Source organism: Acidaminobacter hydrogenoformans DSM 2784 (assembly GCF_900103005.1).
Classification (GTDB): Bacteria; Bacillota; Clostridia; order Peptostreptococcales; family Acidaminobacteraceae; genus Acidaminobacter; species Acidaminobacter hydrogenoformans.
The window spans coordinates 1-95,804 of record NZ_FMWL01000013.1; the positions used below are offsets into that span (position 1 = coordinate 1).

A 95,804-nucleotide genomic window follows, 5' to 3' on the forward strand; every position below is an offset into this window, starting at 1 on the left:
TAGTTGCCGTAGAGCTCAAGGTCGTTCTCTGAAAGTCCGACTTTGGCAGCAACTTCCTTAATGTGGATCATTTGTGCTTCCTGTGCGATTTGAACATCTGTTTTCATAATTGCGGGTGGCCTCCTTCTTCTTAACCATAAAATTTAGCTTATGTGGAAAACCTGCCGTGATGTTGATTGTCCATAAAGGATTTTCATATACTACATTTATATCAGAAGTTCGTCGCAATTACCTTATGGAGTTTTTACATTATTCACAGCACTAATGTTATACCCGAAACCCATGATCCCTAAAATATTTTTTTCATTGTTCATATTCTTGATATAATGAAGGCAGTTAATCCAATACTGCGTCAAAATATCAGGGGGTAGAAGAATGAGACAGTTGAAACTCATTGACCTTTCTCAGGAAATCTTTCAGGGAATGTCAGTATTTCCAATGCACCAACCAACTTTTATCATGACCAATATGACCCATGAAGAAAACATGAATCAGACAGGCAGCAAAGCCCTTGGTTTTTCTGCCCGAAACATTCTGATCAGCGAGCACGGCGGAACACACTGTGACGCGGTTTGGGAGTATAAGCCAAGCGGCGCCACCATAGACAAAATGCCTATGAGCCACTTCTGGGGCAGCGCGATCTGTATTGATCTGTCCCATATTCGCTTTGACCGCTACATCGAGCCTAAAGACCTTGAGCTCGCTGTCAAGAAGTCTGGCCAGGAAATACTTAAAGGGGATATAGTCCTTATGTATACGGGCCATTTTGACCGAAACTTTGGTACAGATAAGTGGCAGACAGAATACACAGGCCTCAGTTACGAAGCCGCTAAGTGGCTTGCAGAGCGGGGTGTGGTCAACATTGGCGTTGACGCCCCGGCCATTGACCACCCTGATGATATCAATTTCTCCGGTCACTTGATCTGCGGCGAATACGACATGACCAATACGGAGAACCTGTGCAACCTGGATCAGATTGTCAACAAGCGGTTCCTGTACTTCGGTTTGCCACTGAGGATTCGGGACGGTTCAGGCTCTCCAATCAGAGCGGTTGCGCTGGTTGAAGAGTAAGCCTGGATCAGGAGTTTAGGCTTTGACGGCGCTTGGTTCTCGTGACCATCGGCAAAAACACTCTTAATATATGAAAAAAGGAAGGAAGTCGGTGCCGGGCACGCGCTTCCTTCCTTTTTTCTATTGTAGTTTTTTAACGAAATTATTTTGAATATTCACGAGATTAAAACAAATACTGCCTTGATTTTCGTGAAAAACTTCGTCTGAGCACGAAAGTTCAACCTAAAGGTCAAGAATCCTCATGATTTTAAGAGCCGTCTGGAGGCCATAGCGGTCGCCCTCATTTTCAAGGCTTTTGCCGGTGATCTCCTGAATCCGGTTAATTCTGTAGAGCACGGTGTTGTAGTGGGTGAACAGAAGCTCCGACATCTTTTTCAAATTGCCATTGGTTTCGAAATAGACCATCAGGGATTTGACCAGCTCCGTGTCACGTTTGCGGTCATAGGCGACAAGGGGCTCGAGGGTCGTTTCGTAAAAGCTGGTCAGCTCATTTTTCAGGTGGTCCTGGCAGAAAATCTTGTAAATGCCCAGCGCTTCAAAATCTATAACGCGCTCGTTAATGTAAGTTTTGGAGGCTTCGACCGCTTTATCCGCGTCGTAAAGACTCCTGTATGCTTCCTCCAGGCCTTTGTACAGCCGGCCAATGCCGACCTTGTAGCTGATATGTCCCATTTTGCCGTCGAGGACCGTCTCAGTCTCCTCCGCCAGCTTTTTGAACTCTTTGGCATATTCCTCCGGGCTCTTCCACATGGTCATGACGTTGATTTTTTTGCCTTTGTTCGCGATCAGGTAGGTCCGGCCTTCTTTTCGGCAGATGGTGTCAATCAGGAACATGACTTTGGTCAGCTGCTGATTGTATTCTTCATCAGAAGCAATACTGGAATCTCCCTTACTGACTCTGACATTCATAATGCTGTAAAAGGCTTCCTTGTCAAACCTGTAATAATTGGCTCTTTCAAGCGCCTTTTGCTTTCTCTTTTCATCCAAGGACACCAGGTCCTCGAAAAATTCTGTCTTGTACTTGTTCTCAACCTCTTGCACGGATAGCCTTTTCAAAAATTCCAGGGCAATGACATTGGCCGTGGACTCCATATATAAGGCGTCAAAGTTCGTCAGCTCTCGTTCATAGCCATAGGCTACCAAGTGACCATAAACAGAATTTTTAATCATCACCGGCACCATGACCCTGTCCATTTCCTTGCCATTGATCACGACCCGGTCCGTCATGGTCTTCGTCTGCTTGCTCACGGACGCGCTTGAGCGCATGGAATGTCTGACATTCTCTTCAAACAGGGCGCAGAGCTCAGGCTCCCGCTCCCCGTCATGAATAAATTCCTCAAAGTGATAATCCTTGACGAGGACAGGATTTTCTATGGATTTGATGAGACTCTTCAGAATATCCTTGACGCCGCCACCCTTGAGGACCACATTCATGGTGTCATGATGAAGGGTTTCAACTTTTCTCAGGATATTGGTCTGACGCTCAAAAATTTCTTGAAACACAGGTGACATTATATCTGAAAATGGAATTTCGTGATGAATCTCGACAATGGGAAATTTTAAGCGATCCGCCAGCTCCACGAGCTCTGATGGCAATCGTTCAAGATAAGGATAAACCTTGATCCCTATGCCGCTGAGTTTTTTTGAAGCACTGACTTCAATCAGGTTGAGCTGATCCTCGAGGGAAGTCGTCTTGAAGAAATACCCTGTTGTCAGCAGGAATTCGCCTTCGTTGACCCAGCTTAATATATCCGGATCCGCCATGACGTTGACTCTTGTCACGACATTTTGGACGCCGTCTTCACCCGCGACAATTTTGGACTTCTCCAGCACCTTCATTTTAAGAATATCTTTTATAGAAACGCCCGTTTCATCTATCATAAAAATTCACCCCTGAAAAGTTGAGACGTATAGTAGTGTTTCACAGCCAAACGATGTGCCACTCCATGATTTATCGATAAAGGGGCATACGGAGTGCCACCCATTTTGTTTATGTATATGGAATAAGAATATCACAAATAGATCTTATTAACAACCGATTATCTTGTTGTATTCTTATAAACAAACGTGTAGGTTGCTGAAACAGATATCCTCAAGCGGGCGAAATGACTTGCTTGAATTACACGCTTCAGTTTATGAGAATCCTATAAACCTGCAGATCAGATAAACATTTGCTGGCTCACGAAAAACAGTCCAATGCCCCACGCTAATCCTTCAGCTCATATTTGGCGCTCAATAAGTTACCTGGCGGGAGTAAATTCATGCCGCTCAACGACATAAAAAAAGGTTCATGATCTGCTTTTGCAAGCAAACCATGAACCTTTTAAATGTCTTGTAGCTCTGAATCAGAAATTAGTACCAGCCACGAAGCTTCATAGCGTCAGCAATGCGCTTAATGGACATAACATAAGCTGCTTTTCTGACATCAATGTTGTACTTCTCTTTGATGACTATGATATCGTTGAACGCTTTGACCATGAGCTGCTCTTGCTTCTCCTGGACTTCTTCGAAAGACCAGTAGTAGTTCATAAGGTTCTGAACCCATTCGAAGTAAGAAACGGTTACGCCGCCAGCGTTTGCAAGAATGTCCGGAATAAGGAGGACGCCTCTCTCATAAAGCGCTTTGTCCGCTTCTGGAGTCGTAGGGCCGTTGGCGCCTTCAATGACAATGCGGGCAGAGATCTTGCCAACGTTATCCATTGTGATGGAGTTTTCGAGGGCGCAAGGTGCGAAGATGTCGCTGGCAATGCCAAAGATTTCATTTCTGTCAAGCTCAGTAGTGCCTTGACCGAAGCCAGTGATAAATCTATTTGGAGCGTTAGTGGAGTAATCCATGAGCGCTTCAATGTTGATGCCGTCTTCTTTATAAAGTGTGCATGAGTAGTCGGAAACTGCAACGACCTTGATGCCAAGCTTGTGCGCGAAGTATGCCGCGAAACTGCCAACGTTGCCAAAGCCCTGGATCGCAACTTTGAGGTCGCTGAGGTTCATGCCAAGGTATTTCGCTGCTTCTCTCATCATGAGAGCAACACCGTAGCCCGTTGCTTCGTTTCTCGCAAGGGAGCCGCCAAAGTTAACTGGCTTGCCAGTGATGACGCCAGGAACGTTTTCGCCTCTGAGCTTGCTGTACTCGTCAACCATCCAAGACATGATCTGACCATTCGTATTGACGTCTGGCGCAGGGATATCTTTCTTCTCGCCAATAATTGGGGAAATTGCAGTTACGTAAGCACGGGACATTCTCTCGAGCTCGCCTTGGGAAAGCGTTGCAGGGTCAACAGTAATGCCGCCCTTGCCGCCGCCGTAAGGAATGCCTACAACGCCGCATTTGAAAGACATCCACATGGACAGTGCTTTAACTTCATCATAAGTAACGTGCTGGTGGAAACGGATGCCGCCTTTAGCAGGACCAACTGCATCATTGTGCTGGGATCTGAAGCCCTGGAACATGCGAATAGAACCGTCGTCCATCTTGACCGGGAAATTAACTTCGAGTACTCTGAGCGGCTGCTTGAGAAGCTCAAATACCGCAGGCTCTGCACCAAGAACATCACATGCTGCCTTGATTTGTTGCTGGGCGATTTCAAATGGATTTAACGTTTTTTCTGCCACTTTATAGGCCTCCTTAAATCTAGTTATTGTGAAGCTTACCAGTTTTCACGAAAGAAACGCCATCCAACCCCCGGAATGCGACGATGAAGACCGGTATGCTTAACTACCCAGTTTTGTTGCAGTTTATTGCAATTTTACTGCAGAACCTTGCGCGGACCGTGTATATTATAAAATTGTTGAATCCTCACGTCATACTTAAAAATTATAGTGAAATTCAATCGATAATTATTAAAATTCATATATTGTTATAATTTAAACATTCTCACACTGACATTTTAACACATCCTGCAACAGTGTCAATACAAGGTTTCGGTCTGAATTTTCAAACTTTTTATATAGACCAAAACTTTGATCACCTGAATTCTTGTCATTTCCTCAATAGCCTCCGAAACTTTCAGCTGCACCTCGGCCGCAGTCTCCAGCATCCGGTATGGCGGCTTCAGGTCGAGCTCCAGATGAATTTCAAGACCCTCCCCAAGCTCAATGACCTTAGATTTCTCCGCTGAATGCACCAGGGACACCTCTTCCGCAGCGTAGCTCGCGATTTGTGCCAGCACCTTGTTTGAGACGCTGAATTTCCCCAAATAACTGAAGGTTGGCCGCACGACGGTTTTCTCACCGATCACTGTTGAATGATCTCGCCTGCGAATGATCGTCTTGACCGCGTCCAGAAAATAACCGCTGAAATCGCGCTTCACTTCAACGGAAGGCAGCGGGATAATGTGCTTCCCATATTTCAGCCTTTGACTCTTGGCCATTTGGATATCCTCTGGCGTAGAAACCTCCTCAATCCGAATCCACACGTCAATGCCGTGGAGCCCGAGGTTCTGGGCAATATTCTCCACCATCCTGTCGGAGGTCCCCAAAATCATTAAACTTTTGGGCTTCAGCCCTTCCAACGCTTCACTGACCTCTTGCCGATGGTCGCGGTGAAAAAAAATCGCCCGCTTCACTGCCGCCATCTTAGTCGCTTCTTTCTTGGCGGATTTCCCGGCTATTCGTTTAGAATCGCCAATCAAAAGGCCGTCGTCAATAATGTATTGGATGTCATAGTCATGTGCGACGTGCATAGCCTGGTGACTTTTTCCCGTTCCGCTGCTGCCAACGAGGGCGTATACCTTCATAATTGATCACTCCTGAGAGACCACGGGCGTCAAAGCCGCTCAGAATGCTCTGCCCCGTTTCCCTGAATTCACTTTCATTATATCAGAAAGTCGCCTGTATATCGTGGATTCAATTGATTTTTATGTTAATCGAAGTCGTAATGTGGCTTGCCTTGTAATTATAATGATAATCATTCTTCTTTAAGCACTTTTTCGTATTTTTTGTCAAATAGCATTGCTATGGGATGCTTTATACCGATATAATTTCGGTATCGCTGGCCACACTGCCAGCAACTACATAATTGAGGAGGTCCTTTCATGGCATATGTAATTCAGGATTCTTGTATCTCTTGTGGCGCTTGCGAGCCAGAGTGCCCGGTAAGCTGCATCACTGCTGGTGATTCTATCTACGTGATTGACGAGTCTGCTTGCATCGACTGCGGCGCTTGCGCAAACGTTTGCCCAGTTGACGCGCCACAGCCTAAGTAAGGTCTGAGGAAGCGAAAAACACAAACATGAAAGAAGGAGAACATGGTGTATTAATACCACGTTCTCCTTCTCTTTTTGTTTATACCTGCAAATCATACTTCTCAACCGTCAGCTGATTGACCCGGCTGAGAAATTTGAGCACCGCTTTTTGTTCATTGACCGTCATTTCTTCCAAAACGTAATCCAGATAGGCTTTCTCATGATCACTCCAGCTTACCAGGGCCTTAACGCCAGCTTTACTCAACCCAATCCGTTTTACACGCTGATCTTCAGAGGAAACGACTTTCTCTGCCAGACCCATCCTGTCGAGACGTTCTACACTTCTGGAGACTAAATCACGTTTCAAATCAAATCGCTGCGCGATTTCCTGGATGGACAGCGGCTGACGCCCCAGCTCTTTGAGCAGCCAGAGCTCCACCAGCGTCACTTGCGCTTGACGCTGCTGCTGATCCAGCGCAAAGGACATGCGGTCATAGCGCAGGATCTTGGACATGATTTTTTCGATCATACGCTCAATCGAAAGCCTGTAAGAATTCATAGCCCTGCCTATCTTTCCACGATCAACGCTTCACCCATTCCGCCGCCAATACAGAGCGTCGCGAGGCCTGTCCCAGCCTCTCTGCGCTGCATCTCATAAAGCAGCGTGACGAGGATGCGGGCGCCGCTGGCACCAATAGGATGGCCAAGGGCAATCGCGCCGCCATTGACGTTGGTTTTCTCCGCTGGAAGCTGTAGCTCTTTCATGACCGTAAGGGATTGAGACGCAAAGGCTTCGTTGGCTTCAATCAAATCCAGCTGATCCACCGTCATACCAGCTTTTTCAAGGGCTTTGCGCACTGCTGGGACTGGCCCATAGCCCATAATGGAAGGATCGACGCCGGCTGAGGCAAAGGATTTGACAGCAGCCAACGGCTTAAGGCCAAGGGCGTCCGCCTTTTCCCTGCTCATCAGAACTAATGCGGCTGCGCCGTCATTGATTCCGGAAGCATTTCCGGCTGTGACAGTTCCGTCTTTCTTGAAAGCTGGACGCAGCTTTGTCATACTTTCAAGGGTTGCGCCTTCTCTGATATATTCGTCTCTTGCGAACATCACCGGATCGCCTTTTCTCTGAGGTATTGGAACTGGCACAATCTCCTCATCAAAGCGTCCGCTTTCACGTGCTTCAAAGGCGCGGCGCTGACTCTCCACTGCAAAAGCGTCCTGAGCTTCTCTCGAAATTTCAAACTGAGACGCCAGATTTTCTGCTGTAATTCCCATATGGTAATCGTTAAAAGCGCACCAAAGCCCGTCGTTGACCATGACGTCGTAAGTCTTTCCGTCACCCATGCGCTGCCCCCAGCGCCCGGATGGCAAAAGATAAGGTGCCATGCTCATGTTTTCGGTTCCGCCCGCCACAACGACCTCATTCTGCCCCGCCATGATGCTCAGCGCAGCCATGGACACGGTTTTAAGTCCAGACCCGCAGATCATGTTGATGGTCGCTGCTGGTACGCTGTCCGGTACGCCTGCCCTGATTGAGGCCTGACGTGCGACACCCTGACCGTAACCCGCCTGAAGCACGGAGCCAAAGAGCACTTCGTCAACCGCTTCAGGTGACACCTTTGCTCTTGAAAGCGCTTCACGAATGACCAGCGCGCCAAGATCCACTGGTGTTATGTCTTTGAGCGAGCCACCAAATGAACCAACAGGGGTCCGAACTGCACTGACAATGACAACTTCTTTCATAAAGAATCCTCCTCAATGATCGACCCTATGTTTACCCACTCACATTATACACTGAATTATTGAATCGAGAACAAAAAAAACTGCCGTTTAACCAGTTTGACTGATTTTACGGCAGTACTTTTACTTGTCATACGTTTTTACTGCTCTTTCACAAAGTAGGTCAGCGTAAGCAAGTTGTCAATAAGATGGACATTTTCTACAATGACGTCATCATCTACTTTCAGATCGACTGGCGCGAAGTTCCAGACCGCCTTTATTTTGCATTCCATAAGGGCATCCGCTACATCCTGAGCGCCAGAACGGCTGGTACAGATGTAGGCTATATCAACAGGCGTCTCGCTGGCGAAGGCTTTCAGCTCATCCATATCCCTGACCTCAACATTGTTGATTTTGAGGCCAATAAGCTTTGGATTAATGTCAAAAATGCCTACCAGGTTGAAGCCGAACCTGCCAAAGCTCGCATAATTCGCAAGAGCCTGGCCCAAGTTTCCGGCGCCAACGATAATAGTATTGTAATTCTTAGTCAAGCCTAAAATTTTCCCGATCTCATTGTAAAGATCCTCGACGTTATAACCATAGCCCTGCTGTCCGAAGCCGCCAAAATTGTTGAGGTCCTGACGAATTTGGGATGCTGTGAACCCTATGATCTCGCTCAATTCCTTGGAAGAGATTCTCTTGACATCTTTGTCGAGCAGTTCCCTCAAATAACGGTGGTATTTTGGCAGTCTTCGTATTACGGCCATTGAAATGTTCTGATTTGATGCCATACGTTCATCCTCACATCCTTTAAGATCTTAAAAAAAATTATATCACTGATTTTATCTATATGTCAATTTAATAACAAATCAGGGGCCAAACGAAATAAACACGTTTACGGAATTGGGGATCTTATGACCATCGGCAGCAATCTTTTTCAGAGGTTTTTTTGGGACTTAGCGTTAAGTCACGCTGGATTATGATAAAATGAAGCTAATTTGTATTAGAATGGAGCGGTTATTTTGATAGCCTTATCTTGTAACAACCTGACAAAATACTACGGGGTCGACCGGATTTTTGAGGACATTTCTTTCACGATGTCCCAAGGGGACAGGGTCGGCCTGATTGGGCGCAACGGGGCCGGCAAAACGACGCTTTTCAAGATTCTCACGGGGCAGATCAGCAGCGACAGCGGCACCCTTTACAGGGCAAAGGAAAGTGAGTTCGGTTACCTGGAGCAGATCGTCCCTTCCACGGAGCCTCAGACGCTGCTGGATTTTTCCATGTCCATCTTCTCAGAAATGCTGAACCGCGAGGCGGAGCTTCGGGCGCTTGAACACGAGATCGCCGGCGCAGACCCGGCGGCGGAGGAGGAAAACGACAAGCGCCTGGCGGATTATGCCCACAAGCTGGAGGCCTTTGAAAAGGACGGGGGCTACACGTTCAGAAGCGAGGTCAAAGGGGTCCTCAGGGGACTTGGCTTCGAGGAGTCCGAGTTTGGAAGAGATCTGAACGAGCTGTCCGGCGGACAGAAGTCACGGCTCAGCATAGGCAGGCTGCTTCTGAAAAAGCCGGCGCTGCTGCTGCTGGACGAACCGACCAACCACTTGGACATAGATGCCTGCGCATGGCTGGAAAGCTACCTGAAAAGTTATCCAGGCACCATGATGATCATCTCCCACGACCGCTACTTCCTCGACCAGCTGGTCAACAAGATCTACGAGATCGAGAACGGGAAGCTCACTGAATACAATGGCCTCTACAGCGACTATGCCAGGGAAAAGCGCCTGCGGTTTGACGCTGAGATAAAGGCTTATGAAAAGCAGCAGCGTGAGATTGAGCGTCAGGAGGACATGATCCGCAGGTTCAAGCAGCACGGCACCGAGAAGCTGGCCAAGAGGGCCCGCAGTCGTGAAAAGCAGCTGGATAAGGTCGAGCGGATCGACCGGCCTGTCGAGGATCACCGCAGGACAAAGCTCCGGCTGACGCAGCGGATCCAAAGCGGCGAAGACGTTCTTGCCGCGGAGCACCTGTCCAAATCCTATGGCGGTCGGGAGATTTTTAAGGAAGCGGAGCTCTTTGTCTATAGGGGCGACCGGGTAGGCCTGATTGGCGCAAACGGGGTTGGGAAGACGACGCTCTTCAATATCCTTTGCGGCAAGGTCCAGCCTGATGATGGGTATTATAAGCTTGGCCACAAGGTCGAAATTGGACTTTATGATCAGGAGCAGTCCAACCTGAACCCGGAGCATACGCTTCTCGAGGAAATTTCTGACGCAGACCCCAAGCTGGATTTGACGGCCATTCGCACACTCCTTGGCGCGTTCCTCTTCTTTGGGGATGACGTCCAAAAGGTCGTTTCCCAGCTCAGCGGCGGAGAGAGAGGGCGGTTGTCACTGCTTAAGCTCATGCTCTCTGAGGCCAATCTTTTGCTGCTGGACGAGCCCACCAACCACCTGGACATCCAGTCTAAGGAGGCCCTCGAGTCTGCCCTTGAAAACTACGCGGGCACCATTATCACCATCTCCCACGACCGTTATTTCCTGAACCGCCTGTGCAACCGGCTGATAGAGCTGAAGCCGGACGGTACGACGCTTTACCTCGGCAACTATGATGATTACAAAGAAAAGCTCTCCACCAATCAGAAGCTGGAAAACGACCCAGAACAGACGGTGGTCAATAAGACAAAGCAGAAGGAAGAGCGGCGCAGGGAGAAGGAACGACTATCGGAAGAGCGGGCCAGGAAAAGGGACCTACAAAGCCTGGAGACGCGCCTGCACTTGCTGGAAAACGAGCTTCACGAAATCGAGCAGAAAATGTGCGACGTCAGCATCTCCCAGGATCATCAGGCACTTCTCAGCCTGACTGAAACCAGCGAGGCGCTGAAGTCTGAAATCGAAGCGCTTTATGAGCGCTGGAGCGAGCATCTCGAGGAATAGCACCGGGATATTGGACTTTGAGCCTATGGACAAATTTAGGCTGTGGGCTATAATAGAATAGTGATTATCCAAACACCGTATGAGGAGGCACCTGAATGTTTGAACTGATAAAAGGCATCATTGAAGAACAGCTTGCAATTACAGATCCAGACAAAATCACCCTGAACACCAATCTCAGGGATGACCTGGACGCAGATTCTCTGGACGCGGTTGAAATCATCATGGCCGTTGAGGATGAGCTCGACATAGAGATTCCGGATGACATCGCGGAGCGTCTGCAGACCGTCGGTCAGATCGTGGACTATTTGGAAAGCGTAAAATAAGCGATTCTTTGATCAAACGGATAAGTGAACAGCGTGAAAAAGCCCGGCCAAATTGATGGCCGGGCTTTTCTTGTTGATCAGGCAATCTGCTGTTCCATTAAACTCACAACTTCAAGGAGCTCCAGGGGATGCTCGATTATGAAGTCCGGCTGGTGGGTCAAAAGGAGCTCCCGCTTAATCGAGGACCATCCCACGAGGACATTCACGACACCCGCCCGTCTGCTGGCAATCAAATCTCCTGAGCTGTCGCCAATAAAAATCGCTTCCTCAGGTCTGGCATTCAGGAGCTTAAGGGCCAAATGGACACCCTCTGGCGAAGGTTTCTTTTCAAGGACATCATCACAGGTGATCACGGCTTGGAACAAATGGTTCATGCCAAGGTGCTCAAGGCCCATCTGAACACCCTCACGGCTATTGTTCGTCACTATGGCCAGTTTGAAATCCAACTGGCGCAGATCCTCAAAGAGCTCGTCCATGCCGTTAAAGGCCTGAGTCAGTTCATCGTGGCGCTGCGCGTACCACTTTCTGAAGCGGTCTGTCATCTCCTCTGCCCGGTGGGGCTGGATCGCCGCCATCTGATCAAAGAGCGGTCTGCCCGTCAGCTGTTCCAGTTCTTTCGGAGACAGCCGGGTACCCCTGTAGGCTCTTGAAAACAAGTTAAGCCCTCTCTCAATAATAAAATTCGTGTCTATAATAGTGCCGTCAAAGTCAAAAATAATGGTATCAATCATTGCCATTCTCTCCTTTTCCACACGCCTCTTCCTTTTTCCGGCGCGGATCGTTTTATGCTTTTCTCATGGCTTGATCCTACAGGAGAATTGATAGATATGGATGAATTTCGTGTTAACAGTCTGTAAATTATTTGCCGCTGTCAAAATTCAGAAATTTACGTGTTTTTTCGCGTTTTGAATTGAATGGTTTGAACGACTTACGCAGTGGCCATCTCAAAATGTCCCAAACTGCCGTTTTAGAAACATTATTCATGTATATACAATGTCAGATTATTCATCCCTACACCATACACAGTCTATCCACAGGCTTTTTTTCTCAAACAGGTATGTTCGAAGGGGTTTTGCGTTGTTTTCCACATTATCCACAAAGTCATCCACAGAAAAAATGTGTTATTCAGAATTTTCTGTTATTTATATGGGGTTAACATAAGGAAAAAGCGGGTGCCTGCAACACCCGCTTTTTTATAGACTTATGAAGTCTTAATACTATTCAGAATGCCGGAAGATCCAGCGTTAAATTTGGCACCGCGTTTAAGGTCATATCCGCAATATGGCCATTCTTATAAGCATAATACCCCGCACAGCCAATCATGGCCGCATTGTCCGTGCACAGTTCAATAGGCGGATACAGCATCCTGAGGCCATTTGCTTTGGTCTTCAGGTCCAGGACTTCCCTAAGCCTTGAATTCGCTGCCACGCCGCCCGCCAGTACCAAGGTCTTCACCTGAGATCTCAAAGCGGCCGCGACGGCCTTATCCGTCAGCACATCCACTACGGCTTCCTGAAAAGAGGCCGCTACGTCTTCAATGACGATTGGCTCCCCTTTCATCTTCATCTGATTCAGGTAGCTGAGCACAGCAGATTTCAAACCACTGAAGCTGAAATCCAGGCTGTCCTGATCCAGATAGGTTCTGGTAAATGGAATCGCTGTCCTATTTCCGAGCCTGGCGAGACGGTCGATCTGCGGACCACCCGGATAGCCTATCCCAAGAGCTCTCGCCACCTTGTCATAAGCTTCTCCCGCCGCGTCATCCCGGGTTTTGCCCAGAATCTCGTAATGACCGTAATCCACGACTTTCACCAGGTGAGTATGGCCGCCGGAGACGATCAGCGCCACAAAGGGCGGCTCCAGGTCCGGATGGGCAATATAATTTGCCGCGACGTGCCCCTCAATGTGATTTACCGGAATCAGCGGCTTCCCAAGTGAAAAGGCCAAGGCTTTCGCGGTCGATAGACCCACGAGCAGCGCGCCTACAAGGCCTGGGCCGTAAGTTGTCGCAATCTGGTCGACCTCTTCAAAGGTACAGCCCGCCGCGCGAAGGGCTTCATCTATGACCCCGCTGATTTTTTCAACGTGGTTGCGGGACGCAATTTCAGGGACGACACCGCCATAGAGCTTGTGAAGATCAATTTGGGAATAAATAATGTTCGACAAAACCTCTCGGCCGTTTCGTACAACCGCGGCTGAGGTTTCATCACAGCTGGTCTCAATGGCCAGGGTCAGCAATGCTTTCATAGATTTTCCTCCTGATGCTCAGCGCAACCTGTCAAGTTCGAATTTTGTCTGTCTCTCGGCATTTCCGAGCCATATACCCAAAGTACATGGCATATGGTATTAGCTTCTGGCTTATGGCTTCACAGCGTATAGCCCAGAAGTCTTCGCGGCTACGCCGTACCGGTCAGTGCCGGTATCAAGGACGAGAATAGTGACATCACAAACGGGATCAAAACGACGAGCGCCGCCTGCCAGGTCTTGAGCCTGTGTACCGTCTTGAAACCAATGACTGAAACGGCGAGATACCAGATCGTGAACAAGTCAAAGGCGGATAAAAACGCGTAAAGCGGATCTGTAGGCGCTGCCCCCGCTAACAGCAGCGCTGGTGAGAACGTGAAGAGATAATTTTCTGTAAGCAACGCTATAGGGATGCGAATCAAAGTGCCAAGCATCATGATCAGATAGGCGTAGGCCACGACAGACAGGCTCCGTTTGAAGGTTGTCTTCGCGTCAAAAGCCATGCTGATCAGATGCGCGAACGCACCTTTGATGAATGGGGCCAAGACGCTGAAAACAATCATAGCGACCACGCTTGAAATCATAGTCATCTTGACAAAGCTCTGCAGCTCATTCGCTGGAATATCCACACCCATTTGCTGATAAGTTGCTGCCAAGGTGTCCAGCGTATAATCCCGCATGAGGTTCATAGTCAGCAGCGCAAACAAGGCACTCACCAATACGTTGACGCTGTATGGGAAAAAGACATCCGGCTTCAGGCGGATCGCCTCAAAAGCCTTTACAGGATGGATAAATACATAAATGGCCTTCTGAAAAAATGACATAGGATTTTCAGGCTGCTCAACAGGCTCAAGGCCATAGGGCGTTTGATCTTTATCATGGGGGTCCATGGAAAGCCTCCTTTAACCATATTTAGGGCTGCTGCCAGCCCGCTGATCTCTTACTCATACCGAAGTGCCTCTATTGGGTCCAGCTTCGCGGCTTTGTTTGCAGGATAAATGCCAAAAAAGACGCCAACCCCCGCCGAAAACAGCCAAGCTAAGAGAATGGTCCCCAAGCTTGTGGATGGCGGAATCTTGATCACCCAGGCTATACCATAAGAAAACGCAATACCTAACAGTGTCCCAATCACACCCCCAATAAGGGCTACGATCACCGCTTCGACCAAAAACTGCATCAGTATGTCTTTGTGCTTTGCGCCAAGCGCTTTTCTTATTCCAATCTCACGAGTCCGCTCTGTTACAGAAACCAACATGATGTTCATGACGCCTATCCCGCCAACAATCAATGAAATTGCCGCAATTGCCCCTATGACCGTAGTCAGTACACCAAGGACCCGGTTCACCGCCTCCAGTTGCTCCTCCGCGCTGAAGACCCTGTACTTATCCTGGCCTACGTTATCATGGCGCCGCTCAAGCAGCGCTTTGACATCCTCTGTAAATGCCTTTTGGTCTGCTTCCATCACCAGATTGACTTCGATGCCATTCACCCTGTCGCCAATCCCGTAGAGTCGCTCCAGCAACGTATAGGGCACATGAATGGTCTTTGGCATTTCAAATCCCGGAATATTCGAAAATGAAGTTTTCGGGGTTTCATAAACCCCAATGACAACGTAGGACATACTCGATCTGGACGTTATTGAAAGTCGTTCTCCCACCACATCTGACCTGCCAAAAAGATCCGTCGCCAGACCTGAGTCGATCACCGCCACTGCGCGCTTGGACTTTATGTCAGATTCGACGAGGAATCTGCCATGCAAGAGGTCAATCTCCTCTATACCATTATACCGCTCATTGACCCCATTCAAACTGACGGATACCGGGTCCTGATTCTGCCTGCCCTTGATCTGCCCGCTGCCCGAGACTGAAATGGACAGTGCCTTAATGCTTTCTGGAAAGCTGCGCTCAATGGCTTCGACATCCGCGTGGTCCATCCGGTCTCTGGTGGTGATCTCTGTACCAAAGTTGGTCGTTATAAAGACGCGGTTCACGCCAAAGGCCTCGAATTCCTGACCAATAATTGCTTCGCTGCCACTGCCCAGCGCTACCACGGTAATGACAGAAGAAATGCCTATAATGATGCCCAGCATGGTGAGAAGAGACCGCATTTTATTGACCCATATAGCGTCCAGCGCAATTTTGAAGCTTTCTGCGAAATTCACGGCGTCACCTCCGCGTTTAGGTCGCGAACCAACGTTTTCTCAAGCGCCATTTTTCGCTCATCCTTCACAATGCAGCCATCCTTGAAGGTGATAATGCGTTTGGCATTGTCCGCAATTTCGTGTTCGTGAGTGACAATGATCAGGGTGACGCCCTCTTCGTTCAGCCGCTTGAAGATCTCCATAATTTCCTCTGTGGAATGGGAATCCAGATTGCCCGTGGGCTCGTCCGCGAGAATAATTGCCGGACGGGTCACCAGCGCCCTGGCTATGGCGACCCTTTGCTTTTGTCCGCCACTGAGCTCATTGGGCTTATGGTCAATGCGATCCGAAAGGCCTACCCTCTCCAGGGCCTCCATGGCCCGCTGATGGCGCTCAGCACGGCTGACGCGGCCATAAATCAGGGGCAGCTCGACATTCTTGATCGCGTTGACCCTGGCCAGCAAATTGAAGGATTGAAAAACGAATCCAATCTTTTGGTTCCGGATGGCTGCCAGCTCGCCGTCATTCAAGCTGCTGACGTCGACGCCATCCAGCACATAACGGCCACTGGTAGGCCGGTCCAGGCACCCAATTATGTTCATCAATGTCGATTTTCCTGAGCCAGAGGCGCCTATGATCGCGACAAAATCCCCTTCCTCCACGTGAAAGTCCACTGCTCGAAGCGCCTCGACCTGGATGCTCCCCGTATCATAAATTTTGGTGAGTCCCTGTATATCGATCATTTATTCCACCTCGATCGCTTTGACCGGATCTCCGTCCTTCAAGGTCTCCGTTGGATTGAGTATGATGACATCACCTTCTGCCAGACCATCACCCAGGACCTCGACGTTCAGGTCTCCCTCGATCCCCAGTGTCACAATACGCGCCCTGGCTGTGCCCTCTTCGATCACAAAAATTCGGCGAACGCCCTGCGCGTCGGTATAGACAGCTTCATAGGGCACCATCAGGGCCTCGGATTTTTTAGCGGTCAGGATTTCCATGGACGCGGAGTAATTCGGACGAAACTTAGTCTCCTGATCTTGAAAGGCAACCTCTATGGCAACAACCGTTTCTGCAGCTTGACCGCTGATGACATTTTCAGCCACCTCTGAAATATAGGACACCACGCCTTGATACGTTTCAGTAAAACCGTCACTTCGGATTAAAACGGACTGTCCCTCTTCAACAGAGGCAATATCATACTCACTGATGGTGGCGGTAACCTTTAACTGATCAGAGGACGCCACTGAAAACAGCGGCATTGTTTGAGCAGCCTGCTCCCCTGGTTGGGCGTTGATGGCGTACACGACACCATTGGCAGGGGACTTGATGAGCAGCTTTTCCTTTTGAGACTGAAGCTCCTCCAGAGCCAGGCGCGCAGAAGACACGGAAAGGTTCTGAATTCGCAGGACGCTGCCCTGTCCATAACCGCTGTAGCCACGCTCCGCAGAGAGCTTTTCAATTTCAGCCCGCTCGAGCTGACGCTTGGCCTGATCCAGCTCAGACTGACTGATGGCGCCCGCGTCGAATAAAGCCTGCTGATCCTCAACCAGCTTCACCGCGTCCTCGTAGGCCGCTTGCGCGGTCTTCAGCGGCAGGTCATAATTCAATTTGCCCGCATTTTGGGACTGGTTGAGGTTCTCCTGGGCTATGCTGAGCTGAATGCGCGCCGCAGCGATCCGCTGATCCAGATCCTCAGAATCCAGGGTCGCCAGCACCTCGCCCTTTTGAACCTGCTGACCCAAAGAAACAGACACGGTCTCAATCAGGCCCGGCACCTGGGCGTAGACACTTCGGTCCTCCGAAGCAACGACTTTGCCGCTCGCATAAACATAGGACTCAGCCTCACTGGCAATCACTTGATCTGTGTAAACCAATGTCCCCTCTTCCATATGCGTCGTCCGCCAAATAACCAGCCCAATGGCAGCGATCACTGCAACCACAACGAGCAGCACCCACAGTACGGATTTACCTTTCAAACTGATCACCTCTCTGAAGGGTTTTCCACATAATCAGCGCGTCTTCCCCACTGTCCAGATAATAACCTTTCCGTACCCCCATGGATACAAAACCTGCCTTTTCATAGACGTGTATCGCTGAAGCGTTGCCGCTCCTGACCTCCAGAGTCAACGCCACCGCGCCCAGGGCTTCAGCCTCTTTCATAAAGAGAGACAGCATCTCCTGGCCATGTCCTTTGCCGCGAGCTTCGGGATCGATTGCCAGATTGGTGATGTGCCCCTCGTCAAGGATCAGCCACATGCCACAATACCCCAGGATTTTTTCGTCAACCAAATAGACAAAATAGTGGGCGCGTTCATTGGAGGCAAGCTCTTCCTCAATCGCGCTGCGAGGCCAGGGTGTCGTAAAGCTTAAAACTTCAAGGGCGGCTACCCTGTCGACGTCAGAAAGCGACATGGCGCGGAGGCTCCCAGCGGTGTTTTGCGAGGCCCCGGGGGCCTGAACCCCATAATCTGTTCCCATCATCTTCTCACCCCTTCATCCGCAGCTCCCGGGTGACTTCCGCCTCCGGACGCCGCAGATAATTCATGGGCACCTTGTCATAAGCAACAGCGGGAATACCTTCCAGCCGGGCGCACATAGCCACGGAGGAGGCTCGCTGACAGCGCATTTCCTGGGGCGCCAGAGCGACCCGGCTGCCCAGCTGAGCCTTGACACGGTCAAAGGCTTTTGCCGCGCCTTCGCCCAAAAGCAGTACGTCTGCCCCTTCCTGTTCAGCGGCTTCCACAAGCTTTGCCGCAAATTCATCCACCGGCCAAGCCCCTTCATCAACCATTTGCATCAGGCCCTGCGGCCCAAAGCGCCAGGCGCCGGCATAATATTCGTTTCGTCTGGCATCCATCATGACCGCCACAATCCGCCGGGAATCATAGGCGTTATAGGCCGCCGCCCTCAGACTTGACACCGGAATGACCCCAATCCCAAAGGGCTGGGCGAGACCTTTAGCGGCGGACACCCCAATACGAAGTCCCGTAAAGGACCCTGGCCCATTAGTCACGGCAATCGCGTCAAAGTCCGGAATCTTCAAGCCCAAATACCCCAGGGCGCTCTCAAGCATGGGCATCAGCTTCTGGGAATGTGTCATGGGGTGCTGCAGGACAAAGTCCGCCAGCAGCAGATCATCCTCTACCACCGCCACGGAAGCCACCAGGGATGAGGTTTCTATTGCGAGTAGTCTCATGAGAGCTCCACCTCCTTGTAGGCTTCTATAAGCGCTCTAATTTTTGCCCGGGTCTCAGAGTCCGGCGAGGAGAGCCGCAGCTGGCGCTCCTCTGGTTCAAAGCCGTAGCCAATTTCAATCCAGAGAGCGGTTTCCGGAACCATGGGTTCAATCATCCCAGCCCATTCAACGAGGCTGACGCCGCTGCCATACACAAAGTCCTCAAAGCCAATCTCCTCCATTTCAGAAGGATCAAGGATACGGTAAACATCAAAATGGTAGACTTCAAAGCCGCGGTTTGATGCGTAAACGTTCATCAGCGCGAAGGTCGGGCTTGTCACGTCTTCCGTCACGCCAAGGCCGGCGGCTATACTTTGGGACAGGGTCGTTTTCCCTGCACCCAGGTCGCCGGTGAGTGCCACGACCGCTCCGGGCTCAAGCCAACCTGCCAGAAATTGTCCAAAGCGCTGCATGGCTTGGACGGAATGAACAGTCAAATTCAAGGGGAATCAGCTCCTTACAGGCTTACAATAGGCTTTCTTCAGGTTTTCTTTTAAGCCTTCTTCATGGACAGCGAAATTTTGCCTCGCTCTCTGTCAATCCCAATCACGCGAACCTCCACCGGATCCCCAACGCGGACAACGTCCATAGGGTCCTTTATAAATTTGTCCGCCAGCTGTGAAACATGGACCAGTCCGTCCGTCTTCACGCCAATATCAACAAAGGCCCCAAAATTAACCACGTTGCGGACCGTGCCCATCATTACCATACCCACTTCGAGGTCTTCCATGCTCAGGACATCACTTCTGAAGACCGGTCCCGGCATGTCCTCCCGTGGATCCCTGCCAGGCTTGAGCAGCTCCTCCACAATATCCTTCAGGGTGAGCACGCCCGCGCCAGTGATTTCAGAGAGCGCCTTGAAAGCCTCTTCAGGTGACTTTTTACCCGCCGCCTCCTGCATGCGCGCAAAAAGATGCGTCCTGTCCATTTTTCGTGTTTCCTCCAGGCTCAGTTCCAGTGTCTTGAGCAGCGCTCTGCAGGCCCCGTAGGATTCAGGGTGAACAGACGTAGCGTCCAGCGGCTCTGTGCCGTCGGCGATGCGCAGAAACCCCGCGCACTGCTCATAAGCTTTTGGCCCCAGACGTTTAACCTTGAGCAGCGCCTTTCGGTTCTCAAACTTCCCGTTTTCTTCCCGGTGTGCCACAATGGATTTTGCCAGGGTTGAACCAATCCCGGAAACATACTGGAGCAGGGACGGCGTCGCGACGTTGAGGTCCACCCCCACCGCGTTGACGCAGGACTCGACCACACCCTTCAGGGAATCGTCCAGCTTCGCGGGATTCAGGTCGTGCTGGTACTGTCCAACGCCAATGCTCTTCGGATCGATCTTGACCAGCTCCGCCATGGGATCCTGCAGACGTCGCCCAATGGAGATCGCGCCCCTGGTCGTCACGTCAAGGTCCGGATACTCCTCGCTGGCCAGCTTGGACGCGCTGTAGACCGAAGCCCCCGCCTCGCTGACAATGGTATAGTGCACCAGCCGGTCGACCTCTTTGAGCATCTCCCCCACAAACTGCTCCGTCTCCCTCGAGCCAGTGCCGTTGCCGATGGAGATGAGATCCACACCATGCTTTTGGATCAAGCTTTTCAGCACTTTCTTCGAGCCTTCAATGTCGTTATGCGGCTTGGTCGGATAAATCGTGGTTTTATCCAGCAGCCGGCCGGTTTCATCCAAAACGGCGACCTTACAGCCGGTTCGGTAGGCGGGATCAATGGCCAGCACGGTCTTTCCCTTCACCGGCGCCTGCATCAGCAGCGGCTTCGTGTTCATGGCAAAGACACGAATGGCATCTTCCTGGGCTTTCTCCGTAAGCTCGCTGCGGATCTCACGCTCCACCGAGGGCAGAAGCAGCCGTTTCAGACCATCCTCCACCGCCAGCGACAGCTGAGCGCGCTGAGCAGCGGACAAATTCCTGATAAAATGCTTCTCCGCCATCCTGTTCACGTGGTCCTCGTCAATCAACAAACTCACTTTGAGGTATTCTTCCTTCTCCCCTCTGTCAATAGCGAGGATTCGGTGGGATGGAAGGGTTCTGAGCGCCTCTTCAAACGCATAGTAGGTTTCGTAAACAGAGGTCTTTTCAGGGTCTGCCGCCTTGGAAGACAGCTTGCCCTGCTTCTGATAAAACGCCCGGATCACCTGTCTTAAGTCCGGATCATCCGACAGACGTTCTGCCAGGATGTCCCTGGCACCCGCCAGAGCCATTTCACTATCCACGACTTCTTTTTCAGCATCTATAAAGGTCGCTGCGAATTCGAGCATGGCGGCCTCATCTGTCCTTCGGTTGCTTTCGTCTGCCAGCCAGTCCGCCAGTGGCTCAAGGCCTTTTTCTTTGGCCATGGTGGCTCTTGTGCGGCGCTTTTGCTTGTAAGGTCTGTAAAGGTCCTCTACCCGCTGCAGAACCTCGGCTTCAAGAATTGCGCCTTTCAATTCCTCCGTCAGGGCCCCCTGGCTTTCAATAGCCGCGAGTACCTCTTCTTTCCTTGCCTCGAGGCCCCTGAGATATTTCAGGCGCTCGTCAAAGGCCCGGAGGGTTTCATCATCCGTACCACCCGTCATTTCTTTTCTGTAACGCGCTATAAATGGTATGGTGTTGCCCTCGTCGATCAGGCGCAGGATCGCCTCTGTCTGCTGGGCGGTCAAGCCCATTTCCTTTGACAGATGTTCTGTTATATTCATGAGATTTTCCCCTTTAGTTAGATCAGAGTTTTTACAGCCATCCGGTCATCGACAGAAAAACCGGTTCGCTGTGATGTTCGAACCGGTTTTGAGTCTGATAGGCTATCAGGATTTTCTGGAGTTTTCTTTGAGGTACGCCTGAATAAAAACATCCAGATCGCCATCCATGACACCATAGACATTGCCGACTTCAGCGCCCGTTCTGTGATCCTTGACCAGATTGTAAGGATTGAAGACATAAGACCGGATCTGGCTGCCCCAGGCAATCTGGGAGTAGTCCCCCGCGAGGTCCTCAATCCGCTCCTTATGCTCCCGTTCCTTGAGCTCGAACAGCTTCGCGGTCAGCATCCGCATGGCGGTCGCTCTGTTTGAATGCTGAGAGCGCTCGTTCTGACACTGCACCACAATGCCAGTCGGAAGATGCGTGATCCGCACGGCGCTGTCCGTCATGTTGACGTGCTGACCGCCGGCGCCGGAGGCACGGAAGGTATCAATCCTCAGATCCCCGGGATCAATGTCCACTGTAATTTCTTCGTCCAGAACCGGCATGACGTCAACGGACGCGAAGGAGGTATGCCGCTTCCCGGAAGAGTCAAAAGGCGATATTCTGACCAGACGGTGAACGCCTTTTTCCGACTTCAGATAGCCATAAGCATTATCCCCTTCTATCTCGAGGGCCGTACTCTTGATGCCTGCCTCTTCATCCCTGAGAAGGTCCAGTATTCGGACGGTGTAACCCCGTCCTTCCGCCCAGCGGGTAAACATGCGCATCAGCATGGATGCCCAGTCCTGTGCGTCTGTACCGCCAGTTCCGGCGTGAATGGACAGGATGCAGCTGTTGTGGTCGAACTCCCCGCTGAGCAAGGTCTCGAGCTCCAGCGCCTCAATCTCTTGAGCCAAACGGTCCACCCCGGTCACTATATCCTGTTCTATACTGTCATCCGCTTCCTCGAGGGCCATCTCTGCCAGCATCTCAAAATCCTGGTGAGACGTGACAAGGCCGTCATAAAGCTCCAGTTTATCCTTAAGCTGTTTGACCTGCTTCAAGACCTTCTGAGCGACGTCCGGATCATTCCAGAAATCCTCCTGCACGGTCTTCTCTTCGAGGTCCTGATGCTCTGTTTTCAGACGGTCAATGTCAAAGTGAACCCCTCAGTTCTTTCAGACGCTCTGCCAATTCCCGGAGCGTCTTTACTCTTTGTTCAATTGCCAACATCCTATCACCTTCTTAATGAGGCCATCGATGAACCTCTTAATTTACCGGCTTCGTTTTCCAGAGTTACTGCGCCTCATTCGCGCCGCAGCATTTCTTGTATTTCTTGCCGCTCCCGCATGGGCATGGATCATTCCGGCCGACTTTCGCCTCTTTTTTCGCCGGTGTTTTCGAAGACTCTGACACAGTCTCCCCGCCACCGGATTCCGCAGTCACCTTGACAGTGCTCGTACGCTCTGTACGAGTCTCAATAGTCGCATGGAAGAGATACTTAAGTGTATCCTCCTGGATCGTCTTGATCATTTCGCCAAACATATCAAAGCCTTCAATTTGGTACGCACGGACCGGATCCTCATTGCCCACCGCCCTCAGGGAAATGCCCTGTTTAAGCTGTTCCATGGCGTCAATATGATCAATCCATTTGTCGTCGACAACACGCAGCACCAGGAAGCGCTCCAGCTCTCTCATCCGTTCAGCCGTAAAGGCCTGTTCCTTCTCGTCATAAAGCGCCAAAGCCTTTTGCGTCATTGCCTCAGTCAGGGATTCCCTCGTCAGCGACTGAATCTCCATTTCCTCGAGAATGCCGCCCTTTGGCAGGAAAATCTGATGGAGATATTCCTCAAGACCCTTCAGGTCCCACTCTTCCGGGAACTCCGCACCTGCAGTGTACAATTCCACTGCTGACGTGATGACCTCGTCGATCATACCCAAAACATGTTCCTTCATGTTTTCGCCCTGAAGAACCTTGGAGCGCTCTGAGTAAATTATGCTGCGCTGACGGTTCATGACATCATCATACTGGAGGACATGCTTACGAATTCCAAAGTTTCTGCCTTCGACGCGTTTCTGCGCGGTCTCAATGGATTTAGAAAGGACGCTGGCTTCCAGCGGTGTTTCTTCATCCATACCCAGCTTTTCAACCATATCCTTGACGCGGTCAGAAACGAAAAGGCGCATGAGCTCGTCCTCGAAGGACAGGTAGAACTGTGAGGAGCCCGGGTCACCCTGACGTCCTGCACGGCCCCGCAGCTGATTGTCAATCCGCCTGGACTCGTGGCGTTCCGTACCAATGATATGAAGGCCGCCAACACTTTTGACCGCTTCCGCTTCAAGGTCAGTGACGCTCTTATGTTCCGCATAAATCTTGTCATAAAACGCCTTGGCCTCAATGACCTCCGGAATATCCGGTGTCCTTGGCCTCAGCACCTCGTAAATCATTTCATCTGTGTAGCCGTGCTTCAGCATATCCCGCTTGGCCATAAATTCCGGATTGCCGCCGAGGACAATGTCCGTACCACGGCCCGCCATATTGGTTGCAATAGTGACCTGGTCTTTTCTCCCCGCCTGAGCGACGATTTCCGCCTCTCGTTCATGCTGCTTCGCGTTCAGGACTTCGTGGCGGATGCCCCGCTTTCTCAGGAGCTCACCCAGGTACTCTGAGGTCTCAATGGAAATTGTACCAACCAGCACCGGCTGACCCTTTTGGTGCCGGACTATAATATCCTCAATAACCGCTTTGAATTTTCCATTTGTGGTCTTATAGATCGAGTCCGGCAGGTCCTCCCGCTGAATGGGACGGTTTGTAGGAACCTGGAGCACGTCCATGTTGTAGATGTGCTTGAATTCCTCTTCCTCAGTTTTAGCCGTACCCGTCATACCCGCCAGCTTCCCGTACATTCGGAAGTAGTTCTGGAGCGTAATAGTGGCAAGCGTTAGGGATTCCTTGCGGACCTCGAGATTCTCCTTCGACTCAATGGCTTGATGCAGACCATTGGAATAACGGCGGCCAAACATAAGACGGCCCGTAAATTCGTCAACAATGACAATCTCGCCATCCTTAATGACATAATCCACGTCTTTTTTCATGATCAGCCGCGCCTTAAGCGCCTGGTTGATGTGATGGGAAATCTCCATGTTTTCCGGATCGCTGAGATTTTCAAGGCTGAAGAAGCGCTCTGCCTTCTCAACCCCGCCCTCGTCTGTCAAAACGACAGATTTTTGCTTCTCGTCCACCGTGTAATCGATTTCATGCCGGAGCGTATTGACGAACATGTCCGCGACCCTGTAGAGGTCTGTGGACTTCGCGCCTTCCCCGGAAATGATCAGAGGCGTGCGGGCCTCGTCCACGAGAATGGAGTCCACCTCATCCACGATAGCGTAGTTCAGGTCACGCTGCACCATTTGATCCTTGAAGACCACCATATTGTCTTTAAGATAATCAAAACCGAACTCATTGTTCGTCCCGTAAGTGATGTCCGCGTTATAAGCGTCCCGTCGCTCCTGAGTGCCAAGACCATGGACTATGCAGCCCACGCGCAGTCCCAGGAAGTTGTAAACCTTGCTCATCCATTCCTTGTCACGCTTGGCGAGATAGTCATTGACCGTGACAACGTGGACGCCTTTGCCTTCAAGCGCGTTCAAATACACTGGCAGCGTTGCCACCAGCGTCTTGCCCTCGCCTGTTTTCATCTCGGCAATACGCCCCTGATGCAGCACTATGCCGCCCAGCAGCTGCACAGGATAGTGCCTTAAGCCGATGGTTCTGACACTCGCCTCCCGAACCACCGCAAACGCTTCCGGCAATAGGTCCGCCAGTGCCTCGCCCGCAGCAACCCGCTCTTTAAACTCTGCGGTCTTGGCCGCCAGACCCGCGTCACTCAGCGCCTGCATCTGAGGCTCGAGTGCCTCAATCTGTTCGACCATTTTCATGAGCCGCTTAATTTCCCTGTCATTGAAGCTTCCAAACAATTTATCCAACAAAGCCATGCTTTTCAATCCTTTCTGACTGTAAAAGATACCTTATACATTATATCACATCACTTAAGTGACTATGTCACATTTATCTTAACGTTTCATTAAATCGAGATGAGAATTCAGTACCACTTCTCACAATATTTTCATCAAAAAAGCCGCGGTAACCCCGCAGCCTTTGATTGCCAATAATACATCACACACATCCCTAAAATCTGTAGTTGATCATACTTCCGCTCTTTCTGAACCACTGATTCAGCATGGTGTTCTGAATAAAATAGGCCAGTCCGGCACTGATCAGCAGATCCCCCACGCTAAAAAGCTTTGAAAGCGGATAAATTTCCGGAATGGCTATGACCTTGCCCAAATAATAGGCGAGACCATCTGCACTCGTGACGAGAACGTAATTGATCACCGACCCGTCCTGGATCGTTTCGAGCAGAGACTGCATCCCCGCTCTCATCAGCGCGGTTTCTGTGACAGGCATTCTGAAGCCGGAAAGTCCCATAGCCAGGGCATTCAGAAGTGCGCCAATCAGGATGATATAGAAGCCTTTGTTTTTTCGGTTCATAAGAACTGCGGCAATCATCACCAGTGTTCCCACGAAAGGAAAAAACGCGAGCCAGTTTTCAGATTTGATGAAGGGCTCAAGTACAATGGGCGATATTTGAAGGATGACTGCTGTAATGATCAGGCTCACCCCTGCGATCTCAAGATCAAGCAGATTCCTGACTCTGCCGTTTCGAACAATACCGGCAATCAGTCCAATGGCTAAAGCCTCAATAAACATGGGTTTCCTCCTCTTCAAGCGCATTTGGATTTTCCCTCAGATTCAGGACAAAAACCATCAATACGCCAACGTCCATAACCAAATCTCCCAGGCTGACGCTTTTGGGCATAGGATAAGGGGGTCTGAGATGTAATATGTCCGCAAGAAAGGCGAGCTTTGTCGTTTCGGCATTGATTGCTGAATGTCCAAACACCAAGCCGGATTTAAGCTGCTGGGCAGTATGAGTAAAGCCATAGCTTACCGCCATATCAATATCCACCGGCATTTTGCCGTTGTTGGAAAAGATCACAATCATGTTGAGGACCACACCCACCAGGAGCATGGCCACGCCCGGTGTTTTGAGATTAAGCGCGAAAAAAGCCACCAGCAAGGAATAGACCAGCACCATCAGCGTCAGCTCGTAATCAAAGATCAAACCGCGCAGGTCATCAGAACCGCGGTTCAGGGCGATCTGAATACCCGCTTCAACGACAAAAGCCAGAAACGGCAGCCAAACCCCTTTGATTTTGACATTCTCGACCAGGTGATGCCAGCGGTTGCTGACCACGGCAATCAAAAGACCCAAAATTGTAGTTTCAATCAACATAGGTGTCACATCATTTCATGTGTTTTAGGAATTTGTCCGCGCTCAGCGCAGCGGACAAACGCGTCAACGACCTCCGGATGGAATTGCTTTCCACGTTCCTCTTTGACAATGGACAGCGCAACTTCAAAAGACATAGCTTTACGGTACACCCTGTCAGAGGTCATGGCGTCAAAGCTGTCTGATACCGCAATGATTGCCGCTTCAATGGGAATGGTCTCTCCCGCGATCCCTTCAGGGTAACCCTTTCCATCATACCGCTCATGATGGTAGCGGATATAGCTTGATAACTCCTCCAGGGACTTGACGTCCTTGACGATATTCGCGCCTATTTCAGGATGCTTTTGAATGATCGCCATTTCATGGTCCTCAAGTCTTCCAGGTTTATTGATAATAGTATCACTGATGCCAATCTTTCCAATGTCATGGAGGATCGCCGCCGTCTTGATTTCATCAATCAAGAGTACAGGGATTTTCATCTCTTTGGCGAGGATCATGGAAATCTGAGCTACCCGGTGAGAGTGGCCGTTGGTATACTCATCCTTGGCGTCCAGCGCGTTGGACAGGGTTTTGATGGTTTCAAAATACTGGTTCTTCATGTCCAGGTAAAGCTTGAAGCTGTAACGGGCGACGAGGAGTGGACCGAGAACTAATAACACCATAAACCAACCGCTGTTAACGTATAGAATCGCCATGAAGACGCCAATTGGCGAAATGCCAATAAAATTTTGTACGATCCAAACCATTTCGTGCATGGCGCCCTTAAAATCAAAGCGATCCAGTAAAGCAAATAAAATAATAAAAATGCTGATATTGATAAACACATTGACCGCAACTGCGACAATAATGCTAACAATTCCAAAACCAGCAACCGTAAATGCAGGGAGTACTGAATGGCTCATCTGATATGCGTTGCCTGCTACCAATGATCCAATCGCGTACGCGCTGCCATTAAATAAACGTTTATATACAGAACTATTAAAAATATGATGGTATTTCCCTTCGGAATAATAAATGCTGAAAAAAGTCCCAAGAAAATTTACTGCTGCTGCTATATAGGGGTCAAATATCAAAATGGCAGCCAAACCAATCGCGAATCCAAGGGAAACATATTTCTTATCATTAACTTGTATAACCATGGATTCAGCCAATAAAGACAGCAGTGCAAAAAAAAGCACTGAAGTTAATTTAGTTTCAGCGCTTATCATTTGTACCGCCTCGAAAATTATTAAGAAGCCAAACAGGATTATAAAAGTGGTAAAAATTCTAAATATATTATTATGCTTCATAAATAATCTCCTAAATCGAATACAATAAAAAATTCGGTCGGTCGATCGGCGGCCTAGGCTATTTCCAGCCTACGTAAGCTCCACCAGCCAGTAAAAGAGACAGGAAGGACATAAATACTACGGATAATCTCTTTTTCATTGAAAAGAACCCCCTTGTGAGTTGACTCTGCTGCTTCGCTATGGGCCGCAGGCTGTCTTACTCTTCGCTAAGGGTTTCCTGATATTAGCTTTGGTACACCGACCGAATTTTTTGACGATGAGGATGTGGTACCTTGCTACAATTGGTACATCTTGCGGTTTACTGCATCTAACGTGGCTCTGACGATGGCTTCATTCTCAGACTTTCTAACCACCGCTGCGCCTACGAGAAGATGCTCATCATGGCTGTCCGCAAGGGAAATTGCCACCATGGCCACTCTGGTTTTTGCAAGAAGGTTAACCTCAACATCTTCGACCACGAGCTGCCGGTCTGATTCCAGCATGTTGAGAACGCAGTTCAGCGTCGCTGTGACGACCAGTCTCATGGCATTTCTCATGGAATTGACACCTTTGCAGGTCCCTATGAATTCTTCGTCAAACATTCTAAGCTTGACGGTGGCGGTCGCAATATTGTCTTCTTCCACCTCGTATGTAACCTTGGACAAGAGGATGCGTTCAAGACGCTTATCCCTCGAACCGTCTTCGATTTGCGCAATACTGATCATCCTGTGATCTATAGGCATCCCATAGTATGCCGTCAGAGAGGACTGGATGTCTCTGGAAATCTGTTTTGGGGCTCTGGTTCGATTGGTCAATACGTGGATTTCTCTGATCTCCTGCCCATCCAGTACGACCTTGGAAGCGATGACGCCGGACAACTTATTTATGACGTCTTCGTACTTAAGTACTTTTTCTTCCATGCGTAATTCCCCCCATTCTGAATACCATGTTAAGGTCATTATACAAAAAAAAAGAAGTCTTGCAAATAGCGTCTATCAAGGATTCGAGCCGAATTATCGCATAATTGCAGCAATTTGTCGACTTTTTACCCTTTTGTAACACAACTGTAACAGAACCCCGTCTCAGCAACTGGAAGGCTGCAACTAAAAAGCCCGAAGCGCAAAGCTCCGGGCTGAGATGATTTATAACATAGGCTCAATCAGACCATACTTGCCATCTTTCCTCTGATAGACGACATTGACTTCATCCGTTTCCCCGTTCCGGAAAACAAAGAAGTTATGGCCCAACAGCTCCATTTGAAGGATGGCCTCCTCAGCATCCATAGGTTTGACAGGAAAGCGCTTTGTCTTGACTATGCCATGCTCCACAGGCGCACTATAGGCGCTCTCAGGAATATGTTCAAATCTGATTGTGTCATGGCCTTTATAGCGTTTTTCCAGCTTGGTTTTATGCTTCGAAATTTGCTTCTGCAGCTTCTCCACCGCCATGTCAATTGACGCGTACATGTCAGGCGAAGATTCTTCTGCGCGGAAGATGGCACCATTTTTAAGAGGGATCGTAATCTCGACGATCTGACGGTTTTTCTGGACACTAAAGGTGGCAGTAGCCTCCACATCTGTCTTAAAGTACTTTTGGAACTTGTCCAGCTTTTCCTCGACCATCTTTTTCAGAGATTCCGTAATCTCCACATTTCTCCCTGCTACGATCACATTCATAACAACAACTCCTTCCGGGATTTCTTTATGTCACTTCCAGACAGTGGAATTTCCGAGTAATCTCCTCCCATCCTGATGAAGTTGTTATGATTTTACCCTATCCCTTCGCAATCAAACAATTTTCAATTAACATGATTTTAACAATTTAAAAACCGGCGGATCCGGTAGCGAACGCCCTTCCCTGCGGAAGGCTGGTTATCATAAACCGTCGCGAAGGTCATTGTCCAAACCTCAGAAGCGCCAGCCTCCAGAAGGGACTGGGCACAGACTTCCAGGGTCGACCCCGTTGTCATAATGTCATCTATGAGCAGCACTGACCTGCCAGTCACCTCAAGAGGCCATTTCACTGAAAAGCAACCCTTAAGGGCCTGGCTGCGGTTCTCGCGATTCAGCTTTTTCATTCTTGGCGTATCTTTGATCCGGACCAATGCCTTACTCAGATTGTCAAGACCAGTCATTTCGCTCAGAGAGGCGGCTATAAGCGCCATCTGACAATAGCCGCGCTGACGGATTCTGCGCCGCGAGGATGGCACCGCCACAATGCAGTCCACATCGCTGATCCAGGTTGTCCTGAGCAGAGCCGCCATCATCTGCGCCAAGTGATAGCCTATGTAACGGTGGTCCTTGTATTTAAACCTGAAAATGAGCTGTTGTGCCAAAGGGGAATATGCCGCCACCGCGACATTCCCCCTGAAGGAAGTCCGCTTTCCAAAGCATGCGTAACACAGGGTGGTGGACGTTTCATGGAGCGGCCTCCCACAACGTCTGCAGACACGTCCGCGAATGAGCTCGAGGGCGTTCAGGCAGCTTTCACAAAGTCCATAAGGTGCCTCAAAAATATCTTCACCACAACCCACACATGTGACCCCTCTGGGAAACCAAAAATTGGCAGTCAATCTGAGCCATAACTTGATGTCGTTGTTCACCGAATTCCTCCAAACACCGCCACCTTGCCCGAAAAAGCCAGGCGGCCGATTGTCGTTTCACCTGCCAAATAACCCAACAATTCAGCGATTCTCTCCCATTTCCTCAATAAACGCGATCTGCTCCGCAATTTTCCTGCTGAGCGCCGTGTTGCGCTGATTCACGTCCGTCCGGTCCACCATCATTTTCATGTACTTTTCATCTCCAACGAGCACGACAATCTTTTTCGCCCTGGTCACCGCAGTGTATAGAATATTCCTGCTCATCAGCATGGGCGGAAACCAAGTGACCGGCATGATGACAATGGGATATTCACTGCCCTGGCTCTTGTGAACCGTCACCGCGTAGGCGTGAGTGACCTCTTCCAGCTGGTTGAATTCATAGTGCGCCAGCTTGTCGTCATCAAAGCGGATTGCCATTTTACGCTCAGCCTCCAGGATGGACTCAATATACCCCATGTCTCCGTTAAAAACACCGTCCCCTTCCATGGCGTCATCCGTCACCCATTTCATGCTGTAATTATTCTTGATCTGCATGACTTTGTCCCCTACTTTAAAGACACGGTCCCCAATTTTCTTATGGGGCTTTTCCACTTCTCCATTAAGCGCGTGCTGCAGGAGCTCATTGAGGGCCTTGGTCCCAACCTTTGAATTTTTGACAGGCGTCAAAATCTGAATGTCTTTGATGGCATCAACGCCATAGTATTCCGGCAGCCTGCGCTTAACCAAATCCACGATCAAAGCGGCTATGTCATCCTGCTGCCGCGCGGTTACAAGAAAAAAATCCTTGTCACGGTCATTGAGCACGGGATACTCCCCATGGTTAATTCTGTGCGCGTTTAAGGCAATCATGCTGCGTTCGCTTTGCCTGAAAATTTCTGTCAGCCGAATAACGGGCACACATTTTGAATCTATAATATCCCGGAGAACATTGCCGGGACCTACTGACGGCAGCTGATCCGCGTCACCCACCAAGATCAGCCTGGTCTCAGGCTTAATCGCTTTTGACAGATGCTGCATCAGGACAATATCAATCATAGACACTTCATCCAGAATTAGCACCTCCGCTTCCAAAGGTGCGTCTTCATTCTTCTGAAAACTCAAGAATTCCCTGTCCTCGCTGAAGGTGTACTCAAGGAGCCTGTGGATCGTCTTTGCTTCACGCCGCGTCGCTTCCGTCATGCGTTTTGCGGCGCGTCCTGTAGGTGCCGCTAATGCAATGCTGAGGCCCGCGCTTTCAAAGATTCTGATCAGGCCGTTGATAATAGTTGTTTTACCTGTCCCTGGCCCACCTGTAATGACAGCAATTTTTTCATTGACTCCCGCTTTGACCGCTTGCCTTTGCAGCTCAGAGAAGGCAATCCCAAGGCGTGCTTCAATTTTGTCGATCTCTTCATCAAGCTGGACTGTGACTTTGCCAACTGGCGTTCCTGCCATCTCCGCAAGAAAGCGTGCTACACGGGACTCCGCCAAGTATAGCGCCGGAAGATACACTGCGTTCTCACCGGCTTCTTCCGCCTCTGAAGGCACTTCCAGATAAATTTCGCCCCTCAGCACCATCTCACTCAAGACTTGTGACACGGTCTCCCCAGGAATGCCGAGCAGTTCTGCCACCTGAGCCCCAAGTCCAGCGCTGTGAACAAAAGTGTGCCCTTGAGAAGTGCTTTCCACAAGGACATAATGTAAGCCACCCCTGATCCGCTCTGGCGATCCTGGATCCAGTCCCATCCGTCTCGCCAAGGCATCCGCGTGCCTGAATCCAAAGCCGCTTACGAGCTCCGCCAATTGATAGGGGTTGTTATGGATGAGCCCCACCGCATCCGGTCCGAGGCGCTGATAGACTTTCAAGGACATCTGCGAAGACAGCCCCAGTTTCTGAAGCTGCATAATCACATCTCTGGATTCGAACTGCTCCCGGTATGAGGACACGATCTCCTCAAGCTTTTTTCTGCCTATGCCCGGTATGGCCAGTAAGCGGTCCGGGTTATAGGAAAGGACATCAAAGGTCTCTTCACCAAAGGCTTCAATCAGCTTCGCGGCCATTGCCGGACCCACGCCCCTGATCATACCAGACCCCAGATAACGCAGTAAGTCGCCTTCACTGGCTGGCAGCGAAGTCTCACACTGCTTGACCTCAAACTGCATGCCGTAAGTGGGATGTTCGACGAACCTGCCCGTTAGAAGGACTTGTTCGCCTTCTCTGACATAGGGCATAACACCCTTGGCATGCCAATAAACACCCTCACAGTCCACAACCATAACGGTAAAGCCATTTTCGTCGTTCCTGAACACGATCTCTTCTACAAAGCCGGTCAAGGTATTTTTTTGTAATTCGTGCGTCTCTTTTGCGCTTTCCATCTGGCCCTATCACCCTTTAACAAACAATAGATTTATTATATCATTATAACGCTTCGGATTTTGAATAAAATGAGGTGGCAATCGCCCGCTTTTCTGATAATATAACCTTGGGGGTCGTGGAATATAAGAGGAGGGTTTACATGAACAAAATCATCAGTTTAGATGAAGCCGCTTCGAAGATTCGCGACGGCATGACAATCATGATTGGCGGTTTCCTTGGGTGCGGAACACCAGAGCGCATGATTGACAAGCTGATCGAACTGGGTGTCAAGGATCTGACCATCATTGCCAACGACACATCCTTTCCGGACAAAGGCCTTGGAAAGCTGATTGTCTCAAAGCAGGTCAAAAAAGCTATTGTATCCCATATAGGCACCAATAAAGAGACCGGTCGTCAGATGACGGCAGGTGAAACAGAGGTCGTCCTTGTCCCTCAGGGAACCTTAATCGAGCAGATACGCGCGGGTGGCGTCGGGCTCGGAGGTGTTCTGACACCCACCGGATTGGGTACGGTGGTTGAAGAAGGAAAGCAAAAGCTGACGATCGAAGGCAAGGACTATCTTCTTGAGCTGCCGCTGAGGGCAGATGTTGCCCTGCTGTACGGATCAAAGGTAGACCGCAAAGGAAACATTTACTATAACGGCACAACGCGTAATTTCAATTCCATCATAGCTTTGGCGGCAGATTTGGTTTTGGTCGAAGCCATGGAACTCGTCGAAGTCGGTGACATCCATCCAAATGATGTCATGACGCCGGGCGTCCTCGTACACGGCATAGTTGGAGGTGATCAGGCATGATGGATCCTAAGGAATTTATAGCACGGAGAGTTGCGAAAGAACTCCATGATGGCGATCTGGTCAACCTCGGTATAGGGCTCCCAACCATGGTAGGAAACTTCATTCCACCTGACGTTGACATCAACTTTCAGTCTGAAAACGGCATGATTGGCCTTGGCCCATCACCAGAAGAAGCCTGCTATGACTGGGAGATCACAAATGCGGGCGGGCAGCCTGTCAGCGTTCTCACAGGCGGCTGTTTCTTTGACAGCGCTTTCTCCTTTGGCTTAATCCGCGGCGGCCATGTCAACGCCACTGTCCTGGGAGCGCTCGAAGTGGACCAGCACGGCAATTTGGCCAACTGGATGGTGCCAGGCAAAATGGTTCCGGGCATGGGCGGCGCAATGGACCTGGTCACTGGCGCCAAGCGCGTCATTGTAGCCATGCTCCACACCGCCAAAGGCGAGCCAAAAATCATGAAGCACTGCACGTTGCCTCTAACGGCAAAAGCTCAGGTCAACCTGATCGTCACGGAGCTCGCTGTCATGGAAGTCACGGCGGAGGGCCTCAAAGTCCTCGAGATCGCTCCAGACATTACGGTGGAAGCGCTCAGGGCAGCGACTGATGCTGATCTGATTATTCAGGAGCCGCTTAAACGTATTGAAGTATAGAAACGCCTACGCCGGCTGCATCCCGCAGCCGGCTTTTTTCTTGCGCAAAAAAGGATGCGACTCTAAAAAAGTCGCATCCCCCAAGGCATCAGGTCAAAATCCTGAGCTTCTCTATTCTGTTTTTCTCAATGCTTTCAACGACGAACTCAGCATTATCATGCTCTATCCGGTCACCAACTTCAGGAAGCCTGCCAAATTCCCCAATGATAAAGCCGCCTATGGAATCGAAGTCCTCCGTTTCAATGCGCAGTCCAATCATTTCGTTGACCACATCAATCTTTGTAGCGCCATCCACAATATATTCATCCTCGCGAATGACCTCTATTGAGACCTCGTGCTCATCATACTCGTCCTGAATGTCGCCCACAATCTCCTCGACGAGATCCTCCATAGTTACCATTCCAGCTGTACCGCCGTATTCGTCAAGCACAATGGCAATAGCGACATGCTTAGCCCGCATTTCAGCAAAGAGCTCGCTGGTCATTTTAAACTCATAAGTAAAATAGGGTTCACGGATAAAGTCTTCAATTTGGAATTCCGTTTGTGACATCTCGTAGAAGATCAAATCCTTAACATTTAAAAGCCCAATAATATTATCCGGTGTCTCATCATAGACAGGGATTCTCGAAAACCTCTCATTTTTAAAGATCTCTACAATTTCAGCGAATTCTGTACTCTTCTCAATCATGACCATGTCCGTTCTTGGTGTCATAACATCGCCTGCTTGGGAATCGCCGAACTCAAACACATTGTAGATCATTTTCTTTTCGTCACCCTCAAGAACGCCCTCTTCGTGACTGACCGTGACCATAGTCTTCAGCTCTTCTTCTGTTATGAACGGCTTATCTTTGTCCGGCGTGCCGCCCAGAATACGGATCAAGAATCCGGTAATAAACATGATGGCCGTCAGAACTGGCGTCAGAATGACGACCAGGAAGGAAATAGGGCCTGCCACTTTAAGGGAGATCTGTTCTGAGCGCTCAGCGGCTATGGACTTAGGGGTTATTTCTCCAAAGATCAAGACAAGCAGTGTCATGACCCCAGTCGAAATCCCAATCCCCCTGACAGGTCCAAAGACTTCAATGGCAATGGAAGTTGCCAGCGCAGAGGAAGCAATGTTGACAATGTTATTGCCGACCAATATGGCACCCAGCATATGGCTCGGAGATTTCAAGAGGTTTGATACGCGCCCCGCACCCTTGACGTTTTCCTCCACCATATGTCTGAGCCTGATTTTACTGAGAGACATCAGCGAGGTCTCTGAAGCAGAGAAAAATGCCGACATCATCAAAAGTACTACCAGTAATGATAACTGCCATAAGTCACCAGGTTCCAAATCAATCACACTCCAAAATGTTAGTAAGTTACTTAAATTGCATTATAGCATAATTCAGGCCTCAAATTCAAAAAAAGAGCCCCAAATCTTTCAAGATCCGGAGCTCTTTGCCTCACTATTTGAACGCTTCTTCTTTCAGGATCGCGGCTTTGTCCGTTCGTTCCCATGGCACATCGATATCCGTACGTCCAAAATGGCCGTAGGCTGCTACTTGACGGTAAAGCGGACGTCTGAGGTCGAGGTCGCGAATGATCGCCGCCGGGCGAAGGTCAAAGTGCTTGTTCACAAGCTCCATAATTTTCTCCTCGGAGATTTTGCCGGTGCCAAAAGTCTCCACCAATACGGAAACCGGTCTGGCGACACCAATGGCATAGGCGAGCTCAATTTCACACTTATCTGCCAGCCCTGCCGCCACAATATTTTTAGCGACATAACGCGCAGCGTAGGTCGCTGAACGGTCCACTTTCGTAGGATCTTTTCCGGAAAACGCGCCGCCGCCGTGGCGTGAATAACCGCCGTAAGTGTCCACTATGATTTTTCTGCCCGTCAGGCCGGAGTCCCCTTGAGGACCTCCAACGACAAACCGTCCCGTAGGATTGATGTAGTACTTCGTCTCGTCGTCCAACAGGTCTTCCGGAACAATATGCCCAATAACATATTGCTTCAGGTCTGCTTCAATCTGATCCCTTGTAACATCAGGGCTGTGCTGCGTCGAAATGACAATGGTGTCCACCCTGACCGGCGTGTCGCCATGATACTCAACGGTGACCTGAGTTTTACCATCCGGTCTGAGATAATCGAGAATGCCTTTTTTGCGGACCTCAGCCAAGCGGCGAGCCAGTTTGTGGGACAGGGAAATTGGGAGCGGCATCAGCTCAGGCGTCTCATTGCACGCGAAGCCAAACATGAGGCCTTGGTCTCCTGCGCCAATCGCTTCGATTTCGTCCATCATTTGACCGGTCTTATGCTCGAGGGCATCATCCACACCCATAGCGATGTCCGCGGACTGCTCATCAATTGAAGTAATTACGGCGCAAGTGTCAGCGTCAAAACCATACTTAGCGCGGGTATAGCCAATCTCTTTGATAATCTCGCGCACAGTCCTTGGAATGTCAACGTAGCAGCTGGTGGTGATTTCACCCATGACCAGGACAAGCCCTGTGGTCACAGAAGTCTCACACGCGACGCGCGCTTTAGGGTCGTTGGCGAGAATGGCGTCAAGAATGCCGTCAGAAATCTGGTCACAGATCTTGTCCGGATGTCCTTCTGTTACACTCTCAGAAGTAAAGAGTCTTTTTTTCACTTTTTCATGCCTCCTGAATTTCATTAATTGGTATTGTCGTCTTACCGGCACCAAATGATGTATGCCGATGGTCGCAAAATCTTCCCTTTGCCTTAGGCCGCTGCGCAAATAAAAAAGCCCCTTCTGAAAAGAAGAGGCATGTAAGATCACTTCAGCTCACCTCATCTCTCAGTCACTAAAGCCGCGACTGTAGGATTTAGCACCTTTTTACGCCACGAGTCATCACCCTGCGCACTGCGCAAGGCTAAACCGTCCGTACCGGTTGCCGGGTTTCATTGGGCCTATTCCCTCCACCACTCTCAATAAGGATTCAATTATTTGTTTTTGACCATTGCAATTATAGCATAGGCCACTTACATATAGCAACCTATTTTTTAATGCGTTTTAAAGGCGCAAAGACATCCTTAACGCCCGCTTTATCTTGCCTCAGAGCATTGTAACCATTTCGTAAGGACATTGTAATAGGCCCGCCTGATAATTAAAGTATAATTGAGACAGGAAGGTGATTCTATGCAAAACCAAACACTTCGCGCAGGGCGAAAAATTGCTTCAATCGCTCTGGCACTGTCACTCGTCACCTCGTCAGCCTTTGCTGACTATCAGCTGTATTACCAAAACAAAACCACGCAGTCCATCTCGAACGGCGTTCAGTACGAAACGCTGCTGCGCTTGACCGACGGCGGCTGGGTCAACGTCAACGTCTTAAGGGTCGATCTGAAAAATTCAACCCACAAGATCAAGCCCATCTATCCAGGTTCATTATCAGCAAAAGCCAGTTTGTCAGAAATCTCAAAATCCTATCAGAATTTGATAGGCTCCGTCAATGCAGACTTTTTTGATCCAGCGACCAGTTCAACCCTTGGCCCTATCATAGATGAAGGCGCACTGATCACTACTCCGAATGGCGACACGCGCTTCGCGGCGCTCAACATCACAGATTATGGTGTGCCTTTTATAGATTACTGGAACGGCTATGAAATATCGCTCTCAAATGGCACGAATTCTGTTTCACTGGATTACATCAATAAGCCTTATCTCAATTACGACAGAATCATACTTTTCGATTCGAAGTGGGCTGCCACTTCCTTCGGTAAAACGGCAAACGTCCCAATCCTCGAAATGTACGTTGAAAACGGCATTGTAAGAGGGTTCCAGGAAAATGGAAATCCGTACCCGCTTAACGGCAACGCCTTTGTGGTCGCAGCTGTGGGAAGTAAAATTGAAGAACTTCGCAAGAGCTTCCGCGTTGGGGATTCTGTAGAAGTTGATTACAGTGATGCCCTGAAAAGTGTTGATTTCACAATTGGCGGCGGCTCCGTCATGGTCAAGGACGGTAAGCCCGTCAGTACTTATACCCTTAACATTGCGGGCCAAAATCCAAGAACGGCTGCAGGCATCACCAAAGACAAGTCTCAGCTGATCCTATTGACCGTTGACGGCCGGACGAATAATTTAAGAGGTTTGAACCAGCCAGAGCTCTCTCAGCTTTTGATAGAGCTTGGCGCCTATGATGCCATCAATCTGGATGGCGGCGGCTCAACGACTATGGTCGTGCGACCTGTCGGTTCCACGGCGCTGGAAGTGGTCAATACCCCTTCTGATGGTTCACAGCGAAGAGTCCATAATGGTATTGGCATCATCAGCACAGCTCCCGGAGGCACTTTGGAAGACATTATTCTGGATGTCGATCAAAATGGTGTTTTCATCAACACACCGCTTGAGCTCTCCTTAAAAGGGATTGACGCCAATAGAAGTCCTGTCGAAATAGATCCTGCCCAAATCGTCTGGACGGTTTCAGGCGTCAACGGGAGCTTCACAGAAGCCGGCTTTATTCCGACCACTACAGGCAAGGCAACCCTCATGGCAAACTATAATGGCATGTCCGCAACGAAAGTCATTGAGGTCTATGGTGAGGCCGTCGACTTGATTGTCAAACCAGCCACATTGCAGCTAAAGATGGGAGAGTCCGGTGCCTTCAGGCTCTACGCTATTGACGCTTCAGGCCATCAAGCTGAGCTGCCCACGCAGTTCGCGACCTGGTCCATCCCGGATCAGCTGATCACCCTTAACACAGATGGCACCTTCACTGCGAACTCAAGCGCCGGCAAAGGCGTGCTCTCCGTTGAATACAACGGCCTCAAGAAGCATTTGCCTATTGCAGTGGGCGAGTTCCATAGAGTATTGTTTGATTTTGAGCAACCATCGGCAACTTTCCTTGGCTATCCGCAGGAAGTCAGCGGAAGCTTCGTACCACTCAAATTCAGCCTGAATGGTTCCATGGGTGGCCGCTTGATTTTCGACTTCACGAAAACAGAAGCAACCAGAGCCGCTTATGTCATGCTACCAGAGACAGGCGTCACCATACCTGAAACGCCGGACAAGCTGGGCTTATGGGTCTTTGGCAATTACGGCTATGAGCACATGCTCAAAGCGAAGCTGGTAGACGCAGATGGAAAAGCCATGAATATCCAGTTTGCGCCAAGCATCAACTGGGAGGGCTGGAAGTTCGTTGAAGCCGCCTATCCAACTGACTTGAAGCCGCCAGTCAAAGTAGAGCGCATTTATGTGGCAGAGGACAATCCCGCAAGGAAGGATCGCGGTGTCATTGTCATGGATCATTTGGTTGCAATCGAAAAGAATACTTTGGATATGGACTTGCCAAAGGATGTTGATAAGCTGCCAAAGCTGGAATCTCAAAAGATGAATACAGACGGCGGTACTACGCTGCTGGTTTACGGCGGTTTCCAGGCAGGATCGAAGCTGAACGGCACTGAAGGCTCGACAACGGACACGACTTATCTCAATTATGTCAATGCCGCGACGCAGCTTAACCGCTCTTCAAAGACCTACTTTGCCGGCCCGGTTGATACAATGCTGGCAAACCTCATGGGCACGGAGGTCATTGCCTCAGGGTACAGCGAATTTATTTCTGACCAGGTGGCTGTCGTGACCCTGAATTTTAAAAATAACGCCATCATCAAAGCGGACGCTTCTCAGTGGCAAGCTTTCCTGGCACGCACCAATGCCATGCTGGCAGGCAGCGGAGAGAAATCGCTCATGATTGTCACCAATTCGACGCTGAATTTCTCAGACAAGCTCGAAGAAGCGCTCTTTTATGAAAAGCTTGAGCAGCTCTACAACAAAGGGATCCGCACAACTATCTTCAGCGGCGGGGGTGCTGTCAAAGACCCGGACCTCAGGCTGACACGCTACGCCACTGTCGTCGACGTTCAGTCCCTGACGGCCTCAAGCACATTTGACCTCAAAACAGAGGGAAAAGCGATTGCTGTCAATTTAAAAGATGGCAACATCACTTATCAAATCAGACCCCTTCAGTTGAAAAAATAGCATCCTGAAAGTTCGTGAAATAAAATAAAGAACAAACAAAGAGGGCTGCTGCAAACTATAAATTTAGTTTTGCAGCAGCCCCTTTTTTTTGCTCTTTTTTGAAGTGTCCTACCCCGCGAGCAGCGCTACAAACAGGGGGATTGTGGCAATTGACAGCAGTGTTGAAATGAAGACCGCCCTGCTGGCCAGCTGAAAGTCGCTGCCATACTGGGCGGCAATGACGGCCGAGTTGGCTGCTGCCGGCATGGCGGAAATGACCACCGGCACCCCCAGCAAAAGGCCTTCAAAGCCCATCATCTTAAGCACGAGGTAAACGCATACCGGCATGACAAGGAGTCTGATCGCAGAGAAGGCATAGACCTTCCAGTCCATGGTCAGCTGCTTGAAGTCGCTCTCCGCTAAAATAAAGCCAATAAACATCATGGAGAGTGGCGTCGTCATTGAACCCACAAGTGACAGTGCATCATAAATTGGCGCTGGAAGCTTCACCGACAGCAAGAACAGGATAAAGCCTGCAACTACAGCGATCAAACTCGGGTTCGGACGAAAGCCCTTCCTATGGGTATGGGCTGCATCACCATGTCGTTTCAGGACGTGAACGCCATGGGTCCAAACGAGAAAGGAAAAAGGCAGATTATAAATTGCTGTATAAAAAACGCCTTGAGCACCAAAGATCAGGTTGATGACCGGATAGCCCATGTAGCCAAAGTTAGAAAATAAAATAATGTACTCATAGACATCCATGGCTTTTCCGTCGACTCTTAAAACCCAGGTCGCCGGTCTGACCATCAGGATGCCAAACACATAGACACAAAGGGAAATGATGAGAAAAACCGCGCTGCTCCTCAGTACGGAGGGTGAAAATTCCATGTTCATGGAAGTGATCAGGAAAGCTGGCAGCGTCACGTTGATGACCAGGCTTCCAACCTCGCGAATGATATCATCTGAAACGACCCTCAGCCGCTTGACGACAGCGCCAATCACTATGAGAAGGAATATGACAAAGATTTGCTGTAGGACCACTGGCAACACTCCTTGAAGAACAGCACTGAAGCTGGATGACGCATTTGTCAATCCGTCTATAGATATTCGAAAAAGTCGGCAATGCCGCTGTTGATGAAATCGTAAAGCAGAGGCTGATCTGCTGAGAAGTCGCCTATTTTGGACAGGGCGTGGCTCAAATGACCATCGGCAAAACGCTTTTCAATTATTTTCAGCGTTTCCTGATCAAATGCAGCAACGAGCAGCTGGTTTGCCTCTGTCACAAAATAATTCGCAAATACATCCCCATTCAAATAGTAGATCCACTCGGCCACGTGCGCATTATCGCGATTGAACTCCGTAAAGAGGTCGCCGGCCATATAGCTGTTTGGCATGAGCTCGGGCATGGCAGCCTCGAAATCCGCCAGAAAACCGGGGTCAAGGATGCTATAAAGCGACAGATACTCCGTTTTTCGAAGCATGAAAGACGCTTCCACCGGAGAAACGGCCAGCTGATGCTTCAGCTCACAGCTTTTTACCCAGCGCGGCGGATGTCCCGGCAGTTCCATCCCTATCAGAAGGTCGAAGATCCGGACAAAATAGCCGTTTTCATTCTCGATCAGCGCTTCACAGCGATAAAATCCCGGTTTGTCACCTTCCTTGACCACATTCTTAAGCAGCGTCGACTTTGGCCCATCCAGCTTTTCATCCAGAACGAGGTCACCAAGGTAGAGGATCCCTTCAGCATCCTGACCGTGAAGGCGCATGAGATAATAGTGAAGGTGCTCGCACGTCGTCTCTGGGCAAGGGCCAAGCCGGTCAAAGAGCGCGATTGCCGCCTCCGTGCCAAGGCCATTTTTTTCATAATCCTTGAGTACAAATTCAAATTTTGGCAAAAAGTCATAAATTGCATTTGGAGACTCCGGATCGACTGCATGAGAGGTGGCAATAAGATAGGCAAGTTCTTGATAGGTGATGGCCTCAAATCCGCCGCCAAGACCGCCTGTCATCTCCTGGATCCGCTGCTCTATGCGTTCTTTTTCAAGGGCATCAAATTCATCATAAGCATCAATGCCGTAATCCTCATAATCCAGATGCAGAAGTTGAAAAATTGTACTGGAGCCATCGATTCGCCATCTGGCGACGACGCCAACGACACCCATGAGTCTCGTCTTTGTCGCCTGGGCGTCAATCAGCTCTACACGCTCTGAAAAAGGGCGGGTAAACCGCCCTTCTATTACTTTTCCCATATAATTTCCTTTCCCGCGATTAAACGGCGGGTACTAACCGTTCCTGTACCTCTTTTGCTACCGCATCCGCTCTGGTTTGTGCTTCCTGGTTGGAAGCCGCGACTGAAGAAACATAAATCTTCAGCTTTGGTTCTGTGCCGGACGGTCTGATGGCAAACCAAGTGCCACCCTCCAGTTCGTATTTGACAACATCAGATTTTGGAAGGCCAGTATCATCATTTTCAAAATCTGTGATCTTGACGGCCTTGAGGCCCGCCACCGATTCCATGCGGTCATTTCTGGCGTTTGACATGATTTCCGCGATTTGCGCCATGCCATCCTTGCCCTCGCGCTTCAAATTTACCAGGGACTCATAGTGATAGCCGTACTCTCTGTATAGCGCATCAAGGCGATCCAGGAGGGATTGCTTGCGCGCATAGTAGTACATCAGCATTTCAATGATCCAGACCGTCGAAATGACAGCGTCCTTATCCCTGACGTCCGTGCCAATCAAGTAACCATAGCTCTCTTCATAACCGAAGAGAAAGCTCTTTGAACCGTCTTCATACTGGCGAATTTTTTCTCCAATAAATTTGAAGCCCGTCAGAGTGCTCACAACTTCAATGCCGTGCTTCTTCGCTATGGCCGCACCAAAATCAGAGGTGACTATGGTATCCAGAATGACTGGATTTTTAGGAAGCTCGCGCAGCTGTGAGATCATATAATCCAGGAGAAGACCACCCGTTTGATTCCCCGTCAGCTTAATATATTGGCCCATGTCGTCACGCACGACGACGCCAACCCGGTCGCAATCCGGATCTGTAGCGATTGCTGCCGTTGCGCCATATTGCTCTGCATAAGCGACCGCGCGCTCATAGGCAATCATTTCCTCAGGATTAGGCAGTTTAATGGTGGTAAATTCGCTGTCCTCAACCATTTGCTCCTGCACAGGGATCAGACCTTTAAAATCCAGCGCGTTTAGTGCGTTCACCACAGGACGTCCGCCTGTGCCGTGAAGCGGTGTGAACACGACTTTAAACCCTTCAGGTGCGTTGCTGAACAGGGACGGCGTACAGGTCTTGGCAATGACGCCTTTAATATAGGCCTCATCCACAGCTTCTGGCACAATCTGAAGCAAGCCCTTTGCCTCCGCTTCAGCCTGCTCCATATAGGAGACGTCTTCAAAGGATTTAACGGCCACTACAGCCTCTATAACTTTGTCAGCTTCTTCAGGCACCAGCTGACAGCCGTCTTCCCCATAAACTTTATACCCATTATACTCAGGCGGATTATGGCTGGCTGTGATGACAATGCCTGCGGATGCATTCAGATGGCGTACCGCAAAGGAAAGCTCCGGCGTTGTTCGAACACCTTCGTAAGTATAGGCTTTTATGCCATTCGCTGCCATAACCAAAGCAGCTTCGAGGGCAAACACCTTGGAAAATCTGCGCGTATCATAGGCAATGACTATGGCCGGTTCTGTCCGGGCATTCCGTTCAAGAATATACCTGGCGAAGCCCTGTGAGGCCTTGCGGATGACGTAGCGGTTCATTCGGTTGGTACCTGCGCCAATAATGCCGCGCATACCACCCGTCCCAAACTCGAGATCTTTATAAAAGCGTTCCTCAATTTCCTTTTTGTCATCCGCTATAGCCTGGAGCTCCTCACGCGTCTGGGCATCCACATAAGCGCTCTCAAGCCAGCTTTGATAATTTTTCTGAAAATCCATAAAAATCCCTCCTCAAGTGTCTGTTCCCGGACTGTTGACACTTTCAGCGCCACACCAGGTGTTTTTACGTCTATGCTTTCAGCAGTTCTTCCAGAACTGTCACAAGAAGCTGATCCTTAATGGTATTCAGATAGAGTCCGTTGCTTTTCAGAACATCCGGCAGCCAGCCTGGGATCTTTTTTCTGTCCTCCACTTGAATCAGCGGATCACTGGAAAGCACCTCCCGGGCAAGCATATCATCACTGGTAATTCTGAAGCGGTCTATGCCCACTTTTTCAGCACCATATTCAATGAGGGCCAGTGCGATCTCTGCGTAGGTTGCCGCAGCTGGAAGTTTTAGCAGCTCGCAGAGCTTAGGTATAACATCTTCAAAAAGCAGGCGCTGCGGGCTCTTATCCTTGATCCCAATCAGTGCCGCCAGCTTTGCCAATACCGCGTCATCCATCTGTGAGAACCGCTGGATATAATAACCGTTTTCCCTCAGGTGATCCACATAGAACAGTTTTCCATGATACCCCCGGTAATGCTTCAGGGTATCATAATACCCCATTTTCATGTTTCGATGCAGTGTCTCCGGCAAGACTTCCAAGGTTTTTCCCAAATCTCCGGATGGGTAGAGCCGCGTCAGGTTCAGGCCGGTTTCATCAAATTTCTGCTTGACACCGATTCCCTGAGACTCTACACAGATCAACTCTTTAAACCCCTTCTGTTTCAACAGTCTCACAGGGAGATTGTCGTAGAAACCACCGTCTATGTAGAGCTTGCCGTCAATACGTTCCAGCTGGAAAACCGGCAAATTTGCCGAGGCCATAAGATACTCAGCCAGCATCCCCTCCGGAATCTCGGAAAGATAAACATCCAGAGGCTTAAAGTCTGTCAGAGAGACTGTCACAAAGCCAAAAACCTTGTCTGTCCCTCTTATCACATCTTCTTTCAAGGTATCTTTCAACAATTTTCTCAGGGGTGTGATGTCCAGGCCACCCTCTGAAATGAAGCGTTTCAGCGAAGCGTGAATTTTATTGAAGTCTCCGGTTTCGAGGTCCATTCGAATGATCTTGTCCATGAGCTTTTCGTCGCCCTTGAAGACATGAGTGGGCTTCATATTGTACCAGATCTCCCACGCCAGATCGAAGTCATCCTGAATGATATAGGCCCCGTTGATCGCGCCAATCGACGTGCCGGCGACGCCTTCTATGTCGATCCCAAGCTCTCTGAGCGCTTTCCAGACACCGACATGATAAGAGCCTTTGGCGCCGCCGCCCTCAAGTACCAAACCCGCCATTACGAACCCTCCATTTGCTTTGAAACAAGCCCTCGAAGCTGACTCCAACTAATTACAGCGCTTTATTCTCTATCACAGCGAACATCAATGTTCCCTTACAAGCCAGCTCTTCACCGACATATGCCGTCGCGCTGCCCTTTCCAATACCCCTGCGAAAGGTGTGCAGCTCAACTTCCAGTCGAAGCTGATCCCCAGGGACAACCTGGCGTTTAAACCTTACCTCATCTATACCCGCAAAAACGGCAAGTTTTCCTTTATTTTCTTCTAAACTCATTAAAGCTACCGCGCCCACCTGGGCGAGGGCTTCCACAATTAAAACCCCTGGCATGATTGGGTTCCCCGGAAAATGGCCCTGAAAGAACGGCTCATTGGCTGAGACAGATTTTATGCCCACTGCACTCTTTCCTGGTTCATAAGCCTCAATTTGGTCCACGAGGAGAAATGGATACCTGTGAGGAATAATCTTTTGAATTTCAATGCTGTTCAACATAAATACAAACCTCCTGTTTGCTCGCTCAATGGAAAGCTTCATCTTGAGCGGCTTCCATCACTTGTTTTAGATTTCGAGCTCCGTTTCACCTTTAATGGACGCAGAGCCGCCGACCCACACGGTCTGAAGTTTGCTTCCCAAAGTGTCAATGTCGTTCTCGTGTGCGCCTTCCGGGTCCAACGGCACATTCGGTACAAGTCCGCTTTCCTCAAGCTTATCCCCACCTGCTTGCCGGGCGGTGCTGGACCACACCGTCCTGGCCTTGATCAAGGACGGCTTGTTCATCCACATGCCCTGAACAAAACGCATGTCATTTCCCCGAACGGCGCCGTAGGCGCTGAGATACGCTGCAAGGGCGCCATTTGAGGTCCCTGTGGCCGACTCTTCATCTATGCCGAACAGTGGCGCAAAGTTGCGGCACCATGCTGTCACAGAGGGTTGCCCGGGGTTGCCGGTGGACGTACCCGTCTCCAGCGTAAAGCAGTGATAACCGGTAACGCCGTGAGCCTCACTGATCTGGCGAATGTCCTCAAAGTCAGGCTGCATTTCTTTCAAAGCCTTTAGGCTCGATACTGGCACTAAAATGTCCCTGAGTCCGGTGGAGACAATTTGAACAGGCAGACCAGCCGCCTGGAAATCCTCAGAAAGTCCTAACGACCAAAAAATCTCTTCAGGCTCGAGAATTGGACCAAAATCAGGCGCTACCTGAGCCATTAAAATCTCTTCAGCGTCTGCCTTGATTCTCAAAAGTCCCGCCTTGGTCTCCTGAACAAAGTCGCGGCGTCCATTCAACCGCCCAAGCTTCTGAAGCAGCGAAAAAACAGCAATGGTCGCATGTCCGCATAGCGCCACCTCGTCTGAAGGCGTGAAAAATCTGACCTTAAAGTCAGCCATGTCGCTCTCAGAGACAAAAGCCGTCTCAGAAAACCCCATGCGTGCCGCGACCTTTAGCATTTGCTGCTCCGTCAGCATGGCATCCTCTGATTGAATGACCACACCGGCTGCGTTTCCACCCTGACCGTCCTGCGTAAAGGCATGGACTTCATAAATATGGACTTTCATGTCAATCACCGCCTCCAATTTTCAGTTCTAAGGGCTCTGCCATAGGCTGACCTTTTGTCTGAAAAACAGGCTGTGCATACACTCCCAATTCTTCCAAAGGTCTACTATACGATTTTATAAATACGGCGCGTTGGGAGGCTCCCTACGCGCCGCAGTTCTTTTCTTTTGGTCTGATAAACAACCGTTTCTGATCTTTGATCCAAGACGTCGCCTGTGCTCTGACCTGAAATGGCTTGTCCTTGTCTCAAATCAATGACACTGAAATTAGCGACGACGCTGGGTCATCATACTTTTTTCAAGCACATCAATGTGCTCAAGGGACATGCCCGTTCCTTTAGCGACGCAGGAAATGGCGTCCTCTGCGACATAAGTAGGGATCCCTGTTCTCTTTTCGAGCATTCTGTTCAGCCCGTGAAGCAATGAGCCGCCGCCTGTCATGACGATTCCCCGAGCGCTGATATCAGAAGCCAGCTCCGGCGGTGTTTTCTCAAGCACGGAATGCACCGCGTCGCTAATAGCGTTGACGGGCTCACGAAGCGCTTCAAGCATCTCCTCACTGCTGACCGTAATGTTCTTTGGCAGGCCTGTGATCAGGTCCCGGCCACGGCAATCCATGGTGATGGGCTTTGGACGCGGAGACGCCGTTCCTATTTCCATTTTAAGTTCTTCTGCAGTCCGCTCACCAATCAAAAGATTATGTGCTTTTCGCATATATTTTATAATAGCTTCATCAAATTTGTCGCCTGCTACTTTGATGGATTTGCTGACGACTATGCCCCCAAGTGAGATGACGGCAATGTCCGCTGTGCCACCGCCAATGTCAATGATCATGTTGCCGTCTGGCTTAGTGATATCAAGACCGGCCCCGACAGCTGCCGCAATAGGCTCCTCGATCAGGAAAGTCTTGCCGCCGCCCGCTTCAACTGTAGCGTCTATGACTGCCCGCTTCTCTACCTCGGTTACCCCGCTTGGCACGCAGATTATAATTTTGGGTTTTATAAAACGACGTGGTCCACAAGTCTTATTGATAAAATGGCGCAGCATTTTCTCGGTAACTTCATAGTCCGAGATGACACCGTCCTTCAAAGGACGGATCGCGACAATATTGCCCGGCGTTCTGCCAAGCATCTTTCTCGCTTCTGAGCCAACGGAGAGAACGCGGCCCGTATCCCGGTCAATGGCGACCACGGAAGGCTCTTGAAGCACAATCCCCTTGCCTTTTATGAAAACGAGGACGCTGGCAGTACCAAGGTCAATCCCGATTTCAGTGCCTAATCCAAACATATGTGACCTCCTAATTTCTTTTGTATATCAAGATGCAGCGTTTCACTGACTACTGAAATTTCTTGTGTTGAGACCGGGGCATTAACCTTCCGCGCGAGAAATATTCGCACCCAACTGACGGAGCTTATTTTCAATCTCGACATAGCCTCGGTCTATATGATAAGTATTTCCTATTTCCGTCGTTCCTTCAGAGATCAGCCCCGCGAGAATCAGCGCAGCACCAGCTCTCAGGTCAGTCGCCATGACCTTTGTGCCCCTGAGTGACCGGACACCTGTAACGACGGCACTGTGACCCTCAATCTTTATGTCAGCGCCCATGCGGTTAAGCTCTGCCACATGCATGAACCGGTTTTCAAAAACGGTTTCAATGACGACAGAAGTGTCAGAAGCCGCTGCCATCAGCGCCATAAATTGAGCCTGCATGTCCGTAGGAAAGCCCGGATAAGGGAGGGTTGTCACATCTACGGAATTGATTTTCCCCTGCCCAATGACACGCAGGGAATCCTCTTCCTCCTCTATGACAACGCCTGCTTCCTTGAGCTTGGCAATGATAGGCTTGAGGTGACTTGGAACTACGTTTTCAACAACCACATCACCGTTTGTGATCGCTGCGGCTACCATATACGTGCCCGCTTCTATGCGGTCCGGAATGACCTGATGTCTCGAGCCTTCCAGACGCTCCACACCTTGTATTCGGATGGTGTCTGTCCCGGCGCCCTTGACATTTGCGCCCATCTTGTTTAAAAAGTTCGCCAAATCAATAATTTCAGGCTCCTCAGCTGCGTTTTCAATGATGGTGGTTCCCTCAGCCATAGTGGCTGCCATCATGATATTTTCCGTTGCGCCAACGCTTGGAAAGTCAAGATAGACACTGTTTCCTATCAGCTTATCCGCCCGGACCTCAATAAATCCCTCACCCTGCTCGACGTGGGCGCCAAGGGCGGCGAAGCCCTTCAGGTGAAGGTCTACCGGCCGCGCGCCTATGGCGCAGCCGCCCGGCATAGGGATGCGCGCGACGCCGCACCTTGCAAGCAGCGGGCCCATGACAAAAAAAGACGCCCTCATTTTCTGAACCAGTTCAAACGGCGCCTCCGTCTGTGTAATTTTTGGGGTGTTTACTTCCAAAATGCCATCCTGCACACTGCTGACCTCAGCACCAAATGCTCTGAGAACGTCGCTCATGACCTCAACGTCCTTCAGAGGAGGTACATCTTCCAGCACACAAACCGTTTCAGCCAAAAGGGTCGCCGCCATAATAGGCAGCACCGCATTTTTTGCTCCGCTTATTTTCACGCGGCCTTTCAAAGGTCCGCTCTTATGAACTAATATATTCGCCAAAATTGGCCTCCTCTCGCGATCGCCAAAATCCACACTATAATTTGAACCACGTCAATTTTTACCGGACATAATTCACCGCTTGCATTATATACAATTACGAAAGAAAGTTCAACCTCTTTCATTATAACGTAAAAAACGTCAGTCAAAAAGACAAAAGGTGAGGACTTCAGGCTCCCGGAGAGTTTTATTTTAAGCCGCGGGACTATTCGATACCCACGTCTGAATTTTCTTAGTGAGTAAGACACTTATTTGCTCTGAAAAGTGTCTGTGTTTTTCAGGATCTGTGTTATTCATGGAAAATAAAAAAGCACCCTTGCGCCAAAGCAAGCTGAGCACCGCCGGAAAACGCTGTCAAACGTCCGGCGGCGGCCTCAGCGGATTTTGCCTCGGTGCCAGAATGCTTCTTTCTTAAATTAGTTTTTTTCTACGATTCGGATTCTGTTGGTAGCCCGGCTGAGAGAATCCAGCGCCCGAGCGTAATCCAGTTCGCTGTCGCGCCTTTCAAGACGCTTCTGCGCGCGCTGAAGTGCGGCTTTGGCCCTGTTCATGTCAATTTCATCCGCCCACTCGGCAGAGTCCGTGACAACGGTTGTCTTCTCATAAGTTACGGTGACGAAGCCGCCGCTGCAGGACGCCTCCCTGAATTTCTCCTCGCCTTGTTTCCGAACTCGCAATGAGCCTATGGCGACTGGCGCCACCATTTGCTCGTGGTCATTCATAATCGCCATATCGCCTTCGGTGGTTCTGAGAATGACCATGTCAACTTCCCCATCGAAAAACGTTCTGTCTGGCGTTACGATTTCAAGCATAAAATTAGTTGCCACCTGGGCTCACCTCCTGGAGATCGATCTGTTAAGCGTTATTTAAGGCTTTTTGCCTTCTCAATGGCTTCTTCGATCGAACCAACATACAGGAACGCCTGCTCAGGAAGCCCATCGTGGAGACCCTCGAGAATTTCCTTGAAACCTCTGACCGTTTCCTTGACCGGAACGTATTTGCCAGCAAAGCCGGTGAACTGTTCGGCGACGTGGAACGGTTGGGAAAGGAAGCGCTGAATGCGGCGCGCGCGTGCGACGACCGTCTTGTCTTCGTCCGAGAGCTCGTCCATGCCGAGGATGGCTATGATATCCTGAAGCTCTTTATAACGCTGCAGTATAGCCTGTACCTTACGTGCGACATTGTAATGCTCCTCGCCGACGACTTCAGGCGCGAGGATTCTGGATACGGAATCCAGCGGATCCACCGCAGGGTAAATACCGAGCTCAGAAATCTTCCTGGAAAGAACCGTTGTCGCGTCCAGATGCGAAAAGGTTGTCGCAGGTGCCGGGTCTGTCAAGTCGTCCGCTGGTACATAAACGGCCTGAACAGATGTAATGGAACCTTTCTTGGTCGACGTGATGCGCTCCTGAAGGGCGCCCATGTCCGTAGCAAGCGTTGGCTGATATCCAACGGCACTCGGCATACGCCCGAGGAGTGCTGAAACCTCTGAGCCGGCCTGAGTAAATCTGAAGATATTGTCAATGAACAGAAGGACGTCTTTACCCTCTGTATCGCGGAAGTACTCCGCCATAGTCAAGCCTGTCAGAGCCACGCGCATACGCGCTCCAGGCGGCTCGTTCATCTGACCGAACACCATGGTCGTTTTGTCTATAACGCCCGACTCGATCATCTCATGATAAAGGTCATTTCCCTCACGCGTACGCTCGCCGACGCCCGCAAATACGGACAGACCGCCGTGCTCTTTCGCGATGTTATTGATCAGCTCCTGAATCAGAACCGTCTTGCCAACACCCGCACCGCCGAAGAGGCCAATCTTTCCGCCTTTTGCGTAAGGCGCGATCAGGTCGACGACTTTGATCCCCGTTTCGAGGATTTCAGTCTTTGTGACCTGCTCGTCAAACGGTGGCGCTTCGCGGTGAATTGGGAGCTCTGGAGAACCCTCAATATCACCCTTTTCATCAATGGTATTGCCGAGAACGTTCAAAAGACGACCCAGCGTCTCTTTGCCGACCGGAACCGTAATAGGCGCCCCTGTGTTGACAGCCTTAACGCCACGTACAAGTCCGTCTGTTGAGGACATAGAGATACAGCGCACTACGTTGTTGCCAATGTGCTGGGCGACCTCAACGGTCAGCTTGATATCTTTATATTCGACGCGGATCGCGTCATAGATCTTAGGCAGGTACTCTGTCTCGAACTCAATGTCGAGAACCGGGCCTATGATCTGTACCACTTTTCCCTCCATACAGCTTTCACACCCTTCCAATCAGTTGGTTCTTCAGGGACACTCCCTATTTGAGCGCTTCCGCGCCGCCGACAATTTCCGAGATTTCCTGCGTGATAGACGCTTGCCGCGCCTGGTTGAAGGTCAGCGTCAGGCTCTCAATAATATCTTCGGCGTTGTCGTTCGCGTTCTCCATAGCCAGGCGCCGAGCTGCCTGCTCCGCTGCCGCTGACTCGACAAGCCCGCCATAAATCGTGCTTTCAATGTATTTTGGAATCACATAGCTGAGCACTGTTTCAGGGGATGGCTCGTAGACCATGTAGCTTTCGTCGTCGCCTTCCTCCTCAACCGCTGTTTCCTCAACCTGTTCCTCCAACACCATAGGCAGCAGCTTCAGCATGACCGCCTCCTGAGAGATTGTGCTGACAAAACGCGTATAGACGAACTTAATCTCATCAACCTCTTCCTGGGCATACAGCTTCAGAAGGTATTTGGCGATTTCCTGCGCGTCCGAATACTGCGGATTTTCAGAAATATAGACATATTCTCGAACCACGTCATATTCTCGCTTTGTAAAGCTATCTCTGGATTTTTTGCCGATGGTTATAACTTTTGCGCTGGATTTGTCCTGAATATCTTGAAACACCAGCTTCATTGCGTTGTTGTTGTACCCGCCGCAGAGTCCGCGGTCCGCAGTCACAACGACATAGATACTGTTCTTTACTTCTCTGTAGCCCAGAAACTCATGCTTCACATTCTTTTGAGTTTTCATGAGTTCTTGGACGGTTTCGAGAACAGTTTCGAAATATGGCCGCGTAATATCCATCCGGTCCCTGGTCCGCTTAAGCTTCGCAGTCGAAACAAGCTCCATGGCCTTTGTGATCTGCATGGTGGAGTTGACGCTCTTAATTTTGCGCTTAATGTCGCGCGTTCCCATTCCTGCCACTATCGATCCCTCCTAAGGTGACGTCTTCAGATCAGATGGCCTGATCGAGATCCTCGAAGGAAAAACTTGCCTTGAAGTTCTTGATGGCTTCTTCGAGCCCTGCGACGACGTCATCTTTGAGCTCTTTAGTCGAGCGGATGGCCGCACCGATTTCAGGACGGTGATCTCTCATGTACTCAAGGAATTCCTTTTCAAATTTTTTCACTGCCTCGACCGGAATATCCATGAGGTGTTTATTGGTAACAGCATAAATGATCATGATCTGATCTTCAACGGACATTGTATCATTCTGATTCTGCTTGAGAATTTCCATCAGGCGCACACCATGGTCCAGCGTCGACTTTGTTTCTTTGTCAAGCTCAGAGCCAAACTGCGCAAAAGCTGCGAGCTCGCGGTATTGTGCCAGTTCGAGCTTGATCTTTGATGCGACTTTCTTCATGGCTTTGATCTGAGCGTCTCCACCAACCCGGGAAACCGAGATGCCGGCGTTAACTGCTGGACGCTGACCTGAGAAGAAGAGCTCTGATTCCAGGAAGATCTGTCCATCTGTAATGGAGATTACGTTCGTTGGAATATAAGCTGAGACGTCACCCGCCTGGGTCTCAATGATTGGCAGAGCCGTCAGAGAACCGCCGCCGAGACTGTCATTGAGCTTCGCGGCGCGCTCCAATAGCCTTGAGTGGATGTAAAAAACGTCGCCCGGATAAGCTTCGCGGCCTGGTGGTCTGCGGAGCAGCAGGGACATGGCGCGATAGGCAACCGCGTGCTTGGAGAGGTCATCATAGATGATCAGAACGTCCTTGCCCTCATGCATGAAGGTCTCGCCCATTGCGCAGCCTGCGTATGGCGCAATGTACTGGAGCGGCGCCGGCTCAGATGCGGAAGCTGCAACAATGATGGTATATTTCATGGCATCATTGTCTTCAAGCGTCTTAACCAATTGTGCTACGGTTGAGTTTTTCTGACCAATAGCCACATAAATACAAATGACATTTTCTTTCTTCTGGTTGATGATTGTATCAATGGCAATAGTTGTCTTGCCAGTCTGACGGTCGCCTATGATCAGCTCACGCTGGCCTCTGCCAATTGGAATCATGGAGTCAATGGCTTTAATCCCCGTCTGAAGAGGCTGGTGAACGGACTTTCTGGCTATAACGCCAGGTGCCGGACTTTCGATTGGACGAAAATTATCAGAGACAATAGGTCCCTTTCCGTCCACTGGTTGACCAAGCGCGTTGACAACGCGGCCAAGCAGGGCATCCCCTGTAGGTACTTCAACAATACGCTCGGTTCTCTTTACTAAGTCGCCTTCCCGAATGAACGTGTCGGAGCCGAATAAAACTGCGCCTACACTATCCGCTTCAAGGTTCAATACCATGCCGTATACTTCGCCGGGAAACTCGAGAAGCTCGCCTGCCATGCACTTTTCCAGTCCATGGACTCTGGCGATGCCGTCGCCGACTTGCAATACGGTACCGGTATCTTCGACTTGAAGCTTGGATTCATATTTTAATATCTGCGATTTGATCACAGAACTGATTTCTTCAGGTCTCAGATTCATCTTCCTTATCACTCCCAATTCTCATTTAGAAAGCTCTAAACGACTACCAGCCGCAGCTCTTCCTTGATCTGTGCCAGCTTTTTGCGGACTGAGCCATCTATCATCCGGTCGCCAATCTCGATCACGACACCTGCAATGATGCTTTCATCCACAATGTTTACCAGCGATACCTTCTTACCTGCCTGCTTCGACAGTTTTTCCTCAAGAGCCTTCAGCTGCTGCTCTGTCATTTCGATCGATGTTCTGGCCCGGCCTTTGACCAAGCCTTGAGATTCATCCGCCATGACTTCGAATCTTTTTCGAATTTCTTTGAGCTCGCTTTCACGTCCCTTGTCAATGAGGACTTTGATGAAACTCATCACATCCTTGGAGACGTTCTTCGCGAACACTTCCTCCATGGCAGACTTCTTATCCTGTTCCGTCATAGATGGGGCGAGGAACAGCTCGTTGAAGTCTGGGTTTTCAGCCAACGTGTCGGCGACAAACCCGAGATCGCGTCTGATTTCTTCCAGCTGGCCCAGCTCGACCGCGGCTTCCATCAGCGCTTCCGCATAGGCTTTCGCGACTAGTTGTGCCATGCTGTATCCCCTACCTCCTGAATGAATTGATCGATCAGAGCCTTGTGCTTGTTTCCGTCGATGTCTTTGTGAATGACTTTGGAAGCCGTGAGGATTGCCATGTCAGCAATATCATCTTTAAGCGCGTTGATCGCTTTGACTTTTTCCTGCTCGAGTTCCTTTTGGGTGGCTTCTCTGATTTCAGAAGCTTTATTCTCAGCTTCTTTAATTATATCAGCCATGCGCTTGTCTCCGCGCTGAACCGCCGCTCTGACGATTTCCTTGCCTTCATCCTCAGCATTCCTGATCTTGTGGGAATACTCTGAAATTAATTGATCTGCTTCCTGCTTTTTGAGTGCTGCTGCATCAAACTGGCTCTTGACCTCGTTTTCGCGTTTCTCCATAAATGCCGTTACCGGTTTGAAGAGAATTTTGCGAAGCACCAGGAACAAAATCAATGTGTTGACAATCTGAACCGCCAACATCCAGTCTATTGCGACAAGACCCATTCTCAATTCGGAAGCGAGTACATACACATTCATTTATTCTGCCTCCTTTTTGCGGATTTTCACAACTGGTCCTGTCTGAATTAAATCAGTCTGATCAGCGGGTTCGCAAAGAGAAGAATCAGAGCGATAATGAGGCCGTAAATACCTGTTGTCTCTGCGACCGCTGCGCCAAGCAGCATAGTTCTTGTAATGTCACCCTGTGCTTCCGGCTGACGACCGACGCCTTCTGCGCCTTTACCTGCTGCGTAACCCTGGCCAATACCAGGTCCAATACCTGCGATCATTGCCAGACCTGCACCAATTGCGGAACATGCCAAGATGAGCTCTTTTCCTGTAATCATGTGATTTTTCCTCCTCTTAATCCTCAAATATGTTTTTAGGATGATGCCTGAATTACACTAATGCCAGTAACGGGTTGGCAAACATCAGGACCAGCGAAATAATCAACGCGTAAATCCCGGTTGTTTGTGCGACCGCTTGTCCCAAGAGCATGGTCCTGATGATGAGCGGCTTGTGCTTTGGTCGCTTCCCTACTGCTTCCGCGCCTTTGCCTGCCGCATAACCTTGGCCAATACCAGGTCCTATGCCGGTAATCATTGAAAGGCCAGCGCCTATGGCTGACGCCGTTAGAACATAAATACTGCCTTCCATGCTGACCATAGGGTTGCCATACATCAGGATCAGGGCTATGACCAGTGCCAAAATCCCGGAAGTCTGTGCAACAGCCTGGCCCAGCAGCATAACCATGGTGATGTGGCGGTTGTTTCTCGGGCTTCTGCCCACAGCTTCAGCCGCTTTGCCTGCCGCATAGCCCTGGCCAATGCCTGGTCCAATGCCGGCGATCATGGTGAGACCTGCGCCTATGGCTGATCCCATAATGACGAAAGTGTCTCCCTGCATTGCGATAAATGGGTTTCCAAAGAGCATAATCAATCCTATGACGAGGGCCAGTATCCCAGAGGTCTCTGCGACCGCTGCGCCAAGCAGCATAGTCATGGTGATCTGCTTACTGCTTTTCAAATTCTCACCCACAGCCTCAGCAGCCTTGCCCGCAGCGTAGCCCTGGCCGACGCCAGGCCCTATGCCCGCAATCATGGCGAAGCCTATGCCTATGGCGGAAGCGCCTAAAATTAAAGCTTTCCGGTCAAAGGTCAGCAGCCAGTTTATAAAATCATATAACAGATTGGGTAGTTCCATTCTTTCACCTCGTTTCTTGAACTATTTCAACATTCTTGATTAGTCCATTGCCATGGAGACATATACCATTGTCAGCATGGTGAAAATAAACGATTGCAGCAGCCCCGAGAAGAGGTCAAAATAAATGTGAAACACAGCCGGGACGCCCACTGCAAGCAATGGGATGTTCAAATTGATCAGTGCTGATGTAAATCCGCCAAGGGCGCCATAGAGCAAACTCATGATAATCAAGCCGCCTACAATGTTGCCGAACAGACGAAACGACAGAGAAATTGGTGTCGCGACTTCACCCAACAGGTTGATTGGGAACAACAGGAAAAACGGTTCAAAAAATCCTTTGAGGTATTTTCCGACACCTTTTGACCTGATGCCAAAGGCGTGGATCATGAGAAAAGTAATCAATGCCAGCGCCAAGGTCGTATTGATGTCCGCTGTAGGCGGCCTTAGCCCCAGCAGTCCTGCCAGGTTGGCAACCGCAAGGAAAATCATCAGCGTACCAATATAAGGCGCAAACTTCATGTTCTTTTCTCCCATGGTCTGCTTGGTCAGATTATTGATCATTTTAACAATGGTCTCAACGACAATCTGACGCTTTCCAGGCACCATCTGAAGATTTCTGGCGCCCAGCCAGGCGAGCAAAATGATCCCTGCCATGATCCACCATGTGACGGTCACCGTTTCAGTAACTTGAATCCCAAATGGCAATTCTACGATCCGTGGTCCAAATCCTTCAGTACCCACTTCTATTCCTCCTTTCTTTTCGAAATGTTTTTTGATTTTGAACTTCCTGATAACAACTGCGTCATATAAATGATCAGTTTGACGGTCATAAGGCCCGCTACCATGCCAAGAACCTGGATCTGTTCTGACAGGATAGAAACCAGAAGTGCGGCCGCAACCAGCGAAAACCGGATAAAATAGTGTACGGTGGCATAAGTCTGAGCTTTGCTTGGAGACATGGCGACTGCTTTTTCAATGGTCACACCGAGCTGTCTGAAATTCAGGATGCCAAGTGCAGTACCAAAAAGCAAACCCAGCAGGTAGGGTAAAACGCCACCTCTGAAAAAAATCAAAAAAATGACGGCAAACACTGCCGCAAGCATCAGAGACCGGAGTGTCACTGTCCTCAGCAGCGCCTGAGTGGTTTGCACAGGCATCACTTCCTTTTGTTTGGGGGATGGTCGTTTGTCTTTCTGAGAGCAAGCTTAAACAGTTCCATAAAAGCGGTTGCCGTACCAATCAAGACAAAAATAAGTAAAAAAATACCGTTGGTCCCAACCTTATCATCCAGATAGCGTCCAATCAGAACACCACCCAGGATAGGTGTGATCATCATTAGTGCGACCTGGGACAACAGCGCGAGGTTTTCATACATTTTGAAGCTGTTCTTAGACATGTCTAATCCGCTCTCAATCTTATTTAGATGCAAGTAAGGCCATCCTAAGAATAACACAATTTTTGCCGAATGTGGATAGCTAAGTGTTGCGCAAATTCCCACTTTATGTAAATCTAAAGCAGTATACATGTTTTTTTGTTTACAAAAGTACGAATAATCTTAATATTTTCGTTTATATTTTACAATATAATAGCGGCTTTCTTGTTAAGGAATTAACGTAATTGTACTGCTGAATCAAATGCAATGTCAAGAGTTTGAAAAAGAATACATGCATACAACTGCTAAATTATGTGGTTTGTGACCAAAATGAAATAATTTAAATATTTTTAAAATTGATGTTGTCAATAAAAAAACAGACACCTAATTGGGTCTGTTTTTATATATATATCTCACAAAATTTCTAATTCGCGTTCATTTCTGGTCTCAAAGTCTTCTTGATTCGCTCAACTATACGCTGTGAAGCCATACCATCACCATAAGGATTCACGGCATTCGCCATGGCCTGATAGGCCTCAGGTATTGTCAACAAAGCTTCGCACATGGAAATTATTGTCTCCTTCTCAACGCCTGCCAGTTTTACAGTCCCGGCATCTACCGCTTCCGGGCGTTCCGTCTCTCTTCTCAGAACCAAAACCGGCTTGCCCAGCGCCGGTGCTTCCTCCTGTATCCCGCCAGAGTCCGTCAAGATCAGCCAGGATTTCGCCATGAGATGCGCAAAAGGCTCGTAATCCAGAGGTTCAATCCTGTGAATCCGGTCGCAGCCTTCAAAATGCGCCGCCGCAATTTCCCTAACTGCTGGATTTTTATGCATGGGGAATATGAGCTCAACCTCAGGATACCGGTCGACAATCTCTCTCACAGCGCCAAAGATCGCATGCATAGGTTCTCCCAGATTTTCGCGCCTGTGTGCTGTCAGGAGGATGACCTTTTTGTGGTCGTAATCAATATCCTGGAGCTCAGGTACATCAAAAACGTAGTCTGGCCGAACGACACTGAGCAGCGCGTCAATAACTGTATTTCCCGTTTTCAGAATCCCAGCGCTGTCAACACCCTCGTTCAAGAGATTCTGCACATTCTGAGCCGTAGGGGAAAAATGGAGGTCAGCGAGCCTTCCCGTGAGACAGCGATTCATTTCTTCCGGAAACGGCGAGAATTTGTCAAAGCTTCTGAGCCCTGCTTCGACGTGACCGACTCGAGCGCCTTGATAATACGCCGCCAGTGCCGCTGAGAACGTCGTTGTGGTGTCGCCGTGAACCAGCACCATTTCCGGCCTGAATTCCCGGATGACAGGCTCCAGGCCTTTCAAAACACGACAGGTGATGTCTGACAGCCCCTGACCCGCCTGCATAATATCAAGATCATAATCCGGTGATATCCCAAAGAGTGACAGCACCTGATCCAGCATTTCCCTGTGCTGAGCCGTCACGCAGATGCGTGCGTCAAAAGCCGGATCTGCCGCCAGGGCTTTAACCACCGGCGCCATTTTTACAGCCTCTGGTCGTGTTCCAAAGACAGAAAGGACTCTTATTCTTTCCACAGATTTTCCTCGCTTTCTTCAAGCATCAGCCTCTCCCGGCTGATGGACCGCCTGATAGGAATGAGAATGAGAAGCGCGGCCGCTGCCAGCGCTACCGTCATGGAGCCTATAGCGCCCTGAATCAGGAAGATTCCGGACAGGCCCAGAAGGACGCTGATGAAGTACATGGCCAGGACGACCGTCCTCTGATGATAGCCCAGGGACAACAGCCGGTGATGCAGGTGCCCCTTGTCCGCCTCCATAATTGGCCTGCCGCTCAAAAACCGCCTCAAGATCGCAAAGGTCGTATCAAAGATTGGAAGTCCAAGGGCGAGAACAGGCGCGGCAAACACCAGGAATGTCGCACCTTTGATTGAGCCGTCAATAGAGGTTGCTGCAAGTATAAAGCCAAGAAACAGCGAACCGGTATCCCCCATGAAAATTTTGGCAGGATTGAAATTGTAGGGCAAAAAACCTACACAGCTGCCAACGATTAATATTGTAACCAGCGCTGTTTCCATGCGACCGTTGACAATGGCAACGTAGGCCAGGGACGCAGCCGCTATTATGGATATGCCTGCAGCGAGGCCATCCAGGCCATCAATCAAATTGACAGTATTGGTGATTCCGACAATCCAGAATATTGTAATTGGCAAACTCAGCATGCCAACGTAAATCATTTCAGAAGCGCCAAAATAATTCGTCAAAAAATCGATTCTGGTCCCGCTGAAGTAGAGAATCAGCGCCGCGAGGATCTGAGCAGCCAGCTTAAGCTTTGCTGAAATGGGCCGCATGTCGTCTATAACTCCTGTGATGACAATGATCAGGGCCCCAGCGATCAGCCCCAGTTCTTTGATTCCGGACATGGTATTGAACGCGAGATAGGTTGCCATAAACGCAACAAAAATTGCCAGACCACCTAAGCGCGGAATGGGCTTGGAATGCACCCTCCGTTCATCCTTGGGTACATCAATAGCCCCCACCGCATGGGCAATCCGGATCGCGATTGGCGTCATAAGGTAACTGATCATAACGGACATTACAAACGGCAAAAATAAATTGTACAATACACACACCTCTTATAAGGAACGCCGCCAAAATGCCGAAGGCCAGACATTCAAATTCAGTCTCATTTTATCATGATTTGCCTGACTTTCAACTTAATCATTGATATTTGTAAATCTATTGTGACTTAGTGGTAGTACAACCCGACAAGAGGAATAATCATATTGAAGTTCACGCAAAATACAAACCTCATAGCCTGTTGCTGAGAGAATCATCCTCGTCGACCCATTCACGCGCCACATCCACAATCCTGAAGCTGTCCCGGTCATCCCGAATGATGACTCTGGCAATGCCCGCATTGATGACCAGGCGCTTACACATACTGCAGGAGGTCGCGTTTGGCACATAGCCGCCAGCTGACATTTCAATGCCCACCAGGTATAAATCCGCGCCAATCATATCCCGTCTCGCCGCAGAGATTATAGCATTTGCTTCCGCGTGCACCGAGCGGCACTTTTCGTACATCTGACCGCTTGGAATATTAAGCCTCATACGTTCACAATAACCCAGCTCAATACAGTTTGCGCGGCCTCTGGGCGCGCCAGTATATCCCGTCGCAATAATTTCATCATTCTTGACGAGAATAGCGCCGTAATTGCGCCTTAAGCACGTCCCCCTCGCCAGGACAGTCTCTGCAATGTCCAAATAATAATTGGTTTTATCTCGCCTTGTCGCCAAAAGAAACCCTCCCCTGCTGCTCACAACTCAAGGCGGCACACATGGCACCTCTTGAGGCAAATCTGCCTTAAAGCCCTGTCCGGGCATGCGTCAAGCGCCTCAATCGAAAAAAAGGACAGCAGTTGTGTTTAACGCAACAGACTGTCCTGACGACCTTTCTGACCTTGACTATTTCGTGCCGAAAAGTCTGTCCCCGGCATCTCCGAGGCCCGGTACAATGTAGGCGTGATCATTGAGCTTTTCATCAATTGCCGCTACAAAAATATCCACGTCCGGATGTTCACTGTGAACCGCCGCAATCCCCTCAGGGCATGAAATTATGGAGATCAGCTTGATATTTCTCGCGCCTCTGTTTTTGATGAATCTGATGGCCGCTCTGGCGGAGCCGCCTGTCGCAAGCATTGGATCCAAAACGAGAAGATCCCTTTCAGGAACGTCTGAAGGCAGCTTGCAGTAATACTCCACTGGATTAAGCGTTTCAGGATCTCTGTAAAGGCCTACGTGACCGACCTTTGCTGCAGGCAGCAGTGAAAGGAACCCGTCAACCATACCCAGGCCAGCTCTCAGAATTGGAACAATCGCAAGTTTTCTGCCTGCGATTGCCTTACCTTTCATGACGCAGATTGGCGTCTCAACCTCGACATCCTCAAGGGGAAGCTCTCTGGTCACTTCGTAGGCCATGAGCATGGAGACCTCTTTGATGAGCTCACGGAATTCTTTAGCCCCTGTGTTTTTGTCCCGGATCAGAGTCAATTTATGTTGGATCAGGGGATGGTTTAGTTCAAATACCTTATTCATCTGAATTCTCCTTTCAAATTCGGCGCCGTCGCAGCCGTAGAGCGTCTTTTTTATATAGAATTGGCTTGAAAATCTTTGTAAAAGTTTAAGCAGTGCCCACTTATTTTGGATATTTGGCTTCGATCGCGGTAAGCAAATCCACCCTGCGCTCGTGACGCCCGCCTTCAAAAGGTGTAGCTATAAAAGTTTCAACGATTTTAAGCGCCAGGCCAACACCCACAACGCGGCCACCCAGGCTCAAAACATTGGCATTGTTGTGAAGCCTCGCCATTTCGGCGCTGTAGGTCTCAGACACCACAGCTGCACGGATTCCTTTTACTTTGTTGGCCGCCATAGCAATCCCCTGACCAGTGCCGCAGACCACAATGCCGAGCTCTGCTGCCCCTGAGGCCACCGCTTCAGCCACCGTTTCGCCGTAAACCGGATAATCCACTGAATCCAGCGAATGGGTTCCAAAATCCTTTACCACTATGTTTTTACCTTTAAGATACTTTGAAATTTCTTCTTTCAATTCATAACCGCCGTGGTCACTGCCAATCGCTATGATCATAACTGCCTCCCTAAACTCAATCCTACAAAAGTCATAAATAACCTTAAATAGCCTTCACAAGCCGTTAAAAATATCATACACCATTTTAACTCTATTTTGCCCTATGACTTTTCAACCTGGACAATTCTATAACCTGCCGCTTTGATCAGGCGGTTCATAATTGCTTTGCCGAGGCCGCTGTCCTCAATGGTTTCAGACAAAACGACATCCACGGCTCTCTCGTCAAATGTCCTGAGCGTCCTGAAGAGATTTTGGGCCACCTGTTCCGGCTGGAAACAGCTGCCCAGAGAAATCACTTCCCCACAGTCTGAATAGGCCTGCGCGCGTTCGTCAAAGGTCATGACCCCGACCCGCTTGCCTTCAAGGCTGAGCTGTTTTGCCCTCGCGCATATTTCAGCGAGCACAGCTTCAGGGTCACCCCGAAAAAGGATCACCTCAGCCTCTGGTGCATAGTGCGTATACTTCATTCCAGGCGACCTCGCCGCCTCGCCTTCGACAAGCTTTCTGTCAACAGCCTCATCATGTCTGCCTGTGCCCACCGCTGCCCGAATCATTTCAAGGGTAATCCCGCCAGGCCGCAAAACGACCGGCTCACTGCCAGTAACATCTACCACCGTCGATTCAAGACCAATGTCACTGAGCGCCCCGCATAAAATACACGCAACCCTGCCTGACAAGTCCCGGATGACGTCCTCGCACCGTGTGGGACTGGGCCGCCCTGAGAGATTGGCACTTGGTGCGGCTACAGGCACACCGCTGAGTCGAATTAAGCGTCTGGCCAAGGGATGGGCCGGCATGCGAACAGCGACTGTGTCCAGTCCCCCAGTGACTTCAGAGGGCACTTCTGGCTGCTTCTTCATCACAAGCGTCAGCGGTCCGGGCCAAAAGGCAGCCATCAGGGCCTCAGCCAGGGGCGTCACTTCACGCACCAGACCGTCCAGCGCTTCACGGTCAGCAATGTGCACGATCAAAGGATTGTCCGCAGGTCTTCCCTTCGCTTTAAAGATTTTTCTTATGGCCATTGGTTTCAGCGCGTTTCCCCCGAGGCCATAGACTGTCTCCGTAGGGAAAGCTACCGTTTCGCCTTCACGAAGCAAAGCCGCTGCGCGAAGGAGATCCTCCTCAGAAATGGCGGCAGTGTCCGCGCCGAGGATCAGCGTGTTGTGGGTCCCGTAACCATCGGCAAAATCCTTCACGCGTCCTTCACCACACTTTGCCTGTACCACGTCAGAATTTCCTGCGCGGCAGCCTCCACAGATTCAACCCAGACCTTCAAGTCATAGGTATATTGATTTGAGGTATATTCGTATTTTGGATCGTAATAGCGCTCCATCAGCACCTTGGCAACCGGACCGTAGTCATTCGCCTGAATCAGCGCGACAAATTCATCCACGGTTTCGTTGCCGAGATGCTTCCTGAAGTTGTCCATGATGGCGAGCAGTTCTTGCTTGGCGCCTTCCATGCGCGTGTATTCCCTGACGATTTCCTGCTCCCGGAACCACATAGGGGCGTCCACATAAATATGCAAGCCCTCCCGCATTCCGGCCAGCACCGTGTCGTCAATATTGACGCGGCCCAGGCGCTTGCTCTCCGCTTCAACAAAGAGGTTATTGCTCTTTGCATTCTTCAAAGCCCGGTAAAAGCGATCCTCGAAAGTTTTCTGCGAAGGCTGGGGCTCAAGGCCCACCCTTCCCAGCATGGAGCCCCGGTGATGGGCGAGGGCCTCAATGTCAATGACATCCAGGCCTTTTTCTTCCAGCGCGTTCAGAATCAGAGTCTTTCCAACACCGGTGTTGCCATGAAGCACAATGAATCGACGCGTCCCACTCAAGGTATGAAGGGCCTGAAGCATATGCTGCCTGTAGGCTTTGTAACCGCCTTCAATCACAAAGACCTCATGGCCAATGGCTCTCAGCAGACTGGCAAAGCTCTGGGAGCGCATGCCGCCCCTGGCACAGAACATGGCAATAGGACGGCCTGTCGCTTCTATGGACAGAAACCGCTCGTAGAGCTCAGGCAGCTGGGCGGACACCGCCTTTACGGCCCGGCGCTTCGCCTCAGTTACACTTTTCTTCTTATAAGCTGTGCCCACCTCAGCCCGCAGCTCATCTCCAAAAATGGGCAAATTAATCGCCTCGCCTATAGTGCCCTCCGCGTACTCTCCCGGAGACCTGACATCAATAAGCTGCCAATCCTCCTCTACCTGTGCGTAGGGGATCCACATCTCTCTCATCTTCTTTCACCTGCTTTCCTGACCTGTCACAAAAATGCGACAGACGGGTCGTGGCTTTGTCGATCGCCACCACCCGGCTGTCGCAGTTTAAGTTTATTCTTCCACAGTTTTCATGGCTTCCGCCTGATAGTGTGTAATCAGCGCGTCGACCATTTCGTCGATTTCTCCCGCCATATAGGCATCAATTTTATAGACCGTCATGCCTATGCGGTGGTCCGTAATACGGCCCTGAGGAAAATTGTACGTCCTGATTTTGCCGCTGCGGTCTCCGGTGCCCACCTGGCTCTTGCGCTCCTCGGCAATTTCCGCGTTCTGCTTGGAAAGTTCAGATTCGTAAAGGCGGGCCTTCAAAATCTGAATGGCCTTTTCTTTATTCGAAAGCTGGGACTTGCCATCCTGGCAGGAGACCACCATGCCTGTTGGCAAATGTGTCACCCTGACTGCAGAGTCCGTCGTATTAACGCTCTGGCCGCCGTTTCCTGAGGAGCGGAAAACATCTATCCTCAGGTCGTTTGGATTGATGTCAATCTCTACGTCATCCACTTCCGGAAGCACTGCCACCGTTGCCGTAGACGTATGAATTCTGCCCTGTGATTCCGTTGCCGGAACGCGCTGAACCCTGTGAACACCGCTTTCGTACTTCAGCTGGGAATAAGCGCCCTTGCCCTTGATCATGGCAGAGGCTTCGCGAATCCCGCCTACGCCGCTTTCAGAGGTATTCATCATTTCAACTTTCCAGCGCTTCTTTTCAGCGAAACGAATATAGAGCCTGAGCAGCTCTGCCGCGAACAAGCCCGCCTCGTCTCCACCGGCACCAGCCCGTACTTCCAAAATGACATTCTTGTCGTCATTGGGATCCTTTGGAATCAGAAGCCTTCGCAGCTCGACCTCGATCTCTTCGATCTTGATTTCAAGCTCTGAAAGCTCCATTTTGGCCAGTTCTCTCAAGTCCTCGTCATTTTCTTCCATCAGAATGGTCTTTGCTTCTGACATCCCGTTTTTGGCCGCTTTATATGCCCTATAGGTTTCAACGATAGGCGTAATTTCCGCGTGCTCTTTCATATAGCGCTGCCAAAGCTTCTGGTCGTTTATGACCTCCGGGTCAGCGACTTTCGCGGACAAGTCTTCATATTTTTCTTCTATAAATTCGAGTTTATCAAACATGTTTCCAAAACCCTCTCCCAAAGTTTCTAAGAACTTTGTTTCACTGTCTAAGCGCCGTAATGACGCGGTCATTTCCTTGTAAATCCCGTAAGCATTCTACCTTTTCCCAAGCCCCTGCGTCAAGCAAAAATTGTTTGACCGCCGCTGCCTGGTCATGTCCTATCTCCAAAATCAGCCTTCCCCCGGGGATCAGTGGCCTTATGGCCAGAACCGCCAGCCGCCTGTACGGTTCGAGTCCGTCAGGTCCGCCATCCAGGGCCAGCCGGGGCTCGTGAGCCTTAACCTCCACCTGGAGCGTCTCAATCACATCAGTGGGAATGTACGGCGGATTGGAAGCAATCATATCAAAAGACGCCGTTTCAGACCGCTCAAGAAACTCGAACATATCCGCTTCTACCAGTGCCACCTGTCGCGTCAGACCAAGCCGCATGACATTTTCCGCCGCGACACTCAGTGCCTCCGCAGAAAGGTCCACAGCGCAAACCATAGCCCTCGTCTCATAATGGGCAATGGACAGCGCTATAGCGCCGCTGCCCGTCCCGAGGTCCGCCACTTTAAAGATTTTTGCCGATGGTCGCTTCAACCCAGCATCTTTCAGTTCCGCCAGTGCCGTTTCAACCAGCAGCTCCGTATCACTCCGGGGAATCAGCACCCCTGGTTCAACCACAAAATCGAGCCCCATAAAGCCCGCATGGCCAAGGAGATACTGTAGCGGTTCACCTGCTCCGCGACGTGACGTCAATTGCTCAAGCTCTTTCTCCTTGTCAGGGTCCAGAACTGTCTCCCCATCCATGAAGAGCTTCAGTCGATCCCAGCCCAGCAGATGACAGAGCAGCGCCTCCGCTTCCCAGTGCGCATTGTCCGTGACAGATGACAACTGCTTTTTCACGTTTTCAAGGGTACTACGAACTGATGGCATTCGCCTCTGCCCCTTCAATTTCGAGCACTTTGTTCAGTGCCGCTATTGCCACCTCGAGCTGACGGTCATCCGGTTCCTTTGTGGTAAGCTTCTGCATCATCAGACCCGGGTAGCTGATCGCCCTGACCAAAATGCTGTCACTCTTGCCAGCCCACTTGATGATTTCATAAGAAATTCCAGCGATCACAGGCAGCAGAATCACTTTAAGGGCTATGCGCATAACGAGGTTCGACCAGCTGATGAAAGAAAACACAACTATGCTCACGACGAGCACAATCAGCAGAAAGCTGGTGCCACAGCGGGGATGCAGCGTCGTAAACATTCTGGCGTGTTCCACATCCACTGGCTGCCCGCTTTCCAGGCAGCTGATCGATTTATGCTCCGCGCCATGATACTGAAACACCCGCTTGATGTCCCGCATTTGTGAAATGAGTGCCAGATAGGCAATGAATACCCCAATTTTGATAAGGCCCTCTGCAACGGTCATGACCATGGTACTTTCGAGAATGCCGCCCAAAAATCTGGCAGTCAGTGTAGGCAGCGCACCAAACAGTACAAAAGCCATGACAAAAGCGAACAGCATTGAAATCGCTACAATGATGTTATCTGCTTTATCTCCGAATTTATCCATAATCCAGCGGTCAAATTTACTTGGCTCATAGGTCTCGTCCGCTTCTGAAAAAACCTCAGCGGAATATGTCAATGCGCGAACGCCGACAATCATAGAAGAGATCAGGCCAAAAAAACCTCTTAAGACTGGTATTTTTCCAATTTTTTGCATCCAAGGTCTGGATTTCAAAGCTTCGACTTTGATGTCGATCTCGCCGTCCGGTTTTCGAACAGCTATGGCAATTGTCTTGCGGCCTCTCATCATGACGCCTTCAATTAAGGCTTGACCGCCAATTGCCGTATAATTCTTTTTCATAGGTTTTACGCCTCACTTTTTCTGATGCTCATAGGCATCCCGGAGCTCAAAGTAACATTTGGGGCACAGTGACTGATACTCAACTTGATCCAATCCATCTATAGCGACCTGTTCCCCTTCAAAGACAAACACACCGTTGATTTTTCTTCCATTTAATAGCGCCTTCTTGCCGCAAGTGCAGATGGTCTTCAGCTCCTCAATGCTGTGAGCAAGGAGAAGCAGCCGCTCGCTGCCCTCAAACCCGTTCATTCTGAAGTCGGTTCTGAGGCCGTAGCAAATCACTGGAATCCCGCTTTTGACTGCAATTTCGAAAAGGTCATCTATTTGATTCGTTTTAAAAAACTGAACCTCATCCGCCAGGATACAGTCAACGCTTCCGTTTTGGTCCATCCAGCCTTTGACTTCACCCTTGACGTTAGCTTCAGGCGGAAGCCACAAGTCGACTCGTCTCGCGAATCCAAGCCTCGAGACAACCGTATCCGCGCCCTTTAAGTCTGTCTTTGGCTTCAAAATCATGACGCTCATGCCGCGCTCTTCGTAATTGTAAGCCACTTGAAGCAAGTTGGTGGACTTGCCGCAATTCATGGCGCCATATCTGAAATAGAGTTTGCTCATACCCTCTCAGAAACCTCCCGGATAGTAAAACAGGTTAGAGATTCGCATCTCTAACCCAATTACTGAAGTGATTCTATAAGCCGTATTTCTGCTTGAATTTGTCTGCTCTACCGCCGCGCTCAACTTGCTTCGCTGTTCCGGTATAGTAAGGATGACACTCTGAACAAACCTCGACGTGAATGCTTTTGTTTGTCGATTTTGTTTTGAAAGTGTTCCCGCATGCGCACTTCACTTCTACTTCATTGTAGTTGGGATGAATGCCCTCTTTCATTTACGTTCACCTCTTTCCGATTAACACTGATATCACTCATAAATAATATGAGATTGGTCGCGTTCTGTCAAGCCATTAAATTATAGCACAGGTGTTTTTCTGATGCAAGCCTTCAATTTCCGCGCTCATTTTCCGGACTAAAAACTCGGTCCAACAGGCGAATTTCTTTACAGGCGTCTGACGCGCCAGGCACTTCCGGTTTTTTCGTTCTCGTGGTATAGTTATCCTGTATTTGAAATTGGCATATTGAAACTAACTATTACCGCTGGGAGGTGTCTGCGATTCGACCTGAAACTTATCAAGTTTTCTTTAAAAAAACCTTATGCGCGCTTCTGATGTCATTATTTGTACTATTGCCCCTGATGGGCGCAGCAGACCACTCTTCCTTTGGTACCAACACTATGCGGGAGATCTCCATCTATCTGAACGACCGTAAGCTGGATTTGAAAACCATGCCCATCGTTCGTAGCGGTGTCGTCTACGTTCCCATGATTGAACTCGCTGCAGAGCTAAGGTTTTATTATCAGAGATTCAACGGCGAAGCTGCGGTCCTCTATAAGAACAACCTTTTTGTAAAAGTGCTGAAAGACAGTGATACCGCTTATGTCAATGGTGCTGAAGTGCCGCTTGCGGGACCTGTCTTCGAGGAGGAAAACCGGCTGTATCTGCCCATCAGCCTGATCGCCTCCGCTTTGGATTTTGAAAGGCGCTGGGATCCGGCGACAGGAGATTTCAGAATGGTCTCAGGGGACGCCGGCTATAAATTCGCTTTTTTCAAAGACTCCTTCTATAAGAAGATCTTTGTAGATGCTTACGGCGTCAACATTTCTGTTCCGATACATTGGGACAAGATAAACTCAGAGCGGCAAAGCTACGGCTTCATAGACAGCTTTGAGCAGTTCAGCGTCGAAGTCGTTGCCGAGCGGCAAGCCCCTGGCGTGACCCTGGAAGACTGGCAGGCATTGAGATTTGAATCGGTCCAGAAAGCCGGAACAGTGCTGATTGGAGAGATTGGCGTCGACACCATGACCTCGACGAGAATTGATTCCCATTCCCTGGAATACAGTGTTCGTCAAGGGCCGGAGACTTTGCAGCATATAGACTACCTGTTTTTACAGGGGAATATTGGTTACAGCCTTCTATTTTCTTATAACAGCTATATTGACCCGGCTTACGCGAAAAACATTATCAAAAATGTCGCAGAAAGCTTTCAAGTCGACATGCTGACTATCAGGGAATCAGAAGAGCACTATGTGGAATACAGAAATTTTTTTGAGTATGGCATCACCCTCGAGCACGAGCTGTATTCGAACCAGCTCGCGTTCAACACCCAGCGCTTCGAAGGCACTTTAGCTAACCCGGATGGGGTCACGCAGTTTCTGATTACGGTTTCCAAAGGAACTGACCGCCTTGAATTTATCGTCCCAGTGAAAGACGGCAAATTCAGCACTAGAATTTACCTTCCTTTTGGGCTTGGAAAACACAACATCCTCATAGAAACGCTGGATAAGAATGGTTTTATTTTTGAAGCCAAGCGGGATTTGAACTTTGAGCCCCGCATCAACTATCACCGTGATAATGTCATGCAGTTCAGCCTGATCAACACCAGCGGCGACAAAATACGTTACCTCGTACCCACCGCCAGGATCCCTGCGGACCACGAGCAGATCACAAGCGTATCCAATCTCCTGACTTATAAAGAACTCACACAGTACGGGAAAGCGCGGGCGCTCTATCTTTGGATCATGGAAAATATTGAACTGGATGGCGCCATGGCACCTTTCAGCAGAAACGCGCTCGAAGTCTTTGAGCAGGAGATTGGCACAGAGGAGGAAATTGGACTGCTTTACGCCTCGTTTTTAAGAGCGATTGGCATTCCAGCAAAAATAACGACTGGTGAAGGCGCAGCTCAACAACACCTCTGGGTGGAGGTTTTTATCAACGGCGAGTGGCGTGTCATGGACATTGGCCATGAATTCAGTACACCTTCCCAAGGGCTGCCACTGAAATATTTCTGGCTCGACCGGGAGACCTTTTACGCAGATTATGAAAACATCAAATCTCTGAATGAGTAAAGCAGCTGACTATACAGGCCATTCCAGCAAGGCGGCATTCGCCTTAAGCCACTTCTGGGCTTCACGATAGTCCGGCAGCGCGCGCTCAACTACAGCGTAAAAGGCTTTCGAATGGTTGAGGTGGGCTAAGTGGGCCAGCTCGTGGACGACAATATAATCCGCGACGAATTGCGGCGCTAAAAGAACTCTCCAGCAAAAATTGAGATTCCCCCTGCTGCTGCAGCTGCCATATCTAGTTTTCGCGCGGCTGATTTTGACCGCCTTTGGCGTAAGGGCCATTCGCTGACCGTAATATTCAACACGGCTTGAGAACCAGAGCTTCGCATAGGCCATGAGCACTCCCTCCACAGCCAGGGCAGCCTGCTCCGCATAAGTTAAAGATGGCACCTTAACAGGTTTTGCGCCTGATAGAAGCCGGATTTCTCCGCGGGCCCCATCAAGGCTTGCCTTAATCTCATAGCCCTGCTTGACTGCGTCAACGACAATTCTAAAGGGTTTCTCCGCAATGGTGATTATTTCACCTTCCTTGAAGCAGTATCTTCGCACTTGTGCTTCGTAAGCCGCCAAGCGGTCCAAATAGTGTCCAATTTCCGCTCTGCGACGCTCAAGAAAGTTCTCAAGCAGCCTTATGTCCGCTTTCTGAGGCAGCACCGCAACTATGACGCCCGGAGGGCGGACTTTTAAACGAAGATCTTTTCGCCGTTCTCGGCGGACAGCGACTTCATAGGGGTGTCCCCCATGAATAAAGTGGATTGGAGTGGCCATTTGGAAAATACCTCGTTTCTTATTAACTATTGAACCAGGTGTCTGCTCAAACCTTAATAGGCTTCCGTTCATAGCTGACACACTTAAAAAGCAGCCCGTCATCCATTGCCGGGCTGCTTTTTTCGTCACTGTCCTACTATTTTGCAATGCCCAAAATACGTCTTGCCTCAGCAGGCGAGGCGACTTCTCTGCCCAGTTCTGCTGCGAGCCTGACGACCCGCGCGACCAGCAGCGCGTTTGAATCCGCCTTGACACCTTTGCTGTAGTAGACGTTGTCTTCAAAGCCCACACGGACATGACCGCCCATGATGATGCCCATTACCGCGAGCGGCGTCTCATAGCGTCCAATCCCAGCCACCGTCCAGGTGGCGTCAGAAGGAATCTGCTGAACCATGTACATGAGGTCCTCAGGGTTCCCTGGACAAGCGCCAGGTACGCCAAGGACGAAGTCGAAGTGAAGCGGCGCGCTGATCAGGCCCTTTTTTACCAAGCCTTTGGCCGTCTCAATCATACCGCGCTCGAACACTTCGATTTCGGGCTTGACGCCCATTTCCTGCATACGTTTAGCGAAAATCTCAATGTTTTCCTGCGTGTTCATAAAGACGTCATCCCCAAAATTGCAGGTTCCGCAGCTGAGCGTTGCCATTTCTGGTGCCAGCTCAACGGGCTGCAGGCGCTGCTCGGGGGTATGCCAGGTAGCGCCGCCCGTAGACGGCTGAACAATAATGTCACACTTGGCACTGATTTTCTCAATGATTTCTTTGTAAACCTCTTTTGCCTGGGTGGGATTTCCCTCCGCGTCTCTGGCGTGGACGTGTACTATGGACGCGCCGGCTTTCCAGCATTCATATGCCGCCTCGGCAATTTCATCCGGGGTTACGGGCAGATTTGGCTGAATGTCCTTTGTAACCTCAGCACCGGTCAGTGCTGCGGTAATGATCAATTTTTCCATACCGACCCCTCCTATTTGCGCTGTTTGTCTTTTGGAACCACACAGGTGCCTGTCGCGCGACAGACCACTATAGGCTCTTCCAGGACGTCACAAGCGGAATCGTTGATGTCCGGTCTTGGAATGATGACTTTTCTGGCCTCAAAGACCATCTTTCTTGAAGAATTGCCCACTTTGACAATCTCACCCACCGCTTCAATATAATCTCCAGCATAAACCGGCGCGAGGAATTCTACGGACTCGTAGCCCGCAAACAAGCCTTCATCTCCATCCTGACGGATGAGAAGCTCAGTGGCGACATCTCCGAACAAATGGAGCATTTTCGCGCCGTCGACGAGATTGCCGCCGTAATGCGCGTCGTGCATGCTCATTCTGACTCTGATCATTGCTTTTGACATATGATAACCTCCAAAGGTTAACCCGACCCTGTTCTTACACCCAAGGCTATTATATCCTTTTGGCGGCAAAAAAGAAATGAGGAAGTTGAAGCTGCCCGTAAATATGGTGTCGATCCCGGGCGGCAGCAAGTTCCTCATTTAAACTGTTCTGATATTAACACGCGGCTACTTCGCCGTATTTTTCTTGACTTTCTTCAGCCGGAAAAAGTCCTCGCGCTCTTTCTCCTCGAGGGTCTCCGAAATGGCCTTTACCAAGGCCCTGTATCTTGGGATCTGAATTCGGTCGAGGGCGTTGGTTCTCTTTTGGGTTTTTTTTATTTCCATGGCCAGTTTATAAATGGAGGTTTCGATCTCCGCCAGCTCGTACAGCTTTCGGCGCAGGTCATTATAGGCCTCCACGGCGTTGTCCAGGGCAGAGTTCGTCCTGAAAACGCCATAGCTGGGATCTATGGGTTGAGGCTCATTCTTGACCACGGGGAGCTCTACACCCATGACGCTGCGACTTAGCAGCTCAAATTCCTCATCCTTTGGAATAGAAATGGAGATTTCTTCTATAGTCTGGGTTCCCAAAAGCATATTGGAAATCTTCAAAGCTTCGGAAGCCTCTTCAAAGCGCTTCTGAATCTCAATCTGAACCTGATTGGCCCTGTTCATCATGCCCATCATGTCCCGGATCAGCACGTTCCGCTTCCTGTCCAGCAGCTCGTAGCCGCGGATGGAGAAGGCGAGCATGCTCTTCGCCCGGATGAGATTGGCCTTGGTTGGCGCAATATTGCTATACATCCCTCACCCCTCCTAACCCTTGTAGAAGGCTTCTACGATTTCCGTACTGAGGCGGTCCAGCTCCGTTTTAGGCAGGATGCTGAGGACCTCCCAGGCAATGTCGAGGCTTTTGTTGATGTCGCGGCTTTCATCCAGGTGCTGGCGCACAAACCGGCTTTCAAAGGCCCTGCCAAAGGCCATATAGCGCTGGTCTGTCTCGGTAAGGTCGCTTTCCCCAATAATCTGAGCCAGGGAGCGGATGTCCTGCACCTTCGAGTAGCAGGAAAACAGCTGGTTGGCGACATCCGGATGCTCTTTTGTGGTATAGCCCTCACCTATGCCGTCTTTCATCAGACGTGACAGACTTGGCAGGACATTGATTGGCGGATAAATATTGTCCTGATGCAGCTCCCGGCTGAGAACGATCTGGCCTTCGGTGATGTAGCCGGTCAAGTCGGGAATAGGATGGCTGATGTCGTCATTTGGCATAGTCAGAATAGGCAGGAACGTGATGGAGCCTTCACGGCTGTGGAGCATGCCAGCCCGCTCGTAAAGCGAGGCCAGGTCAGAGTAAAGGTAACCCGGGTAGCCTTTTCTGGAAGGTACCTCCTCACGGGCTGAGGATACCTCCCGGAGCGCTTCACAATAGGAGGTCAAATCCGTCATCACAACCAGGACGTGATATCCCAGCTCGAAGGCCAAATACTCAGCTGTTGTAAGCGCGCACCTCGGTGTGCTGACACGCTCTACAATAGGGTCATCCGCCAGGTTAATGAACATGACCACCTTATCTATAGCGCCTGAATCCTCAAAGCTTCGGCGGAAGAAATCAGCATCATCATGCTTGACACCAATGGCGGTAAAAACTACCGCGAATTTGTCATTGCTGGTGCCGCTGAGCTTGGCCTGCCGGACAATCTGAGCGGCGAGTTCATTGTGGGGCAGGCCGTTTCCAGAGAATATGGGCAGCTTTTGACCCCGGATCAGGGTGATCAGGGTGTCTATGGAGGAGACACCGGTTTCTATATAGTCTCGTGGGTACTTCCGGGCTACGGGATTAATGGGACGGCCGTTGATATTGTAGCGCAGGTTGCCATAGATTGGACCGCCGCCATCTATAGGCCGCCCTATGCCGTCAAAGGAGCGTCCAAGAATGTCCGGGGACATTATGAGCTCAAAGGGCCTGCCGGTAAAGCGTACCGATGCGTTGGTCGCTGAAAGGCCTGAAGTCCCTTCAAACACTTGGGCGACCACCGTCTTGTCCTCAAGGCGGATAATTTTACCCAGCCTGTCTTTGCCGTCCTTGACGCGAATTTTGATAATTTCGCCATAGGAAGCATTTTCCACGCCCGAGAGGACCATCAGCGGGCCTTCCAGAGAGTCGATTTTCAGATACTCTTTTGCGATTTCCACAATGATCCCCCCTTAAGCATATTTTTTGATGAGCGCGTCGAAGTGGTCGTCGATTTCCTCCGTCAGAGTATCCAGCCCACTCAAATCATCATTTGGAATGTCATACTTCATTTTGATCACGCGGTCAAAGAGCACTTCGTTTCGGACCACTGAAATTGGAATGCCTTGTTTAACCGCTTCCAGACCTCGCTCGTAGAGATGCGCAATGACGGTCAGCATCTGATATTGCTTCTGAATAGGCACATAGGTGTCGTCCTTGTGGAAGGCATTTTGCTGCAAAAATCCAATTTTAAGAACTTTGGAGACTTCCAGGATCAGACGCTGATCGTCCGGCAGGACGTCTTCCCCTACGAGCTGAACAATGTCCGCCAGTTTGTTTTCCTCGAACAGTAAACGAAGCATTTCAGCGCGCAGCTCAACCAGGTCCGCGCTGACATTAGCCGCGTACCACGGTGCCAGCACCTTGATATAGCCGCTGTAGCTGTTGAGCCAGTGGATCGAAGGATAGTGGCGGGCATAAGCCAGCTTCTTATCCAGGGCTAAAAACGCGTTGACAAAGCGCTTGGTGTTTTCTGTGACTGGCTCTGAAAAATCCCCGCCCGCCGGCGAGACCGCGCCAATAATAGTGACTGAAGCATCCCGGCCTTCCATGGTCCGGACATACCCGGCACGCTCATAAAATTCTGCCAGTCTGGAGGGCAGATAAGCCGGATAGCCATCCTCGGCCGGCATTTCCTCGAGGCGGCCTGAAATTTCACGGAGGGCCTCTGCCCAGCGGGAAGTGGAATCCGCCATGATCGCGACATCATAGCCCATGTCCCTGTAGTACTCCGCAATGGTGATGCCTGTGTAAATGCTGGCTTCACGGGCTGCCACCGGCATGTTTGAAGTATTGGCAATCAGGACCGTCCGGTCCATGATAGGCCGTCCGGATTCGGGGTCTATGAGCTTTGGAAACTGCTCAAGAACGTCTGTCATTTCATTGCCTCGCTCTCCGCAGCCTATATAAACAATAATATCCGCATCGCTCCACTTGGCCAGCTGATGCTGGGTCATGGTTTTTCCGGTACCGAAGCCTCCCGGAATAGCGGCAGTACCGCCTTTTGCGATTGGGAAAAAAACGTCGAGAACGCGCTGTCCCGTGAGCAGAGGCTTCGATAGGGCCAGGCGTTCTGACACCGGCCTTGGCGCCCTTACCGGCCACTCCTGAAGCAGACAGAGCACCTCCTCGTCGCCTTCCCGGTTCCTGATTTTAACGAGCGGCTCTGTGATGCTGTACGCTCCTGAAGGGGCACACCAGGTGACCTCACCTTCCACGCCAGGGGGTACGATCCAGCGGAACTCGATCAGAGGCGTTTCCGGGAAGCTCGCCATACACATGCCTTGCAGCAGGTGCTGGCCAACGACCACATCCATGTCCACATTCCAGCGCACTTCCTCGTCTATGGCAATCATGCCAATCCCTTCATTGATAAAGCCCGGGTTGTGCTTTTCAATTTCAAGAAGCGGCCTTTCAATGCCGTCAAATATGTTCCCCAGGAGACCCGGTCCAAGCTTCAGGGACAAGGGCTTTCCGGTGGAGGTCACAGGTTCGCCAATTTTTAGGCCCTCTGTCTCCTCATAAACCTGAATGGTAGCCTCATTCCCATCGATAGCAATGATTTCCCCAATGAGTTTGAGATGGCCCACCATGACCATTTCCCGCATTTTATAGCCTGTCATGTCTGTCGCTCCGACGACAGGACCATTCACCATCTTGATGCGGCCTCTATCCGACATTTGCTTCACCCCGTTCCTCAAGAAGCTCCGACACCAGCTGCCCAATCACGACCTCTGCGTCTTCAAGCAAAACATCAAATGAACCGTCCAGCTTCAGCGAGCGCACTTCATTGTAGAAAATCAGACCACCGGCAATGCCTTTCCTGAGAGGCGCCCATTCGACATTGCCGCTGTCAAACCCTTGTTCTTCAAGCGTCTTTAGCAGTGTGTCCCTGTAACGGGTCATGTCCTCTTCCAGGAGCTCGACCTTGAATTTCCCGAACTGATTCAGTTCATCCACAGATTTTTTGATTCTCTCCTTTAAGAAGTCCAGATATTCCGGTGTGCTTCTGAACTCATTGACCCGTTCTCTTAAAGCATCACAAAGCTCCAGGACAATGTCATGCTTCAGCCTCAGCATCTGGGTCCTGACACCGCTGAGCACCTTCGAGATCTTTTTCCTGGCGTCGCCACGAGCATTCTCTTCGTTGACTTCTATATACTTCCTGGATTTTTCCTTAAGCTTTTCCTCATAAACTTTGACTGCCTCAAAAGCCTCTTCGTCCAGCTCAGAAATTTTCTCGCTGTAAGATTCCTCGAGGCGATCAAGGACTATTTTCGTGAATACTTCAATTTTGTCATCGACTGTAATCATTGGTCACCAACTCTCTGTTACAGTTTTATGCCAATCGAGTCGCGTATGTAGCGCGTAATGTACCCGCTGTCATATTTGCCGCCGACCGCCGGCACTTCAACAATCATTTTTTTCTTTTCCTTAAGCTTGATTGCCATGACTTCTTTTTCAATCATGTGCAGGATTCCGCTGGACAAGACGACGATCCCAATCTCCGGATCCGCCAGCTTCTTTTCCAGAAGCGCAAGGGCCTTGTCCCTGTCTTCGACGAGCTCGCCGGCAATGCCGGACAGTCTGAGGCCCATGAGTGTATCGAGGTCATCACTGATCAGAAATGATTTCATGCGTACTGCCCCTTTCTGGCGCGGTGGGCGTGCGGCCTACAATCGGCCAAGGATCAGGATGGAAATGATCAGGCCATAAATCGCGATCCCCTCAGCGAGACCGACAAAAATGAGCGTTTTACCGAGGATTTTAGGATCCTCCGAAACCGCGCCAAGGGCAGAAGACCCTACCGCGCCAACGGCATAACCTGCGCCGATGGTCGCCAGGCCCGTACAAAGCGCCGCCGCAATAAACCCAAGGCCGCTCGCCGAAGTCGCAGCACCTGTCTCCGCCGCATATGCGATATCCGGCACAATCATCCCAATGGCAATCATCATAACCGGCGCAAAAATGGCGATATTCCAGCGCATGATTCTCTTCAGCTGTTTCTTTTCCTTAAGGCCTTCCCCAAAGTAATGGTAAACGCCTGCCAACACGGTCCCAATGACCAGTAAAACGTTCAATCCAAGCAAAATTTGCATGTAAGTCTCCTCCTCATTAAAGCACGCTTAGCCGCGCTATCTTATACTTCTTGAAATCTGACCGGGTCAAAGGCTTCGCCATCACCGGAATAATATTTGCTGAACAGTTCATAATACATCAACCGTAATCCCTGGATCATGACGATCAGGCCCTCAAGAAAGATGACAATGAGATTGCCAAGGAAAAACATCAGGATCTCTCCGCCAAGGTTCCCTATCAAAGCGCCCATAGTGTGGAACGCGACGAACAAACCCACGTGGTTGAGGGCAAAGGCGCCCACACGTATGAAGGAAATGCTGTTCGACAGCATGCTCAGGAAGGTCTCCAGAATATCGAAACCGCTTTCCACGTAATACTCTGACATTTTTTCGTGATACAGGGGTCTGACGCCCTTTATCAAATTGGCCAGTGGTTCGCGGCCAATTATGGCAGCCACGCACGCCGCAACGACAATTACTGACAGAGGCACCGGGAGGCCAGGAGTATCTAAAGCAATTTTCATCACAGCCTGAATCAAGGTCAGATAGAGGATCAAGCCTGCAACGCCATTTCGGCCAAGCCACCCTTCCTTCAGGTCGCCTACCCTCAGCTTATTGAGGATGCTGTACGCGAAGCTGATCAGCAGAAGGAATACGCCAACCCCAACCGAAACACCCAATATGGTGTTGATGTTCTCAATTGGCCTGAGGTAGGGCATGAACGGAAACAGCTTTGAAATCAGATGCTCGTAGCCAAAGAAACTGTCGTAAAAAAATCCAAAGAATGCCGAACTGATGCCAAGTCTTGCCAAAATATGAAAGTAGAGGTTCTCCGGTGTTCGCTTTGTCAGAACCATACCCGCCAAAAATAGGACTATGCCTTGACCCAGGTCGCCAAACATGGCGCCAAATAAGGTCATATAAGTGATCCCAAAAAAGACGGTGGGATCCGTTTCGTTGTAAGCGGGCGTGCCGTACATGCTCACCAGCATCTCAAAAGGCTTGACCAGCCAGCGGTTTTTCAGCAGCGTTGGCGGTGTATGCTTCTCGATTGCATTGCTGGTGTCATTGAACATGACAATGGTACCGGGCCCAAGCACCTTGACCCGCGCCTCGAAAAGATCTTTCTCACGTTCAGGAATCCAGCCTGCCAGATAGAAAAAATTACGGGTCGTAGCTATGCTTCTCCTCATTTTAACCTTGACGCGTTCAAGGGCGAGGGCATTGACACTGGCCTGAATCTCAACTTCATAGGAGCGCTTAAAGACTTCCAACTCACTCAGTTTCTGAGTGATCTCCGTTTCAATTTCTTCCTGACGTGCCAGAATTCTTCGCATAGCTTCAGGCGCTTTGACTCTGTAAGCTTCCGGAATGGGAATCTCTTCGAAGTAGACCGACCTGAGAATGCGGTCTGTTTCAGCGTCCAGCTCCTTCGGAGATATGATCAGTTCAGCTTCTCCCCGTTCAATAGTGTCCAGGTGCATGACGACAGCGGTTATGTTTTCATAGTTGAGTGAGAGCTTGTATCTGTTTTCCTTTGACAAGACACCCAGTCTGGCAGAAAAATTCTCCATGTTTAAGATAGCTTCGAGGTCCACCTCAGTTTCCTGCAGCTTTCCAAGACACTCCAGCTCTTTGAGGTGAACCCGCTCCTCCCTGAGGGCCGACAGGACACTGTAATCTTCGCTGACTTCCTCTGTAAAGAGATCAATTTTCTTTTCCACCAGCTCCAGCGTCCAGTCCCATTCCGGATCCTCCAAATAGGACCGGTCCAACTTTTTGTCAAGACCCAGCATCATCAGGAGCTTTTCTGCTTTCTCCATAAGCGCCTTGGGATCGACTTGCGTTTTATAGGGCTCAATCCGGCACATATTGAGAATTTCATCTCGGTTCTCATCCACCATGCTGAGCCTGAAGTTGCTCTCTTCGATTTCATGGTAAGCGTTGACGAGCTGAATGCGCTCGAACAGAGCGATCTCTTTGAGCACTTCATCCAGCAGCGCCAAATCCGCTACCAGATTTACCATGATCATTTTTTCAATGGCCATCCAGCTTCACCCCCTCAGTTCCCTTATTAAGAATTTCCGGCAGGCCTCGCTGCTGATGTTATAACGCTTGGATTCCACAATGGTAAACAAGTCCCGCATTTCATACTCGAGACGGTGCAGGTACACCATTGGCTCTGTTATGGACATGGGATAATCCATACGCAGTTTGTCAAACAGCTTATAGAGATACCGGTCCATCAGAATTTCGAGGTTCAGCTCAAAGTGCTCTGTCTGTTCAAACATGAAGCCGTAGGGCGAAGCCCGCAGTACACGGTTGACCTCTTCCAGATTTGGCAGATAGCATAGCTCTTTGAGCCGCTTGTATGTAAAGTACTTGCCATTCAGCAGGGTATAGTTGAGAATTTCTTCAGGCAGCAGCTGATAGTAACGCCTGCCCCTGTACACCCACTGAATGTTGAGCATATCCACGTTGCGCTTTAAAACCTCACCCACAGCCATTTGGTCAGAGGGATCGAGCTTTTCGGTGCGCTGCGCGAGCTTTTTGAAGTAAAGACGGTCCAGGTTCATCTCGACATAAAACATCATTCTCGTAGGCTCTTCGTCTTTATAGTAGTCAATCAGCTGCTGATATTCCGTGCCGGCAAGGGCGGTGGAAAGCTCCTCGACAGTTGTCGCCTGGCTGATTTTCCCATAATCCAGTTCTGAATAGATATGCGGTGTGATTAAGTGATCCGTGATGCTGAGAAGGCTCTCGCGGCGAATCACCATTCGGAGAAACAGCTTCAGATTTTCAATCTCATAACGCATCAGCAATACTTTGAAGTAGGCTCTGTACTCGTCGGTAAAATAATGGTACAGCTTTTCATGTTTTTCGAAAGCGTTGCGCTCGAAGCGCCCTTCAAGCTCTATGATGTCTATCTTTCGCGCCTCAGGCAAAATGGAAGCATACCAGGTTTCTTGACGCAGATAGTCAACCACTTCATCCACATGGTCGAGAAGCAGGAGCTTGTAATAATCCTCATCTTTAAGAAGCTGACCTTCAAGGGCACGCACCTTCGCGTTAACTGCTGCAAATTTGCGTACATTGCTCATGCCTGAGTCCCCCCTCCGTGTCATTTTTCATAACTGGTGACCATCAGCTCAAAAGCTTTTCTCAGGATCGTTTCCCTGTTTTGGTCCACAAGCGCTCTAATCCTCTGGTTTTCACGAACGCCTTCCTCCCGGATCCTGTGAACCTCAGCGTCCGCTTGTCCCACGACCTCGTCGTATAGCTTCTTGGCTTCCTTGCGCGCTTCGTGCATGTAATCCGACTCCATGTCCCGCTGAAGCTTTTTTAACGCTTGCTCTTTTTCTTCCCGCTGCTCTTCTTTTAATTTCTCAAGCCGTATGCCCTGGTAGTCGATTTCCAAGATTCTTGCCAGAGTTCTTTCGATGGCTTTCGATTTCACTTGACACGCCACCCTTCCCGTTTCAACTTGATTTCTCAGAACGCCCAAAGCCAGATATTCGAATACTTGGGAACTTCCTATGGGAACCCTGTGAAATACTATAACCCTTATTATAGTCCTCTTATTTCAAAAAGCCAGAAATCTTGCAAAATTCAATGTTTCCATGATGAAAGTGTCAGTTTCATGTTGAATTTTCAGGCAAAACTGATAAACCAGTTATTTAAATGATGTTGATTAAGCCTCAATAAGTTAATCAAACTAATGAAAATTTTGAAATTCTGAGTTTCTGCGAAAAAGAACCTATAATTAGCGAAAATGACTGATGAGTATTGAAAAAATTGCATATTTCAGAATTCAATTATTCACACGCGCAGAAAAATCGAAAAACCCCGTGCCGCGATTTCTCGCGGCACGGGGCTGCACGGCCATCAGGCCATAGCTTTAAATTTTCTCTTTTGGCACATAGTGCGTATGAAGCAGCTCATGGGCCTTTTCGCCATACGGCTTGCCAAGGTATTTGTCATAGAGATCCAGAACTTCCTGGTTCTCATGGGATTTACGCTTGGTCTTGTTGCGGTCTTCCTGGTAGATCGCGATCTGACGCTGACGGATGATTTCCATGTCACCGTGGTGATATGGCTGTCCGCCGCCGCCAATGCAGCCGCCTGGGCAAGCCATGATTTCGATCGCCTGGAAGTTGCACTCGCCAGCCTTGATGCAGTCGAGAAGTTTTCTCGCGTTGCCAAGGCCGTGGGCAATACCAATATTGAGCTCGAGGTCGCCAATTTGAACTTTGCCCGAACGGATGCCGTCAAGTCCACGAAGCTGAGTCAGCTCCACTTGCTCGAGGGTTTCGCCTGTGAGCCACTCATACGCCGTACGCGCAGCTGCCTCAATAACGCCGCCGGTCGTACCGAAAATAACAGACGCGCCTGTGGATTCGCCAAGCATATGGTCGAAGTCGCCCTCTGGGAGGTTAGCGAAGTCAATGCACGCTTCCTTCAGCATGAGGCCATACTCACGGGTTGTAAGAACATAGTCGACGTTTTGGAGCTCATGGTGAGAAAGCTCTGTACGCTTCGCTTCTGCCTTCTTCGCGATACAAGGCATGACAGAAACAACGACAATATCCTTAGGGTCAATGCCTTTTTTCTCAGCGTAGTAGGTCTTGGCAATCGCGCCAAACATGATTTGAGGCGACTTACAAGTTGAAGGAATGTCGAGCATATCCGGATATTGGTGCTCAAAGAACTGAACCCATGCCGGGCAGCAGCTCGTCAGAATTGGAAGCGTGCCGCCGTGCTGAATGCGGTGAACGAGTTCGGAAGCTTCCTCGAGGATTGTGAGGTCAGCCGCGAAGTCCGTATCATAGACTGCATCAAAACCGAGGCGTTTGAGGGACGTCGCAAGCTTGCCAGTTGAGATGGATCCCGGTGGCATGTCAAAGAGCTCGCCAACTGCGACACGGATCGCAGGCGCGACCTGGACGATAACGTGCTTGTTAGGATTGTTGATCTCTCGCCATACCTTATGGATGTCATTGTTTTCAGTAAGCGCAGCCGTTGGACAAACCGCGACGCACTGACCACAGTAGGTGCAGGAAGTATCTTTCATGTCCAGGTTGAACGCAGGACCAACGAAAGTATCGAAGCCACGGTTGACCGCAGACAGAATGCCGCAAGTCTGAACCTCGTTGCACATGGTTTCGCAGCGACGGCACATGACGCATTTGTTTGGATCTTTAACGATTGCGCCGGAAGACTCGTCCTTTTCAAAGTCAATGCGCTCGCCAGCCCATTTAATGTCGCGAACGCCAAGGTCCGCAGCGAGCTTCTGGAGATCACACTCCAGGTTCTTAGGACACATGAGGCAATCTTTAGGGTGATTGGAGAGCAACAGCTCCACAGACATACGACGCGCAGTGATAGCACGTGGCGTATGCGTTGAAACATGCATGCCGTCAGTGACCTTCTCAGAGCAAGCCGTGACAAGCGCAGGACGGCCTTTTACCTCTACCATGCAGACACGGCAGGAAGACGCCTGGTTGACAACGCCAAACTGATCCATATGAAGGTTCATATGGCAGAGCGTAGGTATGTGAATCCCAAGAGACCGAGCCGCTTCCAGGATGGTTGTTCCTTTTGGCACCGCAATTGGGGAGTCATTAATCGTGAGTTTAATCATCTACATTCCACCTCCAAACTAGGGCTTAAGGATAGCGCTGAACTTACATGCCGTGAAGCACGCGCCGCAACTGATACATTTTTCCTGGTCAATGACATGAGGCTCTTTGACCTTGCCGCTGATGCAGTTGACTGGACACACGCGAACACAGGCTGTACAGCCAATACACTTGTCAGCAATAATTGAATATTTGGCAAGTGCTTTACATGAGCCCGTCGCGCAGCGCTTATTGAAGACATGGTTCTCATATTCTTCTCTGAAGTACTTCATGGTGCTCAACACTGGGTTTGGCGCCGTTTGTCCAAGGCCGCAGAGCGCGGAATCCTTGATCATGTGAGCAAGCGCCTGCAGATTGTCAAGGTCCTCAGCCGTGCCGTGACCCTCTGTAATTCTCTCAAGGATTTCCAGCATACGCTTCGTACCAACACGGCATGGTGTACACTTGCCGCAAGACTCATCTTTTGTAAAGTCGAGATAGAATTTCGCTATGTCCACCATACAGTTGTCTTCGTCCATAACAATCATACCGCCAGAGCCCATCATGGAGCCGATGGCTTTCAGGCTTTCATAATCGATTGGCGTATCAAGGTCGGCTGCCGTAATAACGCCGCCAGAAGGACCGCCAGTTTGAACTGCCTTGAAGGCTTTGTCATTCTGAATGCCGCCGCCAATTTCGTAGATGATTTCACGCAGTGTCGTTCCCATTGGAACTTCGACGAGGCCAACGTTGTTGACTTTGCCTGCCAGCGCGAAAACTTTCGTGCCTTTGGATTTCTCCGTGCCAATACTTGAGAACCACTCAGCGCCGTTCAGGAAGATTGGCGCGATGTTTGCGTAGGTTTCAACGTTGTTGACGCAAGTAGGCTTGTTCAGATAACCTGCTTCCGATGGGAACGGAGGCTTCTTGGTAGGCTCGCCGCGCTTGCCCTCAACGGAGTGGATCAACGCTGTCTCTTCACCGCACACGAACGCGCCAGCGCCCAGTTTAATCTCAATATCAAAGTTGAAGCCAGATCCAAACAGGTCATCCCCGAGAAGCCCAAACTCTCTCGCCTGAGCAATAGCAACTTCCAAACGATGGATGGCAAGTGGATACTCTGCGCGAATATAAATGATGCCTTTTGACGCTCCAATGATATAGCCGCCAATAGCCATTGCCTCCAGCACCGAGTGCGGGTCGCCCTCCAGGATGGAACGGTCCATAAAGGCACCCGGGTCGCCTTCGTCTGCGTTGCAGATGATATATTTCTCATCACCAGGGGATTTCAACGTGAGCTCCCACTTCATCCCTGTAGAGAAGCCGCCGCCGCCCCGGCCACGGAGACCGGCGTCTTTGACAACTTTCACAGCGTCCTCACGCTTCATGGTAAGGACGTTCGCAAGAGCTTCATACCCTCTGAATGCTATGTATTCCGTAATATTTTCCGGATCGATCATACCGCAGTTTCTAAGCGCAATTCGAATCTGCTTTTTATAGAACGGCATGTCTCTGTGAAGGTCCAATTTTTGATTTTCAATAGGCTCGACGTAGAGCAGACGGTCGACGTGACGTCCTTTAATAACGTGCTCTTCGATAATTTCAGCGGCGTCTGACGCCTGTACCTGAACGTAGAAAACATTGTCCGGGTGGACCTTGACGATTGGACCCTGGCCGCAGAAACCGAAACAGCCGGTTTTGACAACCTTGACTTCTTTATCATATCCCTTTTGGACAAGGATGTTTTCAAGCTCAGTGATCAGCGTATCCGCTCCGGATGAAATACATCCCGTACCACCGCAGACCATGAGATGAGTTCTGATCTTAGCCACAAATTACCCTCCTTCGCTGTTCCTTTAATTTATGCTTTCACAAAAGTGTTGATGACGACGCAATCTTCCAGCATTTCCTGACGCATGACATAACGCGAGATGATCTCTCTGGCGCGCTTGTCGTCAACTTTGCCAAAGATTATAGGCTCGTGGCCCGGAAGGTTGACCTGAACCGTTGGTTCGCTGTGGCAATAGCCAAGGCAGCCAACTTGAACAATGCGGATATTATTAAGGTCTTGCTTTTCAGCTTCATCCAGCAGCGCGCTGAGGGTTTCACGGGCGCCAGCGGCGATCCCGCAGGTTGCCATACCAACCATAAGCTCTACAATGTCCTCAGTAGATTCGCCGGTTTCACGAAGGTTGACTTTTTTCTGAGACTCTTCGCGGATGCGTTTGAGGTCTTCAAGAGATTTAATCGCCATGTTAGTTCTCCTTTCCGAAGTTCTTAACCACGTAAGCGTTGATGATGCCGTCGACTTCGTCCAGCTTGACCCTGCCGTAAACCTTGTCGCCTACGAGAACGATTGGCGCGAGACCGCAAGCGCCGACGCAGCGGACATCTTTCAAAGTAAAGAGGTTGTCCGGTGTCGTTTCACCTGTTGTGATGCCGAGTTTTGACTTAAATTCATGAAGAATTTTGTCCGCGCCCCTTACGAAGCAAGCCGTTCCCATACATACTGAAATGATGTTTTCGCCAACAGGGTTTGTCGTAAAGAACGAGTAGAAGCTGACCACGCCAAAGACGTTGGCTGCCGGAATGTCAAGCCGCCTTGCGACGAACAACATGACCTCCTGCGGCAGATAACCGAAGAGATGCTGTGCCCGGTGAAGTACGTGAATCAAAGAGCCTTTTTTGTCTTCGAGTGTCTGGATGTAGCTGTCAAGTTGATCGAACAATTCCTTTGGCAAATCTTTAACACTCACAGTTGGGATCTGTGCCAATGCCTTCGCCATTATTGCACCTTCCTTTCAACATATCGAAGTCTGATATAATAAATGAACAAAATCATTATATCACTGACCCGTTGGTTTTGTGAATAATAAATAATATAAATTGAAGATTTTTTAACAATATTTTTTTCGAATGAGTATTTTCAACGGTTTCAAAGTTTCATATGTATAATGTTATAATATTCACACATTTCTCTGATAGAATATCCTAATTTTATAAAATGTTTGTCAATTGTAGTCAGACTAAAATTTTTTGTTAATTTTTGATCATATTTTTTCATAAATGCCATCAAAATTATATTATGTACACTTTCGTGAAAATTTGTTCGACGGGTTATATTCGCGTCACCATCGGCATAGTTCTTAACGATTGATTAAATGTGACGTTAAAGTTTGATTCATTTGCCTTAAAAAAGTATATTAATGGAGAGAAGCGGCGTTTGTATTCTATGTTAAGACGCCTAATTATACCAATATATGGAGGTACCCTTCATGTCAAACGAAAAGATCCTCGTCGTCGAAGACGAAAAAGAAATCGCCCAAATGATCCGGGATTATCTGAAAGCGTCAAATTACGACGTCATTTTAGCCTATGACGGCGAAGAAGCCCTGAATACCTTTTACAGAGAAAATCCGGACCTGGTCATCCTGGATATCATGCTGCCAAAGATCGACGGCTTCGAAATCTGCAGAACCATCCGCACCAAGTCACCGGTGCCCATCCTCATGCTAAGCGCCAGGAAGGAAGACATGGACAAAATCCTGGGACTCGGCCTCGGCGCAGACGACTACGTGACCAAGCCTTTCAGCCCAAGGGAACTGTTGGCGCGGGTCCAGTCCCAGCTCCGCCGCTACAAGGAGCTTTCTACAACACAGACGCCTTCAAGCGCGCTGGTGATTGGCGAGCTGGAAATTGACCCTAGCGCCTATACGGTTAAAGTCCGCGGCAATTATGTGCCGTTTTCAGTGAAAGAATTCGAAATCCTCTATTACCTCGCCAGCAACCTCAATCAAGCCCTGGCCAGGGAAAAGATCTTTGATCACGTATGGGGCTTCAACGAATACGGCGACATCAATACCGTGACGGTGCACGTCCGAAAAATCAGGGAGAAGATTGAGGAAGACCCTTCCAACCCTAAATATATCGAGACCGTCTGGGGGATCGGATACAAATTCAAAGGGGGAAAATAACCTTTGAACATCCGTTCAAAAATCATTCTTTCATTTTTATCCCTGTTGGTGATCCCCCTTTTGATCGTCATATTGTCCGTTCTCGTGCTGACCACGAATTTTTTCAACATTCCGGCGGTGGACAAATTCGTATCCATCACCTCTTCCATGGACCGGGTGACGGAGGAATTCGCAGGCAATCTGGACCGCATTGACAATTATCCTTACATGGACGGACTGCTCAGACCCTATTACACGACCTATTTCAGGCGGCTGCTCTACGTCGACCAGGAAAACATCATCCAGTTTGACAGTGAGCGAAAGCTGATTGGCGTCGCCTTCGACAAGGTCTCGTTTTTTGAAACAGACTCCGAGGGCGGTGTGACTGTCAGTGTTGACCCCTCCAGCCTGAGCATGATGGAACGCAACGTCGTAAAAGGCGGCGTCACTCACGGACGGCTTGTTTTTCTGCCAGACATTGACATCAAGGACGCTTTTACCTTTTTCAGTTATCTGCCCATCGCTTTTGTCGCAATCTTTGTCATCTCCGTCATGACCATGATCCTGATTCTGTCGAAAATCCTGTCGGACGGCATCCTAAATCCGCTCAAAGAACTTAACCACGCAGCTGAAATGATTGCCTCCGGGGATCTGGACTATGAGATGAAATATAAAAAAGATGACGAGATTGGGAAGTTCTGCAACGAATTTGACCGCATGCGGCTGCGGCTCAAAGATTCACTGGCCAAGCAGGTTGAGTTTGAGCACTCCAGGCAGCAGCTGATTGCCAGTGTCTCCCACGATCTTAAGACGCCATTGACCTCCATTCAAGGTTATGTCGAGCTTCTGAGCGACGACATTGTCGAGGACCCTGAGACCCAGAAGCAGTATCTGGACATCATCCGTTCCAAGAGCGCCCAGCTGAACCACCTGATCGACGACCTCTTCACCTTTACCAAGATGAACCTGGACGAATTTGTTATTGAGCTGTCGCCTATAGACTCACAGGCACTGTTCGACTTTATGCTGACGGAAAAGGAAATGGACTTTCAGGACCGATCCGTTGCCCTACGGGTGGACCGGCCCATTCCCAGCGTGCCTATAGCGGCAGATGCGCCAAGGCTTCACCAGGTCCTCGACAATTTGATCAGCAACGCGGAAAAATTTACAAAGACCTACATCCACATCTACACCCGGGTGACACCGGGCTATTTCGAATGGTTTGTTGAAGATGACGGCATAGGGATCCCCCAAGAGGACCTTAGCCGCATCTTTGAGCACTTCTACAAGGTGGACAAATCCAGGACCTACTCAAGCCGTGGTACGGGACTGGGCCTGGCTATCTGCAAACAGATCATTGAGGCCCACTGCGGCACAATCAGCGTGAAGAGCCAGGTCGGTGAAGGCTCGACCTTCAAGGTCAAGCTCCCCATCCAGCCGGCTGAATCAGACAGCACTGCCCACAGCCAAAGTTTAAGCTAAGCAAACAGGAGGTGGCGGACTCACGGTCCGTCCCCTCTTATTTTTTGTAACGCTTTCAAGTCGCCTCACCGCCTCGCTGTCTCTGTAACTCACTACCTTTATGAGCGTGGCGAGTCTTAGAAGATCAAATCATAAATATTTCCAGTCAGCTCAATATTGTCAAATCTGTAATGACTTACATGCTCCGGCCAAGTCACTGTAAATTCAATCCAGTACGGGGTTTTTAGCCTGTGGTCTGTCCACCCAAGAGTACTTGGCGCCAGGGGCAGCTTGTAAGACCCACGCCAGAGCCCGTCTCCCGCTGACTTGAGTTGCAGAGGAAAGGGAACAGCTTCACCGAAGGCTTCCTCGTAACGATAGACGCGCCCATTCGGATCCGTATACACCATCGCTTCCAGCTCCGGAGACATTCGGCAGGTGACACTGAGAGGTTCACCCTCTGCGGCAATTTCGAAATTCAACATCTCGTAAGATAAAAATCTATTCGGATTCAGCGCCATAGGCCTTCCCTGCCTGTCAATCTGCCCGCGCCAGTGATTCCAGGCGCCTGTCACTCCAGCATTTAAGATCTTGGGCGGACGGACCGTCAGCGATCTGCTGGTTTCCTCTGAGACGCCTCTGTCATCCTTAACCTCTGCACGAAGGCTATAGGTGCCATTTTTCAAGGGTTCGCTGATCTGAAATTCAAAGGCTTTCCCTGAAACCAAGCCTGAAAACTGCTGAGTAAAGGCATGGCTGGATTCTTTGTGTGCAGCAGTGAATTTCAGCGACATAGGGCTGCCCTCATGGTCTTTGGGGAGTACGGTGACAACAGGCCGCTGTCCTGTAAATGCCGGATCTGGAACGACGGAGACAATCTGGATCTCAGGCGCGGAGTTGTCAACGGTAAAGTTATAATGGACGGGGTCACTGATCTGGCCTTCAATGTCCCAAACAACGTAATCTGCCTCATAGGTGCCGCCTGGCAGTTTATCAGGCAGTCCATAGCGCCAGGTCCCTCCCGGGACACGGATCCTGAAGTCGCTCCGGACAATACCTCGGTTCGGATCGCTCAGCGCGTGGTCAGGATCTTGAGAGGTGTCTGTCCAGTAAAGGCGGTATTGACCCAGCAGCGTGTCAAAACGGGCTTTGAGCGTCAGGCCGGCAACGGGCTTCCGGTGCACTGTAAAAGCAGCGGAAGAAGCATTGGATTCCAGGTCGAATTCCGGCTTTGGCGTCACATCCTTAAGCTTTCTTTTCACGACAAAATGGCCTACAGAGCTCATGGTCTGCGGCGGGGTCGTCTGAGGCGGCGAAGTGGTGTAAAACTGCGCCTCTTGATCTGGGGGCGCTGCATTGACGGTGAGTCTGGTGCCAAACTCATCTATAGCGGAAAAGCTCTGAGGCGGCAAAGGGTTGTCAAAAGCCGTATCCTGGCTCAGGCCCCACATTTCCCCAGTAAGACCATCCCCCTCAGACTCCACCTCCACAGTGTGGTAGGTCAGCGCTTCGTTTAGAAGCATGAGCTTGTAGGGCATGACTTCATGGCGCTCTGAAATCAGGGTTATGGCTTGGCTCATAGCCTCAGCCGGGCCGCCTGCAGTGATCGTTTCCGCGCCAAGAGCCGTGGCCAGCTGCCCTGACCCCGCGCCCGAAAACCACTTTGCATCCGCCGTTGTCTTGAGCGCCCCGGCTTCTGGCTCAGGGAGGATTTCTCCAGGCAAGGCGGAATAGACCACATAGCGGCTTGCGCCAAGGCGCAGCCACTCCGGGTCGTAGATCTGCTCTATTGTCCGTGAAATTTCGCCTTCATAAGTGCCATAATAGCTGGAGCGCCAGCGGAGATCTGAATCCCAGACTTTTTTAGTGGTGCATACTTCCTGTGTTTCATAAACATCGACATAGCCGCCGTTGACATAGCAGATGAAGGGGTCCGCCGCCGGGCAGTAACGTCCCACCCACACTTGTTCTGTCTCGCAGGTCTCAACGGTGTCATAGTCGCCATAGTCTACATATTTGCCGTTGTCCTGGACGCTGATAAGATCAAGCACGCCGCTGTACCCACCCTCTGTGTACTCAAGGGTCGGCGGCGGATACTGGGTTCCAAAGAGCTGAGTGGTGGACGCTGGCATACGCTCTGTTATTTCTCCAAGATCCCAGACGTGGACCATAGCATCCAGTCCGGACAGCCTGAGGGTATTGGCCTGCTGAATCCGGTCCTTACCCGCCTGGACGCGCTGGGACTCTGGAAGCTTGGAGGACAGCATCAGAAGGACGTCGACTTTTTCAGGCGTCCTTGGGGTTTCCAGGTCAACAGATTGAACCGGGCGTAAATTCTCGCACAGGATTTCTCTTCGCAGACTTACCTTCCGGGTATCTGTTGGGGTTATAAAATTGGATAATGTGGGCTGCCCAAAGCTCTCTGACACATCCAGTATTGCCCTGTAAGCGCCAAGCTCTGTCGGAACAAACGAGGTAAAAGTTTCTTTTGTGTACTCCCCAACAAACGCTTCAAAAGCGCCGTCGACATTTGAGTCGAAGTAAACCTTGATGACGGCCTCCCCAACCAGATCGCCGTCTGTTGAGGCTATGTCAATGACTGTCCCAATGGATTCACCCCTTATGGCGACACCCTTATCAAAGTTGAAAATCACCGCAGGGCGTTGGTCCTGAACGATCACAAGATTCAAGATTGCGGGCTCGGACTGGCGACCAAGGCTGTTGACCGCTGTTAAAGTCACTTGATGATGCCCAGGGCTTTTGTAAAGCAGATGCTTTTCATCAGGTGAAATCTCAATAAGCTTTCTGGAGGTGTCTGAGCCGGTGACAGCTTTATAGCTAAAGGTATAGACTGCTGGATAGGCTGCAGCAAGCCGCGGGTCCTCCTCACCCGGCGCGTCGTTGAACACCGCGAGTTTTCGGTTGACTTTCTGGTGGCCGGAAAAGCTGAGCTGGGCTTTTGGCTGGGTGCTGACGACTTCGACCCAGTGCTCTTTGAAGCTGACGACGCCGTCTTTGGACACGGCCTCGACAACGACCTTGACAAATTCATTGGAAGCGCCAAGAAGTCCGGTGACCTCTGACATTTTGAACTGCCCGGAAAAAAAGTGGGCGCTGTCGACCGCCTCCCCGTCCACGGTGACGTTCAGCTGGGCTGTCTGCTTATGATTGGTCTGATCGACCGCTGGATAAGGTCGCATGTCAAAGGTCCATTCCGGCAGGCTGAGATTCAGTTCGACCGCTTTAGACTGCCCGCCTATAACGGCGTTGAATACTTTGGTTAGTGAGTGACTGTGACCATTGGCATCCAGAACGGTCTGGGTGACTTGGATCTGACGGTGGACTGTGCCCTCCGGCATGACACTGCGGACAAAATCTGTCAGACGTGTGGAAACAGCCTCGTCGGAGGCTGACAGCGCGCTCAGCTGGAAGGTGGTACTCTGTCCGGATGCCGGCGCCGTCAGCGCAAAGTGGTACTGGGTCACTGGGCCGCGGCTTTGGTTGGCATACCTTACGGGCGTTTGCTCAAAATCCGCACGTGTCGGCACGTATAGATCCGCTATGGAGAATGCGGATTGAAGAGGCGCCTGGGGCGCTGCCTCCGCTCCAATTTGGCAGGTGTCTGAAGCCGTCGCGATTGGGGAGGCTTTTCCTTCGAGATAGGTGATGCCGGTTTCAGCGGCAAAGGTGAACCGCCCCTGGCTGTCCAGGTTTGAACGACTGACATTCAGGGTGATTTCCGCGGTCAGAGTGGCGTTCTGATTTAAATCTGTACCGTTGTAGGTCTGAAACACCTGGGGTGTCATAAGACTCTGAGGGTTCTGTCGTCCCTCGCTGAGACGCCAGGACTGGATTTCATTTCGCGTGTTGTGAAGGGCTTTCCCCGCGGAGTTGGTCATGGCGGCGCCGTCCATCAGTGTCGCAGTAAGCCTGACTTTTACCGGTACGGTTCCATGTAGGCCAAAGCGGTGAGAGCCCTTTTCCAGGATTTCCACCTTGAGGTTAACAGGGGTCTGCTGGCGGTCCTGGATCGAATCCGGAAGGGAGACGGTCTGGTACCACCTGCGGTCATCCACCCAGTGCCATAGGCGACCCTCTCCGGGAAGCCCACCGCTGGGGGCTGAAAGAATCACCATGTGCTCTTCCAGCAGATAACCACCGTCTCTTTGATTTGCCTGTGGATTTGTGGAATTCAGCAGCTGAAACGGCAGCGCACGGTCAAACCAGGCTTGAGCCTGAGGGTCTCCGCCAATTGCCGCGTTGTTGAGGGGGCTGGCATAGACGCCGGTGATAGTCTGCCAGGGCAAGTGCACCCAATTTTTAAAGCTTAGGACACTGCCGCTGTTCGCGTCGTTGGGAAAGCGCTGGTTGGTGAAGACATTGCCGTCTGCTGAAAACCCATGGTAGCGGAATTCTCCCGGGATGTCTCCGTGACGGTAATAACCGCCCTCAACAGCTTTGAAGTCGTTGTTCTGGAGATCGTAAGGGCTGCCGTAGATGAGAAGCTTCAGATCTATGAACAACTCCGGATTCAGCTTGAGGCGACCGGACGCTGTGCTGGAGGCGAGCTGGATGGTCTGCGGTGTTCCTGCAGGTATTTTGAGTGCAATGCTTTCGAAGGTTGCCTCATGGCCTTCGTAATAAGAAGGATCCAGGTTTTTGGGGCTTGTGTAAGGCTTTGTCTCGCCTTGTCCGGCCTCCGTCGCATAAGCTGGCTGGATTCCAAGACCGGATAAGATAAAAAAGAGCAGCCCAAAAATGGCGGCTGCTCCTTTGAGGTGTTGGCACGACGTATTTAACGGCTTAAGGCAGCCTTGTGCTACGCGGACGTAAGCAGAGTTCGTTTTAATCATTAAGCTGGCAGATGACTTAAGCAGCTGCATTATTTTTTACCACCCTTGGAGGATTTTTGGGGCAGCTCCCGGACCTCGGGAGCATAGCTTTCACCTCAGAGGCCATCCGCAGCCTCGGTTGAACCAGACTCGGGAATGGGTTCAGAAGCAGGTTCAAAAATAGCTTCAAATGAAACGGCGTCTTCAGGCTGCGCCCCTTCACAGCCCTCTGCTGGCTGCAGCGGAGTTCTCAGATCAGTGGCTTTGGTCTTCGCTAAGGTTGTCAACGCTTCCGCGACTGTGACCAGTCTTTGAGGATTGAAATACCCGTCGTTTCCGGAGGCAATGCCTGACCATCTCAGCGCCAGGGACGCCTGGTAACCAAAACCGCTGAATTGATCCGCATCCTTCCAGTGGAGCTGGTCGTGATCCAAAACCTCCGCCGCTGGCATTTCCTCATAACCACTGTAAAGGATCATTCTGTACAGCGTATCTGCCAGCTGTTCCCTGGTAATGGGCTTGGAGCTCAGGACACGACCAGGCAGCGTGGTCTTCAGTGTTCTGGAGGCGTAGGTTTCAAAGGAGGCGCTGCTGATGAGCCCCTCTGGCCCAATCATGCGGTTGAGTCTTTCAACCTCATAGAGCGACAGCAGCTGTGACGACACGAGAACCCGGACATACGGCAATGACCAGTGATCAGAGGGCCAAACAGACTCAGCCCAGGCCTCTGAAACCAGCGCGCTCTCCTCCATGGTAACCGTGTGGGCTGTTGTCTCTGCCCCTAAAGACAAAACAGGACTTTGGGAAAGCAGCAGTGCCATGGCAGCGGTGAGTGCGATACGTGATTTGTGCATGAAACCGACCTCCATTGAATTGGTTATTTTTTACATCTACAAGCATTGTCTCACGCATCTAATGCCTTGTCAATATATGTAAATTATTTAATTTATTGGGCCTTCATTTTGGCAAAAACGATAAAAACCGCTGCAAGACGACATTAGCTGTCTTACAGCGGTTCTTAGACTTTAATGGCTCTATAATAAATGTTGGGGTGGGTGATTCCTCCCCAGCATTATTTTTTTCAAAAAAATAATGCACTTATATCTTTTGCTCCTTAAAATGTTAGTTGACTAGACAAACATTAAAGAAAGGGGCTTGGATATAAGTGCATCCTCATTCTACCAGTAAACTCTTAGATTTGAAAGATTGTATTATCAACAAAATCGACCATTCTGATTCTTTTATAAGAATTACAATCTCAACCAAGGCCAAGGAGGCTCACTGCCCGGCTTGTGGCAAATTGACTTCAAAGATTCACGACTATCGACATCAAACAATTAAAGACC

The 95,804-nt window shown here is 50.1% G+C and carries 87 protein-coding genes, 1 pseudogene and 1 riboswitch; of the genes and pseudogenes, 11 read left to right on the plus strand and 77 right to left on the minus strand.

Going from position 1 to position 95,804, the window contains the following annotated elements; translation table 11 throughout:
* The first annotated feature begins 375 nt into the window (after positions 1 to 375).
* Positions 376 to 1,071 (plus strand): cyclase family protein, encoded by a 696-nt coding sequence (locus tag BLP63_RS11325; RefSeq protein ID WP_092591635.1) that lies wholly within the window; start codon positions 376 to 378, stop codon positions 1,069 to 1,071.
* Between the two features lie 222 nt (positions 1,072 to 1,293).
* On the opposite strand, the gene BLP63_RS11330 is transcribed toward BLP63_RS11325, so the two are convergent.
* The 3 genes from BLP63_RS11330 to BLP63_RS11340 form a co-directional block, all read right to left on the minus strand.
* Positions 1,294 to 2,952, minus strand: coding sequence for a PucR family transcriptional regulator (locus BLP63_RS11330; protein WP_092591637.1), 1,659 nt, complete (start codon positions 2,950 to 2,952; stop codon positions 1,294 to 1,296).
* A gap of 471 nt (positions 2,953 to 3,423) precedes the next feature.
* Complete coding sequence (locus BLP63_RS11335; protein WP_092591639.1) at positions 3,424 to 4,683, minus strand: Glu/Leu/Phe/Val family dehydrogenase; 1,260 nt, start codon at positions 4,681 to 4,683, stop codon at positions 3,424 to 3,426.
* Positions 4,684 to 4,979: 296 nt separating this feature from the next.
* On the minus strand, positions 4,980 to 5,807 hold the full coding sequence (locus tag BLP63_RS11340; RefSeq protein ID WP_092591641.1) for an Asp23/Gls24 family envelope stress response protein: 828 nt from the start codon (positions 5,805 to 5,807) through the stop codon (positions 4,980 to 4,982).
* A gap of 297 nt (positions 5,808 to 6,104) precedes the next feature.
* On the opposite strand from BLP63_RS11340, the gene BLP63_RS11345 reads away from it, so the two are divergent.
* Positions 6,105 to 6,275 (plus strand): DUF362 domain-containing protein, encoded by a 171-nt coding sequence (locus BLP63_RS11345; RefSeq protein WP_092591643.1) that lies wholly within the window; start codon positions 6,105 to 6,107, stop codon positions 6,273 to 6,275.
* A 79-nt stretch (positions 6,276 to 6,354) separates the two neighbouring features.
* Here BLP63_RS11345 and BLP63_RS11350 read toward each other — a convergent pair whose 3' ends face one another.
* From BLP63_RS11350 to BLP63_RS11360, 3 genes are all read right to left on the minus strand, one after another.
* Positions 6,355 to 6,813: a MarR family winged helix-turn-helix transcriptional regulator gene (locus BLP63_RS11350; RefSeq protein ID WP_092591645.1), complete on the minus strand. Its 459-nt coding sequence runs from the start codon at positions 6,811 to 6,813 to the stop codon at positions 6,355 to 6,357.
* Between the two features lie 8 nt (positions 6,814 to 6,821).
* The gene (locus BLP63_RS11355) at positions 6,822 to 8,000 is read right to left on the minus strand and encodes an acetyl-CoA C-acetyltransferase (protein WP_092591647.1); all 1,179 of its coding nucleotides are present in this window, start codon (positions 7,998 to 8,000) and stop codon (positions 6,822 to 6,824) included.
* A gap of 137 nt (positions 8,001 to 8,137) precedes the next feature.
* Entirely contained in the window at positions 8,138 to 8,767 is a 630-nt protein-coding gene (locus BLP63_RS11360) for a redox-sensing transcriptional repressor Rex (RefSeq protein ID WP_092591649.1), read from the minus strand.
* 231 nt (positions 8,768 to 8,998) lie between these two features.
* Between BLP63_RS11360 and abc-f the strand changes: the two genes are divergently transcribed.
* Together abc-f and acpP are read left to right on the plus strand one after the other, a co-directional pair.
* Complete coding sequence (gene abc-f, locus BLP63_RS11365) at positions 8,999 to 10,915, plus strand: ribosomal protection-like ABC-F family protein (RefSeq protein WP_092591651.1); 1,917 nt, start codon at positions 8,999 to 9,001, stop codon at positions 10,913 to 10,915.
* Positions 10,916 to 11,010: 95 nt separating this feature from the next.
* Complete coding sequence (gene acpP / locus BLP63_RS11370; protein ID WP_092591653.1) at positions 11,011 to 11,238, plus strand: acyl carrier protein; 228 nt, start codon at positions 11,011 to 11,013, stop codon at positions 11,236 to 11,238.
* A gap of 77 nt (positions 11,239 to 11,315) precedes the next feature.
* Here acpP and BLP63_RS11375 read toward each other — a convergent pair whose 3' ends face one another.
* The 19 genes from BLP63_RS11375 to recD2 all read right to left on the minus strand — a co-directional run bounded on the left by BLP63_RS11375 (position 11,316) and on the right by recD2 (position 33,102).
* A complete protein-coding gene (locus BLP63_RS11375; protein WP_092591655.1) occupies positions 11,316 to 11,990 on the minus strand; it encodes an HAD family hydrolase in 675 nt (224 codons plus the stop codon).
* 469 nt (positions 11,991 to 12,459) lie between these two features.
* Positions 12,460 to 13,485, minus strand: a complete 1,026-nt coding sequence (gene tsaD, locus BLP63_RS11380) for a tRNA (adenosine(37)-N6)-threonylcarbamoyltransferase complex transferase subunit TsaD (RefSeq protein ID WP_092591657.1) — start codon at positions 13,483 to 13,485, stop codon at positions 12,460 to 12,462.
* A 149-nt stretch (positions 13,486 to 13,634) separates the two neighbouring features.
* Positions 13,635 to 14,372: a Yip1 family protein gene (locus tag BLP63_RS11385; protein ID WP_092591659.1), complete on the minus strand. Its 738-nt coding sequence runs from the start codon at positions 14,370 to 14,372 to the stop codon at positions 13,635 to 13,637.
* Between the two features lie 50 nt (positions 14,373 to 14,422).
* Positions 14,423 to 15,643 carry an ABC transporter permease gene (locus tag BLP63_RS11390; protein ID WP_092591661.1) on the minus strand — a complete coding sequence of 407 codons (1,221 nt, stop codon included), beginning with the start codon at positions 15,641 to 15,643 and terminating at the stop codon, positions 14,423 to 14,425.
* Positions 15,640 to 16,365, minus strand: a complete 726-nt coding sequence (locus BLP63_RS11395; protein ID WP_092591663.1) for an ABC transporter ATP-binding protein — start codon at positions 16,363 to 16,365, stop codon at positions 15,640 to 15,642. The genes BLP63_RS11390 and BLP63_RS11395 overlap by 4 nt, the downstream gene beginning before the upstream one ends.
* Positions 16,366 to 17,601: an efflux RND transporter periplasmic adaptor subunit gene (locus BLP63_RS11400; RefSeq protein ID WP_092591665.1), complete on the minus strand. Its 1,236-nt coding sequence runs from the start codon at positions 17,599 to 17,601 to the stop codon at positions 16,366 to 16,368.
* On the minus strand, positions 17,591 to 18,106 hold the full coding sequence (rimI, locus tag BLP63_RS11405; RefSeq protein ID WP_242870890.1) for a ribosomal protein S18-alanine N-acetyltransferase: 516 nt from the start codon (positions 18,104 to 18,106) through the stop codon (positions 17,591 to 17,593). The genes BLP63_RS11400 and rimI overlap by 11 nt, the downstream gene beginning before the upstream one ends.
* 4 nt (positions 18,107 to 18,110) lie before the next feature.
* Entirely contained in the window at positions 18,111 to 18,821 is a 711-nt protein-coding gene (tsaB, locus tag BLP63_RS11410; RefSeq protein ID WP_092591667.1) for a tRNA (adenosine(37)-N6)-threonylcarbamoyltransferase complex dimerization subunit type 1 TsaB, read from the minus strand.
* A complete protein-coding gene (gene tsaE / locus BLP63_RS11415) occupies positions 18,818 to 19,303 on the minus strand; it encodes a tRNA (adenosine(37)-N6)-threonylcarbamoyltransferase complex ATPase subunit type 1 TsaE (RefSeq protein WP_242870891.1) in 486 nt (161 codons plus the stop codon). The genes tsaB and tsaE overlap by 4 nt, the downstream gene beginning before the upstream one ends.
* 50 nt (positions 19,304 to 19,353) lie before the next feature.
* Positions 19,354 to 21,540, minus strand: coding sequence for a Tex family protein (locus BLP63_RS11420; RefSeq protein WP_092591669.1), 2,187 nt, complete (start codon positions 21,538 to 21,540; stop codon positions 19,354 to 19,356).
* 105 nt (positions 21,541 to 21,645) lie between these two features.
* Positions 21,646 to 22,756, minus strand: a protein-coding gene (gene prfB, locus BLP63_RS11425; protein WP_207646457.1) for a peptide chain release factor 2 whose coding sequence is annotated in 2 segments (ribosomal slippage) — positions 21,646 to 22,692 and positions 22,694 to 22,756 — 1,110 coding nt in all. Because the reading frame shifts where the segments join, the coding sequence is not laid out codon by codon here.
* A gap of 63 nt (positions 22,757 to 22,819) precedes the next feature.
* Complete coding sequence (gene secA / locus BLP63_RS11430; RefSeq protein ID WP_092591673.1) at positions 22,820 to 25,519, minus strand: preprotein translocase subunit SecA; 2,700 nt, start codon at positions 25,517 to 25,519, stop codon at positions 22,820 to 22,822.
* 193 nt (positions 25,520 to 25,712) lie between these two features.
* Complete coding sequence (locus BLP63_RS11435; protein ID WP_092591675.1) at positions 25,713 to 26,294, minus strand: DUF5317 domain-containing protein; 582 nt, start codon at positions 26,292 to 26,294, stop codon at positions 25,713 to 25,715.
* A complete protein-coding gene (locus BLP63_RS11440; RefSeq protein ID WP_092591677.1) occupies positions 26,284 to 26,880 on the minus strand; it encodes a DUF5317 domain-containing protein in 597 nt (198 codons plus the stop codon). The genes BLP63_RS11435 and BLP63_RS11440 overlap by 11 nt, the downstream gene beginning before the upstream one ends.
* Before the next feature lie 5 nt (positions 26,881 to 26,885).
* The gene (locus tag BLP63_RS11445) at positions 26,886 to 28,166 is read right to left on the minus strand and encodes an HD-GYP domain-containing protein (protein WP_092591679.1); all 1,281 of its coding nucleotides are present in this window, start codon (positions 28,164 to 28,166) and stop codon (positions 26,886 to 26,888) included.
* Positions 28,167 to 28,441: 275 nt separating this feature from the next.
* Positions 28,442 to 29,065, minus strand: coding sequence for a hypothetical protein (locus BLP63_RS11450; protein WP_092591681.1), 624 nt, complete (start codon positions 29,063 to 29,065; stop codon positions 28,442 to 28,444).
* A 222-nt stretch (positions 29,066 to 29,287) separates the two neighbouring features.
* A complete protein-coding gene (gene hpf / locus BLP63_RS11455) occupies positions 29,288 to 29,821 on the minus strand; it encodes a ribosome hibernation-promoting factor, HPF/YfiA family (RefSeq protein ID WP_092591683.1) in 534 nt (177 codons plus the stop codon).
* Positions 29,822 to 29,958: 137 nt separating this feature from the next.
* The gene (locus BLP63_RS11460) at positions 29,959 to 30,747 is read right to left on the minus strand and encodes a ComF family protein (RefSeq protein WP_092591685.1); all 789 of its coding nucleotides are present in this window, start codon (positions 30,745 to 30,747) and stop codon (positions 29,959 to 29,961) included.
* 81 nt (positions 30,748 to 30,828) lie between these two features.
* Positions 30,829 to 33,102, minus strand: coding sequence for an SF1B family DNA helicase RecD2 (gene recD2 / locus BLP63_RS11465; RefSeq protein WP_092591687.1), 2,274 nt, complete (start codon positions 33,100 to 33,102; stop codon positions 30,829 to 30,831).
* Positions 33,103 to 33,242: 140 nt separating this feature from the next.
* Between recD2 and atoD the strand changes: the two genes are divergently transcribed.
* Entirely contained in the window at positions 33,243 to 33,899 is a 657-nt protein-coding gene (gene atoD / locus BLP63_RS11470) for an acetate CoA-transferase subunit alpha (RefSeq protein WP_092591689.1), read from the plus strand.
* Positions 33,896 to 34,549 carry a 3-oxoacid CoA-transferase subunit B gene (locus BLP63_RS11475; protein WP_330387145.1) on the plus strand — a complete coding sequence of 218 codons (654 nt, stop codon included), beginning with the start codon at positions 33,896 to 33,898 and terminating at the stop codon, positions 34,547 to 34,549. The genes atoD and BLP63_RS11475 overlap by 4 nt, the downstream gene beginning before the upstream one ends.
* 88 nt (positions 34,550 to 34,637) lie before the next feature.
* Here BLP63_RS11475 and BLP63_RS11480 read toward each other — a convergent pair whose 3' ends face one another.
* The gene (locus BLP63_RS11480) at positions 34,638 to 35,894 is read right to left on the minus strand and encodes an HlyC/CorC family transporter (protein ID WP_456297595.1); all 1,257 of its coding nucleotides are present in this window, start codon (positions 35,892 to 35,894) and stop codon (positions 34,638 to 34,640) included.
* Positions 35,895 to 36,000: 106 nt separating this feature from the next.
* Positions 36,001 to 37,188, minus strand: a complete 1,188-nt coding sequence (gene metK / locus BLP63_RS11485) for a methionine adenosyltransferase (RefSeq protein ID WP_242870892.1) — start codon at positions 37,186 to 37,188, stop codon at positions 36,001 to 36,003.
* Between the two features lie 158 nt (positions 37,189 to 37,346).
* Positions 37,347 to 37,497: riboswitch (SAM riboswitch) on the minus strand.
* A gap of 201 nt (positions 37,498 to 37,698) precedes the next feature.
* On the opposite strand from metK, the gene BLP63_RS11490 reads away from it, so the two are divergent.
* Positions 37,699 to 40,536, plus strand: a complete 2,838-nt coding sequence (locus tag BLP63_RS11490; RefSeq protein WP_092591693.1) for a phosphodiester glycosidase family protein — start codon at positions 37,699 to 37,701, stop codon at positions 40,534 to 40,536.
* Positions 40,537 to 40,644: 108 nt separating this feature from the next.
* Here the strand turns inward: BLP63_RS11490 and BLP63_RS11495 are convergent, their stop codons facing one another.
* The 32 genes and pseudogenes from BLP63_RS11495 to rpmE all read right to left on the minus strand — a co-directional run bounded on the left by BLP63_RS11495 (position 40,645) and on the right by rpmE (position 69,055).
* Positions 40,645 to 41,559, minus strand: a complete 915-nt coding sequence (locus BLP63_RS11495) for an AEC family transporter (RefSeq protein ID WP_092591695.1) — start codon at positions 41,557 to 41,559, stop codon at positions 40,645 to 40,647.
* 56 nt (positions 41,560 to 41,615) lie between these two features.
* Entirely contained in the window at positions 41,616 to 42,767 is a 1,152-nt protein-coding gene (locus tag BLP63_RS11500) for a hypothetical protein (protein WP_092591697.1), read from the minus strand.
* Positions 42,768 to 42,786: 19 nt separating this feature from the next.
* Positions 42,787 to 44,475 (minus strand): phospho-sugar mutase, encoded by a 1,689-nt coding sequence (locus BLP63_RS11505; protein WP_092591699.1) that lies wholly within the window; start codon positions 44,473 to 44,475, stop codon positions 42,787 to 42,789.
* A 70-nt stretch (positions 44,476 to 44,545) separates the two neighbouring features.
* A complete protein-coding gene (locus tag BLP63_RS11510) occupies positions 44,546 to 45,757 on the minus strand; it encodes a patatin-like phospholipase family protein (RefSeq protein ID WP_092591701.1) in 1,212 nt (403 codons plus the stop codon).
* A 52-nt stretch (positions 45,758 to 45,809) separates the two neighbouring features.
* Positions 45,810 to 46,247, minus strand: a complete 438-nt coding sequence (gene fabZ / locus BLP63_RS11515; protein ID WP_092591703.1) for a 3-hydroxyacyl-ACP dehydratase FabZ — start codon at positions 46,245 to 46,247, stop codon at positions 45,810 to 45,812.
* Positions 46,248 to 46,313: 66 nt separating this feature from the next.
* A complete protein-coding gene (locus BLP63_RS11520) occupies positions 46,314 to 47,309 on the minus strand; it encodes a PhzF family phenazine biosynthesis protein (protein WP_092591705.1) in 996 nt (331 codons plus the stop codon).
* Positions 47,310 to 47,573: 264 nt separating this feature from the next.
* Positions 47,574 to 48,593, minus strand: coding sequence for a rod shape-determining protein (mreB, locus tag BLP63_RS11525; protein ID WP_092591707.1), 1,020 nt, complete (start codon positions 48,591 to 48,593; stop codon positions 47,574 to 47,576).
* A gap of 81 nt (positions 48,594 to 48,674) precedes the next feature.
* The gene (gene murA / locus BLP63_RS11530) at positions 48,675 to 49,931 is read right to left on the minus strand and encodes a UDP-N-acetylglucosamine 1-carboxyvinyltransferase (RefSeq protein WP_092591709.1); all 1,257 of its coding nucleotides are present in this window, start codon (positions 49,929 to 49,931) and stop codon (positions 48,675 to 48,677) included.
* A gap of 413 nt (positions 49,932 to 50,344) precedes the next feature.
* Positions 50,345 to 50,755, minus strand: a complete 411-nt coding sequence (atpC, locus tag BLP63_RS11535; protein WP_092591711.1) for an ATP synthase F1 subunit epsilon — start codon at positions 50,753 to 50,755, stop codon at positions 50,345 to 50,347.
* 35 nt (positions 50,756 to 50,790) lie between these two features.
* The gene (gene atpD / locus BLP63_RS11540) at positions 50,791 to 52,176 is read right to left on the minus strand and encodes a F0F1 ATP synthase subunit beta (protein ID WP_092591713.1); all 1,386 of its coding nucleotides are present in this window, start codon (positions 52,174 to 52,176) and stop codon (positions 50,791 to 50,793) included.
* A gap of 46 nt (positions 52,177 to 52,222) precedes the next feature.
* Positions 52,223 to 53,092 carry an ATP synthase F1 subunit gamma gene (gene atpG, locus BLP63_RS11545; protein ID WP_092591794.1) on the minus strand — a complete coding sequence of 290 codons (870 nt, stop codon included), beginning with the start codon at positions 53,090 to 53,092 and terminating at the stop codon, positions 52,223 to 52,225.
* Between the two features lie 40 nt (positions 53,093 to 53,132).
* Positions 53,133 to 54,662, minus strand: a complete 1,530-nt coding sequence (gene atpA / locus BLP63_RS11550) for a F0F1 ATP synthase subunit alpha (protein WP_092591715.1) — start codon at positions 54,660 to 54,662, stop codon at positions 53,133 to 53,135.
* A 35-nt stretch (positions 54,663 to 54,697) separates the two neighbouring features.
* On the minus strand, positions 54,698 to 55,240 hold the full coding sequence (atpH, locus tag BLP63_RS11555) for an ATP synthase F1 subunit delta (RefSeq protein ID WP_092591717.1): 543 nt from the start codon (positions 55,238 to 55,240) through the stop codon (positions 54,698 to 54,700).
* Complete coding sequence (gene atpF / locus BLP63_RS11560) at positions 55,228 to 55,761, minus strand: F0F1 ATP synthase subunit B (RefSeq protein WP_092591719.1); 534 nt, start codon at positions 55,759 to 55,761, stop codon at positions 55,228 to 55,230. The genes atpH and atpF overlap by 13 nt, the downstream gene beginning before the upstream one ends.
* Positions 55,762 to 55,808: 47 nt before the next feature.
* Complete coding sequence (atpE, locus tag BLP63_RS11565) at positions 55,809 to 56,069, minus strand: ATP synthase F0 subunit C (protein ID WP_092591721.1); 261 nt, start codon at positions 56,067 to 56,069, stop codon at positions 55,809 to 55,811.
* Positions 56,070 to 56,121: 52 nt separating this feature from the next.
* On the minus strand, positions 56,122 to 56,655 hold the full coding sequence (gene atpE / locus BLP63_RS11570) for an ATP synthase F0 subunit C (protein WP_408605872.1): 534 nt from the start codon (positions 56,653 to 56,655) through the stop codon (positions 56,122 to 56,124).
* Positions 56,656 to 56,664: 9 nt separating this feature from the next.
* Positions 56,665 to 56,925, minus strand: a pseudogene (locus tag BLP63_RS17340) (ATP synthase Fo subunit C); the annotation flags it as partial.
* 39 nt (positions 56,926 to 56,964) lie between these two features.
* A complete protein-coding gene (atpB, locus tag BLP63_RS11575; protein WP_170829427.1) occupies positions 56,965 to 57,666 on the minus strand; it encodes a F0F1 ATP synthase subunit A in 702 nt (233 codons plus the stop codon).
* Between the two features lie 2 nt (positions 57,667 to 57,668).
* Complete coding sequence (locus BLP63_RS11580) at positions 57,669 to 58,076, minus strand: ATP synthase subunit I (RefSeq protein WP_170829428.1); 408 nt, start codon at positions 58,074 to 58,076, stop codon at positions 57,669 to 57,671.
* Between the two features lie 5 nt (positions 58,077 to 58,081).
* Positions 58,082 to 58,354 carry an AtpZ/AtpI family protein gene (locus BLP63_RS11585; RefSeq protein ID WP_242870893.1) on the minus strand — a complete coding sequence of 91 codons (273 nt, stop codon included), beginning with the start codon at positions 58,352 to 58,354 and terminating at the stop codon, positions 58,082 to 58,084.
* Between the two features lie 367 nt (positions 58,355 to 58,721).
* Positions 58,722 to 59,858 carry a non-hydrolyzing UDP-N-acetylglucosamine 2-epimerase gene (wecB, locus tag BLP63_RS11590; protein ID WP_092591728.1) on the minus strand — a complete coding sequence of 379 codons (1,137 nt, stop codon included), beginning with the start codon at positions 59,856 to 59,858 and terminating at the stop codon, positions 58,722 to 58,724.
* Entirely contained in the window at positions 59,846 to 60,904 is a 1,059-nt protein-coding gene (locus tag BLP63_RS11595) for a glycosyltransferase family 4 protein (protein ID WP_207646458.1), read from the minus strand. The genes wecB and BLP63_RS11595 overlap by 13 nt, the downstream gene beginning before the upstream one ends.
* A 187-nt stretch (positions 60,905 to 61,091) precedes the next feature.
* On the minus strand, positions 61,092 to 61,580 hold the full coding sequence (locus BLP63_RS11600; RefSeq protein WP_092591730.1) for a deoxycytidylate deaminase: 489 nt from the start codon (positions 61,578 to 61,580) through the stop codon (positions 61,092 to 61,094).
* A 168-nt stretch (positions 61,581 to 61,748) separates the two neighbouring features.
* Complete coding sequence (upp, locus tag BLP63_RS11605; protein ID WP_092591732.1) at positions 61,749 to 62,378, minus strand: uracil phosphoribosyltransferase; 630 nt, start codon at positions 62,376 to 62,378, stop codon at positions 61,749 to 61,751.
* Positions 62,379 to 62,478: 100 nt separating this feature from the next.
* Positions 62,479 to 62,928, minus strand: coding sequence for a ribose 5-phosphate isomerase B (rpiB, locus tag BLP63_RS11610; RefSeq protein WP_092591734.1), 450 nt, complete (start codon positions 62,926 to 62,928; stop codon positions 62,479 to 62,481).
* 101 nt (positions 62,929 to 63,029) lie between these two features.
* Complete coding sequence (locus BLP63_RS11615; RefSeq protein ID WP_242870894.1) at positions 63,030 to 64,154, minus strand: L-threonylcarbamoyladenylate synthase; 1,125 nt, start codon at positions 64,152 to 64,154, stop codon at positions 63,030 to 63,032.
* Positions 64,121 to 65,161 (minus strand): tRNA 2-selenouridine(34) synthase MnmH, encoded by a 1,041-nt coding sequence (gene mnmH / locus BLP63_RS11620; RefSeq protein WP_092591736.1) that lies wholly within the window; start codon positions 65,159 to 65,161, stop codon positions 64,121 to 64,123. The genes BLP63_RS11615 and mnmH overlap by 34 nt, the downstream gene beginning before the upstream one ends.
* A 93-nt stretch (positions 65,162 to 65,254) precedes the next feature.
* Positions 65,255 to 66,325, minus strand: a complete 1,071-nt coding sequence (gene prfA / locus BLP63_RS11625) for a peptide chain release factor 1 (protein WP_092591738.1) — start codon at positions 66,323 to 66,325, stop codon at positions 65,255 to 65,257.
* A 40-nt stretch (positions 66,326 to 66,365) separates the two neighbouring features.
* Positions 66,366 to 67,244, minus strand: a complete 879-nt coding sequence (gene prmC, locus BLP63_RS11630) for a peptide chain release factor N(5)-glutamine methyltransferase (protein WP_092591740.1) — start codon at positions 67,242 to 67,244, stop codon at positions 66,366 to 66,368.
* The gene (locus BLP63_RS11635; RefSeq protein ID WP_092591742.1) at positions 67,228 to 68,169 is read right to left on the minus strand and encodes a DUF1385 domain-containing protein; all 942 of its coding nucleotides are present in this window, start codon (positions 68,167 to 68,169) and stop codon (positions 67,228 to 67,230) included. The genes prmC and BLP63_RS11635 overlap by 17 nt, the downstream gene beginning before the upstream one ends.
* Positions 68,170 to 68,181: 12 nt before the next feature.
* The gene (locus tag BLP63_RS11640) at positions 68,182 to 68,784 is read right to left on the minus strand and encodes a thymidine kinase (protein ID WP_092591744.1); all 603 of its coding nucleotides are present in this window, start codon (positions 68,782 to 68,784) and stop codon (positions 68,182 to 68,184) included.
* Between the two features lie 73 nt (positions 68,785 to 68,857).
* Complete coding sequence (gene rpmE, locus BLP63_RS11645) at positions 68,858 to 69,055, minus strand: 50S ribosomal protein L31 (RefSeq protein WP_092591746.1); 198 nt, start codon at positions 69,053 to 69,055, stop codon at positions 68,858 to 68,860.
* Positions 69,056 to 69,390: 335 nt separating this feature from the next.
* Here rpmE and BLP63_RS11650 point away from each other — a divergent pair, with 335 nt between their 5' ends.
* On the plus strand, positions 69,391 to 71,130 hold the full coding sequence (locus BLP63_RS11650) for a transglutaminase domain-containing protein (RefSeq protein WP_092591748.1): 1,740 nt from the start codon (positions 69,391 to 69,393) through the stop codon (positions 71,128 to 71,130).
* 9 nt (positions 71,131 to 71,139) lie between these two features.
* Here BLP63_RS11650 and BLP63_RS11655 read toward each other — a convergent pair whose 3' ends face one another.
* From BLP63_RS11655 to BLP63_RS11730, 16 genes are all read right to left on the minus strand, one after another.
* Positions 71,140 to 71,895 carry a M48 family metallopeptidase gene (locus tag BLP63_RS11655; protein WP_170829429.1) on the minus strand — a complete coding sequence of 252 codons (756 nt, stop codon included), beginning with the start codon at positions 71,893 to 71,895 and terminating at the stop codon, positions 71,140 to 71,142.
* Positions 71,896 to 72,031: 136 nt separating this feature from the next.
* Positions 72,032 to 72,847 (minus strand): 3-keto-5-aminohexanoate cleavage enzyme, encoded by an 816-nt coding sequence (kce, locus tag BLP63_RS11660; protein ID WP_092591752.1) that lies wholly within the window; start codon positions 72,845 to 72,847, stop codon positions 72,032 to 72,034.
* A gap of 11 nt (positions 72,848 to 72,858) precedes the next feature.
* Positions 72,859 to 73,242 (minus strand): 3-aminobutyryl-CoA ammonia lyase, encoded by a 384-nt coding sequence (gene kal, locus BLP63_RS11665; RefSeq protein ID WP_092591754.1) that lies wholly within the window; start codon positions 73,240 to 73,242, stop codon positions 72,859 to 72,861.
* A gap of 165 nt (positions 73,243 to 73,407) precedes the next feature.
* Positions 73,408 to 74,025, minus strand: coding sequence for a V-type ATP synthase subunit D (locus BLP63_RS11670; RefSeq protein WP_092591756.1), 618 nt, complete (start codon positions 74,023 to 74,025; stop codon positions 73,408 to 73,410).
* Between the two features lie 12 nt (positions 74,026 to 74,037).
* A complete protein-coding gene (locus BLP63_RS11675; protein WP_092591802.1) occupies positions 74,038 to 75,411 on the minus strand; it encodes a V-type ATP synthase subunit B in 1,374 nt (457 codons plus the stop codon).
* Between the two features lie 18 nt (positions 75,412 to 75,429).
* Complete coding sequence (locus tag BLP63_RS11680) at positions 75,430 to 77,196, minus strand: V-type ATP synthase subunit A (RefSeq protein WP_092591758.1); 1,767 nt, start codon at positions 77,194 to 77,196, stop codon at positions 75,430 to 75,432.
* Positions 77,186 to 77,830 (minus strand): V-type ATP synthase subunit E, encoded by a 645-nt coding sequence (locus tag BLP63_RS11685; protein WP_092591760.1) that lies wholly within the window; start codon positions 77,828 to 77,830, stop codon positions 77,186 to 77,188. Before BLP63_RS11685 ends, BLP63_RS11680 begins: the two co-directional genes overlap by 11 nt.
* 17 nt (positions 77,831 to 77,847) lie before the next feature.
* Complete coding sequence (locus BLP63_RS11690; RefSeq protein WP_092591762.1) at positions 77,848 to 78,153, minus strand: V-type ATP synthase subunit F; 306 nt, start codon at positions 78,151 to 78,153, stop codon at positions 77,848 to 77,850.
* A gap of 36 nt (positions 78,154 to 78,189) precedes the next feature.
* Positions 78,190 to 78,615: an ATP synthase subunit C gene (locus BLP63_RS11695; protein WP_092591764.1), complete on the minus strand. Its 426-nt coding sequence runs from the start codon at positions 78,613 to 78,615 to the stop codon at positions 78,190 to 78,192.
* A 41-nt stretch (positions 78,616 to 78,656) separates the two neighbouring features.
* Entirely contained in the window at positions 78,657 to 80,642 is a 1,986-nt protein-coding gene (locus tag BLP63_RS11700; protein WP_092591766.1) for a V-type ATP synthase subunit I, read from the minus strand.
* A gap of 6 nt (positions 80,643 to 80,648) precedes the next feature.
* Positions 80,649 to 81,695, minus strand: coding sequence for a V-type ATPase subunit (locus BLP63_RS11705; RefSeq protein ID WP_170829430.1), 1,047 nt, complete (start codon positions 81,693 to 81,695; stop codon positions 80,649 to 80,651).
* Positions 81,696 to 81,715: 20 nt separating this feature from the next.
* Positions 81,716 to 82,051, minus strand: coding sequence for a hypothetical protein (locus tag BLP63_RS11710; RefSeq protein WP_092591770.1), 336 nt, complete (start codon positions 82,049 to 82,051; stop codon positions 81,716 to 81,718).
* 441 nt (positions 82,052 to 82,492) lie between these two features.
* The gene (locus BLP63_RS11715; protein WP_092591772.1) at positions 82,493 to 84,235 is read right to left on the minus strand and encodes an NADH-dependent [FeFe] hydrogenase, group A6; all 1,743 of its coding nucleotides are present in this window, start codon (positions 84,233 to 84,235) and stop codon (positions 82,493 to 82,495) included.
* A gap of 18 nt (positions 84,236 to 84,253) precedes the next feature.
* Positions 84,254 to 86,020: an NADH-ubiquinone oxidoreductase-F iron-sulfur binding region domain-containing protein gene (locus BLP63_RS11720; protein WP_092591804.1), complete on the minus strand. Its 1,767-nt coding sequence runs from the start codon at positions 86,018 to 86,020 to the stop codon at positions 84,254 to 84,256.
* A 53-nt stretch (positions 86,021 to 86,073) separates the two neighbouring features.
* Positions 86,074 to 86,466: a (2Fe-2S) ferredoxin domain-containing protein gene (locus BLP63_RS11725; RefSeq protein WP_092591774.1), complete on the minus strand. Its 393-nt coding sequence runs from the start codon at positions 86,464 to 86,466 to the stop codon at positions 86,074 to 86,076.
* Between the two features lies 1 nt (position 86,467).
* Positions 86,468 to 86,998, minus strand: a complete 531-nt coding sequence (locus tag BLP63_RS11730) for an NADH-quinone oxidoreductase subunit NuoE family protein (RefSeq protein WP_092591776.1) — start codon at positions 86,996 to 86,998, stop codon at positions 86,468 to 86,470.
* A 489-nt stretch (positions 86,999 to 87,487) separates the two neighbouring features.
* On the opposite strand from BLP63_RS11730, the gene BLP63_RS11735 reads away from it, so the two are divergent.
* Together BLP63_RS11735 and BLP63_RS11740 are read left to right on the plus strand one after the other, a co-directional pair.
* Positions 87,488 to 88,186: a response regulator transcription factor gene (locus BLP63_RS11735; RefSeq protein ID WP_092591778.1), complete on the plus strand. Its 699-nt coding sequence runs from the start codon at positions 87,488 to 87,490 to the stop codon at positions 88,184 to 88,186.
* Positions 88,187 to 88,189: 3 nt separating this feature from the next.
* Positions 88,190 to 89,647, plus strand: coding sequence for a sensor histidine kinase (locus tag BLP63_RS11740; protein ID WP_092591780.1), 1,458 nt, complete (start codon positions 88,190 to 88,192; stop codon positions 89,645 to 89,647).
* A gap of 116 nt (positions 89,648 to 89,763) precedes the next feature.
* On the opposite strand, the gene BLP63_RS11745 is transcribed toward BLP63_RS11740, so the two are convergent.
* Both BLP63_RS11745 and BLP63_RS11750 read right to left on the minus strand, forming a co-directional pair.
* Positions 89,764 to 94,509, minus strand: coding sequence for an Athe_2463 domain-containing protein (locus BLP63_RS11745; RefSeq protein ID WP_092591782.1), 4,746 nt, complete (start codon positions 94,507 to 94,509; stop codon positions 89,764 to 89,766).
* 65 nt (positions 94,510 to 94,574) lie between these two features.
* On the minus strand, positions 94,575 to 95,312 hold the full coding sequence (locus tag BLP63_RS11750) for a hypothetical protein (protein ID WP_092591784.1): 738 nt from the start codon (positions 95,310 to 95,312) through the stop codon (positions 94,575 to 94,577).
* A gap of 311 nt (positions 95,313 to 95,623) precedes the next feature.
* On the opposite strand from BLP63_RS11750, the gene BLP63_RS17345 reads away from it, so the two are divergent.
* The coding region (locus tag BLP63_RS17345; protein WP_408605871.1) for a transposase family protein at positions 95,624 to 95,804 on the plus strand (181 nt) is incomplete at its 3' end.

Bases quoted from the DNA above. Each gene is read 5' to 3' on its own strand.
- BLP63_RS11325 (WP_092591635.1), top strand. From the start codon at position 376: ATGAGACAGTTGAAACTCATTGACCTTTCTCAGGAAATCTTTCAGGGA.
- BLP63_RS11330 (WP_092591637.1), bottom strand. From the start codon at position 2,952: ATGATAGATGAAACGGGCGTTTCTATAAAAGATATTCTTAAAATGAAG.
- BLP63_RS11340 (WP_092591641.1), bottom strand. From the start codon at position 5,807: ATGAAGGTATACGCCCTCGTTGGCAGCAGCGGAACGGGAAAAAGTCAC.
- BLP63_RS11345 (WP_092591643.1), top strand. From the start codon at position 6,105: ATGGCATATGTAATTCAGGATTCTTGTATCTCTTGTGGCGCTTGCGAG.
- BLP63_RS11350 (WP_092591645.1), bottom strand. From the start codon at position 6,813: ATGAATTCTTACAGGCTTTCGATTGAGCGTATGATCGAAAAAATCATG.
- BLP63_RS11355 (WP_092591647.1), bottom strand. From the start codon at position 8,000: ATGAAAGAAGTTGTCATTGTCAGTGCAGTTCGGACCCCTGTTGGTTCA.
- BLP63_RS11360 (WP_092591649.1), bottom strand. From the start codon at position 8,767: ATGGCATCAAATCAGAACATTTCAATGGCCGTAATACGAAGACTGCCA.
- acpP (WP_092591653.1), top strand. From the start codon at position 11,011: ATGTTTGAACTGATAAAAGGCATCATTGAAGAACAGCTTGCAATTACA.
- tsaD (WP_092591657.1), bottom strand. From the start codon at position 13,485: ATGAAAGCATTGCTGACCCTGGCCATTGAGACCAGCTGTGATGAAACC.
- BLP63_RS11385 (WP_092591659.1), bottom strand. From the start codon at position 14,372: ATGGACCCCCATGATAAAGATCAAACGCCCTATGGCCTTGAGCCTGTT.
- BLP63_RS11395 (WP_092591663.1), bottom strand. From the start codon at position 16,365: ATGATCGATATACAGGGACTCACCAAAATTTATGATACGGGGAGCATC.
- rimI (WP_242870890.1), bottom strand. From the start codon at position 18,106: ATGATGGGAACAGATTATGGGGTTCAGGCCCCCGGGGCCTCGCAAAAC.
- tsaB (WP_092591667.1), bottom strand. From the start codon at position 18,821: ATGAGACTACTCGCAATAGAAACCTCATCCCTGGTGGCTTCCGTGGCG.
- BLP63_RS11420 (WP_092591669.1), bottom strand. From the start codon at position 21,540: ATGAATATAACAGAACATCTGTCAAAGGAAATGGGCTTGACCGCCCAG.
- secA (WP_092591673.1), bottom strand. From the start codon at position 25,519: ATGGCTTTGTTGGATAAATTGTTTGGAAGCTTCAATGACAGGGAAATT.
- BLP63_RS11435 (WP_092591675.1), bottom strand. From the start codon at position 26,294: ATGTTTATTGAGGCTTTAGCCATTGGACTGATTGCCGGTATTGTTCGA.
- BLP63_RS11440 (WP_092591677.1), bottom strand. From the start codon at position 26,880: ATGTTGATTGAAACTACAATTTTGGGTCTTTTGATTGCCGTGGTCAGC.
- BLP63_RS11445 (WP_092591679.1), bottom strand. From the start codon at position 28,166: ATGAAGCATAATAATATATTTAGAATTTTTACCACTTTTATAATCCTG.
- BLP63_RS11450 (WP_092591681.1), bottom strand. From the start codon at position 29,065: ATGGAAGAAAAAGTACTTAAGTACGAAGACGTCATAAATAAGTTGTCC.
- hpf (WP_092591683.1), bottom strand. From the start codon at position 29,821: ATGAATGTGATCGTAGCAGGGAGAAATGTGGAGATTACGGAATCTCTG.
- recD2 (WP_092591687.1), bottom strand. From the start codon at position 33,102: ATGGAAAGCGCAAAAGAGACGCACGAATTACAAAAAAATACCTTGACC.
- atoD (WP_092591689.1), top strand. From the start codon at position 33,243: ATGAACAAAATCATCAGTTTAGATGAAGCCGCTTCGAAGATTCGCGAC.
- BLP63_RS11475 (WP_330387145.1), top strand. From the start codon at position 33,896: ATGATGGATCCTAAGGAATTTATAGCACGGAGAGTTGCGAAAGAACTC.
- BLP63_RS11490 (WP_092591693.1), top strand. From the start codon at position 37,699: ATGCAAAACCAAACACTTCGCGCAGGGCGAAAAATTGCTTCAATCGCT.
- BLP63_RS11500 (WP_092591697.1), bottom strand. From the start codon at position 42,767: ATGGGAAAAGTAATAGAAGGGCGGTTTACCCGCCCTTTTTCAGAGCGT.
- BLP63_RS11505 (WP_092591699.1), bottom strand. From the start codon at position 44,475: ATGGATTTTCAGAAAAATTATCAAAGCTGGCTTGAGAGCGCTTATGTG.
- BLP63_RS11510 (WP_092591701.1), bottom strand. From the start codon at position 45,757: ATGGCGGGTTTGGTACTTGAGGGCGGCGGCGCCAAAGGCTCTTATCAT.
- fabZ (WP_092591703.1), bottom strand. From the start codon at position 46,247: ATGTTGAACAGCATTGAAATTCAAAAGATTATTCCTCACAGGTATCCA.
- BLP63_RS11520 (WP_092591705.1), bottom strand. From the start codon at position 47,309: ATGAAAGTCCATATTTATGAAGTCCATGCCTTTACGCAGGACGGTCAG.
- mreB (WP_092591707.1), bottom strand. From the start codon at position 48,593: ATGTTTGGATTAGGCACTGAAATCGGGATTGACCTTGGTACTGCCAGC.
- atpD (WP_092591713.1), bottom strand. From the start codon at position 52,176: ATGGAGGGAAAAGTGGTACAGATCATAGGCCCGGTTCTCGACATTGAG.
- atpG (WP_092591794.1), bottom strand. From the start codon at position 53,092: ATGGGAACGCGCGACATTAAGCGCAAAATTAAGAGCGTCAACTCCACC.
- atpA (WP_092591715.1), bottom strand. From the start codon at position 54,662: ATGAATCTGAGACCTGAAGAAATCAGTTCTGTGATCAAATCGCAGATA.
- atpH (WP_092591717.1), bottom strand. From the start codon at position 55,240: ATGGCACAACTAGTCGCGAAAGCCTATGCGGAAGCGCTGATGGAAGCC.
- atpF (WP_092591719.1), bottom strand. From the start codon at position 55,761: ATGAATGTGTATGTACTCGCTTCCGAATTGAGAATGGGTCTTGTCGCA.
- atpE (WP_092591721.1), bottom strand. From the start codon at position 56,069: ATGATTACAGGAAAAGAGCTCATCTTGGCATGTTCCGCAATTGGTGCA.
- atpE (WP_408605872.1), bottom strand. From the start codon at position 56,655: ATGCTCTTTGGAAACCCATTTATCGCAATGCAGGGAGACACTTTCGTC.
- upp (WP_092591732.1), bottom strand. From the start codon at position 62,378: ATGAATAAGGTATTTGAACTAAACCATCCCCTGATCCAACATAAATTG.
- rpiB (WP_092591734.1), bottom strand. From the start codon at position 62,928: ATGATCATAGCGATTGGCAGTGACCACGGCGGTTATGAATTGAAAGAA.
- mnmH (WP_092591736.1), bottom strand. From the start codon at position 65,161: ATGAGAGAGATGTGGATCCCCTACGCACAGGTAGAGGAGGATTGGCAG.
- prfA (WP_092591738.1), bottom strand. From the start codon at position 66,325: ATGTTTGATAAACTCGAATTTATAGAAGAAAAATATGAAGACTTGTCC.
- prmC (WP_092591740.1), bottom strand. From the start codon at position 67,244: ATGCCATCAGTTCGTAGTACCCTTGAAAACGTGAAAAAGCAGTTGTCA.
- BLP63_RS11635 (WP_092591742.1), bottom strand. From the start codon at position 68,169: ATGAAAAAGAATTATACGGCAATTGGCGGTCAAGCCTTAATTGAAGGC.
- BLP63_RS11640 (WP_092591744.1), bottom strand. From the start codon at position 68,784: ATGAGCAAACTCTATTTCAGATATGGCGCCATGAATTGCGGCAAGTCC.
- rpmE (WP_092591746.1), bottom strand. From the start codon at position 69,055: ATGAAAGAGGGCATTCATCCCAACTACAATGAAGTAGAAGTGAAGTGC.
- BLP63_RS11650 (WP_092591748.1), top strand. From the start codon at position 69,391: ATGTCATTATTTGTACTATTGCCCCTGATGGGCGCAGCAGACCACTCT.
- BLP63_RS11655 (WP_170829429.1), bottom strand. From the start codon at position 71,895: ATGGCCACTCCAATCCACTTTATTCATGGGGGACACCCCTATGAAGTC.
- kce (WP_092591752.1), bottom strand. From the start codon at position 72,847: ATGGAAAAATTGATCATTACCGCAGCACTGACCGGTGCTGAGGTTACA.
- kal (WP_092591754.1), bottom strand. From the start codon at position 73,242: ATGTCAAAAGCAATGATCAGAGTCAGAATGAGCATGCACGACGCGCAT.
- BLP63_RS11670 (WP_092591756.1), bottom strand. From the start codon at position 74,025: ATGTATAGCAATATTGCGCCAACCAAGGCCAATCTCATCCGGGCGAAG.
- BLP63_RS11680 (WP_092591758.1), bottom strand. From the start codon at position 77,196: ATGTCGGATAGAGGCCGCATCAAGATGGTGAATGGTCCTGTCGTCGGA.
- BLP63_RS11685 (WP_092591760.1), bottom strand. From the start codon at position 77,830: ATGATTACAGTCGATGACAAAATTGAAGTATTCACGAAAATAGTCCTT.
- BLP63_RS11690 (WP_092591762.1), bottom strand. From the start codon at position 78,153: ATGAAATCATTTCTGATCAGTGATGACCTCGATACACTCATGGGCCTC.
- BLP63_RS11695 (WP_092591764.1), bottom strand. From the start codon at position 78,615: ATGCAAATTTTGCTTGGATTGAACGTTTTACTGGTCATTGGGACCGTG.
- BLP63_RS11700 (WP_092591766.1), bottom strand. From the start codon at position 80,642: ATGGCCATTGAAAAAATGATCATGGTAAATCTGGTAGCGGATTTGGCG.
- BLP63_RS11705 (WP_170829430.1), bottom strand. From the start codon at position 81,695: ATGAGCAATGTACGCAAATTTGCAGCAGTTAACGCGAAGGTGCGTGCC.
- BLP63_RS11715 (WP_092591772.1), bottom strand. From the start codon at position 84,235: ATGATTAAACTCACGATTAATGACTCCCCAATTGCGGTGCCAAAAGGA.
- BLP63_RS11720 (WP_092591804.1), bottom strand. From the start codon at position 86,020: ATGGTCTGCGGTGGTACGGGATGTATTTCATCCGGAGCGGATACGCTG.
- BLP63_RS11725 (WP_092591774.1), bottom strand. From the start codon at position 86,466: ATGGCGATTAAATCTCTTGAAGACCTCAAACGCATCCGCGAAGAGTCT.
- BLP63_RS11730 (WP_092591776.1), bottom strand. From the start codon at position 86,998: ATGGCGAAGGCATTGGCACAGATCCCAACTGTGAGTGTTAAAGATTTG.
- BLP63_RS11735 (WP_092591778.1), top strand. From the start codon at position 87,488: ATGTCAAACGAAAAGATCCTCGTCGTCGAAGACGAAAAAGAAATCGCC.
- BLP63_RS11745 (WP_092591782.1), bottom strand. From the start codon at position 94,509: ATGCAGCTGCTTAAGTCATCTGCCAGCTTAATGATTAAAACGAACTCT.
- BLP63_RS11750 (WP_092591784.1), bottom strand. From the start codon at position 95,312: ATGCACAAATCACGTATCGCACTCACCGCTGCCATGGCACTGCTGCTT.